We start from the raw sequence: 111,722 nt of genomic DNA, 5'->3' as shown, positions 1-111,722 counted from the left end.
CGCGGCGCTCGAGGGCCTCGATGAGGTCCTGCGAGCGGCGGTGCGAGGTGACACCGATCCGGAAGCCGTCCAAGGGAAGGTCCCGTTCGGTCGCGTCCTCCGCAACGCCCGGCGCGGGTGCTCCGGACGGTGCGGGGATCAACGGAGTTAAGGGTGCGCCGGGTTCCGGGAAGGTTGCGGCGGCGGCATTCAATGCGCTCATGGGAATCCTTACGCCTCCATCAGTGATGCGGCCAGTCGGTCGAGCTCTGCGGTGGCTTCGGCACAGCCCAGGTTGGCCTCGGCCACCCGGACAACCTCCCCGATCACCAGGACGGCGGGGTTGCTGCAGCCGGCGGCCGCGGAGGTGATGGTGCCCAGCTCGGCGATCGTGGTGCGCTGGCCGGGGCGGTAGCCGCGTTCGACGACGGCCATCGGCATATCGGCCCGCATCCCGGCCCGGCGAAGCCCGGCCGCGAGGTGGTGCAGGGTGCCGATGCCCATCAGGACCACAATAGTTCCGCCGAGCCCGGAAAGGTGCGTCAATTCGTTCTCGGTCAGCGGCGCATGGCCTGAAACAACAGTGAACATGTGGCTGACTTCGCGGTGCGTGACCGGGATGCCGGCGGCGGCCGGAACCGAGATGGCGCTGGTCACGCCGGAGATGACGCGGACCGGAACACCGGCCGCGACGCAGGACGCGACTTCCTCGCCGCCGCGGCCGAACACATAGGGGTCCCCGCCCTTGAGGCGGACCACGTTGTTGCCGGCCAGCGCGCTTTCCACCATGAGCTTTTCGATGTCGGCCTGGCTGACCTTGTGGTGGCCGGGCTTCTTGCCCACATCCACCAGCTCGGCCGAGGTCAGGGACGGCAGGTCCTGGTACGGGGCGAGCCGGTCGTAGAAGACGACGTCGGCATCCCGCAGCGCCGCCACGGCGGCGACGGTGAGCAGCTCGGCCGTGCCGGGGCCGCCGCCGACGAGTGTGACGTGTCCCACAGGGCCGGCCGCTGGCTCGGCCGCCACCGGAATGCCGGCGGCATGGCACCGGCCCACCAGGGCCCCCCAACCGGGCTGGCCGTCGTCGACGGCCGCCACCAGGAACGGGCGCTCGGGCAGCGGGCCGTCAATGCCTTCGCCCTGAGGGGAGCTGAGGCGGAACACGATGGCCCCGGCCGCCTCGTAGCGCCGCGCGGCCTGCCGCGCGGCGTGGTCCGCGCCGGTGACCAGGACTTCGCGTCCGGTGAGGTCAATGGTGAGCTGCATGGCTATACCTCGTTCTCGTCAGGCTGTCCCGGGGTGGTGGCACGGACCGGGATGGAAGCGCCGATCAGGACTGGCTGCTGGCCGGCCAGTGCCTTTTCTTCTGCCGTGGCGGGGCGCATCTGGCCGCGCTCGTCGGAGACGAAGGTGATGGAATCGTCCTTCTGGTCCGGGGCGTTGACGAAGGAGCGGAAGCGGCGGAGGCGCTCGGGATCCTTCAGGGTGTCGGCCCATTCGTCGACGTAGGTGTCAACATGTTTGGCCATGGCGGCCTCAAGGTCCTCGGCGATGCCCAGGGTGTCGTGCACCACCACGTCCTCGACGTGCTTGATGCCGCCGTCGAGCTCTTCCTGCCAGCGCGCGGTGCGCTGCAGGCGGTCGGCGGTGCGGATGTAGTACATAAAGTAGCGGTCGATGTACCTGATCAGGGTTTCGTCGTCGAGGTCCTTTGCCAGCAGCTGGGCGTGCGCCGGGGTGGCCCCGCCGTTGCCGCCGACGTACAGGTTCCAGCCGTCCGCGGTGGCGATGACGCCGACGTCCTTGCCCCGGGCCTCCGCACATTCGCGGGCGCAGCCGGAGACACCCATCTTCAGCTTGTGCGGGCTGCGCAGGCCGCGGTAGCGCAGCTCAAGCGCGATGGCCATGGCCACCGAGTCCTGGACCCCGAAGCGGCACCACGTGGAGCCGACGCAGGACTTCACCGTGCGCAGGCTCTTGCCGTAGGCCTGGCCGGATTCGAAGCCGGCATCCACCAGCAGCTTCCAGATTTCCGGGAGCTGCTCCAGCCGGGCGCCGAACATATCGATCCGCTGGCCGCCGGTGATCTTGGTGTAGAGGCCGTACTGTTCGGCGACCGCGGCGATCACGCCGAGTTTCTTCGGGGTGATCTCGCCGCCGGCGATCCGCGGAACCACCGAGTAGGTGCCGTCCTTCTGCATGTTGGCCAGGGCGCGGTCGTTGGTGTCCTGCAGCGTGCCGCGGCCGGCGTCCAGGACGTAGGCGCTGTTCTGGCTGGCCAGGATGTTGGCGATGGTCGGCTTGCAGATATCGCAGCCGGCCCCTGTGCCGTACTTGGCCATGATCTCCTCGAAGGAGGTCAGTTCCAGGACCCGGATGGCGTCGAAGAGTTCCTGGCGGGAGAGCTCGATGTGTTCGCAGAGTGCCCTGGAGACCTCGACGCCGGACTTGGTCAGCTCGGTCTCTAGCAGCTTCTTGAGCATCGGCACGCAGGAGCCACAGCTGGTTCCGGCGCGGGTGCAGCCCTTCAGCTCGCCGAGTTCCTGGACCGGCGCGTTGCCGTCGCAGGCGCCGCAGCCGTTGACCGCGGCGCGGATAGTTCCCGCGGAGACGTTGTTGCAGGAACACAGGATGGCGTCGTCCGGCAGCTCGGTCTCCGGGGCGTCGCCGCCGCCGGCCGCGGTGAGGTACGCGCCGGGCTCGGCGGCCAGTTCGCGGCCCAGCATGGGGCGCAGGGACGTGTAGGGTGAGGCGTCGCCAACGAAGATCCCGCCGAGTAGGGTCTTGGCGTCGTCCGTGGTGACGATCTTCTGATAGACGCCGCGCGCGGGGTCGGCATAGACGATTTCGAGCGCGTGTTCTGTGCGGGCGAAGGCGTCGCCGAAGCTGGCGACGTCGACGCCGGAGAGCTTGAGCTTGGTGGCCGTGTCGAAGCCGGGGAAGGTTGCGCTCCCGCCGTGCAGCCGGTCCGCGACGATTTCGGCCATTGTGTTGGCCGGGGCAACGAGGCCCAGGCACATGCCGCCGAAGTTGGCGACCTCCCCGATTGCCCAGATGCCGGGAACCTCTGTGGAGCAGTCGTCGGAGATGACGACGCCGCCGCGCGGGCCCAGCTGGAACTGCTGCACTCCCTTTTGCCCATCCGGGCCCTCTGCGGCCCGGAACAGCTCATCGCGGGGCCGCACGCCGATCGCAACGATCACGATGTCGGCGTCGATGATCCGGCCGTCGGCCATGAGGACGCCGGTGACCTGGCCGTCGTCGTCGGAGAGGACCTCGGAGGGGAACACCCCGCCGTGGACGGTGAAGCCCTTGGCCTCGATGAGCCGGCCGAGCGACTGTCCGGCACCTTCGTCCAGTTGGGTGTTCATGAGCCATGGCGAGCCGTTAATGACGATCGGGGTGGCGCCGAGCTGTTCGGTGCCGGCCGCCGATTCCAGGCCCAGCAGACCGCCGCCGATGGTGACCGCGTTGACCTTGCGGCCAAGCTTCCCGGTGAGGTCCGCGATCGCCTTGTTGATGGCCCAGACGTCGTCAAGGGTGCGGTACACGTGGGTGAGTTCGGAGCCCGGGATGGGCAGGCGGGCCGCGTCCGAGCCCGTCGCGACCACGAGCTCGTCATACGGATAGACGGTTCCAGCCGCGGTCTTCACCGTCTTGTCGGCGGCGTCGATGCTGATGACGCGCTCGCCGGTCTTCAGATTCAGGGCCGTGTGGTCCCACATGGAAGCGCTACCCAGGGTGAGGTCGACGTCGCTGTCGGTGAGTGCCTTGCTCAGCGCGACGCGGTCGTACGGGAGGTGGGCTTCCTCGGTGAGGACTGTAACGTGCCAGCCATCGAGTCCGCGGGCGTGCATCGCATCTGCGAAACGGTGCGCTGCGGGGCCGCCGCCGGCCACCACAATACGGCGCGGGGCGGCGCTGGCTGCGCCCTGGTTCGGGTGGCTTGAGGGGTGTCCGGTCACGGTGGGCCTTTCGCATGGGCCGCAGACGGTGCTCTGCAGCTTGTCGTCCCAGACTAGGCAAAGGGAATTTCGCTACAGTTTCCCTTATGTTTCGTGATCTTAACTTCTGCATCACGAAAGCATTTCCGGCCGCGTGAGCTCTCTTTTACGCGCCGGACACATCCGGCGCGTCCGGATGAAACACCGCGGGCCTAGCTTGAATATGTGGCCGCAGCAGCGGTTGAGCCCGTAGGGGATGTATCAGAGAGGGGCCGGGATGACCGCCGTACTTGAAACCGCAACGCTCGAGTTTGAGGATCAGGCATTTGGATCCGCAGCCGGCTGGCACCGGGTGTGTGCCGTGACGGACCTGGAACCCGCGTGGGGCGAGGCGGCACTGATTGCCGGCCGCCAGGTTGCCCTGTTCCGCACGGTGTCCGGTGAGGTCTTCGCCGTCGCGCAGGAAGACCCGGCCACCGGGGCGAACGTCATGGCCCGCGGCATTACCGGATCCCGCGGGGACCGCCCCACGGTGGCTTCGCCGTTGTACAAGGAGGTCTACGACCTCGCTACGGGGGAGTGCCTCGGCAACCCGGAACTCCGGCTCGCCACCTTCGGTACCCGGATTGTGGGCGGGTACATTGAGGTAGGGCTTTAGAGGCCCAGCGCCTCGCGGACGTCCGCCAGGACGCTGTCCAGCGCGGCGCGGGCCTCGTCCCGGGCTGCCGGAAGTTCGGCGGCCGAACCGACGCTGCGGATGACCTCCAGGTAGCACTTGAGCTTCGGTTCCGTGCCGCTGGGACGGATGATGACGCGGCTGAGGTCCCTCGTCAGGTACAGCAGGCCCTCAGTGGGCGGGAGTTCCTCGGTGCCCACGGCCAGGTCCGTGACGGCCTCGACGCCGGAGCCGCCGAACGATTCCGGCGGCCTGACCCGCAGCCGGTTCATCATCGCGTCCAGCAGGCCGAGGTCCGCCACCCGGATGCTGAGCTGGTCGCTCGCGTGCAACCCGTGCACCAGGTAGAGCTCGTCCAGGGTGTCGAAGATGGTTTTGCCCTCGGCCTTAGCAGCCGCCGCGAGTTCGGCGATCAACACCGCCGCGGAGATGCCGTCCTTGTCGCGCACCAGCGACGGGGCGACGCAATAGCCCAGCGCCTCCTCGTAGCCGTAGACCAGCCCCGGCACGCGGGCAATCCACTTGAAACCGGTCAGGGTTTCCTCGTGGGCGTAACCCGCGGCGGCCGCGATCCGCGCCAGCAAGCGGGAAGACACAATCGAGTTGGCGAACACGCCGCCCGCAGGCTCGCCGCCGGCCGCCTGACGCGCCACGATGTGGGCACCGAGCAGGGCGCCCACCTCATCGCCGCGCAGCATGCGCCACGCGCCGGTGGCCGGGTCCTTCGCCGCCACGGCTGCCCGGTCGGCGTCGGGATCGTTGGCGATCACGATGTCGGCGCCCTCGCGCGTCGCCGCCTCGAGCGCCAGATCCAGTGCGCCGGGTTCTTCCGGGTTGGGGAAGTTCACCGTGGGGAAGTCAGGATCCGGCTGCGCCTGTTCCGCGACGAGCGTGACGTCGGCGAAGCCGGCGGCGTTCAGCACAGCCACAGCCGTTTCCCCGCCCACGCCGTGCATGGGGGTCAGGACGATCTTCAGCCGGCGGGCCGGGAAGTGCTGCGGAACCGCCAGGGCCGCGACGGCGTCCTGGTATTCGGTCGCGATCGAGGGCTCCAGCACCGTCCACCCGTCGGTGGCCAGTTCGATCGAGTCCAGGGCGCCGACGGCAGCGATCTTCGCCGCTATCAGGGCATCGTAGGGTTCCACGATCTGGGCGCCGCGGCCGCTTTCCTCAACCGCGTGACGGCCGAGGTACACCTTGTACCCGTTGTCCTGCGGCGGGTTGTGGCTGGCTGTGACCATGACGCCGCCGTCGCAGTCCAGCGCCCGCACCGCGTACGCGAGCAGCGGGGTGGGCAGCGCCGACGGCATCAAAAAGGTTTCAACACCGGCAGCGGTAAGGATCGCGGCGGTTTCCTCGGCGAAAATATCGGAGTTGTAGCGGGCGTCGTAACCGACGACGGCGCGCGGCCGGGTGCCGGGGGAGGCCTGCTGGACGGCGTTCGTGAGGAACGCTGTGAAGCCGGCGGCGGCGCGGCGGACCACCACGCGGTTCATCCGGTTCGGTCCCGGGCCGAGGGCCGCCCGCAGTCCGGCGGTGCCGAACTGGAGGGTGCCGCTGAAGCTGTCGGCCAACTCCTGGCGGGCCGCGGCGACGCCGCCATCGGTGAGGCGGATCAGCTCAGCCAGGGTGGCGGCGGTGGCGGGGTCCGGGTCCTGGGTGGCCCAGTCGCGGGCATCGCTCAGGAGTCGGGCGAGGTCGGCATCAGAAGACGTCATAGGAACCAAACTATCGCCAATCGTTGGCGATACCTGCCCGGAGAATCGAGAGTTGGGGTTTCAGTTCCATCTCAAAGCTTCCAGCGGGACCTTGACACCCAAATTTCCGGACACGTAGCGTCTGGAATATGAAGATGGGCCGTGGCGTGGAATGGGCCGTGCACAGTTGCGTCAATATGGCATGGACTCCGCCCGGGGAACCAGTGAATAGCGCCCGGCTGGCCGAGTTCTACAAACTCCCGGCCGCCTACCTTAACAAGCAGTTTCAGTCGCTGGTCCGGGCCGGTGTGCTGGAATCCGTCTCCGGGCCCCGCGGCGGATTTCTCTTGGCGCGCAGGCCGGAAAACATCACGGTGCTGGACATCGTGCTGGCGCTGGAGGGCCAGGAGGCCGCCTTCCGGTGTGAGGCGATCCTCGGGAATGTCCCCGAGCCGGACCGGCAGGAGAATTTTGCGCGGACGTGCCTCATTTCCCAGACGATGCGCCAGGCCGAACTCGCGTGGCGGCAGGCGCTGGCGCGCCAGAGCATCGCCGGGATCGCAGACTCGATCGAGCGGCGGTTCCCGTCCGACAAGGAAAAGATCCTGGACTACTTGGCTGTGGAATGATCGCAGCGGGGTAGTCCAGGATCTGTGGCAGGGCTTAAAAGAGGCCCCGGCCAGGGCATAGATCAGGGCCTAGGTAAGGGCCCGGGTTCAGAGTTTGGCGATGATCTCCGCGAGCAGCTTGGAAATCCGCGGGCCGGCGGCCTGGCCAGCTTCAAGGACCTCGCCGTGGCTGAGCGGCACGGGGCTGATCCCGGCGGCGAGGTTGGTCACCAGCGAGATGCCAAAGACCTCCATGCCGGCATGACGCCCGGCAATGGCCTCCAGGGCCGTGGACATGCCCACCAGATCGGCGCCGATCCGCTTGGCGTACTGCACCTCGGCGGGGGTCTCGTAGTGCGGGCCCGTGAACTGGGCGTAGACGCCCTCGTCCAGGGACGGGTCCACCTCACGGGCCAGGCTGCGGATCCGGGAGGAGTACAGGTCCGTCAGGTCCACAAACGTTGCCCCTTCCAGCGGAGAGGTGGCGGTGAGGTTGATGTGGTCGCTGATGAGCACCGGCGTACCGGGCGTCCAGTTCTCGTTGAGCCCGCCGCAGCCGTTGGTCAGCACGAGGGTCTTGCAGCCGGCGGCCGCGGCGGTGCGCACGCCGTGAACCACGGAGCGGACGCCCTTGCCCTCGTAGTAGTGCGTGCGTGCGCCCAGGACGAGGGCCCGCTTTCCCTCTTTGGTCAGCACCGAGCGGATGGTGCCCACGTGCCCCACCACGGACGGTGCGGAGAAGCCGGGGATTTCCGCGGCGGAGAGGGTGGCGGTGGTCTCGCCGATGAGCTCGGCGGCGTCGCCCCAGCCCGAGCCGAGGACCAGCGCGACGTCATGGGAATCGACGCCCGTCTCTTCGGCGATGTAGGCGGCGGCGTCGCGGGCGGCGTCGAAAGGGTCCGTGTTGAGGAATTCTGTATAACTCACTGGTACAAGTTATCGCGGCTCGGCCCTGCTGCCCAGCATGCCCGGCCGGTTCTGCACGCGGCCCGGATTCTTGGTGGCTCCGGTTCGGATGGTGGACAATGGTTGATTGTGACTACGCACCCTGACTTCAGTTCACCCCGCATCGCAATTCTCGGCGGAGGGCCCGGCGGCTACGAAGCCGCCATGGTCGCCGCCTCGCTGGGGGCCCAGGTCACCATCATCGAGCGTGCCGGGCTCGGCGGCTCCGCGGTGCTGACCGACGTCGTGCCCTCCAAAACCCTGATCGCGACGGCAGACCTGATGACCCGCATGGGTGAGGCGGGCGAGCTGGGCGTCAAGTTCGACGTCGACGGCGGCGACTTTGCCCCGGCGATGCGCGCGGACCTCAAGCACATCAACGACCGCCTGCTCCGCCTGGCGCGGAAGCAGTCGGAGGACATCCAGGCCGGGCTGGAACACCAGAACGTCCGCATCGTGATCGGCTCCGGCAAGCTGCTGGACAACCACACTATCGAGGTCCTGACCGCCGACGGCACCGAGACGGTGGAAGCCGACACCATCCTGCTGGCGGTCGGCGCCCACCCGCGCGAGCTGCCCACCGCGCGTCCGGACGGCGAGCGCATCCTGAACTGGGCCCAGATCTACAACATGGACGAACTCCCCGAAGAGCTCATCGTGGTGGGTTCCGGTGTCACGGGGGCAGAATTCGCCTCGGCCTACAACGGCCTGGGCTCCAAAGTCACCCTGATTTCCAGCCGCGACCGCGTGCTGCCGGGCTCGGATACCGACGCCGCCGAGGTCCTCGAGGGTGTCTTCGAACGCCGCGGACTCAAGGTCCTCTCCCGTGCCCGCGCCGAGACCGTGGAGCGCACGGAGGACGGCGTCGTGGTCACCCTCGGCGACGGTTCCAAGGTGACCGGCAGCCACTGCCTCGTCTGCGTCGGTTCCATCCCGAACACCGCCGGCATCGGTCTGGAGGAAGCCGGCGTCGCGCTCACCGAGAGCGGCCACATCAAGGTCGACGGCGTCTCGCGCACCACGGCGCCGAACATCTACGCCGCGGGCGACTGCACCGGCGTCCTGGCCCTGGCCTCGGTGGCCGCGATGCAGGGCCGGATCGCCGTGGCCCACTTCCTGGGCGACGCCGTCATGCCGATCAAGCTGCACCAGGTGGCATCCAACATCTTCACCTCGCCCGAGATCGCCTCCGTGGGCGTGTCCGAGGCCGAGATCGACTCCGGCAAGTACCAGGGCGACATCATCAAGCTGTCCCTGCGCAGCAACGCCCGCGCCAAGATGCGGAACCACCGCGACGGCTTCATCAAGATCTTCGCCCGCAAGGGCTCCGGCACCGTCATTGGCGGGGTGGTGGTGGGCCCGAACGCCTCCGAGCTCATCTTCGCGATCTCGATCGCCGTGACGCAGAAACTGCATGTCGACGACATTGCCAGCACTTTCACCGTGTACCCGTCGCTGAGCGGCTCCATCTCCGAAGCAGCCCGGCGGCTCCACGTCCACATGTGACACGAGATCATATGTGACCAAACGGAGGCTGTAGCCATGCAGAGTCCCCGCACTGTTGTTGACTCCGTGGACCAGCACCCCGTGCTGCCCTCCGGCCCGGCGGAATGCTTTGCCGGGTACGGCGTGATGGGCGTTCCGTTCAGCTCCGGCTACGTCCTTGCCCTGCGGCATTTTCCGGCCTCCTCGGTCGGCCCGGGGTACAACTCTATTTGGATCCGTGACCCTGCCGGGGTCTGGACGATGCACAGCACCGTTGAGCCCGGGTCCTCCTGCCCCCGCTACTTCGGCAGCGCCCTCGGAGCGGCGTCGACGGGCGGGATCTCGATCCGATGGCGCGACGACTACTCCTTCAGCGTGGAGGTCGCTGACGGGGTGGACCTGAGCTGGGACCTGACGCTGGCGGCGACCCCGGTCACCCGGCTCATGTCCGCGGTGTCCGGCGCCGTTCCGGAGCGGCTGTGGCGGAGCCGGGCGTTCCTGCGCGTCATGGGGGCCATCGCCGGGCCGGTGCTGGGGGCGGGGCACCTCGGATTGACGGGCAAAGTGCCCAACGGCCAAAGCTTTGGGGCGCGCCCGCGGCGGATGTGGTTTGTCCGCGAAAGCACGGCTCACCTCAAAGGGCACAGCCTGGGACACACCGCGGCCCTTCCTGTCCAAGACAGGCTCGGCGACTTCTGGATCCCGCAGCGCGGTATCTTCATGATCGGCTCGTCCGTATTCGACCCCTAGAAGTGTTCGAGCCCTAGAACGGGTATGGTGCGATGTCCGGCCGCATGGTCAGCCACTGAATTTCCGTGAAGGATTCCATGTTGGCGTGATGGCCGCCGATCCGTGAGCCGTTGCCCGAGTTCTTGACCCCGCCAAAGGGCGAGTTGGCCTCGTCGGACACGGTCTGTTCGTTGATGTGGACCTTGCCGGAGTCGAGCCGGTCGGCGATCGTCATGGCCATGCCGACGTCGCCGAGAATCCCGATCGAGAGCCCGTATTCGTTGTCGTTGGCCAGAGCCACAGCCTCGTCCACGGTGGAGAACTTCATCACCGGGGCCACGGGACCGAAGATTTCGTCCTTCCACGCCGGGCTGGCGAGGTCGAGGTCGGCGAGCACAGTGGGCCGGTAGAAGCGGCCGTCATGGCTGCCGCCTGCTGCCAGCCGCGCTCCACCCTGGACCGCGTCCTGGACGATCGTATCCACCCGGTGGAGCTGCTTCTCGTCGATCACCGGGCCGAGTGCCACCGTTCCGCTCTTGGGGTCGCCCACCGGCAAATGCCGAGCCTTTTCCGCCAGGGCACTGACGTAGTCCTCATAGATGTCCGCGTGCACGATATGCCGGCCGGATGCCATGCAGATCTGCCCCTGGTGCATGAAGGAGCCAAACGCGGCGGCGGAAACAGCCTTGGGGAGGTCAACACCGGGCAGCACGATCATGGCGTTATTCCCGCCGAGTTCCAGATGGGCACGCTTGAGCAGCCTGCCGGCCGCCTCGCCCACTTTGCGGCCCGCCGCCGTCGACCCCGTGAAGGCAACGACGCGGACCTCGGGCGCCTCGACGACGGCGGCGCCGATATCGGCGCCGCCGGGCAGGAGCGACAGGAGGCCGGGGGGAAGGCCAGCCTCCTCGAACACCCGAACCAGGGTGACGCCGCCACAGACCGCCGTGCGCGGGTCGGGCTTTAGCAGCACGGCGTTGCCGAGTGCCAGCGCCGGGGCGACGGCGCGGATGGAGAGGATGAGCGGAAAGTTGAAGGGCGCGATCACCGAGACGACGCCGACGGGGCGGCGCCGGGCAAAGGACCAGCGGTTCTCGTTCGAGGTCAGCACATCGCCGGCCGGGAGGGAAGGCAGGGCCGAGGCGTCGTAGCATTCGTTGGCGGCGATATGGGTTTCCAGCCCTGCCTTGGGCGGGATGCCACCGGATTCCCTGACGATCCAGTCCTGAATTTCCGCAGCATGCTCCTCCCAGAGCTGTCCCGCGCGGCGCAACACGGCGGCGCGGTCCTCCGGATTACGGGCGGCCCATTCCTTCTGCGCTTTCGCGGCCACGGCGGCGGCCTCGCGGACGTCCTCCACGGAGGCAACGCCATAGTGGCCCAACGTCTCGCCCGTTGCAGGTTCGACGGCGTCGCCGGTCCCGCCGCTGCCGGGCCGCCAGCCGTTGACGTAGATCTTGCCCTCCCAGTGGGCGGAGTCGAGCAGGGACATGTGGTGTCCTTTCGTCGTGGATGCCTGTGTACCGGCCGGTCGCACAAGAACCGGACCGGGCCTGGGTCAATCTCATGTCGGCGGGCCGCCGTCGTCAAGAGCACGGCGGTGAAGAGCACGGCCGTCAAGAGCACGGCCTTGAGGAGGGAAGTGCCGCAATGGCCCAGGGACCTTCGGCCGTACCCCGCCACTGCCGGCCGCAACATCATGGATTCATGGCCAACGTCTATATCCCCTACGGCACCGTTGAAGGACAGACAGCGCAGATCGCTGACTACATGGCCGAGCTGATCCGGGCGCACGGGCACCAGGCAGAGACGGCGGACCTCAAACATGCGGGCGACACCCTCCCGGCCGGCTACGACGGCGTCATCGTGGCCGCTTCCGTTCATATGGGCAAACACGAGGGGCATGTCACGGACTTTGTGAAGAAGAACCGCGGCGAGCTCGAGCGTTTGCCCTCCGCCCTGGTGTCCGTCAGCATGGCCGCCCACGGAGACCAGGAACACGCCGAGGGTTACGTGGAGAAATTCGAGGAGACCACGGGGTGGCGGCCCGCCCACGTCGAATTGTTCGCCGGCGCGCTGCTGTACACCCATTACGGCTTCATCAAGAGGCACCTGATGAAGAAAATCGCCAAGGACAAAGGTTCCCCGGATACGGACACCAGCCGTGACTATGTCTACACCGAGTGGGATGGCGTCCAGCGCTTCACGGAAGACTATCTGGCGTGGATGGCCAAGCCGGGCAGTCAGAAGTAGGGCCGAGCGTCAGGGGCAGGGCTCAGGTGCGGAATTCAGACGTGCAGGATTCAGAAATAGGGCTCAGGAGTAGGCGTACGGCGGAACCGTGTCGCCGGGGGCGAAGGGTTTGAACCACTCTTCGAAGCCCAGACTTGCGGCGTCGTCCTCGAGAACATCGAGGTTCTCGGAGTACAGCGCTTCGCTGTCGGCATCCTCCAACAGAACTTCCTCGACGTCGGCCCGCCAGTCCTCCGGAAGGTCCAATTCGTAGATTTCTTCGGTGATTTCCGCCTGATCGAGCAGGCAACGGACGGCAAGTTCCGCTGCAAGGCATCCGGGGGCGGTCCAGCCCCGGACCAGGGACGCTGTGACGTCTGCCGCGACCACAACGAACTTCTGGGTGAATTTCGCGTCGTAGCTGGCCGCGAACTGCGGCGGCAGCGAGGACAGGACCGAGGTCCCGGCGATGTCGGCCGGCGTGATACCGTCCAGCGTGCTGAGCGTTCCGAGGTCGCGGAACAACTGGTCGATCAGGATGCTGGAGGAGTTCCACAGGAGTCCGGCCAGCAGGCGTGTCTGGCGCACGGCTATGTGACGGTCGACCGGAGAGACGGCGGCCATCTCTGCCAGGTCCTCGGGATCAAACTGGAGCCGCTGCTCCGCCGTCATGTCGTCCGGGTGCGGATCGAGCCCCAGCAGTTCCAGGCTCAGCCCGGTCAGTTTCCCGGCGTCCGCCAGCAGTTCTTCGGTGATGTCGTCGTCGTCGGCGTCCATGCCCCCGATGCTACCCGCCGTTTGTTTCCGGCCCGATTCGCGTTACGCGGCCGGGTAACCGGACGTTTTCAGGCGGTGGTTGCCTGTTGCTTCCCGGATGCTGTGCGCCCGTGGGCCATCCGGTCGGAGAGGAGGTAGCTGATTCCCGCGATCAGGGGGATCACGCTGGCAGCGACGATCGATCCGACCGGGCCAGACCTTGCGATGACCGTGATCACGAGCGGCAGCACGCCGAGGGCTACGAGCAGCCAGCCGGCCAGCACGGTCCGCTTCAGGCCGAGTACGGCGGCCGGGAAGGCAAGCGCGACGACGCTGACGGCAATGAGGGGTCCGTTTTCGCTGACGAAGCTGCGCAGGGCCGCGGGGTCGAAGGCCAACCACACGCAGGCGGCGATGAAGGCGGAAGACAGTGCGAGCAGCAGGGGAGCGGTAGGAGCCGGCCAGAACCACGCCGCGACCGCGAGGATGAGCATCGGCACCACCCAGGCCAGGGTAATCAGCATCGCGGCCGTTCCGCCGGGGTTCTGCAGCGAGTCGCCAACAATGACGATTGCCGCGAGAACCGTGAACACGGCCATGATGGCCGCCCCGGTCCGGAGCAGCACCGTGGCCCGCTGCTGCGGATCCTTGTCTCGCGTCATGACCACGACGACGGCGAACACAACGATCGCGACGAGCGCCAAGATAACCGGAACGTTCATGGGATGCCTCCTGCTGACGAACGGAGCCTACGATCATTGCATCCCCGGCCAGCGGCGGTGCCAAGGGGAGAAAGGCCCACTTCCCGTTGGCTTGGGAGTTCTCGAATTCTCACCCCAGAGCAGGAACAGTCCGTCGCATAGGCTGGGCGCGAGCGGGCGATCAAACAGCCGGCAGCATGGGAAAACATGGCTCTAGCTTGCAGCTGGGCCTGCAATCTTGCGCAGGAGGCCGGCAAGGTGCTGAATGCCCGGGCTTTCGGTCATGGTCCTGCGGTGCACGATCCCCACATGACGAGCCGGCACGGGATGGACCGGTACAGTGACCACATCCGCAGGCAGCGCTGGCCTGCCGAGACGAGGCACGAGCGCCACCACGGCCCCTTGCTCCACCAGCGCGATGTGGGTTGCGAAGTCCGGATCGTAGACCTGGATATCCGGGACACGGCCCAGATCGGCAAAAATCCGCAATAGGGCCTCGTTGCAGATGGCGCCGTGCGGGGTGCTGATCCAGCGCTCATCAACCATATCGGCGGCTTCCACCTCCGCCCTTCTTGCCAGGGGATGGTTGCGGTGAACCAGCAGATCCGCGATGTCATCGCAAAGCCACTCGAGCACCACATGCTCAGGGATCACAAGCGGGACGGAGTTCCAGTCGTGGACGATGCCGAGGTCAGCTTCGCCGCCGGCTACGCGTGCCACCGCTTCACGTGGGTCCTCAGCCAGCACAGTGACGTCCAGATCGGTTCCGGAGGAAGAGAGCATGCCCAGCATCGGCCCCACCAGCCCCCGGCACGCGGTGGAGAAGGACACCACCCTTAGGCGGCCATACGGTTTGGCGGGATCGGCCAGGAGCGTGGACTGGAGTTCTTCCAGTTCGGCGAGAATGCGGCGCCCATAAGCGGCCAGGGCAAGTCCGCGCTCCGTCAGCAGCACCCCTCGGCCATGCCGCTCCAGGACCGAGAAGCCGGTCTGCTTTTCCAGCTTCTTGATCTGCTGCGATACCGCCGACGGGCTGAAGCCCATCACCTCTGATGCTGCAATGACGGAACCATGGTGCTCAATCGCTGCCAGCGCACGGAGCGCTCCGATGTCTATCATGAAGCAAACGTACATGCTATGCGGTATGAATCAACGCTGGTGCTTCATGCTCCTCTCTGTCAGGGTGGGGAGCGTGAACCTTCGCCATTCCTTGCTTGCCACCCTCGTCGCTGTCTTGTGGGGCCTAAACTTCGTGGCCATCGACTTGGGCCTCCACAGCAACGGACGCGACGTTCCGCCGTTGCTGTTCGTGGCCATGCGGTTTGTCCTGGTGGTCTTCCCCTGGATTTTCTTCGTGCGCAAGCCTGATGTTAGCTGGGCAGCAATTATCGGCGTCGGACTCTTCATGAGCGCCGGCCAGTTCGGGCTGCTGTACCTGGCCATGGCGCTGGGCATGCCGGCTGGTCTGGCCTCCCTGGTACTCCAGGCGCAGGTTCTGCTTACGGTTCTGTTGGCCGCCGTGTTCCTAGGCGAGCGGCCCAGCGGGCGTCAGTTGACCGGCGTCGTACTTGGCGTCGCCGGCCTGGCGGTAGTGGCGGTGGGCCGCAGCGCCGTTGCCCCGCTACTTCCTTTCGTCATTGTGCTGGCCGCGGCGCTTTCCTGGGCTGTGGGGAACGTGGTTGCGCGCAAAGCCAAGGCGGCGTCGGGGCTGGGGCTGGTGGTCTGGTCCGGTGCGGTGGTCCCGCTCCCGCTCGCCGGGCTTTCACTGATCATCGATGGTCCCGATGCCATCACCGCAACGATCGGAGACCTCCAACCCGCCACTGTCCTGAGCGCGCTCTACACTGCGGTTTTCGCTTCACTGGTGGGCTACGGGATCTGGAACCGGCTGCTCGCGAAATACTCGCCGTCGGCCGTGGTCCCTTTTACGCTGCTAGTGCCGGTCGTGGGGATGAGCGCCGCGTGGCTGGCCCTGCAGGAGGTGCCCTCGGCTACGGAAGTGGCTGGCGGACTGCTCTTGCTGGGAGGAGTGGCAACGGCGGTGCTCACCAGACGCGGTGGGCGGATTCAACGACAGGGCCCCGCTTTGCCGCCAGTTCTGGGCCCGGCTCCGGCCAGTGCCCTGCGGGTCGGAGACGCCGACGAACAAAACCTGCAGCGGCTGCAGCGATCAGCCAGTGGAAAACCGTCCGAGAACTGACCTCACGCAGTTCAGGGTCTGCCGCCCGCGGATCAACCGGCACTCCGACTCAGTTCCTGCATCCTTACGACGGGGAGAACCATACGGACGACATCTCCCATGCCGGCGATCAGGGAGGAAGGCCCCTACCTCCAAGCGTTCCGCATAGGCATAATGTCGCCATGTTTATTTTTGTGCTCTTGGCCATCTTGTTACTGGTGGTGTTTTGGCAATACATCTTGGCGGGGATTGGCCTGTGGGTGCTCGTGCTCATCATGCGAGCCGTGGTCAACTGGACGCTGGCCGGTCCGAAGCCGAACTACCCCCGGAAGCCCGTCCAGGCCCGGCCTGCGGCCAGACCTGTCACGACCCGGCCCGCGGCCAGGCCTGTGCGGACCCGGCCTGAGTCTAGTTCCAAGCCCAAGCCTGCCCGGGAGCTGCCCGCGCCCGAATATCTGCCCAGGTGGACTGCTAACCGCCGGCTGGACGCGGGCCGCGAGCATGCCCAGTGGCAGGCGATGTTCGACAACACAGCGCAGTAAAACAGTCCGGGCCGGCTGGGCGCCGCAAAGGGTGAGCGGCCGCGCCGGTGTCCGACGAAGAAGGGTATTCCACCTCCGGGGCGTCGGAACCATAGCCCGGCTCAGCGGCGCGTCGCGGCACCGTTTCTGACGTGTGCCTCCGGCTTGTTCGGCGTCCGGCCGTCAGGACTCCCGCCTAGGCAACCGCGCCCTGAAAGTGGGCCTCAATGATCCCCTTGATGTCGTCGTGGCAGCCGCCGCAGCCGGTGCCGGCACGGGTGGCCGCGGATACCTCGGGCACCGTCCCGCAACCTTCCGTAACAGCAGAAGCAATGGCCGTCCCGCTGACGCCGGCGCACCGGCAGACCGTCCGGGAAGGGTCCACGGAGCCCGCCCTGGCGGCCTGGTCCGGTCCGTCCAGGCGCAGCAGCAGTGACCTGTCCGCAGGGAGTTCGGCGCCGCGCTCGAACAGCTGCACCAGCTCGGCCGAGGTGCGGGGCATGCCGACGGACACGAGGCCTTCGAGGACACCGGCGCGGGTGGTCATCTTGACGTAGCGGCCGTGCTCGGGATCGGCCCACTGGGCGATCTGCAGCCTGGCCCGGCCGTTCACGGCCCCGGCGGTCAGGGCTTCCTCGTCCCACGGGTCTGCGGCAACATCCCCGGCCACGGCCATGTTCATGCCGCGGGCCTTGAGCACGATCACGGCCGGCAGTTCAGCGGGAAGGGAGGGTAGTGCCTCGGCCTCCGCGTCGGCGCCGGATGCCAACAGGGTCAGATAGTCGGCGAGCCATTCGGCCTGCCGCCAGCCCGGCCCCACCAGCCCGGACGGGCCGCGCGAGGTCCGGCACTGAACGCACTCGGGGTCCGGGCAGCGGACCTCGGCGCAGTCGCCGATCGCAAAGATGTGGGGCTCGTGGTGGGCGCGGAGCTTGTGGTCCACCAGGATCCCGGCGGCGGTGGAGAGACCGCAGCCTTCCGCCAGTTCGGTCCGCGGCCGGACGCCGCAGGAGAGCACCAGGAGCTCGCCGTCGAGCGCGGAACCGTCGTCGAGCAGCAGGGCCGAGAAGCCGCCGTCGGGCGCGTTGTGTTCCACGCCGACAGAGCGGGCGTTGCCGGCCACCCGCACGCCGCAATTCCGCAAGGAGGCCGCGAGCACGGAGCCGCCGCCGCGGTCGATGTTCCGGCCCAGGGGATGGGGGCCGTTGTGCACCACGGTCACGGTGGCGCCTTCCTCGGCCGCGGCGAGGGCCGTCTCCAGACCCAGCACACCGCCGCCCAGGACCACCACGCGCTTGCCGCCCGCCACCGCAGCGTGGAGCACGGCCGCGTCGCGGAGATCCCGCAGGGCGGTCACGCCCGGCGGCAGCACCGGCGCGGCCGGGTCCGGGTTGAGCCCGGTGAGGTTGGGGATGACAGGGCGCGAACCGGTGGCGAAGACGAGCCGGTCGTAGCCGGGGGAGGTGCCGTCGCCCAGCAAGACCCGCTGCCGGGCGCGGTCCACGCGGCGGACGCGGACGCCCAGCTGGACATCGACGCCGTCGGCCACCAGTGCCGCCGCGTCGGCGAGGGCCAGGGCGGCCGGCGTGGTGCGTCCGACGCCAAGATCAGCCACCAGCACGCGGTTGTACGCCGCCTCGGACTCTTCCCCGACCACAGTCAGGTGCGCGATGCCGCTGCGCACGGCCGGCAGCAACTCGTCGATCAGCCTCGCGGCGACGGGCCCGAAGCCCACCACCACAATCCGCTCAGTCATGAGGTCTCCTCTGCTTGAAGAACGCGGGCCGGAGCGCCGCTGCGATTGCCGGCCGCGCCCCCGGAGAGAGCGTCTCCGGAAACCGCCCGGTGGATCCACACCTTGCTGGTCTTGAACTCGGGCATCCCGGAAATGGGGTCCGTGGCGGCCTCTGTGAGCCGGTTGGCGCTCTCAAGTTCCGGGAAATGGAACGGCAGGAACACCGTCTCCGGCCGGATGTCCGCGCTCAGCTCGGCACGGCAGCTGACCACGCCGCGCTCGTTGGAAATCGAGACGTAGTCGCCGTCACTGATGCCCTGGGCGGCGGCGGCGGCGGGGTGCAGCTGCAGCCGCGCCTCCGGCTGGGCTTCGGCCAGCGCGGCCACCCGGCGGGTTTGCGCCCCGGACTGGTAGTGCTCCATGAGCCGGCCGGTGATGAGCGTCATCGGCGTCCCGGCGCAGTCCGCTCCGGCTTGCTGAGCGCCGGCGCGTTCCGCAGCGGCCACCGGGGCCGCGCCGGCAGAAGGCGCACGACGTCGGGGCGTCACCGCCGTGAACACGGCCCGGCCGCCGGCATGGGCAAAGGCATCCAGGAACAGCCGCGGCGTTCCGTCGCTTCCGGCGGGGTAGGGCCAGTAGGCGGCCTTGCCGCGGTCCAGCATGGCGTAGTCGATCCCGGAGTAGTCGGCCAGGCCGCCGGAGGACGCGAGCCGGAGTTCCTCGAACACGGTTTCCGGGTCCTCGCTGAACGTGGACGGCGAATCCAGCAGTTCGGCCAGCCGGGTCATGATCCACAGCTCGTTACGCACCCCGGGCGGGGGAGTGAGGGCCCGGCGGCGGCGCAGCACGCGGCCCTCGAGGTTGGTCAGGGTTCCTTCTTCCTCGGCCCACTGGGTGACCGGCAGGACCAGGTCCGCCTCGGCCGCGGTCTCGGAGAGGAAGAAGTCGCACACCACCAGGAAGTCCAGGCTGCGCAGGCCCGCGATCACAGCGTTGGCATCCGGGGCGGACACCGCCACGTTGGCGCCGTGCACGAAGAGGCACCGGACGCCGTCGGGCTGTCCGAGGGACTTGAGGAGTTCGACGGCGGGGAGGCCGGGGCCGGGGATGAGGGTTTCGGGCACGTCCCAGACCTTTGCCATGTGGGCGCGGGCGGCGGGATCGGTGATCTTCCGGTAGCCGGGGAGCTGGTCCGCTTTCTGCCCGTGTTCGCGGCCGCCCTGGCCGTTGCCCTGGCCGGTGAGCGTGCCGTAGCCGCTGCGTGCGGAGCCCGGCAGGCCCAGCAGGAGGGCGAGATTGATGGCGGCCGTGGCGGTGTCAGTGCCGTCGACGTGCTGTTCGACGCCCCGGCCGGTGAGGATGTAGCTGCCGCCCTTGTGAGCGCCGTCGGCCAGCCGCCGGGCGGTTTCACGGATCAGCCCCGCGGGGACGCCGGTGATCGACTGGACCCGTTCCGGCCAGAAGCTTCCGACGCTGCGGGCCACGGCCTCGTAGCCGGAGGTCCGGTCCGCGATGTACCCGGCGTCGGCGAGGCCTTCGTGGATCACGGCGTGCGAGATGCCCAGGAGCAGGGCGAGGTCGGTGCCGGGCAGTGGTTGCAGGTGCAGGCCGCCGCCGTCGGAAGTGAACGCCGCGGTGGCGGAGCGGCGGGGGTCGACGACGATCAGCCCGCCGGCGTCGCGCGCACCCTGGAGGTGCTGGACGAAGGGCGGCATGGTCTCGGCCACGTTGGAGCCGAGCATCAGGATGGTGCTGGCGGCGTCGAGGTCCGCCAGCGGGAACGGGAGCCCGCGGTCCAGGCCGAACGCGCGCATGCCGGCCGCGGCGGCCGAGGACATGCAGAACCGGCCGTTGTAATCGATCCGCGAGGTGCCAAGGGCCAGCCTGGCGAACTTGCCCAGCTGGTAGGCCTTCTCATTGGTGAGGCCGCCGCCGCCGAACACGCCGACGGCGTCCGACCCGTGCCCGGCGCGGGCCCGCTTCACGGCCGCGACGATCCGCGTCAGGGCCTCGTCCCAGCTGACCGGGCGGTGGACGCCGTCGGCGCCCCTCAGCAGCGGTTCCGTGACGCGGCCGGTGTGGTTCAGCAGTGAGGCGGAGGTCCAGCCCTTGCGGCACAGGCCGCCGCGGTTGGTGGGGAAGTCCCGTCCGGCGACTGTCAGGAGCGGCGGGGCGACGGCGGGTGCAGTTTGTTCCGTCACGGGCTCTGACCCCGGCTGGACAGCCGGGGTCAGAACCGCTGGAGACGTCAGCGTCATGGCGCACTGCAGAGCGCAGTAAGGGCAGTGCGTGTCGGCGCTTTTGGTCATGTTAGACGTGTCCCATCGCATTTCGGTTGGCGTTGCGGATGTAGAAGAACCAGCAGACGGTCAGCATCAGGACGTAGGCGCCCACGAATCCGTAGAACGCCGGGGTGTAGGAGCCACTGGCGGAGTTCGAGGCGTTGAGCACCTGCGGGATGACGAATCCGCCGTAGGCGCCGATGGCCGAGACCAGGCCCAGGGCCGAGGACGCGAGCCGCTGGGTGGTTACCGTGCTGGCACCTGACTTTGCTGCCCGGCTTGAGGTGGCGAAGATGATGGGGATCATCCGGTAGGTGGCACCGTTTCCGAAGCCGCTGGCAGTGAAGAGCAGAAGGAACAGGCCAAGGAACAGCCAGAAGTTCTTCAGCGGCAGCGTCCAGACCATGGTGAGGGTGATGACGGCCATGGCAGCGAAGGCGGAAACGGTCATCCGGGCGCCGCCCATGCGGTCCGCCATGCGTCCGCCGTAGGGGCGGGCCAGCGAGCCGACCAGCGGGCCGAGGAAAGCGAGGGACAGGGCCACGGTTCCGACGCCGATCGAGGAGAACGCCGGGAAGTAGTCCTTGATGAGCTTGGGGAACACACCGGCGAAGCCGATGAACGAGCCGAATGTGCCGATGTACAGCAGCGCCATGATCCACAGGTGCGGCTCCTTGAGCGCGGCGAGCGAGCCCGCGACATCGCCCTTGGCGCTGGTGAGGTTGTCCATGTACTTCCAGGCGCCGAACGCGGCGAGCAGGATCAGCGGGACCCACATGAGGCCGGCCACGGGCAGGTTGACGGTGCCGGCGGCCAGGAGGGTGATGGCAATCGGAACGGCCAGCTGTGCGACGGCGGCACCGAGGTTGCCGCCGGCGGCGTTCAGCCCCAACGCCCAGCCCTTTTCGCGGGCCGGGTAGAAGAAAGTGATGTTGGCCATCGAGCTGGCGAAGTTGCCGCCGCCGAAGCCCGCGAGGGCGGCCACGAACAGCATGGTGCCGAACGGGGTCTCCGGGTCGGAGACACACATGGCCAGCCCGATCGAGGGGATGAGCAGCAGCAGGGCCGAGACAATGGTCCAGTTGCGGCCGCCGAAGCGGGGGACCATGAACGTGTAGGGGATCCGCAGCGTGGCGCCCACCAGGCTGGGCATGGAGATCAGCCAGAAGATTTCCGAGGTGGTGAAGGTGAAGCCGGCCGCGGGGAGCTGTACCACCACAATCGACCAGAGCTGCCAGACCACGAAGCCCAGGAACTCGGCGAAGATGGACCAGTTCAGGTTGCGCCGGGCGATGGAGCGGCCGGCCGATTCCCACTGTTCCTTGTTTTCTGCATCCCAGTTGGCGATCCAGCGGCCGGGCCGGTGGTCGAGGGTAAGGGCGCCGGTGCGGGCGGCGCCGGCATCTGCAGTGCCGATTTCGGCGGTGCGTTCAGCAGTCACTTGGGAGACCTCCTTGGGGGGTGTTGTCCTTCCAAAGTAGGGTTGCCGCGTTTCCGGGACGGTCGCCGTTTATTAACGCGCTGTGACTTTTGCCTATCAGGGCTTTTATGACGGTGTGAGAATAGGTGTGACGACCACCACGTGAGACAACGACACGGCGTCCAAATAACGGACTATTTGTCCATTGACTGGACGTTGGGAACTATTATCGGACATATACGAATCCCTAGCCGGCGGCCCCGGGCATCGGGCTCTTGGGGAACATCCGACCGGTCTTCATGAAAGCGTTACTACATGTCATCCACTGCAACCTCCGCGGAGCATGGGTCCACCAAGCAGGTGAATTCGCGCGGCCGCGTGATTGTCGCCAGCCTGATCGGCACCACCGTCGAGTTCTACGACTTCTACGTGTACGCCACCGCTGCCGTGCTGGTCTTCCCCTCCTTGTTCTTCCCGGCGCAGAACGAGACCGCCCAGCTGCTGGCATCCTTCGCTGTATTCGGCGTGGCGTTCATCGCCCGCCCGCTCGGCTCGATCATTTTCGGCCACTTCGGCGACAAGTTCGGCCGCAAGGGAACCCTCGTGGCCTCGCTGCTGACCATGGGCATTGCCACCTTCCTGATCGGCTGCTTGCCGACGGCGAAGGTGGACGGATGGGAATTCTGGGCTCCGGCCCTCCTGGTCGTCATGCGCTTCTTCCAGGGCCTTGCCCTCGGTGGCGAGTGGAGCGGTGCGGCCCTGCTGGCCACCGAGAATGCCCCGGCCAACAAGCGCGCCATCTATGGCACCTTCCCGCAGTTGGGTGCCCCGATCGGCTTCATCATCGCCAACGTGATCTTCCTTGTCTTCAGCTACACCCTGTCGCCGCAGGCCTTCATGGAGTGGGGCTGGCGCGTGCCGTTCCTGCTCAGCGCTGTCATGGTGATCATCGGCCTCTACGTCCGGCTCAAGCTGATCGAAACCCCGGCGTTCACGAAGGTCATCGAATCCAATGAGGTCGCCAAGCTGCCTCTCGCCCGGGTCTTTAAGAGCAGCTGGCGCCACCTGATCCTGGGCACGTTCATCATGCTCGCGACTTACGTGCTCTTCTACTTGATGACCACGTTCACGCTGACCTACGGAACCCGGGCCTCCAGCCTTGATGCCGCCAAGGCCGCAGCCGAGAAGGCGGGCAAGCCGATGACCGAGGCCGCGGCCGCGGCGTTTGTCCCAGGCCTGGGCTACACGCGCAACGACTTCCTCTGGATGCTGATTGTCGGCGTCGTGTTCTTCGGCATCTTCACCCTGGTCTCCGGTCCCCTGGCCGAGAAGTTCGGCCGCCGCAAGATGCTCATCGCCGTGACGGTCGGTATCATCGCGTTCGGCCTGCTGTTCGTCCCGCTGTTCAGCGCCGGATTCGTGGGCACCATGGCGCTGCTGATCATCGGGTTCTCCCTCATGGGCCTGACGTTCGGGCCCATGGGTGCGTTGCTGCCGGAGCTGTTCCCGACGAACGTCCGGTACACCGGCTCGGCCATCAGCTACAACTTCTCCAGCATCCTGGGTGCGGCCGTGGCTCCGTTCATCGCCGTCTGGCTCTGGGAAGTGGGCAAGGGCAGCCCGGCGCTGGTCGGTGTCTACCTCGCCGCCATGGCCGTGCTGACGCTGATTGCCCTGTTTGTGAGCAAGGAAACCCGCGATCTCGACTACACCAACAACGTAGCCTGACGCTCCAGCCCAGTTGCTGACGGAAATGCCCGGCGTGTTCCTCGAACACGCCGGGCATTTCCGTGTCGGCCGGAAAGCAACCGGGCAGGAACGCGCGGCGCGGCAAGCGGGACGGCAAGCGGCAGGGGTTTAGCTCGCGTAGCGCTCCACGAAGTTCCGCAGGATTTTCATCGGCTCCGTCGCGGTGAACCGCCGGGCGTCTTCCATGAGCATTTCGGCCGATTCCGGCGGGAAGTACCCGGCGTGGCGGTAGATATCGATCCTCGTCACGAGCCCGTCGGCATCCAGCTCAGGGTGGAACTGGGTGGCGTACAGGTTGGTTTTGATCCGGAACATGTGCACGGGGCAGGCGGCCGAGCTCGCCAGGAGCACCGCGTGGGCGGGCAGGACGGTGCAGGCTTCCTTGTGGCCGGTGAACGCAATGAAGCTCTCCGGCAGTCCGCGCAGGAGGGGATCCTGCAGCCCTTCCGCCGTCAGTTTGATGGTTACGCCGCCGAGCCCTTCACCATACGTCCGGTCGATCACGGCGCCCTGGTGCAGTCCGAGCGTGCCGACGCCGTAGCAGGCGCCGAGGAACGGGAAGTCCTCGGCCACAATCCGGTCCAGCAGCACCGCGAGTTCACGCTCCACCCGGTGCTGGGCGGCGCTCTTATGCTCGGCCGGGTCGCTGGAAGTGAAGGGACTGCCGCCTACAATGACGCCCGAATAGTCGGACAGTTCCAGGTCAGGCAGCGGGGCGGCTTCCATCCGGATGCGGTGCAACTGCTCCGGCTTGAGTCCGCAGTAGCGAAGATAAGCGAGGTATTCGTCCTCGGCGGCGGTGTCTTCAGCGCGCGAGGCGAGGAGCAGGAATGGCTTCACACTCCAAGTCTCTACCGGCCGGTCACGGGGGCGCCAGAGGCGCGCCCGCGACCGGCGGCGCCATGCAGTCGCTTACTGTGCGTCGCCGTCCTCGATCATGGCGATCACGGCGCCTGCGGCTACAGTCTCGCCAGCCGCGGCGGCGAGGCCGATCACGATCCCGGCGCGGTGGGCGGTAAGCGGCTGTTCCATCTTCATCGCTTCGAGCACGACGACGAGATCGCCCTCAGCGACCGTGTCACCTTCGGCCACGGCCACCTTCACGATGGTCCCCTGCATGGGGGAGGTCAGGGCGTTGCCGCTCGCGGCCACGGCAGCGCCGCCGCCGCGGGAGCGCTTCTTGACCTTGGCCGGCTTGGAGCCGCCCGTGTTGCTGACCGAGCCCAGGGAAGCCGGCAGTACGACTTCGAGGCGCTTGCCGCCGACCTCGACGACGACGCGCTGGCGGTCGCCGGCGTCGGCCACTTCTGCCTCGGTGCCGGTGGGGGCCCAGGCGGGAATGTCATTGACGAAGGCGGTCTCGATCCAGCGCGTGTGCACCTTGAACGCACCGTCGACCGGTGCGAAATCGGGGTTGGTAACAACCGCGAGGTCGAACGGGATAACGGTGGGGATGCCTTCCACCACCATTTCCTCGAGGGCCCGCCGGGCCCGCTGCAGGGCCTGCGTGCGGGTGGCGCCGGTAACGATCAGCTTGGAGAGCATGGAGTCGAAGTTGCCGCTGATGACATCGCCCTGTTCCACTCCGGAATCGATGCGGACGCCGGGGCCGGTGGGGTTCAACAGCCGCGTGATGGTGCCCGGGGCGGGCATGAAGTTCCGGCCCGGGTCCTCGCCGGTGATGCGGAATTCGATCGAGTGGCCGCGGACTTCCGGGTCGCCGTAGCCGAGCTCCTCGCCGCGGGCCAGCCGGAACTGCTCGCGGACGAGGTCGATTCCGGTGACTTCCTCGGAGACACAGTGCTCCACCTGAAGGCGGGTGTTGACCTCGAGGAAGGAGATGGTGCCGTCCTGGCCGACGAGGAATTCGCAGGTGCCGGCGCCAAGGTAGCCGGCCTCCTTGAGGATGGCCTTGGAGGATTCGTAGAGCCGGCGGTTCTGCTCTTCGGTGAGGAAGGGGGCCGGGGCTTCTTCGACGAGCTTCTGGTTGCGGCGCTGGAGCGAGCAGTCGCGGGTGGAGACCACCACGACGTTGCCGTGGGCGTCCGCGAGGCACTGGGTCTCGACGTGCCGCGGGGCGTCCAGGAAGCGTTCGATGAAGCACTCGCCGCGGCCGAAGGCGGCGGTGGCCTCGCGCACGGCGGATTCGAAGAGTTCGGGGATTTCCTCGCGGGTGCGGGCCACCTTGATGCCGCGTCCGCCACCGCCGAAGGCCGCCTTGATGGCCACCGGCAGGCCGAACTTGTCCACGAACTCGAGGATTTCCTCGGCGGATTCGACCGGGTCGGCGGTGCCGGGGACCTGCGGGGCGCCGACTTTTTCGGCGATGTGGCGGGCTTGGACCTTGTCGCCCAGGGCCGAAATCGCTTCGGGGGAGGGCCCGATCCACGTGATGCCGGCATCGATCACCTTGGCGGCGAACTCGGCGTTCTCGGCCAGGAACCCGTATCCGGGGTGGATGCCGTCCGCGCCGGACTGGCGGGCGACGTCGATGATCTTGTCCATCACGAGGTAAGACTCCGCGGCGGTGTTGCCACCGAGTGCGTAGGCCTCGTCGGCGAGCCGGGCGTGCAGGGCGTCGCGGTCGGGGTCGGCGTAGACAGCCACCGAGGCGATGCCTTCATCGCGGGCGGCGCGGATGATGCGCACCGCAATTTCTCCGCGGTTGGCGATCAGCACCTTGGTCAGCCTGCGGGTGCCCGCGGCTGTAGATGACTGTGTTGATCCCGGCACGGTGGGTGCGGACTGCTCCGAATTTGCTGACAAGGCGTCTCCTTCTTTCCTTCAGGGAGCCTAGCGCGCTTTTGAGGGTTCCGCCGATATTACTTGCGGATTCCGCGCGTATACGGCCCTTCCTTTGTAGGGTTGCCACAAAGGGCGGCTAAATGGCTCACTCCGGTCCCACTCGGCTCTTGATCGGTCTTTACTCGGCCCGGACGTCCGCCGGATCCACGGCCCCGCCGGTCCAGAGCTCGGTGATGCCCACATTTGCCTGTCCAAGCAGCGCGCGCAGGGTGGAGATGGAGAGCCCGACGACGGTGTGGGGATCGCCGTCGACCTTGCGGATGAACGCCCCGCCGTAGCCGTCGATCGTGAAGGAGCCGGCGCACTGGAGCGGCTCGCCGGTGGCGATGTAGGTTTCGATTTCCTCGGCGCTCATCTCCATGAAGTGCACCTCGGCGGAGGATACCGAACCCAGGGTGGCGCCGGTGCCGCGTGCGGTGGGGACGCCGTCGTCCGTGCCTTCGCCGTCGGTGTCGCTGTCCGTGTCGCTGTCTGTATCGCGGCAGTCCACGAGCCAGTGGCCTGTGTGCAGGACGCCCATGTTGCCGCTCATGCGGAGCATACGTTCGCGGGCGACGTCGGCCGTGTAGGGCTTGCCGTGGGCCTCGCCGTCGAATTCGAAGACCGAGTCGCAGCCGATCACGAGTGCGCCGTCCGCCTCAGGCAGGGACGCGACGGCCTCGGCCTTGGCCCGGGCGAGCAGCAGGGCGGTGTCATGGGGATCCGTCACGCCGTAGCGGGCCTGGACGGCGTCCTCGTCCACATCCGAGACGAGGACCTCGTGCCGGATGCCGGCATGGCTGAGCAGCTTGGTGCGGGCGGGGGACTGGGAGGCAAGAATCAGGCGGGTCACTGAACAAGCCTAGTCCACCGCCTCCAGAGCAACGCGGGGTCACTTGGCGCCCATCCGGAGGGAAATATTGGGCGCTAAGTGACCCCGCGTTGGTTTGGTGGGCGGTGTGGAACGTGTGTGGGACGGGCGCCTGGCGGGGCGGAAGACTCTGTTTGCCGGCATGTGACCGTGGTTGAGTTGAACTGGCAGCGTGAAGAGAATCGAGTAGCCCATGTCCGGATGGCTGGTGGCAAGCGTTGGCCTGGTTGGTGACGGAACATATTTTGGCTGGGACGGCTTCACCATCCAGTCCGGAAATTTGATCGTGATCGTCATGATGATCATCCTGTTCGTACTGGCCCTGGTCCTTCCATTTCCGGGCGGGAAGCGGCGGAAATGACCGCCCGTGCCACACCGCGGCACGGTGGGCCGGTCGACGAGGCGGAAGCCCACACCTTAACCGGCAGGGTCCGCCGTTGGCTCCTGAGGAAGCTCCCGCCGGACAAGCTGTTGCCCGAGGACCAGCCGGTCTTTGTGGGATCCTGGGCCTACGTATTCGGCATGGGAGCCGTCGCGTCGCTGCTGTGGATCATCGTGTCCGGGATCGTGCTGGGACTGAACGGACCCCAGTGGTATCACCTATCTTCGCTGGGGAGCTTTGTCAACAGCACCCATTTGTGGAGCGTGGAGTTCTTCTTCATTTTCATGGTGGTGCACCTGTGGCTGAAATTCTGGATGGCGGCCTGGCGCGGGGGCAGGGTCCTGACCTGGATTACCGGCGTGATCTCGTTTGTCGTTTCCATCATGGCGGCCTTCACCGGGTATTTGCTTCAGACGAACTTCGATTCCCAGTGGATTGCCTTCGAAGCGAAGGACGCGCTGAACGCGGTGGGAGTAGGCGCCTGGTTCAATGTGGCCAACGTTGGTCAGCTCTTCACCTGGCACGTCACGCTGCTGCCGTTGGCCGTGGGCGCTGTGGTGGTCCTGCACGTCCTGCTGGTGCGGGTCCACGGCGTTGCACCTCCACTCGATGCCGCGGAGTCCGACGCTCAGTTGCTTCACAGTCGACCAGAAGCCACCGAACCACCGGAGGCCACTGAACCCAGGGGCGCAGTGCAATGACCCGGAAAGGCAGCAGCACATCTTGGCGGAAGACGGACGACGTTGCGGGCCGGCCTTGGACGGGCAGCGTCCGCGAATATGACCTCGTCAAGGAACTGCTCATCGGTTTTGTCGTTGTCGGCCTGCTCGTGCTCGGTGTGTCCGCCATCTTTGGGTCCCCGGATGAGGGCAGCGTCAGCCTCAAGGCGTGGGCCACGGCCGCCCCGGCGGATTTCGTTGCCACCGCTACAAAAGAACTGGCCGGCACCAGCGATACTGCCGGATACGGGCCGCCGTACAACTCGACCCCGGACGCGTCGCAGACGATTGGCCCCGTGGACCTTCAAAGTCTGTCCGGCGTCCGGCTTCCGGTTAATACCGCCAATGACTTCGTCATCACACCATTGGCGACGCTGCCGTCGCCGCCGGCAGATCTGGAACATTGGACGGCCGCCACGGATCAGCAGCGCACAGCCTGGGCATCCGCGTATTCCGATGCCCTCGCAGCTGCGCCCGATAACGACCCGGCCAAGGTAGCCCACGGTGACTATGGTCCGGTCCCGGCGCTGACCGGGGTACTGCTGGACATGGCGCGCCAGGGCAGCCTGGACGGGGTGCTGCAGAACGGCGGAAACTTCTACAACATGGACTACACGCGCAGTCTCCTGTTCTTGGGCGACGGCGGCTATTTCCCGGATCTCGCGGCCAGCCAGCACCTATCCGGAGATCAATGGGGCGTGATGAATGAAACCGGAGATACGCCCGGGCAGTCATGGTTGTGGCTCTTCTCGTTCCTCTACCAGATCGAGCCGTTCAAGTCCGCACCCAATGCCGACGCACTAGTCGTTGTGACGATGCTCGTGCTGACCGCGTTGCTGACGCTGCTGCCGTTCATCCCTGGTCTGAGGTCGCTGCCGCGGATGATCCCCCTTCATCGCCTGGTCTGGAAGGACTACTACCGCAACCGCTGAGGCCCACGGCAGGCGGTGACGCCCAGCATCCGAGAATGGATCCCGGGGTGGCGGCAGCATCGGCGTCGTTATCCAACGCGGGGTCACTTAGCGCCCATCCGGAGGGGATTAATGGGCGCTAAGTGACCCCGCGTTGGTTCAGCAGGGGGCTTTCGGGCGACTCACAGGCAGGCTGTGAGTGTCAGCGCGCGCCGACCCCCTCCGGCTCGGACTCGCTCTCGGCTGAGGTGGCCGATGCCGCGGGCCGGAGTTTGGCGCCCTCGACGTCGACGTCCGGCAGGATCCGGTCCAGCCAGCGGGGCAGCCACCACGCCTTGTCGCCGAGTAGGTACATCACGGCCGGGACGATCGTCATGCGGACCACAAGCGCGTCCACCAGGACACCGAAGGCCATCGCGAAGCCCAGCGGCCGGACCATGTTCAGGTGCGAGAAGATGAAGCCGGCAAAGACGCTGACCATGATGATTGCGGCGGCGGTGACCACGGACGCGGCGTGGCTGAAGCCGGTGCGGACCGCATGCTTGGCCGATTCCCCGTGCATGAATGACTCGCGCATGCCGGAGGTAATGAACACCTGATAGTCCATGGCCAAGCCGAACAGCACACCGATCAGGATGATCGGCAGGAAGCTCAGCACGGCGCCCGGATTTTCAACGCCGAACACGCTCCCGAGCCAGCCCCACTGGTAGACCGCCACGACGGCTCCGAAGGCGGCCGCCAGCGAGAGCAGGAATCCGCCCGTGGCCAGCAGCGGCACCACGATCGAGCGGAACACGAGCATCAGCAGGATCAGCGACAGCCCGACCACGATGCCCAGGTACGGGGGCAGCGCGTCGCCGAGCTTCGTGGAGACGTCGACGTTGCCGGCCGTCTGGCCCGTGAGGCCGATGCTGACACCGGTGGAGTCCTTGATGCGGTCCTTTTCGGCGCGCAGTTCGGAGACGACCTTGACCGTGCTGGCGCTGGCGGGGCCCTCCTTGGGAATGACCTGGAACACCGCGGTGCGGCGGTCCTCGCTCAAGGCCACCGGAACGGCGGCGGTGACGTTGGCCGTACCGCGGAGGATGTCGGCGACATCGAGCTGCTTAGCCGTGGCTTCCTCCGCGCTCAGGCCGGAGGGGAAGTCGCCCACCACCACGATCGGGCCAGTCATGCCTTCGCCAAAGCTTCGGCCGGTGACGTCGTAGGCCTTGAACGCCTGCGACTCGACGGGCTCGGACCCGCCGTCGGGCAGCGCGAGCCGCAACTGGCTGGCCGGCAGCGCCACAATCCCCAGCAGCAGGACACCGGCCAGCAGCGCCAGGATGGGGTGCCGGGTGACGAGGCCGCCCCAGCCGCGGGTGCTGCGGCGTTCGTCGCGGGCACGGTCCTCCCTCTCGTGGCCCGGGGCGGCGTTGTGCTTCTCCGCCTTGGCCCAGGCACGGCGGGAAATGAGCTTGGGACCGATCAGGGACAGCACGGCCGGTGTGAGGGTCAGGGCGACGACGACGGCGACTGCCACCGTTGCGGCGGCGGACAGGCCCATGACGGCCAGGAACGGGAGTCCCGGAATGACGAGGGCCGCGAGGGCGATGATGACCGTCAGGCCCGCGAACAGCACCGCGTTGCCGGACGTGCCGGTGGCGAGGGCCACGGATTCCTCCCCGTCCATGCCGGCCAGGAGTTGGCCGCGGTGACGGTTGACGATGAAGAGCGAGTAGTCGATGCCGACGGCGAGTCCCAGCATGAGGGCCAGCATCGGGGAGATGGAACTCATGTCGACGGCGCCGCTAAGGGCAAAGGTGCCGCCGACGCCCACTGCTACACCTATCAGGGCCATCAGCAGGGGGAGCCCGGCGGCGATGAGCGTTCCCAGCATGACGATGAGCACCAGGGCCGCGATGGCGATGCCGAGGATCTCGGAGATGCCGAACAGCTCCGAGACGTCCTCGGTGATTTCCTTGCTGGCCAGGGCGGTCACGCCGGCAGTAGAGACTTCGTGGGCGATGTCCTGGACCTGTTGGCGCACCGCGGGGGCCAGCCCGTTGATCGAGGTCTTGAACTGGACCTGTGCGATCGCTGCCGTGCCGTCCTCGGAAACGAATCGCATGCCCTGCGAGGCCTCAAGCTGGCGTTTGGCGAGGGCGAGCTTGGCCGCACCGGCGTCGAGTTCCTTGGTCCCGGCGTCGAACTTTTCCTGGCCGGCTGCGAGGGCCGCCTTCTGCTGGCTGAGCTGGGCGTCGATGGCCTCGGCGGACATGCCGGCCGCGGTCATCTGCTGCTCTGCCGCAGTCAGCTGGGACTTGCCCGCGGCCAGCTGGGTGGCCGACGCGTCCAGCCGCGCCTTGCCTGCCGACGCCTTCTGCTCGCCGGCGGCAAGGTCAGCGACGGCCTTGTCCAGCTGGGCCTGGGTGGCGAACGGGTCCACGGTGCCCTGAACCTCGGGAAGGGCTTTCAGCTTGGCCAGGGCAGCCGAGACCGCGTCCTTGCCGGCCTGGGTGAACTGGCCGTCCGTCGACTCGAACACGATGCCGGCCGAGCCGCCGGAGGACTTGGGCAGTTCCCGTTTCAGCTTGTCCGCCATCTGCTGGGTTTCAGTGCCGGGGATCTGGAAGTTGTTGGACATGGTGCCGTGGAAGGCCGCCGCTGCGCCGCCGACGGCCACCAGGACGGCGAGCCAAAGGGAAACGACGAGCCAGCGGTGGCGGTAGGAGAACTTGCCGAGACGGTAGAGCAATAGGGCCATGTCAGTGCCGATCTGGGGAAGGGGTGGCGGGGGAGTGGGAAGCGAAACCGGAGCCGAGGAGGCTCATGGAATCGATGAGGAGCTGGCGCAGGATGGACAGGGAGGCCGGACTGAGGTCGCCGCCGCACCGGGCGAACCAGACATCCATGGCGGCCTTACCGCAGGAGATGATGGAGCCCGCGAGGGCGCGGAGGTACAGTTCGTCGATCTCGACGCCGGAGACCCGGGCGAAGCGCTCACGGGCGGCGTCGATGATCTGGGCGGTGCAATGGTCCCAGGCTTCCAGTTCAGAACGGCTGAGCATGGGATTCGCCTGGCCCATGCTGTACAGCTCGGCCATGGGAGCCACTGTCATGGGATCGGCCAGTTCTACCAGGGCCGCCCGCGCGGATTCCAAGATGGGCTCGCCGGCCGGGCGGAGCCGGAACTGCTGGAGCGCCTTGTCCAGGAATCCGTGGGTGACCGAGGCAATGACCACCTCGGTGCTGGCGAAGTAGTTGAAAAACGTGCGGCGGGATATGCCGGCTGCCTCGGCGATGTCCTCCACCGTGAAGTTTCCGGGACCCCGCGCGCGGAGCAGGTCCATGGCGGCGTCCGTGATGGCCTGCCGGGTGGCCGCCTTGTTCAGTTCGCGACGGCTCAGTTCGCGGCGCGACGTCGGTGCGGCGCCTGGTGCGGCGGCGGATCCGCCGGGCATGCCAGAAGGGGCAGCTTGGGCGGCGGAAGGAGGTGGTGAGGAGGGCACGCGCTTACACTACGTGCATGTTTGCACTGTGCGCAAGTATTTCCAGGGAGTCCGGTCGGCCGGTAATCAGGGCTTGAGCTGGGACGCCGTGCCGCCGGAATTGGTCAGGTAGATCGATTGGCCGGTGGCTCCGGGCTCGTCTTTAGACAGGGGAATGGCAAAGACGGCCGTGCCGTAAGCGCAGATTTCCGTCCAATTCTGTCCGATCGCCGAAGTGTCGAAGCGCATGGCGATGATGGCGTTGGCGCCGCGCTGTTCGGCCTCGGCCACCATCCGGGCCATGACATCCTGCCGGCTGTCGTAGAGGGCCCGCGTCATTTCCAGCACTTCACCGCCGCCCAGGGAACGGAAGCCTGCCATGACCTGGGCGGTGATGTCCCGGGAGCGGACGGTCAGGCCCATGACCTCGCCAAAGACGGCGTCGATCCGGTGGCCCGGAATGTCGTTCGATGTCACGATCAGCATGCCCAGAGCCTATCCACTTTTGCCGCCCGCGCGGCGGGTGAGGCGGCACAGTAGTCCTGCCGGATTCACAGGAAAGCGAAAGCTGGGAAACAGCTATCTCTGCTGGGGCTGGTGCAGACTGGAGGTGCTCGAGGAGCAGACTTCCCCGGAAGCACGATCAGCTTCAAACGCCGTCACCATTCGGCAGATCCAGGAGACAGCAGATGTCACGCACAACCAAAATCGCGCTCGGCCTCGGGGCGGCGGCCGTGGCGCTGGGCGCCGGGCTCGGAGTCGCCGGGATGGCCTCCGCCACCACGACGCCGACTCCCACCCCGACCCCCAGCTCGAGCGCCCCCGGGAACAACCCCGCCGACGGCTACGGCATGCGCGGCGGACGCCACGGCCACGGCCACGGCGGTGCGGAGTTCGGCGCCCGCGCCAAGGAACTCGCGGCCAAGCTGGGCGTCGACGAGGCCAAGGTCACCGACGCCCTGAAGGCCTTCCGCGAAGCCAACAAGCCCGCCACCCCGCCGGCCACCCCACCTGGCGCAGGGCAGAAACCGGACCGTGCCGCGATGGAGAAGGCCCTGGCCGCCTCCCTGGCGAAATCGCTCGGCATCGATGAGGCCAAGGTGACCGCCGCCCTGGCGGATCTGCGCACCGCCGAGCAGGCCAAACACGCCGCAGCACTGAAGCCCCGGCTGGACCAGGCCGTCAAGGACGGCACCCTGACCCAGGCAGAAGCGGATGCCGTCACCAAAGCCGCCGAAAAGGGTGTGATCGGCGCCCGCTAGGCCCCCTGTGAATTTGTGCCGATGGATTCGGGCCGGCGGCTAGAGAAATCGGTTAAGCCAGAGAAGTCCCCGGGGGTTCCCGGGGACTTCTCCTGTAAACGCTGGTACCGAACGCCGGTACTAGACGCGGGTTCGGTACTTACGCCCTCGCGTCCACCAGTTCGCGCTTATCCCGTCCAGCCGCGGGAGCAGCGGCAGCGGACGGATCAACGGGCGTCGTGTCGACGTCGTCGCTGAACGGGTCCCCGTTCCGCGGCGCGTTGTACAGGGTTTCGTCCAGGATGCCCTGGCGCTTGGCCACGATCGCGGGGATCAGGGCCTGCCCGGCCACGTTGACGGCGGTGCGGCCCATGTCCAGGATCGGGTCGATGGCCAGCAGGAGGCCGACGCCGGCCAGCGGCAGTCCCAGCGTGGACAGCGTCAGCGTCAGCATGACAACGGCGCCTGTGGTGCCGGCGGTCGCGGCCGAGCCAAGGACGGACACCAGCGCGATCAGCAGGTACTGGGTGAAGTCCAGCTGGATGCCAAAGAACTGGGCCACAAAGATTGCCGCCACGGCCGGGTAGATCGCCGCGCAGCCGTCCATCTTGGTGGTCGCGCCGAGCGGCACCGCGAAGGAGGCGTAGGCGCGGGGGACGCCCAGGTTCCGCTCGGTGACGCGCTGGGTCAGCGGCAGCGTGCCGATCGAGGAGCGCGAGACGAAGGCGAGCTGCACGGCCGGCCACACGCCGGAGAAGTACTGCCTGACGGACAGCCCGTGGCTGCGGACCAGGACGGGGTAGACCACGAACAATACAAGCGCCAGGCCGATGTAGATCGCCACAGTGAACTTTCCGAGCGAGCCGATGGTGTCCCAGCCGTAGACGGCCACGGCGTTGCCGATCAGGCCCACAGTGCCCAGCGGCGCGATCCGGATGATCCACCAGAGCACCTTCTGGATGACGGCGAGGGCCGACGCGTTCAGGGCCAGGAACGGCTCGGCCGCCTTGCCCACCTTGAGCGCGGCGATGCCGACGGCGATCGCGATCACCAGGATCTGGAGGACGTTGAAGCTCACGGCGGTGGTGGCGACGCCGTCGGTGACGGTGGTGCTCGCGCCGAGGCCCAGGAAGTTCTTGGGGAACAGCCCGGTCAGGAAGGCCCACCAGTCACCGGACTTGCCGGCGTACTTGGCGTCCTGGCTGATGCCGGTGCCGGCGCCGGGCTGCAGCAGCACACCCAGGCCGATGCCGATCAGCACGGCAATCAGCGAGGTGATCGCGAACCAGAGCAACGTGTTCCACGCCAGCCGGGCGGCGTTGGAGACGGCGCGCAGGTTGGAGATGGAGCTGACGACGGCGGTAAAGATCAGGGGGACCACGGCGGTCTGCAGCAGTGAGACATAGCTCGAGCCAATGGTCTGCAGCGTAGTGCCGAGGGCGTTGGGGTTTGCCTTGGTGCTGCCGGTGTACTTGGCCAGCAGGCCAAGGCCCAGGCCGACGATCAGGGCGGCGATGATCTGGAAGCCGAACGAGCCGGCCCATTTGGGCAGCTGGAACCCGGTCTTTCCAGCGGGTGCGGGGGTGCTTGTCTGAGTGGTCACGGGAACACGCTAGGACCGCCACGAATAGCATGACCAACGGATGTTGAGAAATGTTACGCGTCAGTAGTTTTGCCGGGACGGCGAAATCCTTGGAATTCCGCCGGAAGACTGCCTGATTGTGAAGTTATTCCCCGGCAGAATGTGGCGATTGTCTCGCGGCCGCAGCCCCAGCCGCACGAGAGTGCAGTTCGCGGCAATGTCTTTGGGAAACACTGCCGCGAACTGCACCCTCGCGGGGACGGCCTAGCGGGCGCAGGTGGCCGCGACGCCGCCGCCTGCACGGTAGATCATGTCCTGGTACACCACAGAGGAGCGCACAGGGGTGTTGCTGGTGACGGTCTGGACCGTTGCGCCGCTGCGGGCGAGCTTGAAGGACGGGGTGGTGCCCGCCACTAGCGGAACCTTGAAGGACGTCAGCCCGGCCGGGGCGTCCATGGTCTTGATGTTGCTTCCCTGTGTGATGGTCAGGCGCCCCGGTGACTTCAGCACGGCCACGAGCTCCACCTCGTTCTTCGCAGCGTCACCGTTGGGGATGGACATGGGCGTGGGTTTGCCGTTGCGGCCGATCGGCGTCTTCGAATACGGAGCGTTCGTGGGGTGCGAGCGGTGGCTCCAGTACAGGGCGTCCTGCGTGATCGTGGGTTTTACTCCGCTCTTGAACCAGGAAACGTAGTAGGCGGCCATGTCCAGCACCGCATAGCCGCGTTGCTTCGAGGGCGCCACCCAGGACTCGGTGTAGTCGTTCCAGGTCATAAGCGCAATAGAATCGGCGTTGCTGCTGATCGCCGTTGCCAGCGAATCCCGCAGGGTGGAGCTGTTGGACGACTCCCAGTAGCGCCCGTCGTAGGACCGCGTATCCTCGAATGCCACCGGCTGCATATAGGTCTTGCCGCGGCGGTGGGCCTCGGCGCTTTCCTTGGCCAAAGTCGGAACGCCGCTGGCGATCCGCGTGCCCCATTGCGAATACCCGGAAACCGAGTTGTTCCAGTCTGCCTTTTGGGTTCCTCCGCCCCAGGAAATGAAGATCGGGACGAGGGTGGACTTGACGCCCGAGGAGGCGAGGCGGTTCCGGAGCCCGTCCCACCATGCAGGTGTCTTGCGCTCCGGGAAGAACGGGGCCAGCACAATGCCAGCACTGTTCCTGTAGATCGAAGCGTCGTTCTTCACTTTCATGACGTTGTTGTAGACACTGTCAGAAGTGGAGCCTGACGCCGTGTTGAAGTCCGGGCTGAGCATGATCTTGAAGCCCGGGTCAACGGCCTTGGCGGCAGCGAGCATGGCGGGCAGTTGCTGCCAGCGGATGTCGGTGGTGCTGTTGTACTCCCAGATGAACCCGTCCAGGCCCGCCCCGACTGCCTGTCGGATCTCTTTCTCGAAATCTGCCTGTCGCCACAACGTCTGGCTCACACGCTGAGGAGCCGCCGGACGATCCCGCAAGTCATAGGCGCCGTTGGCGGAGTTGTGGGTATCCATCCAGCGCGGGTAGACGTCGCGGGTCGTGTCGGCACTGTCCACTGCGAGCGGGAACGGCGGGAAGTAGTAGGCCCATGCCTTCTTCGCCGACGTGTGCCGGTTTGCGGGCGCCGGGAGGCTGAAGGGCAACGGATTGCAGGCCGCCGTCGTGGCCATTGGCGTGGCGGACGGCGTCGCAGCGTTTAAAGGTGCCGAAGTGCCAATCGCGGCGACGGCAGCGAAGACTGCCGTCGCAACCACGGACACGGCCGCCCGCTTCCGGGTCCGCATCCGCGCTTTCGTCACGTCGCTGGCCGTTGGTCTTAGGGGTGAGGCAAAATTCCTCATAGAGTGCTCCAATATGGGGTTTTGGTGTCTGCCCGGCAACCATCAGCCGCTACGGAAACCTCAGCGAGGTTCCGGCCGGCCCAGCACCCAACATTTCCACCGCGCTCCTTCGCGGAGCCGTGAAATGCTACGGCTGTAGGTTCGCGCGGGTTTCAATTTTCCAACTGCGCGCACCCGAGACCGAGATGCTGGATAGCTCTATCATGCGCTGATTCATAGGCGCCGTCCCGCGTAAGTGCCGCGACGGCGAAGCGCGCATAATGACAGACAGCAAGACCGCACCGCCGTTGCGGCGGTTCTTGCCAGAGCCGGGGCCCGCCGACGAGCACGGGCACACCGGACATTTGCGGCGCAGCCCCCAGCCGCCGACCCCGGGCTTCCAAAAGCCCTGCAAATGTGTTCCCCAGAGACTAGTCGACAATTCGGCCAAGGTCCATTTGACCTTGGCGTGCGAGCGGCCAGTTGCGGTGGCTTCGCTGTGCGGAAGCCACCGCAACTGGCCGTATGGCGCTGAAAGCGCAGGTTAGACCGTGCCCAGCAGCGCGCGTTTGAGGGTGTCGAGACCCACCGAGCCGATGTTCAGGGCCTTCGTGTGGAACGCCTTGAGGTCGAAGTCCGGCCGGGACTCCAGCTCGGCCCGGATCTGCTCCCAGAGCCGCTGGCCCACCTTGTAGGACGGTGCCTGACCCGGCCAGCCCAGATAGCGGGTGAACTCGAACTTCAGCTGTCCCTCGCTGATCGCGAGGTTCTGCTTCAGGAACTCGTAGCCCTTGTCAGGGGTCCACGTCCCGGAGCCCCAGCGCTCGGGGACCTCAAGTTCAAGGTGCACGCCGATGTCGAACACCACGCGGGCCGCACGCATGCGCTGCGCGTCCAGCATGCCCATGTGGTCGCCCGGATCGCTGAGGTAGCCCAGTTCCTGCATGAGCTTCTCGGCGTACAGCGCCCAGCCTTCACCGTGCCCGGACGTCCAGCAGACGTTCCGGCGCCACTTGTTCAGCAGCTCGCGGCGGTACGTCGCTGTCGCTACCTGAAGGTGATGGCCCGGGACCCCCTCGTGGTAGACCGTGGTGGTTTCGGCCCAGGTGGTGAAGGTGTCCTCGCCGGCCGGCACGGACCACCACATCCGGCCCGGACGGCTGAAGTCGTCCGATGGCCCCGTGTAGTAGATGCCGCCTTCATCCGTGGGCGCGATCCGGCACTCCAGCGTTTTCATGACGTCGGGGATCTCGAAGTGGACGCCGGCAAGCTCCGCGACGGCTTTGTCGGAGAGTTCCTGCATCCAGGCCTGGAGGGCGTCGGTGCCTCTGAGCTGGCGGGCGGGATCGTTGTCCAGGATCTCCTTGGCTTCCTCCACGGTGGCGCCGGGCCGGATTTCCCCGGCCACGCGCTCCTGTTCAGCGATGAGACGGTCCAGCTCCTGTACGCCCCACGCGTAGGTCTCCTCCAAGTCCACGGTGGCGCCGAGGAAGTCCCGGGAAGCCAGGGCGTAGCGGCGGCGGCCCACGGCGTCCTTGGCCGGGGCGACGGGGAGGAGCTCGGCCTCGAGGAAACCCGCCAGCCGCGAGTACGCCACCCGGGCAGCCGCCGCGCCGGCGTCGAGCTCTGACTGCAGTTCCGCCGGAAGCTGGCCCTCGGCGGTCTTGGCGCCGGCGGCGAGCTTCGCAAAGAAGCCGTCGTCCGCGGCGTGCTTGGTGGCCTGCTCGATCACGATCGACACCTGGCGGGCCGCAGCCACCTTGCCGTCCTGCATCGCCGACCGCAGCGACTCGATGTAGCCGTCGATCGCGGCAGGGACATTGTGGGCCCGGCCCGCAATGTGCTTCCACTGCCCGGCGGTGTCCGTCGGCATGAGGTCAAAGATCGCGCGGATGTCTTGGGACGGGGACGCAATGTTGTTCAGATCGGCCGTGTGCCAGCCCGATTCGTGGATTTCCAGCTGCAGGCCCAGCCGCTCATGCATGGCGTCGAGCGTGACGGCGTCGACGTCGTCAACCGGTTCCAGCCCGTCCAGCGCGGCGAGTGCCTCGCGCGCGGCGGCCGCGAATTCCTCGAGGCCGGAGGGGGAATAGTCCTGGTACTCGGTCTCGTGCCCGGGCAGGCCGAGCTCGGTGGCGAAGCTCGGGTTCAACCGGATCAGGGTGTCCGTGTAGGCGTCGGCGACGGCGTCAATAGCCGTCTGCTGGCGCGCGGGGGCAGTGTTGTCTGAGGCAATCGTTTCGGTAGTCACCCGACGAGACTAGCCCGGGAGCGGTAGTTATGAAAGAGTCACTGAACTTTTTCCGGGGCCGGTTCAGAGACGGGCCGCCGCCCCGCCGAGGGCTATCAGCTGAGGCTGCGGCGCCAGGCTTCCGGCCCGGGCCTGGGGGCCAGCCGGAGCTGCTGCCGGCGGACCCAGTGCCGGACGCCGGGGCTTTCCGGCGCGGCCTGCTGGGACTGCCCCAGGGACAGCACGACGGCGGCCAGCGCCGCCAGCTCTTCCGGCGTCGGCTCGCCCTTGGCGACCGAGAACAGGACCTCGGGCGTGGTCTCCGGCCCGGTGGCTGGCTCGAGCGCGATCACAGCGGGATGTTCCCGTGCTTCTTGGCGGGCAGGGCGGCCCGCTTGTCCCGGAGGGCGCGCAGGCCCTTGATGATCTGCACCCGGGTCTCGGACGGTGCGATGACGGCGTCCACGTAGCCGAGCTGGGCTGCCTGGTACGGGTTGAGTAGCTCTTCCTCGTACTGGCGGATCACCTCGGCGCGCTTGGCCTCGACGTCGCCGCCGTTCTCAGCCACCGCCGCGAGTTCGCGGCGGTACAGGATGTTCACGGCGCCCTGGGCGCCCATGACGCCGATCTGGGCGGTGGGCCAGGCGACGTTGAGGTCCGCGCCAAGCTTCTTGGAGCCCATCACGATGTATGCCCCGCCGTAGGCCTTGCGGGTGATCACGGTCAGCTTGGGCACAGTGGCCTCGGCGTAGGCGTAGAGCAGTTTCGCGCCGCGGCGGATGATGCCCTGGAACTCCTGGTCCTTGCCCGGCAGGAAGCCCGGGACATCCACCAGCGTGATGATGGGGATGTTGAAGGCGTCGCAGTGCCGGACGAAGCGGGCGGCCTTCTCCGATGCCGCAATGTCCAAGGTGCCGGCGAATTGCATGGGCTGGTTGGCCACGATGCCCACCGTGTGGCCCTCCACCCGGCCGTAGCCGATGATCACGTTCGGGGCGTAGAGGGACTGCATCTCCAGGAAGTGCGCGTCGTCGACGATCTGCTCGATGACCTTGCGCATGTCGTACGGCTGGTTGGCCGAGTCCGGGATCAGCGCATCCAGGGCGAGGTCGTCGTCGTCGACCTCCAGCTCCTGGGAGTGCTCCAGCACCGGGGCCTCGGCGAGGTTGTTGGAGGGCAGGAAGTCCAGCAGCTCCCGGACGAACTCGACAGCGTCGGCCTCGTCGGAGGCCAGGTACGTCGAGGTGCCGGTGTTGGCGTTGTGCTGGCGGGCGCCGCCCAGGGTCTCCATGTCCACGTCTTCGCCGGTGACGGTCTTGATGACATCCGGGCCGGTGATGAACATGTGGGAGGTCTTGTCCACCATGACCACGTAGTCCGTCAGGGCGGGGGAGTAGGCCGCGCCGCCGGCGGAGGGGCCCATGATGAGGGAGATCTGCGGGACGACGCCGGAGGCGTGGACGTTGTTGCGGAAGATGTCCGCGAACATGGCCAGGGAAGCGACGCCCTCCTGGATGCGGGCACCGCCGCCGTCGAGGATGCCGACCACGGGGCAGCCGTTGCGCAGCGCGAATTCCTGGACCTTGACGATCTTCTCGCCGTTGACCTGGCTGAGTGATCCGCCGTAGACGGAGAAGTCCTGGCTGTAGACGGCCACCGGGCGTCCGTCCACCGTGCCGTAGCCGGAGACGAGCCCGTCGCCCAGCGGCTTCTTCTTCTCCATGCCGAACGCGGTGGAGCGGTGCACGGCCAGCGCGTCGAATTCGACGAAGGAGCCGGCGTCCAGCAACAGGTCGATGCGCTCGCGGGCAGTGTTCTTCCCGCGCGCATGCTGCTTGGCAATCGCTTCCGGACCGGAGGGCTGCTCGGCACGCGCCTGGCGGTCGCGGAAATCTGCAATCTTTCCCGCAGTCGTGGTCAGATCGTGGCTCATCAAGTGTCTCCGGCTCTGTCGCTATGTTGTACGGCGCCCGTCGCGTGGGTCCTTTGGCTGGAATCCACAAAAGCAGGGCTCTGCTGGCAAGTCTAGTGACGGTATTGGCCGGTGCCGCTGTAGGGAACCTACAATTTTCCCGGCGCGAAGCTCCCGCACCGCCTTGTTACCCGCCGGTAACATCGGTCGGCTAGAGTGTGGGGCATGACTTCTAGCAATGATGCTTTGGGCCCCGCCGCAGGGCCGTACCAGGCCACCGGTTCCCTCCAGGGCCGCACTGTCCTCATCTCCGGGGGCAGCCGCGGTATCGGCCTGGCCATCGCGCTCCGCGCAGCCCGGGACGGAGCCAACATCGTCTTGATGGCCAAGACCGGCCAGCCGCACGCCAGGCTGGAGGGCACCGTCTACAGCGCCGCCGAACAGATCGAGGCCGCCGGTGGCCACGCATTCCCGTTGGTCGGCGACGTGCGCAACGAAGCCGACGTCGCCGGCGCTGTCGGCGCCGCCGTGGACCGCTTTGGCGGGATCGACGTCGTCATTAACAACGCTTCCGCGATCGACCTCTCCTCGACCGATCACGTGGACATGAAGCGCTATGACCTCATGCAGGACATCAACGTCCGCGGCACCTTCCTGTTCTCGAAGCTGGCGCTGCCGGCCCTGCGGGCATCAAAGGCCGGACACATCCTCACGCTCTCCCCGCCCTTGAACCTGGACCCCAAATGGGCCGGGATGCACCTGGCCTACACCATGGCCAAATACGGCATGAGCCTGACCACGCTGGGACTTGCCGAGGAGCTCAAGGCCGACGGCGTCAGTGTGAACTCGCTCTGGCCATGCACCTTGATCGACACCGCGGCCATCCGCAACATGCCCGGCGGCGACATGATCGTCAAAGGCGCCCGCAGCCCCGAAATCATGGCCGACGCCGCGCATGCCGTGCTGACCGGCAGCAATACCGTCCCGGCGCACGGCAACCGGAGCGGAAACTTCTACACCGATGAAGAGGTTCTCGCCGCGGCAGGGGTGACGGACTTCAGCCCGTACAGCCTCGGCGCGCCGGAGGACCAGCTGGTGCCGGACATCTTCCTCTGAACTTGCTGAGTGTTTCCCGGCCGCCCGCCCTGCGGAATTCCCCTCGTTTGCGGATCCGACGCCGAAAATTCCCGGCAAGTCCGGCCGATCCGCCGGACTTGCCGGCCAAAGGTGGGGAGTTTCGGCGGAGTCTGCGTCAACAGGCGCGGGAGCCTCGGTGCGCTTTCCTCGGTAGGATTCAAGCATGGAAGCCGTGCAGGAAACCCCGGACCGTCCGCCTCTGGACCTGAGTGTCCTCAGCGATGAGGCGTTTCTGTCCGCCAACGGAATCCCGCGCCTGACAGTGGTCGAATCCACCGGATCCACCAATGCCGATCTCCTCCGGGGTGTAACCGAGGATCCCGGCGCCTGGCCGGATCTGTCGGTACTGACCGCCGAATACCAAAGCGCCGCGCGAGGCCGGCTCGACCGCCGCTGGGAGGCGCCGGCCCGCAGCTCCGTCTCCGTCTCGCTCGTGCTCCGACCGGTCAACGCGGCAGGCCGCCCGCTGCCGACCCACAGCTTCTCCTGGCTTTCCCTCCTTGCCGCACTCGCCCTGCGGGAGGCCCTGGTGGAAACGGCTGGCCTTCCGGCGGAACTCAAATGGCCAAACGATGTCCTGGTGCGGGGCAGGAAGATCGCAGGCATTCTGGCTCAGCTCGGCCCGCTCGGCGGCGCCGGCACGCCCCCGGTCGTTCTCGGCACCGGCCTGAACGTCACCCTGACCGAGCCCGAACTTCCAGTCCCCACCGCCACGTCCGTCTTGCTGGAGAACGCCGACACCCTGGACCGGACGGAGCTCCTGAAGAGCTATCTGTCCCGCTTCGCCACCCTCTACCGGAGTTTCTGCAACGCCGACGGCGATCCCGCCGCCGGCATGGCAGGCGGCCCGTCGCTGCACAAGAGGGTGGAACACCTGCTAACGACCCTCGGTAAGCAGGTCCGTGCCCAGCTCCCCGGCGACCACGAGATTATTGGCCACGCCACGCGGCTGGACGAATACGGTTCGCTCCTGGTGGTCGACGCCGCAGGTCATGAACACGTGGTGACCGCCGGCGACGTCGTGCACCTGAGGCCTTGGAACCCGGCAGGAACCGGCGGGCAGGGCGACGGCCGCGGCGGGGCAGAAAGCGGTTATGCGTAGAGTGCTCCTGCCGGGAGAGCAAGTGATTGTGGTGACCCGGCCCCAGCCCAGGATGCTCATTGTCCCGGCGCTGACGTTCATCGTGGTTCCGGCGTTGGCCGCCTACGCGTGCGCCTGGGTTCTCAAGGGCGGCCCGGCGCGGCTCATCCCCCTCATCCCCAGGGAATGGACGCCCTGGCTGGTCGCCGTGGCCCTGGGGCTGGCGGCGTGGGTGCTGATGGGTTACTGCCTTCCGCGGGTCATTGCCTGGCACGCCACCCGCTATATCCTGACCAGCCAGCGCTTAGTTACGCGCTACGGCATGTTAAGGCGGCGGGATGAACAGGTTGCGCTCGCTGCCGTCCGTCATGTGGCCATTGAGCAATCGTTGTTGCAGCGGCTATTGCGCTCCGGGAATATATCCTTGGAGACCGGGTACCCCGTTGGAATGGTGGTCCCCGATGTCCCGGAGGTCGCGACATTCCGAAACTTCATTCTGGACGCCATCGGCGATCTCCCCCAGGGCGAGGTGTTCGGGGCCGATGACATGACCTACAACACGGGCGAAGCCGGGCCGTGGGAGACGAGAGAAGGTGGAAGAGATGAACGCTGAGAACGTCCACCAGGACATCGACCTCGCTGCCCCGGATTTGCCCCGGGAACCCGAGGACGTCGCCGGCCCGGCTGTGCCCGGCAGCGACGCCGGAACGGACTTCGACACCGAAACCGGCGCGCTCGCCGAACCCGCCGAATCCGAACTCGGAGTCGACCCCGCACCCGGATTCGATCCCGATCCCGAACCTGCGGCCCCGGAACCTGCAACCCCGGCAACGGGAACTGTGTCCGCCGAACGGCTCGCGGCCAAAGCCCTGGAAGCCCGGTTGCTGGGCGGTGAACGCAAGCTCAGGCGCCGTGAGGTTGCCGCAGGCGCCGGACTCTCACTGCTCTCTGCCCGGAAACTTTGGCGCGCCCTCGGCTTTCCCAACCTCGGGGATGAGGATGTGGCCTTCACCGAGCGCGACCAGTCCGCCCTGTCCACCATCGTGGACCTCGTCCGCGACGGCAAGCTCACCGAGGAAGCCGCCATCTCCGTCACGCGGGCCATCGGCCAGATGACCGACCGGATGGTCGTGTGGCAGATCGAGGCCCTGGTGGAGGACATGGTCCAGGAACAGGGCGTGCCGGACGCCGTCGCGCGCAAGCGGCTTGTCAAGGAACTGCCGAACCTCATTGACGCCCTCGAGGAAATGCTCGTCTATTCCTGGCGCCGGCAGCTCAATGCCGCGGTCCAGCGCCTGGCCGTCCGGGCCGAGGCCGGACTGCAGTCCAGCGAAGAGGGCCGCGAAGGCGACGAGGACGATTCGCCGCTGCCGTTGGCCCGGGCCGTTGGCTTCGCCGACCTCGTGTCCTACACCAGCCTGTCCCGCCGGATGAACGAGAAAACCCTCGCCCAGCTGGTGCAGCGCTTCGAGAACAAATGCGCTGAAATCATCTCCGTCGGCGGCGGCCGGCTGGTCAAGACCGTTGGCGACGAAGTCCTCTACATTGCCGAGACTCCGGCCGCCGGCGCCGAGATTTCCCTGGCCCTGTGCCGTGCCTTCACCGAGGACGAGATCCTGCCGCAGGCCCGGGTGGCCATGGTGTGGGGCCGTATCCTCTCCCGCCTCGGCGACATCTACGGACCCACCGTCAATCTCGCCGCCCGTCTGACGGCCCTCGCGGACCCCGGAACCGTGCTGGTGGATTCGATGACCGCGGCCGCGCTGGAACAGGATGAACGCTTTGTCCTGGTGCCCCGCCCGGCCGAAGACGTCCGCGGGTTCGGTGAAATCCACCCGGTGCAGTTGCAGCCCGGCAGCGGCCGGGGCCTGATCCTGGACTAGGCGGCAGATCAGGATAAGCCCGGCGGGAGCCCGTGGCGGGCTTCTCACTCTGCGGCGCATATGCAATAGTCGGACCGGCAGTTGCGATCCGGCTGGGTTTGTGACCGCCATGAACCCTCGCGCGCCGCGCACCACTTTATTGAGGACCGCCATGAACCCAACGCCAGACGCCCCCCTCCCGCCGTCGGACGGGGAACGGGGACCGCGCCTGCGCTGCGGGTACGGCACGGACCGGGGGCTGCGCCGCGAGGCGAACGAGGACTCCTTCATTGCCGCCGACCCCGTCTTCGCCGTGGCGGACGGCATGGGCGGCCATGAGGCGGGCGAAGTTGCCAGCGGTATCTGCGTGCGCACCCTGGCCGAGCTGCCCCAGTTCAAGACCGGCAGCCGGGACGCGACGGCGGACATCCTCCAGGAGTACCTGCTGATGGCCGACGCCGGCATCCGTCACGCCACCGGATCCCGCGCCGGGACCACCCTGTCCGGCGTCGTGGTGGTGGAACAGCTGGACGTTCCCTACTGGCTTGTGCTCAACATCGGTGATTCACGCACCTACCGGTACAGCCACGGCCAGCTCGCGCAGATCAGCGTGGACCATTCCGAGGTGCAGGAACTCCTGGACACCGGCCAGATCAGCGAGGCCGAGGCTGCTGTGTATCCGCGCAGGCACGTTGTGACGCGAGCGTTGGGCACCGGAGACGACTCCGAGGCCGACTACTGGCTGCTTCCCCTGGAGAACGGCGACAGGATCCTGGTCTGCTCCGACGGCCTCAACGGAGAACTGAGCGATGAGCAGATTGCCGGCATCCTTGCGGCCGAGGCGGATCCCCAGACGGCCGTGGACGAACTGATCCAGGCGGCGTTGCGCAGTGGCGGCCGGGACAACATCACTGCGATCGTGATCGACGCCCGGACGGCAAACGAGAATACGCTCGCCTGACCGGCCCGCGACTGGACGCTGGCCGGACGCTGGTCCCGCACTCGCCGGCCCGCGCCCCGACCTTGGACCGGACAATGTCGGTGATCTAGGGCAGGATAGGTCTGTGAGCACAGGGAACACCGCAGCAGAGACTGACAAAGCAGCCGAAGAAGCCCCCGGGCACGCCACGGATCCTCAACCTCCCGAGGGGGAGCCGGTCCCGTCCGGGGACATCCGCGAGGAGTATGAGGACCTCGTGGAACAGGTCCGCAAACACCGCTTTGCGTACTACCAGGAGGATGCCCCGACCATCTCCGACGCCGAGTTCGACGAGCTCTACCGGCGGCTGGAAACGATCGAAGCCATGCATCCGGAACTGGTGGCCAACGATTCGCCCACGCAGGAAGTCGGCGGCGAGGTCTCGGCGGCGTTTACCGCCGTCCAGCACCTGCAGCGCATGTACAGCCTGGAAGATGTCTTCTCGCTCGAGGAGCTTGAGGCCTGGATGGTGAAGGCCGAGGCAGGCGTTGCCAAGATCGGCAATGGCGGCAACCCGCCGTCGTGGCTCACCGAACTGAAGATCGACGGACTGGCCGTCAACCTGCTCTACCGCGACGGTGTGCTGGTCCGGGCCGCCACCCGCGGCGACGGCACCACCGGCGAGGACATCACGCACAACGTCCTGACCATCAAGGAAATCCCGCAGCAGCTCAGCGGCTCCGGCTTCCCGGCGGAGATGGAAGTCCGCGGCGAGGTCTTCATCCCGTCCCAGGCCTTTGCCGAATTCAACGAAGCCCTGATCGAGGCCGGCAAAGCGCCGCTGGCCAACCCGCGCAACGCCGCTGCAGGCTCGCTGCGGCAGAAGGACCCGGCCGAAACCGCCAAGCGACCCTTGCGGATGTACGTCCACGGCATTGGCGCCCGCAAGGGACTCGACATTGCCAGCCAGTCGGAGACCTACCGCAAGCTCGCCGAGTGGGGCCTGCCCACGAGCCCCTACTTCGAGGTCCTCGCCGGGCTGGCCGACGTGCTGGACTTCATCAAGCGCTACGGCGACAAGCGGCACAGCCTCACCCACGAGATCGACGGCATTGTCATCAAGGTGGACGACTTCGCCACACAGCGGGCCCTGGGCTACACCACCCGGGTGCCGCGCTGGGCCGTGGCCTACAAATACCCGCCGGAAGAGGTCCACACCAAGCTGCTCGACATCGCCGTCAATGTCGGACGCACCGGCCGGGTCACCCCGTACGGCGTGATGGAACCGGTCAAGGTTTCCGGTTCCACCGTGGAAATGGCCACCCTGCACAACCAGGAAGTGGTCATTGCCAAGGGCGTGAAGATCGGCGACATCGTGGTGTTGCGGAAGGCCGGAGACGTCATTCCGGAAATTGTGGGCCCGGTCCTGGCGCTCCGGGACGCCCAGGACCCGCCCGTCCGCGACTTCATCATGCCCACCGAATGCCCCGCCTGTGGCACGCCACTGGCACCCGGGAAGGAAGGGGACGTGGACATCCGCTGCCCCAACTCCCGGTCTTGCCCGGCGCAGCTGCGCGAACGCGTCTTCCACCTCGCCGGTCGCGGGGCCTTCGACATCGAGGCCCTCGGCTGGGAAGCCGCCATCGCACTGACCCAGCCCGCAGAGCCCACCACGCCGCCGCTGACCACGGAGGCGACACTGTTCGACCTGACTCCGGAGCAGCTCGCGGACGTCCGCGTCCGCCGCGAGAAGCGCTCCAAGGGCGTGGGCACGGGGGAATTCGAGCTGGTGCCCTACTTCTACACCAAGGCCACCACCAAGACCCCGTCCAAGCCCACGGCCACCACGGACAAGCTCTTCCGGGAACTTCAGAAGGCGAAGTCCCAGCCGCTGTGGCGGGTCCTGGTGGCCTTGTCCATCCGGCACGTCGGCCCGCGGGCCTCGCGCGCCCTCGCCACCGCGTTCGGCAGCATGGCGGGCATCCGTGGGGCCTCCGAGGAGGAGCTCGCCCACGTCGACGGCGTGGGTCCGGTGATCGCCCAGGCGCTGACGGAATGGTTTGCGGAGGACTGGCACCGCGACATCGTGGACCGCTGGGCGGACGCAGGCGTCCGGATGGCGGACGAACGCGACGAGTCCATGCCCAGGACCCTGGAAGGGCTGACCATCGTGGTGACCGGAAGCCTCGACGGCTTCAGTCGCGATGAGGCCAAGGAAGCCATCCTGATCCGCGGCGGTAAGGCGGCCGGTTCGGTCTCGAAGAACACCAGCTACGTGGTGGCAGGCGAGAACGCCGGCACCAAACTGGACAAGGCCGAACAGCTTGGCGTTCCCGTCCTGGATGAGGACGGCTTCCGGGCGCTGCTGGCGGACGGGCCGGCCGACGCCGGTGCGGAGGGCCCCGAGGACAGCGTCGCCGACGGCGTCCAGGACAGCGTCCCGGACTCTGACGACGACGGCGGGTCCCACGACGTCGCCGCTGCGGCGGCCGAATGAGCGCCCGTCCCGGCGTCCCTCCCGAGTCCGCACCAGGCATCCCGGCGTTGCTGGAACTGGCCAAGTCGGCCGCGGCGGCGGGGGCCGCCGTCCTGGCCACCCGCAGAACCGCAGCCTTGGACGTCAGCAACAAGGGCGACTCAGGAGACTGGGTGACGGCTTTTGACCTCGCCGCCGAAGCCGCCGTCCGGGACGTCATCACCGCCGCCCGGCCGTGGGACATCATCACGGGGGAGGAGGGCGGCACCGTCCTGCCGGCGCAGCCCAGCGGCTACCGCTGGTCCGTCGATCCGCTCGATGGCACCACCAATTTCATCCGCAACATTGTTTACTACGCCACCTCCGTGGCGGTGGCGGATGCCGACGGCGTCTGGCTGGCCGGCGTCGTCAACGCACCGGCGCTGGGGCGCACCTACTACGCGTCCCGCGGCGAGGGGGCCTGGCTCCAGGAGCAGGGCACACTGACCTCGCTGTTCGGACCCGTCCCGGGGCGGGCCGGGCAGATCCTGGCCACAGGCTTCAGCTACGATCCCGACGTCCGGGCGGAACAGGCCGCCGGCCTTGGCTCCCTGTTGGACGGCTTCGCCGACATGCGCCGGCTGGGCTCGGCGGCGCTGGACCTCTGCCTGGTGGCGGACGGCACGCTCGATGCCTTCGGTGAGCGCGGGCTCAACGAACACGACTTCGCCGCCGGGGCCCTGATCGCCGAGGAAGCAGGCTGCTGGGTGCGCCGGCCGCGGCTCACCAGCCCCCTGGCCGGCGGCCCCTCCGACGACGAGCGCCTTGCGGCATGGACGTGCGCCGGACCGCTGGAACTCTCCGGCAAGTTCCCCCTCTAGGTCGTTTGTGCCGGTCGGCTCCTAATCTGAGCGCCTGACTTAATTGATAGTTCTGTCACGGAAACAGCCCTACCGGTCCGGGCCCGGGCCTGGCGCCCGTACCATTGACAGGTGCCTTCGCAGATCCTCATTCGCCCCGCCGTTCCGGCCGACTACGACGCCATAGCGCGCATCACCCGGGACGCCTACCTGGCGGCGGGCTACTTTCAGAGCGCCGACCACCCGTACATGTTGCAGATCCAGAACGTCGAGCAGCGTGCGGCGGACGCGACGGTTTGGGTCGCGGAGCGGGAGGGCCTGATCCTCGGCTCGGTGACGCTGGCGGTCGAGGGGGAGCCGTACGCGGATATCGCCCAAAGCGACGAGCTCGAGTTCCGGATGCTCGTGGTGGACCCGTCCGTCCAGCGCAGCGGCGCCGGCAAGGCCATGGTCCAGGCCATCATCGACCACGCCAAGTCCCTGCCCGGAATCCGCGCCGTGGCCCTCACGACGGGTGAGACCTGGGAAAGTGCCCACGGCCTCTACCGGAAGACGGGCTTTCTCCGGGCGCCGGAGCGCGACTGGCTGGTGCCGGGCACGGACATCAAACTGCTCGTTTACCGCCAGGAGCTCTAGACAGGAGCTCTAGCCAGAATCCCCTTGCCCGGGCGGTGGCTGCAACCGCTGCCAGCGGCGAGGACGGAATTGTCGGTGACGATTTCTATACCCAGACGAGCTACATTCTGCAGAAGCTCGGCGCAGTGCTCGCCGACGCCGGCTTCGGCTTCGAGGACGTGGTGCAGTCCGAGCTGTACCTGACGGACATCAGCAAGTGGGAAGAGGCCGGCCGTGCCCACGGCGAGGTCTTCGGCGAGATCCGTCCCACGCTCTCCCTGGTCCACGTGCTGCCGTTCCTGGATCCCAAGATGCTCGTCGAGATCGAACTCGTCGCCCAGAAGAGCGCCAGCTAGGAACCAACAATGCCGGGTCACTTACGGCCCATTCCGGCGGTCCTGATGGGCCATAAGTGACCCCGCGTCGCTGTCTTAGACTCTGGCGGAACTCCCGGGCGTGGAGTATGACTGGCGCATGAAGAGGGCGCACGTCAGGGGCCCCGCCCGGGTCCCGCTCATCGGCCAGTTCCGCTCGTATGACCGCAAGTGGCTGCGGGGCGATCTGATCGCCGGCGTCACCGTCGCGGCCCTGATCGTGCCCAAGAATCTGGGATATGCCGGCATCGCGGGGATCCCGCTGCAGAATGGCCTGTATGCCGCGGCCGCCGGCGCCATCGTGTACGCAATCTTCGGCACGTGCCGGCAAATCTCGATGGGGCCGAGCTCGGGCCTCGCCGCGGTGGCTGCGAGTGCCGTGCTCGCGGCAGGCATTACCAGCGAACAAGACGTCGCCTCGTTCGTTGCCGGGATCACCCTGGCCTCCGGCATCCTGTTTCTGCTTCTCGCCGTCTTCAAGATGGGCTGGATTGCGCAGTTCCTTTCGAAGGCCGTGGTCACCGGTTTCCTATTCGGCGCGGCGATCGACGTCGTCATTGGAGAGCTCCCCAAACTCACCGGGACCGAGGTCACCGGCTCCAACCCGATCCAGGAACTGCGGTCCTGGCTCGGCACCCTGGGCGAGGCGCAGCCGACCACGGTGGTGGTGGGCGTCGTCGCGCTGGCCGTCGTCTTTGGATTAAAAGCCGTCGCGCCCGGAGTTCCCGGCGCCCTGGTCCTGGTGGTGGGCGGACTGCTGGCTGCGGCGCTGTTCGATCTCGGGGCCAAAGGGGTGGCCCTGGTGGGCGACGTGCCCAGAGGCCTGCCCTCGCTTCAAGTCCCGAACGGCCAGTTGATGTGGGACCACGTGGGCACCGTGGCCGCCGCGGCGGTGGCACTGGTCCTGATCGGCTTCTCCCAGACCGCCGGGGATGCGAGGGCTTTCGCTGCGAAGCACCGCTACCAGATCGATATCAACCAGGAATCGATTGCCCAGTCGATGGCCAACATTGCCGCCGGACTCTTCAAGGGGATGCCCGTCTCGACGAGTCTGTCGGCGAGCTCGCTGAACGACCACTCCGGGGCGAAGACCGGCCTCGCCTCCCTCACGTCGGGGGTCACCGTTCTGCTCACGCTGCTCTTCCTGGCGCCGCTGTTGTCCATCCTGCCGAAGCCTGTGCTGGCCGCGCTGATCATAGAGGCCGTAGTCATGGGCATGATGAACGTGCCTGAGATGCGGCGGCTGGCCCGGGTACAAAGGTTCGACTTCTGGATTGCGGTCGCCGCGATTATCGGCACGCTCATCTTCGGCGTGCTCGCCGGCGTCGTGATCGGGATCGGCCTCTCGCTCTTCTGGCTCGTCCGGGTGGCCACCCACCCGCAGATGCCGTCCCTCGGCCGCGAACAGGGCACCCAGGTGTTCCGCGACACCGGCGAGCACCCCGGCGACGAGATCGTTCCCGGCATTGCCGTGATCCGGTTCGACGGCGGCCTCTTCTTCGCCACCGCCGACGCCCTGGAGGACCGGCTGCGCGAGGTCATCCAGACCACGCCGGGGCTCACCGGCATTGTGCTCGACTGCGGCGGGATCAATTTCGTCGACTCCCAGGGGGCAGCAAAGATGGCGGACATCGCACGCCTCGCCCGCGAGTCGGACGTCAACCTGCGCCTGACCCGGCTCAAGCCCGCGGTTCGGGCGGTCCTGGAGCGCGACGGCGTGATCGAGCGCATCGGGGCGGAGATGATCCACGGCAACATCCACCGGGCCGTGCAGGCCGAGCAGGCGGCGCCACAGAAGCGGCCCGACGGCGCCTAGGTACAACCGCGCCTAGGAGCAACGAGGGGTCACGTATGGCCCATGCCGGCAGTCGACATGGGCCGTAGATGACCCCGCGTTGCTTGGGGTGCGTTACTAGTGACCGGTTCGGGCCGGGATCCCGTAGCGGTGCTCGGGGCGCCCGGTGGTGCCGTAGCGCAGCTGGATGTCGACGGCGCCGTCGTCCGCCAGCGCCGACAGGTACCGCTGGGCGGTGGCCCGGGACACGCCTACCCGGGCGGCGACGTCGGCAGCCGAGTACTGCTCGCCGGGAACCAGGGATTCGAGCACCGCGGCTTCCGTGGCAGAGCGGGGCCGCGCGGACGTGACGACATCGCCCGGGATCAGGGCGCGCTTGGCGCGTTCCACCGTCTCCTGGTTGACGGATCCCGGCTGCGCCAGGATCCGGCGGTAGCGGGCATAGGAGCGCAGCTGCTGCGAGAGGGCATCGGCCGTGAAGGGCTTGAGCAGGTAGCCCAGTGCCCCGCGCCGGAACGCGAGCCGGAGCGAGGCCGTGTCCGAGGCCGCGCTGAGGACCACGGTGTCCACGTCCAGTTGGTGCAGCAGGTCCAGTCCCGACGCGTCCGGGAGGTAGACGTCCAGCAGCACCAGGTCCGGGCGCAGGCTGTGGATGGCCTGCAGGGCCTGCGACGCCGATCCGGCCGGGGGCAGGGCCAGGAACCCCGCCACCGAATCCACGTAGGCGGCATGCAGCTTGGCGACGTGGAAATCATCATCGACAATCAGCACCCTGAAATCCTCAGACATCGTTGTCCTCTCCGCCGGGTTTAGTAGCAGTAGGTTCGGTGGTTCCCGGCAGGGTGGCGACGAACACGGCGCCCGGGCCGCCGGGGATGCCCGCATCGAGCAGGCGGACGTCTCCGCCGCGGCGGCGCGCGAGCTGCCGGGACAACGCCAGCCCCAGGCCCTGGCCGGCGCCAGCCCGCGCCGGCCGGTCCGAGGTCGTATAGCCTTCCGCGAAGACCGCCTCCGCCTCCGCGGCTGTCATTCCGGCGCCCAGGCCATCGCCGGAATCCGCCACCACAATGTGAAGTGTGCCGGGGCCTGCGTCGATGCCCGGTTCGTCCAGCACTTCCACTTCCACCCAGCGCTCGGCCGCAGAACCGGCGACGGCGGCGTTCACGGCGTTGTCGATCAGGTTCCCCAAGACGGTGGTGACGTCCTGCGGCTCGGTGACATGGCCGCGGACCACGGATTCCGGGCCGAGGCGCAGGCTTACGCCGCGCTCGTCCGCCTCGACGCCCTTGGCGCCCAGGAAGGCCTGCAGGTAGGGATCCTGAAGCAGCTCGGCCTGGTCCACCGGGAACGCCAGCGGCCCGGTGCCGGCCAGTTTGGCGAGGTAGTCCTGGGCCTGCTGGGGCTGGCCGATGCTCATGAAGCCGGCGATCGTGTGCAGCTGGTTGGCGAATTCGTGGCGCTGCGCCCGCAAGGCCGCGGACATGGTGCCGACGGCGTCGAGCTGGCGGGTCAGCTGCTGCAGCTCGGTCCGGTCCCGGAGCATCACCACCCAGCCCAGGTCCTCGCGACGATGCAGGGCCTTGCGGGCGCTCGCCACCAGGACCCGGCCCCCGGCCACGAGTTCCACGGCCTCACCCTCCGCCGCGTCGGCCCGGGTCAGGGCTTTCAGCTGGGCCGGCACCGGCGCAGTGGCCCAGGCGCTGCCCGCCAGGTCGGGGACGCCGAGGAGCCGCTGGGCGGCGGCGTTGAAAACACTGACCCTGCCGTCGGCCGCAACGCCGATCACGCCGTCGTCGACCCCCTGCAGCACGGCCACCTGGTCGTGCACGAGGCTGCTGATCTCCTCGGGCTCCAGCCCGAGCGTCAGCCGCTGGAGCCGCCGCCGCAGCAGGAAGGAGGCCAGCACGCCGGCCAGCAGCGCACCGGCGGCCGTGGCGGCGATGGGGATGATGTCCCGGGCCAGGCTTTGGCTGATTGTTTCGGTGGAGTACCCCACGCTTACCTCACCCACCACGGTCCCGGAGTCCGGGGCGTAGACCGGGACCTTGGCGCCGGCGGACGGGCCCAGCGTGCCCGTGTTGCGCGTGGTGACCTCCCGGCCGGCGAGGGCCTCGGAGGGGTCGGTGCTGACCTTTTCGCCCAGCCGCTCCGCGTCCGGGTGCGCCAGCCGGATACCGGTCTCGTCCGTGATGACCACGAACAGCGCGCCGGTGCGGGTGCGGGCACCCTCAGCGGCAGCCATCAACGGACCGGACAGCAACTCGGACGCCGGGGGAGCGGCGGGAAGGGCGCTGATGGACCGGACCTCTGCCCGCACTGACGGGTCCGAGGCCACCGTCCGGGCCAGGGTCAGCGCCTGGCTTTCCGCCTCGCGGCCCAGCCTGTCGTAGGTCAGCCAGGCGTGGACGGCGCTGCTGAGCAAAACCACCAGCGCCACGACGCCGAGCTGCAGCAACAGCGTCTGGGTCGAAAAGCGAAGGGCCGGCATAGCTGTGCGGCGCTTCATCGGGCTCCTGCCTGGGAGTTGGTACTGGGGTTTGTGCGGACGTGAGCAAAATGCGCAAAATGCGTCCAATAAGCAGTATGCCAATCAATTGAGCCAAAGGCCCAGTCGTGACGGGCGCCACTCTAACGTCTGTAGTGCGCATCACACCGGAGTGGTGTCATTCAACGAAGAAGGAGCCGGCCGTGCTGGTATTACTAGGATTCGCGATGATCGCGGTATTCATGGTGCTGATCATGACGAAGAAATTGACGCCCGTACTGGCGCTCATCATCGTCCCCACAATTTTCGGGCTTTTTGCCGGCGCGGGCCTCGGCATCGGGCCCATGGTCATGGACTCCATGAAGTCGATGACGTCCACTGCAGCCCTGCTCATGTTCGCCATCATCTACTTCGGCTTGATGATCGACGTCGGGCTGTTTGACCCCCTGGTCCGGTTCATCCTTCGCAAGCTCGGCAACGACCCCGCCAAGGTGGTCCTCGGCACGGCCATCCTCGCAGCGGCAGTGTCCCTCGACGGCGACGGTTCCACCACCTTCATCCTCACCACCGCGGCCATGCTGCCGGTCTACCTGCGGCTCAAGATGAGCCCCGTGGTCCTGACCTGCGTGGCGGGCCTGGCCAACGGCACCATGAACATCCTGCCGTGGGGCGGCCCCACCGCCCGTGCAGCAACCGCGCTGAAGCTCGACGTCAACGATGTCTTCGTGCCCATGGTCCCGTCCCTCATCGCAGGCCTCGTTGTGGTGCTGGTCTTCTCCTGGCTGCTCGGCCTGCAGGAACGCAACCGCCTCCGAGCCACCGCCCCCGAGATCTGGGGCACTGGTGACGCCGGGATGTCCGACGGCGGCAGCGGCGCGGGCCGCTTTGGCCTCGGCCGCAAGGGTACGGGCACCAAGGTCTCCGGGCCCAGCGGCGGAACTGCCGCCGTCGGAAGCCCCTCAACTGGCGGATCCTCCGTCGCAGTGCTCGAGCGCACTGAAACCCTCGTTGACGAACGCGACTCCGCGATGGCCGACACCGCCCTGGACCCCAACCGCAAGACCCTCCGCCCCAAGCTGTTCTGGTTCAACCTCGGCCTGACGGTCGCGGTCATGGTGACGCTCGTTGCCAACATCATTCCGCTCCCGTTCGTCTTCATGGTCGGTGCCGCCATCGCCCTGCTGGTCAACTTCCCCAACGTCAAGGACCAGGGCGCCCAGCTGATCGCCCACGCACCTTCGATCGTCGCCGTCGTCAGCATGGTCATGGCCGCCGCGGTCCTCACGGGTGTCCTCAACGGCACGGGCATGGTCAAGGCCATGTCGGAATGGCTGGTCCAGATCATCCCGTCCGACATGGGCCCGTTCATGGCCATCATCACCGGCGTCCTGAGCATCCCGATGACGTTCTTCATGAGCAACGACGCCTTCTACTTCGGTGTCCTGCCGGTCCTCAGCGAGACGGCGGCCCACTACGGCGTCAGCGCCGCCGACATGGCACGCGCCTCCATCACCGGCCAGCCCTTCCACCTGCAGAGCCCCCTGGTGCCGGCCATCCTGCTCCTGGTCTCCCTCGCCAAGGTGGAACTCGGCGATCACCACAAGAAGGTTCTCTGGCGCACGGCCGTGATCTCCCTCGTCATGCTGGCCGTAGGAGTCCTCACCGGGGCTATCGGCATCGGCTAACCACCCCCACAGCACCAAGCAACGCGGGGTCACTTACGGCCCATTCGGAACCTCCGGATGGGCCGTAAGTGACCCCGCGTTGCTTGTCGTTGTGCTTCCTCGGCGGCCGACGGTAACAGCAGTTCAACCCACGTAGACTGGGACGGAAAATAATCCGAACTTGCAGGGGAGATCCATGGCTGCGATCAACCGCGACGACGTCGCGCATCTCGCGCAACTCGCGCACATCGAGATGAGTGCTGAAGAGCTGGACAGGATGGCCGGCGAACTCGCCGTCATCGTGGATTCAGTGAAGTCCGTCAGTGAAGCTGCCGGTGATGATGTCCCGGCTACGTCCCACCCGATTCCGCTGACCAATGTGTTCCGCGAGGATGTCGTGGGCCACACGTTTACGGCCGAGCAATCCCTCTCCGGTGCCCCCGACGCGTACGAAGGCCGTTTCAAGGTCCCGGCAATCCTGGATGAGGACTAAGACCATGACTGAGAACAACGAACTGATCCGCCTCTCCGCCGCCGCGCTCGCCGAGAAGCTCGCCGCCCGCGAGATCACCGCCGTCGAGGTCACCCAGGCGTACCTGGACCGCATCGCGGCCGTGGACGGCAAGGTCCACGCGTTCCTGCACGTCAACACGGATGAGGCGCTCGCCGTCGCCGCCGAAGTGGACGCGATCCGCGCCGCCGGCGGTGCCGCCGCCGAAGAGCTCCACGTCTTCGCAGGTGTGCCGATCGCCGTCAAGGACCTCATTGTCACCATCGGCCAGCCCACCACGGCCGGCTCGAAGATCCTCGAAGGCTGGAACAGCCCCTATGACGCCACCGTCGTCGAGCGCCTGCGCGCCGCGAAGATGCCGATCCTGGGCAAGACCAACCTGGACGAATTCGCGATGGGCTCCTCCACCGAACACTCCGCCTACGGCCCTACCCACAACCCGTGGGACCTGGATCGCATCCCGGGCGGTTCCGGCGGTGGCTCCGCTGCCGCCGTCGCGGCCTTCGAAGCTCCGCTGGCCCTCGGCACGGACACCGGTGGCTCCATCCGCCAGCCCGGCGCCGTCACCGGCACGGTCGGCGTCAAGCCCACCTACGGCGGTGTCTCCCGCTACGGCGCCATCGCCATGGCCTCCTCGCTGGACCAGATCGGCCCGGTCTCCCGCACCGTGCTGGACTCGGCCCTGCTGCACCAGGTGATCGGCGGCCACGATCCGCGCGATTCCACCTCGCTCCCGGATCCGCTGGAGGACCTCGTCGCCGCCGCCCGGACCGGCAACGTCGAGGGCATGAAGATCGGCATCATCAAGGAGCTCCACGGCGAGGGCTACCAGGCCGGCGTCGAGAACCGCTTCAACGAATCCCTTGAGCTGCTCAAGGGCGCGGGCGCCGAGATCGTCGAGGTCTCCTGCCCCAACTTCAAGTACGCCTTGGGCGCCTATTACCTGATCATGCCCTCCGAGGCGTCCTCCAACCTGGCCAAGTTCGACGGCGTCCGGTACGGCCTGCGGGTCCTGCCCGCACAGGGACCGATGACGATCGAACGGGTCATGGGCGCCACCCGCGCCGCCGGCTTTGGCGATGAGGTCAAGCGCCGCATCATCCTGGGCACCTACGCCTTGAGCGCCGGCTACTACGATGCCTACTACGGCTCGGCCCAGAAGGTGCGCACCCTGATCCAGCGCGACTTCGACGCCGCGTTCGCCAAGGCCGACGTGCTGATCTCCCCGACGGCCCCCACCACGGCCTTCAAGCTTGGCGAGAAGCTCAACGACCCGCTGGCGATGTACCTCAACGACGTCGCCACCATCCCCGCCAACATGGCAGGCGTCCCCGGGCTCTCCCTGCCCGGCGGCCTGGCCGATGAGGACGGGCTGCCGGTGGGCATCCAGCTGCTGGCCCCGGCCCGCCAGGACGCCCGGCTGTACCGCGTCGGCGCGGTCCTGGAATCCCTGCTCGAGGCACAGTGGGGCGGACCGCTGCTGGACCGTGCCCCTTCATTGACGGCTCCTTCCCTTACTGATTCTTCACCGGCTGCTTCACCGGCTGGCGCCGCTTCGAGCCACGGAGGTTCACACTAATGACTGACGCAACCCTCAGCTTCGAAGAAGCAATGGAGAAGTACGATCCCGTCCTGGGCTTCGAGGTCCATGTGGAGCTCAACACCAAGACCAAGATGTTCTCATCGGCGCCGAACGTCTTCGGCGACGAGCCGAACACCAATGTCAACGAGGTGGACCTCGGCATGCCCGGCGTGCTGCCGGTGGTGAACAAGACCGCGATCGAGTCCTCGATCAAGATCGGCCTGGCGCTGAACTGCAAGATCGCCGAGAGGTGCCGCTTCGCCCGGAAGAACTACTTCTACCCGGACACACCGAAGAACTTCCAGACCTCCCAGTACGACGAGCCCATCGCGTACGACGGCTACCTGGACATCGAGCTCTCCGACGGCACCATGTTCCGCGTCGAGATCGAACGCGCGCACATGGAGGAGGACGCCGGCAAGCTGACCCACATGGGCGGCGCCACCGGCCGCATCCAGGGCGCTGACTACTCCCTGGTGGACTACAACCGCTCCGGCGTGCCGCTGGTCGAGATCGTCACCAAGCCGATCGAGGGCGCCGGCAGCCGCGCCCCCGAACTCGCCAAGGCCTACGTGGCCGCCGTCCGCGAAATCGTCAAGAACCTCGGGGTCTCCGACGCCAAGATGGAACGTGGCAACGTCCGCTGCGACGCCAACGTCTCGCTGCGCCCGCACGGCCGCGAACGCTTCGGCATCCGCTCGGAAACGAAGAACGTCAACTCGCTGCGCGCCGTCGAACACGCCGTCCGCTACGAGATCCAGCGGCACGCCGCCGTGCTGGACTCCGGCGAGCCGGTCACCCAGGAAACCCGGCACTGGCACGAGGACACACGGACCACGACGTCGGGCCGGGCCAAGTCCGACGCCGACGACTACCGCTACTTCCCCGAACCGGACCTGGTCCCGATTACCGCGTCCCGCGAATGGGTCGAGGAACTCCGGGCCACCCTGCCCGAGCCGCCGGCCGCCCGCCGCAAGCGGCTGCAGGCCGACTGGGGCTACTCGGACCTGGAGTTCCGCGACGTCGTCAACGCCGGCGTCATGGACGAGATCGAGGAAACCATCGCCGCCGGCGCCACCGCCACCGTGGCCCGCAAATGGTGGATGGGCGAGATCGTCGGACGCGCCAAGAACGCCGACGTCGATCCCGGCCAGCTCGGCGTCGCACCGGCCACCATCGTGGAACTGAACAAGATGGTGGAGGACGGCAAGATCAACAACAAGATGGCCTCCGAGGTCCTGGACGGCGTGCTCGCCGGCGAAGGCACCCCGGCGGAAATCGTCGAGAAGCGCGGCCTCGCCGTGGTCTCCGACGACGCCCCCCTCCTGGAAGCGATCGACGCGGCCCTCGCCGCGCAGCCCGACGTCGCGGACAAGATCCGCGCCGGCAAGCTCCAGGCGATCGGTGCGATCGTCGGCGGCGTCATGAAGGCCACCCGCGGGCAGGCCGACGCCGGCCGTGTCAAGGAGCTGATCCTGCAGCGCCTCGGCGTCGAGGGCTAGCCCCTAACCGCCCACTAAATCGGTCATGATGGTCTGCAGTGCTTCGCAGACCATCATGACCGATGTGCGTTTAAGGTTCTCCGGCCGGGCCAGGAGGTCGATCCGGCGCCGGGTGCTGATGCCTTCCAGCGGCCGCAGCACAATGTCCGGGTTCAACACAGGCCGCGCGGTGTGCCGCGGCAGCAGGCCGATCACGCCGCCGGCCGCCACGAGGGCCGCCACGGTGGAGTAGTCGTTGATGCGGTGCACAATGTTCAGCTCACGGCTGGAGACCGCCGCGACGGCGGAGAGCACGTCCGCGGGGGAGTAGCCGGCGCGGCTGGTCACCCACGGCTCGCCCACGACGTCGTCGGCCGTCACCGCCCGCTGGCCGGCCAGCCGATGCCCGGCCGGCAGGGCCACGTCCAGCGGCTCGTGCGCCAGCGGGATTACCGCGACGCGTTCCTCGGGCCAGCGCGGGCTGTGATCCATCCGGTGCGCCAGGACCAAGTCGTAGCGCGCCGTCAGGGCCGGGAAATCCTGCTGGGCGACGTCCTCGTCGGACAGCAGGATCCGGGGTTGCCCGGGGCCGTCCAGGAGCCGGGCCAGCGGCGCGAACAGCGCCTGCCCGGCACTGTGGAACCCGCTGAGCGTCACCGGCGCCACCGGTGAGCCGTGGTACGCGCCGATCGCCATCTTCGCATCCGCCATCGCGCTGACCACCGCGGCTCCGGCGTCGGCCAGGACCTGGCCGGCCTCCGTGAGCACCAGGTTCCGGCCCTCCTTGCGGGTCAGCGGCACCTCAACGGTTTTCTGCAGCGCGGCCAGTTGCTGGGACACAGCCGACGGCGTCACGAGAAGGGTTTCGGCGACGGCCTTGACGCTGCCCAGGGCCCCGAGTTCGCGCAGCATCTCCAGCTGGTGGATTTCCATCCAGCCATTCTATGCAATAGCAGTTCCTAATTCGTCGATTGAGAAAAATTCGGTTGTGCTAATGCTTTCCGATGGGTCTAATGGGGTGAGTTGTCCCACAACCCCGTCCCCGCGCGGCGGCACAAAACGCGCGGAGCGAATCTCAGAGTTAGGAAGACCCATGAAGGCTCTCTACAAGGCCGGCGCCCACGCAGGGTTCGAGCTCGTTGACCGTCCCGAGCCGAAAACCGGCCCTGGCGACGTCAAGATCCGGGTCATGACCACCGGCATCTGCGGCACCGACCTGCACATCCAGGCCTGGGACGCCTGGGCGCAGGGCATCATCAACGCACCCCTGATCGCCGGCCACGAGTTCTACGGTGAGGTCGTGGAGACCGGTGAGGACGTCCTGGACGTCAAGGTGGGGGACCGGGTCTCCGGCGAAGGGCACATCGTCTGCGGCATCTGCCGCAACTGCCGCGCCGGCCGCCGCCAGATGTGCATCAACACGGTCAGCGTCGGCGTCCAGCGCGACGGCGCCTTCGCCGAGTACGTGGTGATCCCCGAAACCAACGTCTGGGTCCACCAGGACCCCTCCGTCACGCCGGAACTCGGCGCCATCTTCGATCCCTTCGGCAACGCCGTGCACACGGCCCTGAGCTTTCCGCTGGTTGGTGAGGACGTCCTGATCACCGGTGCCGGACCCATCGGGCTGATGGCAATCGCCGTCGCCCGGCACGCCGGCGCGCGGAAGATCGCGATCACCGACGTCTCCGCTCCCCGGCTGGAACTGGCCCACAGGCTCGGCGTCGACCTCGCCATCGACGTCTCGAAGATGCGGGTCAAGGACGCCCAGCGCGAGCTCGGCATGCGCGAAGGCTTCGACATCGGCATGGAAATGTCGGGACACCCCACGGCACTGCCTGAGATGATCGACAACATGAACCACGGCGGCCGGATCGCAATGCTGGGACTGCCCAGCCAGTCCATCGACATCAACTGGGGCAAGGTGGTCACGCACATGCTGACCATGAAGGGCATCTACGGCCGCGAAATGTTTGAGACCTGGTACGCGATGAGCGCCATGCTCTCCTCCAGCCCGGTCCTGCACGCGAACATCTCGGCCGTCGTCACGGACACGCTGCCGGCCACCGACTGGGAAAAGGGATTCGAGGTGGCCCGCGCCGGCGTGGGCGGCAAGGTGGTCCTCGACTGGACCGTTTTCTAGGCCAGCCGCTTTTCAGGCCCGTTCCGCACCGCCCTTTCCACACCGCATTCTTTGCCCCCGCATCCAACCAGCTGAGGAGCCAACCCATGTATTCAGCCATCAAGGACCAGCTGCAGCACGAACTCGATGAGATCCGCAGCGCCGGACTGTTCAAGACCGAGCGGCACATCGACTCGCCCCAGGCCAACCGCATCAAGGCCGGACAGATCGGCGAGTCCGGCGCCGACGTGCTGAACTTCTGCGCGAACAACTACCTGGGCCTCGCCGACCACCCGGACATCATCGCCGCGGCGAAGACCGCGATGGACGAGCGAGGCTTCGGGATGGCCAGCGTGCGCTTCATCTGCGGCACCCAGGACCTGCACCTGGCCCTCGAGCAGCGCGTCTCGGCGTTCCTCGGCACCGAGGACACCATCCTGTTCTCCAGCTGTTTCGACGCCAACGGCGGCGTGTTCGAGTCCCTCTTCGGCCCGGAAGACGCCGTCATCTCCGACGCCCTGAACCACGCCTCCATCATTGACGGCATCCGGCTCTGCAAGGCCCAGCGATTCCGCTACGCCAACCAGGACATGGCTGACCTCGAGGCAAAGCTGATCGCGGCCACCACTCAGGAGAACCCGGCCCGCCGCAAGATCATCGTCACGGACGGTGTCTTCTCGATGGACGGCTTCCTGGCGCCGCTCGAAGCGATCTGCGACCTCGCCGAAAAGTACGACGCCCTGGTCATGGTGGACGACTCCCACGCGGTGGGCTTCATGGGCGCCACCGGTGCCGGCACGCCTGAACACGCCGGCGTCTCGGACCGCGTGGACATCTACACCGGCACGTTCGGCAAGGCCCTCGGCGGCGCGTCTGGCGGCTACGTCTCGGGCCGCGGCGAGGTCGTGGCGATGCTTCGCCAGAAAGCCCGCCCGTACCTGTTCTCCAACTCGCTGGCCCCGGCAATCGTCGCGGCCACGCTCACGGCCCTGGACCTTGTAGAGAACTCCGGCGAACTTCGCGGCAAGCTCTTCGCGAACGCTGAGCTCTTCCGGAGCCGCATGAGCGAGGAAGGCTTCGACCTGCTCCCCGGCGAGCACGCAATTGTCCCGGTGATGTTCGGCGACGCCGTCGTGGCGGCCAAGGTGGCCGACGCCATGCTCCACAACGGCGTGTTCGTCACGGCGTTCAGCTACCCGGTGGTGCCCAAGGGCGCCGCCCGGATCCGCGTGCAGCTCTCCGCGGCGCACAGCTCCGACGACGTCGAGGCCTGCGTCCAGGCATTCGTGCGCAGCCGCGCGGCGGTGGCCGCAGCCTAGGGCGGATCCCTGAGGCCGGGCCCCTGTTCATGTACGGGGTCCGGCATCGCCTTGCTCGTTCATCCAAGCTTCCTCCGCTTGCTTGTCCGCGGGACATGTCCAGCTCCGGCAGCGAGGACTGGACATAATGCCACTATGTCCAACGGCCACGACCACCGAAGGGCATGTCCCGGGCCGGCACACGGCAACGAGGGACATGTCCAGTCGCGCGGACCAGGGAAGGGCATGTCCCGGGCCGACCCGTGGCAACGAGAGACATGCCCAGCGGTGCGGAGTCGGAAGGGACATGTCCATCTGCGTCCTCCAGCAGAGGCGGCCACTCTGCTCGGGCAAATTCTTTTTGCGGCCTAGCCCCTTCATTAGGGCTCAAATTCCCATATGACATGAATTTACCCGGGCTTTTTCGGGGGTGCGGCGGCTCCTGAGACCGTGCCCGAGCCGTTGTTCAGCTGGAGCAGTTGCAGCGGCATCACAGCCTGCAGCAGGGCTTGCGGTCCGGCGGGCTGCACCTGACAGGGCTGTTCTATGACATTGCCACGGCCCAAGTGCTGCAGGTGACCACCTCCGGCATCAGCCACCTGGACCCGGTGCCGCGGACCATTGAAAACACTGACAACGCAGACAAACCCGACAGCACAGCCGCCGCCGCTGGCCGAGGCGCAGGTCCCGGCGCGGTCTGACGCGGCGATCTGCAAGGATGGGACCATGTCAGCTCATTACGATGTCGTAATTGTCGGCGGCGGTATCGCCGGCCTGTCCCTTGCCTCCACCCTGGCCGGGCAATGCAGCGTGGCCCTGATTGAGGCCGAGCAGAACCTGGCGTACCACACCTCGGCCCGCTCGGCCGGGCAACTGATTCCCAGCTACGGCCCGCCCGTGGTCCAGGAACTCACCCTCCGGACGCTGGAAGTCATCGCCGCCCAGGACGCCGACCGTCCGGAACCGGTGCTCACACCGCGCAGCTTCATGCTGATCGGGGACGACGCCACCGTCCGGGCGGAGGCCAGCGGCCACATGCACCGGATCACCCACGCCGAGGCACTGGATTTGTGCCCGGCCCTTGTCCCGGACGCATTCAGCGCCGCCGGCCTGGACACCGGATCCTTCGCCTGCAACGCCCCGGTGCTGCTCGAGGACCACCGGCGCCGCGCCGAGGCCGGAGGGGTGGACATCATCACCGGCGCCAGGGTCCATTCGGCCCAGCGCCTCGGCACCGGCTGGGAACTGGGCGCCGGGCAGGAAGGCTTCCAGTCTGCCGTCGTGGTCAACGCCGCCGGCGCCTGGGCGGACGAGCTCGCAGTCCTCAGCGGCGTCGAGAAGCTCGGCCTCCAGCCGTACCGGCGCACCGCGGCGATCGTCGACGTCGAGAATCCGCTCCCGGAGGCCTCCCCGTTCGTGGCCGCGGCCGATGACAGCTTCTACTTCCGGCCCAAGAACGGCCAGGTCCTGATCTCGCCCGCGGAGCACGTGCCCAGCGGCCCCGAGGACGCCCGGCCCTATCCCGGTGACATCCAACGGCTCGTGGCCCGGCTCAACGCGATCACGACGCTCGGGATCCGGAACGTTAACACGGCCTGGACGGGACTGCGGACGGAGGCGGCCGACGGCGTCCCGGTGGCGGGGTTCGACGCCGAGGCCACCGGATTCTTCTGGCTCGCCGGCCAGGGCGGGTACGGTTTCCAGACCTCATCCGCGATTGCGGAGCTGGCCGCCGGCCTGATCCTGGCAGGTCAGGGACCCGCCGCCACGGCCGCGGCCCAGTCCCCGGGTGTGTCCCCGCCCACCGGGGCCAGTCCGGCATCCCGGACACTGGAGGCGCTGGCCGCCACCCGCTGGTCCATCCGGCGCTAAAGAATGGTTCTATGAGCACCCTGATCACCAACATCGCCGAACTGATGACCCAGGACGCGGAACACCGCGTCCTCCGCGACGCGGCGGTGGTGATCGAGGGGGAGCGGATTTCCTGGCTCGGCGCCGCAGCCGATGCGCCGGCGGCCGACGAGGCCGTCGACGCCGGTGGCCGGGCGCTCCTGCCGGGCTGGGTCGATTCGCACACTCACCTGATCTTCGCGGGGGACCGCACCGCCGAGTTCGAGGCCCGGATGGCCGGACAGAGCTACAGCGCCGGCGGGATCGCCGTCACCACCGGCGCCACCCGGACCACGAGCGACTTCGACCTCACCCGGCTGGCGATGGGCCGCGTCGCGGAGGCCGTGTCACAGGGCACCACCTACCTCGAGACCAAAACCGGCTACGGGCTGGACCTCGAAAACGAGGCCCGCAGCGCCCGCATCGCTTCAACCGTGGCGGACGAGGTGACCTACCTGGGCGCGCACCTCGTGCCCGCCGGGATGGACGCGGAGGAATACACCGAGCTGGTCTGCGGGCCGATGCTGACCGCGGTCCGGCCCTACGTCCGCTGGGCCGACGTCTTTTGCGAGCAGGGCGCCTTCAACGAGGACCAGTCCCGCCGGGTGCTCCTGGCCTGCAAGGCCGCAGGGCTGGGGCTGCGCGTGCACGGCAACCAGCTGGGCGAGGGCCCCGGTGTCCGGCTGGCGGTGGAAGTCGGCGCCGCGAGCGTGGACCACGTGAACTACCTTTCGGCCGCGGATGTCAATGCCCTGGCCGGCAGCTGGTCCGGCTGGGACGCCGCCGGCGGCAGCGGCACGCGGGGCACCGTTGCAACGTGCCTTCCGGCCTGCGATCTGTCCACCCGGCAGCCGCTGGCCCCCGGCCGGGAACTGCTCGACGCCGGCGTGCAGCTGGCGCTGGCGTCCAACTGCAACCCCGGCACGTCCTACACCAGCTCCATGGCCTTCTGCGTGACCACCGCCGTGCTGCAGATGCGGCTGAGCGTCCATGAGGCCGTGCGCGCCGCGACCTACGGCGGCGCGCTGGCCCTGGGGCGGGAGTCCGGGAACGACGTCGACGGCGAACGGGCGGTGGGCTCGATCGCCGTCGGACACCGCGCGGACCTGCACCTGCTCAACGCGCCGTCGGCCACGCACCTGGCCTACCGGCCCGGCATCCCCCTGACGCACGCAGTGTGGCGGGCCGGCGTAGCGCAGCCCGTCCCGGTAGCCGGACCGTCCGTTAGCCAGCCCATCCGTTAGCACTGGCTAGAAAATCATGGGCGGAGCGTCGAGGACGGTCTCGTCCACGCGCCTCTTCTCCCACTGGGTGAAGGGTTTGTCGAGCTCGTACTTGTCCCGCGCCGTGCGCAGCAAGGTGCGGACCTCGGCGTTCTCCGGGTTGTTCAAGGACTCGAAATATTCCACCGACCAGTGAAACCAGCGCATGCAGAACAGGCGCATGGTCAGCCCGTGCGTCACGAACAGCGCGTTCGGGGCGTAGCTGGGCTTGGACCAGTGCCGGTGCAGGGTTTCCATGAAGGAGGAAATCCTGTCGTAGACATCGGAACCGGACTCGCCCTCGCGGAAGCGGTAGAAGAAGTGCCCGTAGGCGTTGCGGAGCTCCTTCTGGTCTTCAATGTCGCCGGCGATCTGAAAGTTGGCCCAGTCCTGTTCGCGCAGCCGCGGTTCCTCGATCACGCGCTCCACCAGAGGGCCAAGGTTGAGCGCCTCGAAGGTCTGGTAGGCGCGCAGGTAAGGGGAGACATAGACGCACACCGGGCGGCCGTCCAGCTGGCGGCGGACCTCTTCCCCGGCCGCGGTGGCCTGCTCAAGGCCCAGCGCCGTCAACGGGATCCGGTAGTCCGGAACACGGTTGTAGATCGAGGTATCGGCATTGGCAGCAGACTGGCCGTGCCGGATCATGATGATTTTCCGGGGCGCACTCATAATCCCCAAGCATAGGGCGCCCAACAGCCGGGGGTGCCGGCGCGGGCGGCACTACGCGGGCACCAGCAAACTTTCGGCAACTGCAGGCAAGATAGAACCATGTTGGTTCCCTCCCGCCGTCGGCTGCGGTTCGAAATGTTGATTGTCCTGGGCTTGTCGCTGGGGCAGTCCGCGGTCTACTCCCTGGTGCAGCTGCTGGACAAGATGACCACGGCGCCGCTGGCGCAGGGGACGTCCACGCTCAACCGGTCACAGAGCCCGCGCGAATACTTTGACCTCACTTACCAGATGCTGGACATCATCTTCGCCCTCGTCCCGGTGGCCCTGGTGATTTACTTCCTGACCGAACACTGGCCGGCCGGAGAGCGCGGAACCTCGGCATTCCGAAAGATCGGCTTCGACTTTGCCCGGCCCGGCAAGGACCTCCTGCAGGGGCTGGGGCTTGCCGCGCTGATCGGCATTCCGTCCCTGGGGCTCTACGCTGCCGGCAGGGCGCTGGGGATCACGACGTCGATCATTCCCAGCGCGCTTGCCCCGTACTGGTGGACCGTGCCGGTGCTGGTCCTGTCCGCGATCCGGCACGGGATCGTGGAGGAAGTGATTGTGGTGGGCTACCTGCTGGACCGGCTGGGGAAACTGGGCTGGAGCGTGCCGGCAGCCATCGCCGCCAGCGCCCTGCTCCGCGGCAGCTACCACCTCTACCAGGGGTTCGGGCCGTTCATCGGCAACGCGATAATGGGCGTCGTCTTCGCGCTGTTCTACATACGGTCCAAGCGGGTGATGCCGCTGGTGATCGCCCACGCCATTCTGGACACCGTGGCGTTCGTGGGGTTCAGCCTGTTCGGCAAGGCCGTGGGCCTGGGCTGAGCGGCTCACAATGCAACGCGGGGTCAGATACGGCCCATCCGGAGCCCCAGGATGGGCCGGAAGTGACCCCGCGTTGCGTTTAGGGGCCGGCGACATTACCGGCCTAAATGATCCGGGCCCTTAAATGATCTCGGCCGCCGTCTCCTGGGTGACATCGTTGGCACTTAAGAGATGGCGGCCGAAGCGTGGGGCAGGTGGGGCGTTAGATCGTGACCGCTCCGGAGGAGGTCTCGAAGGTGACGGAGAGGATGCCGGGAGTGCCGTGCGGCGCGATCCAGTTCACGGCGACGTCCTCCAGCGGCTTTTCCACCGGTTCGCCCAGCCACTCGGTCACGCGCGCTGCCGAACCGGCAATGGTCAATGCGGACATCTTGACTTCGCTCGCGTAGGCGTTGGACGGGTGGAGTTCCGGGTCGCCCTCCCACTTGAGCATGTAGGGCACCTGGGGGTCGGCGATGAGCCCCAGGATGCCGATCTGCTTCCAGACCAGTTCGCGGCCGTCCGGAAACTTCCGGTTGCCGTTCACGGCCGCTCGGCCGAGCCGCTCCTCGAACGGGGCCAGATCGTCAACCTCGACGCACCAGCCCATCCAGCCGCCGCCCGCTTCGGAGCGTGCCCGGACTGCCTGGCCGAACGGGGCCTTGTCGGAGGCCGGGTGGTTCAGGACCTCCACGACCTCCAGGTACTTGTGTCCCGCGAGCGGGATAATCATGTTGCGTGTCCCGAAACGGGGGTGCACTCCGCCCTTCACGGCTTCAACGCCGAGGGCAGACGCGATACGTTCAGTGGTGGCTGCCAAGCCATCGTGTTCACAGGCGTAAGAGACGTGATCCATGCGCATGCCATCATCTTGGCACTTTGTGATGGACCTCTCAGCTTAGGTTCCCCTAACCGCCATGGGATGTCCCGGGGAAGCCGACGCGGTGTCACGGGGGCGCTGACGCGCAGGCGTCTTCATCTTCGTCACAAAGCTATCCAGGGCTGCGCCGCGCTTCCTACACTGATGCAAGGTCATGAGTGCCAGCGCACAGCCCCGGCTTGCTGGCCGGCAACCCTCGTATCGCGGTGGGGTGCCCCGGGTGAAGACCTGGCCGTCCGGCGCCCGCCGGAGGGCAAGCGCGGCGCCTGCGCCGGTCCGGGCCGGTAGCCCTGGCCGGTGCTGTGCCCAGTCCCTTGAGGAGCATCAATGTCCAACGCCTGGTCCTTCGAAACCCGCCAGATCCACGCCGGCCAGGAGCCGGACAGCGCCACCGGCGCGCGTTCCCTGCCGATCTACCAGACGACGTCGTTCGTGTTCCCGAGCGCCGAAAGCGCCGCGAACCGCTTCGCGCTGGCCGAACTCGCCCCCATCTACACCCGGATCGGCAACCCCACCCAGGACGCCGTGGAACAGCGCGTGGCCAGCCTGGAAGGCGGCCTCGCGGCCCTGCTGCTCAGCTCCGGCCAGGCGGCGGAGACCTTCGCGATCCTCAACATCGCCGAGGCCGGGGACCACGTGGTGGCCAGCCCCAGCCTGTACGGCGGGACCTATAACCTGCTGGCCCACACGCTGAAGAAGTTCGGCATCTCCGTGACGTTCGTGGAGGACCCGGACAATCTGGAGCAGTGGCGCGACGCCGTCCGGCCCAACACCAAGCTGTTCTTCGGCGAAGTGGTCTCCAACCCCCGCCAGGACGTCCTGGACATCGAGGGCGTCTCCCGTGTGGCGCACGAGGCCGGGGTGCCGCTGATCGTCGACAACACGCTCTCCACCCCGTACCTGATCCGGCCGATCGAGTGGGGCGCGGACATCGTGGTCCACTCCGCCACCAAGTACCTCGGCGGTCACGGCGCCGCGATCGCCGGCGTGATCGTGGACTCCGGCAACTTCGACTTCGGCAAGGACCCGGGGCGGTTCCCCGGCTTCAACACCCCGGACCCCACCTACAACGGCCTGGTCTACGCCCGAGACCTCGGTGCGGACGGCGCGCTGGGCGCGAACCTTTCGTACATCCTCAAGGCCCGCGTCCAGCTCCTGCGCGATCTCGGCTCCGCCGTGTCCCCGTTCAACGCGTTCCTCATCGCCCAGGGCATTGAGACCCTGAGCCTGCGCGTCGAACGCCACGTGGCCAACGCCACCACGGTGGCGAAGTGGCTGGAGGCGAGGGACGACGTCGAATCGGTTGCCTACGCCGGGCTGCCGTCCAGCCCCTGGTACGAGCGCGGCCGCAAGTACGGGCCCAAGGGAACCGGCGCCGTCGTGGCATTCAACATCGCCGGGGGAGCCGAGGCCGGCAAGCGGTTCGTCGATGCCCTCGAACTGCACTCGCACGTCGCGAACATCGGCGACGTCCGTTCCCTGGTGATCCACCTGGCCTCGACCACCCACAGCCAGCTCTCGCCCGAGCAGCAGACCATCGCCGGCGTGAATCCCGGCCTGGTGCGGCTCTCCGTGGGCCTGGAGCACATTGACGACATCCTCTCGGATCTCGACGCCGGATTCCGCGCGGCCAAGTCCGCCTGAGTTAAGCCAGATAAACCTGACGGCCGGCCGCCGGCCTCCCTTGAACGGGACGGCCGGCGGGGGGCTGTCTGATCGCCGGGCTGTCACATGGAAGTCACAATCTTCGTGATTTCCGCACCCTCTTTCGTAGACTCGTACCAGGTCATGAGTGCCAGCGACAGCCCCGGCTTGCTGGCCGGCAACCCTCCTTTTGCGGCGGGGTGCCCCGGGTGAGGACCTGGCCTGCCGGTCAGCTGACGGCAGGCAAGCGCGAAGTTAGGTCCTCACATGACGATTGCCGTCACCCGCACGGGTGTTCCTGAAACCAAGCCATCCCGCAACCCGGACGGAACCGTCCAGTACGTCAGGATCGGTGACCTGCAGCTCGAATCAGGGATTCCGCTGCCGGATGTGGTCCTCGCCTACGAGACGTGGGGGACCCTGAACGATGACGCGTCCAATGCCGTCCTCATCGAACACGCCCTGACGGGCGACACGCACGTGACCCGCGGCCACAGCGAAGAGCCCGGTTGGTGGGAACAGCTCGCCGGGCCCGGGGCCCCCGTGGACACGGACAAGTACTTCGTCGTTTCAATCAACATCCTGGGCGGCTGCCACGGATCCACGGGACCCTCCACGCGGGCCCCGGACGGGCGCCCCTGGGGATCGCGGTTCCCGCTCGTCACCCTGCGGGACACCGCCGCCGCCGAGGCGCGGCTGGCCGACGCCCTGGGCATCGGCAGATGGTACGCCGTGCTGGGCGGCTCCCTCGGCGGCGCGCGCGCCCTTGAATGGGCCGTCACGTTCCCCGGCCGGGTCCGGCGCTGCGCCGTGATTTCCGTCGGCGCCAGCAGCACAGCCGAACAGATTGCCTTCGCGCAGGCCCAGACCCTGGCCATCCGCCAGGACCCCCACTTCAACGGCGGAAACTACTACGGCGGCCCGGAACCCGAAGCAGGGCTCGCCCTCGCCCGCCGCATCGCGCACATCACCTACCGCTCCGCAGCCGAACTGGACGGCAGGTTTGGCCGGAACGCGCAGGAGCCGGAGGCGCCCCTGGAAGCCGGATCGCTGGCCGGGCGCGGGCGCTACCAGGTGGAGAGCTACCTGGACCACCAGGGCAACAAGCTGGTCCGGCGCTTCGACGCGAACAGCTACATCGCCATTACCGAGGCCCTCATGAGCCACGATGTCTGCAGGGGGCGCGGAAGCCTCGAGGAGGCCCTGGCCCCGGCCACCGCCGAGTTCCTGGTGGCGGCCGTGGACTCGGACCGCTTGTATTTCCCGGCCCAGTCCCGTCAACTGGCCGAGGCCCTGCCCGGGCGCCCGGAAGTGCACATCATTGAAGCGCCCATCGGCCACGACGGTTTCCTGACCGAAATCGGCCAGCTCAGCGGCCAGCTGCGGGAGGCCTTCTTCGACCACTAGGCGCGACCTCTTGTGCATTTTTGCAGACGCGCTCTGCACTAATGGCTGTTGAGGCTCAGGGCGGGAGCGTCCATACTCATGGGGAATGACGCCATGTGCCCTAAGTCACGTGCGTCCTCAGCCCAATGGTCCACAGGGTGTCGACGGAGACACCGAAGGAGTCACGATGAGTACGGAAAACGCCGCAAGGCGCGCTGAAGAAACGGACGTCAAATCGTCCGGCCTGAAGAAGGTTGTCACGGCCTCCATGGCCGGCACCGTGGTTGAGTGGTACGAGTTCTTCCTCTACGCTTCCGCCGCCACCCTGGTCTTCGGCAAGCTGTTCTTTCCCAATTCCGGTTCGGAGTTGGACGGCATCATTGCCGCGTTCGTCACCTACGCGGTCGGCTTTATTGCCCGCCCCATCGGTGGCATCGTCTTCGGCCACTTCGGCGATAAGTTCGGCCGCAAGCAGCTGCTCCAGCTGAGCATCATCCTTGTCGGTGTTGCCACCTTCGCTATGGGCTGCCTGCCGACCTTCCAGCAGATCGGCTACTGGGCCCCGGCGCTCTTGGTCTTCCTGCGCTTCGTCCAGGGCTTCGCCGTCGGCGGTGAGTGGGGCGGCGCAGTCCTCCTCGTGGCTGAGCACAGCCCGAGCAAGTCGCGCGGATTCTGGGCCAGCTGGCCTCAGTCGGCGGTTCCGATGGGCAACCTTCTCGCCACCGGTGTGCTGTTCACCCTGTCCGCCACGCTGTCATCCGCGGAGTTCCTCAGCTGGGGCTGGCGTGTGGCCTTCTGGCTCTCCGCTGTGATCGTGATCGTCGGCTACTACATCCGCACTAAAGTCCAGGACGCCCCGATCTTCCTGGAAGCCCGCAAAGAGGTCACCGTTGAGAACAAGGGCTACGGCGTCGCCGAGGTCTTCCGCCGCTACCCGCGTGGCGTCTTCACCGCGATGGGTCTGCGATTCGCGGAGAACATCCTCTACTACCTTGTGGTCACGTTCTCCATTACCTACCTGAAGGTCGTGGTCCAGACGGACACCTCGCGGATCCTGCTGCTGCTGCTCGTGGCGCACCTGGTCCACTTCGTCGTGATCCCTTTGGTCGGCAAGCTCTCGGACAACGTCGGCCGCAAGCCTGTCTACATGGCCGGCGCTGTCCTCGGTGGTACCTGGGGCTTCTTCGCCTTCCCGATGATGGACACCAAGAACGACCTCGTCATCCTCGCCGCGATCACCATCGGTCTGCTGTTCCACTCTCTGATGTATGCCGGCCAGCCGGCCATCATGGCCGAGATGTTCCCGACCCGGATGCGCTACTCCGGTGTCTCGCTGGGCTACCAGGTCACCTCGATCGTGGCCGGTTCGCTGGCTCCGATCATCGCCGTCGCGTTGCTGAGCCAGTACAAGTCCTCCACGCCGGTGGCGATTTACCTCCTCGGCGCCTGCCTGGTAACGATGGTGGCCGTGTTCTTCCTCAAGGAGACCCGCGGTATTTCGCTGCACGACGTCGACGCCGCCGACGCCCAGGGCACTGCCGACCTGCTGGCCGCAGGCAAGAAGTAAGCTCGAATCAACACACCAACAGCCCGGGCCCCGCACTGCGGGGCCCGGGCTGTTGCCGTTTGTGCCAGCCGATCCGCAATTGACGACCCCCGCGAAGGCGGGCAGCCGCCTTAAACGCAGCGTGCCCGGCTCAGCCGGCCAGCACGTCCTGGCGCTCCCGGATTTCGCCGCGGATCGCCTCCAGCACGGCACGGACGGGGGCTGAACGCAGCGCCTCGGGCCGGGCCACGGCCCAGATGGGCAGCTGGCGCTGGAAGTCGTCCGGCAGGACGGGCAGGAAGTCGGACCTGCCCGCCACCAGAAAGTTGGGGAGCAGGCCTATCCCGGCGCCCCGCCGGACGGCCTCCAGCTGGGCGAAGACGCTGGTGGCCTGGAAGCTGGAGCGCGGCACCGGCAGCTGCGTGGAGCGGTGCCCCAGCTCGGCCACCTGGAGCGCCGATTCCACGTAGGAGACGAAGCCGTGCTGCCGGACGTCGTCGAGTGTTGCCGGCAGCCCGTGCTCCTGCGCATATCCGGGACTGGCGTACAGCCTGAGGAAATAGTTGCTCAGGAAGATGGCCTGGGCGTTTGCTGTGTCCATGTTGCCCACCACCACTTCCAGGTCCACGCCGGAGCGGTTTTGGCTCGCCTTGCGTGTGGCGCTGAGCAACTCGACGTTGAGCAGCGGGTTCGCCCGCTGCAGCCGCACGAGCGCCGGGGCCAGGAATTCGGCGCCGAAGCCGTCCGGGGTGCTGATCCGGACAAGGCCGGAGACCACATCGCCGGAACGGGCAATGCTGCTGGACAGGGCACCGAGAGTGTCCTCGATGGCCTCCGCCGCCGCGACGGCCTGGCTGCCGAGCTCGGTCAGCTCCCAACCGTGCGGGCTGCGCTCCAGGGTCCGACCGCCGAGCTGCTTGTCCAGGGCCAGGACGCGGCGGGAAATGGTGGTGTGGGTGGTGCCAAGCGTCTCCGCGACCGCGTTAAACCGACCCAGGCGTGCCACGGTCAGCAGGATCAGCAGGTCATCGGGGCTGGGAAGCCGACGCAAGTCCACGTTTGTCCCTCCTCAGCGAGTGTGTCGTGAACGGATACGGGGAGCCGGCACAGACTGTGTGCATTTGTGCACATGGCATCTGTGATTTTTTCCCTTGATTGCACTCTATCAGCGGTGTGATGCTGGACACTGGGACGCCGGGTTCCGGCCTTCGGGCCGGCCTCCCGGCAGCACATCAAGCAAAGGAGCTTAAGTTATGGCAGTCATCGCCTGGATCGGACTCGGAAACATGGGCGGGTCCATGTCCGTCAACCTCTCAAACGCCGGACATGAGGTCCGCGGTTTCGACCTCAACACCGCAGCAGTTGCCGCTGCCGAGGCCGGGGGAGTCAAGGCCGCCGGCAGCATCGCCGAGGCCGTCGCCGGCGCCGACGTCGTCTTCACCATGCTCCCCAAGGGCGAGCACGCCCGCGCCGTGTACCTTGGTGAGGACGGCGTCCTGGCCCACGCGGACACCCGGACATTGCTGGTGGATTCCTCCACGATCGATATTGCCTCCGCTCAGGCCCTGCACGACGCCGCCGCTGCCGCCGGCTTCCGTTTTGTGGACGCGCCCGTCTCGGGCGGCATGAGCGGCGCCAAGGCCGCCACCTTGACGTTCATGATCGGCGGCGAGGCCGGCGCCGTTGCCGAGGCCACCGAATACATCCGCCCCATGGCCGCGAACATCATCCCCACCGGCGGCGCCACCACCGGCCAGGCCGCAAAGATCTGCAACAACCTCATGCTGTTCATCAACCTCGCCTCCACCGCAGAGGGCGCGGTCCTCGCCGACCGGCTCGGCCTGGATAAGCAGGTTTTCTGGGACATTGCCTCGGTCTCCTCCGGGGACAGCTGGGCGCTGCGCACCTGGTACCCGGTGGCCGGCGTCGTGCCCACAGCGGCATCCAACAACGACTTTGCCCCGACCTTCACCACGGAGCTGGCCAACAAGGACATCGGCCTGGCCATCAGCGCCGCGCGTGACACCGGCACCCCGCTGGAAATCGGCGAGCATGTCCAGCAGCTCTTCCAGCGGCTCATCGACTCCGGCCAGTCCGGCCAGGACTGCTCGATGATCGTCAAACTCGTCGACGGCACGCTCGACCCCGCCAACTAGCAGCCCCGCCAGCCAGGCGACCCCGCCAAGCAGGCGCCCTGCCCGCCAGGGCCTAACCCTTGAGGGCCCGCAACGTCACGGCCCCGCCCTTCACGAAAGAGATCCACCCATGGAACGCATTCCGCACTTCATCAACGGCGCCCTGATTTCGGACGCCGAGCGCTTCGGCCCGGTCTTCAACCCCGCCACCGGCGAGCAGGAGAAAGAGGTGGCGCTGGCCTCCGCCGCCCGCGTCGAGGAGGCCGTCGCGGCCGCCCGCGCCGCTCTGCCCGGCTGGCGCGCCACGAGCCTGGCCAAGCGCACCGGCATCTTCTTCAAGGTCCGTGAACTGCTCATGCAGCGCCGGCCCGAGCTGGCGGCCCTGCTGACCAGCGAGCACGGCAAGGTCCTCTCGGATGCGGAAGGCGAAATTACCCGCGGCCTGGAGAACATCGAATTCGCCACCGGACTGGCCCACATGCTCAAGGGCGAGCGTTCCGAGCAGGTCTCCGGCGGCGTCGATGTCCATTCGGTGCGCCAGCCGGTCGGCGTCGTCGCCTGCATCACGCCGTTCAATTTCCCCGCCATGGTGCCGCTGTGGATGATCGGCAGCGCCCTGGCCTGCGGCAACACCGTGCTGCTCAAGCCCAGCGAAAAGGATCCGTCCTCGGCCATCTTCATCGCCCAGGTCTTCGCCGAGGCCGGGCTGCCGGCGGGGGTGCTCAACGTGGTCCACGGCGACAAGGAAGCTGTGGACGTCCTGCTGGAACACCCGGACGTCAAGGCCGTCAGCTTTGTCGGCTCGACGCCGATCGCGCAGTCCATCTACAAGCGCGCCGCCGATCACGGCAAGCGCGTCCAGGCCCTGGGAGGCGCGAAGAACCACATGGTGGTCCTCCCGGATGCGGACCTCAACATGGCCGCGGACGCCGCCGTCTCGGCCGCCTACGGCTCCGCCGGGGAACGCTGCATGGCAGTCAGCGTCCTCGTCGCCGTCGGCAGCATCGCCGATGAACTCGTGGACGCGATCAGCACCCGCATGGCCGCGCTCACCATCGGCCCGGGCACGGACCCGGCCTCCCAGATGGGCCCGCTCATCACGGCCGAGCACCGTGACAAGGTGGCCTCCTACGTTGCCGGTGCGGCCAACGAAGGCGCCACCGTGGTGGTGGACGGCCGCGAGCACGAATTCGACTCCAACGGCTTCTTCATCGGCGTCAGCCTGATCGACCACGTCAAGCCCGGCATGAAGGTCTACGACGACGAGATCTTCGGCCCCGTCCTCTCCGTGGTCCGCGTCGAGACCTACGCCGACGCCGTCAAGCTGGTCAACGACAACGAGTTCGGCAACGGCGTGGCCATCTTCACCCGCGACGGCGGCGCCGCCCGGCAGTTCGAGTTCGACGTCGAGGCCGGCATGGTGGGCGTCAACGTGCCCATCCCGGTGCCGGTGGGCACCTTCTCCTTCGGCGGCTGGAAGAATTCGCTCTTCGGCGACACCCACATGTACGGGCCGGAAAGCATCCGCTTCTACACCCGCGGCAAGGTTGTCACCACCCGCTGGCCGGACCCGTCCACCTCGGTGATCGACCTCGGCTTCCCCCAGGTCGACTGACGCCTCTCGGTTTCGACTCCAACGCGGGGTCACGTACGGTCCATCCGGCACCGGATCATGGGCCGTAGGTGACCCCTCGTTGCTTTTGGGGTCCGGGATTAGAGTAGGCAGCCAGGGACAGCCACGATCCAGGAGGCACCATGACCACGCTCCTCAACCGACCCAACACGGCATTGCTTGTCGTCGATATGCAGGTTGGCGTCGTCGCGGAGGCCTACCGCCGTGACGACGTCGTCGCGACCATCGCCGCCCTCGTGGACAAGGCGCGCGGTGCCGGGGTGGACGTCGTCTGGGTGCAGCACGACGGCGAGGAACTCCCGCGCGGCAGCGCCGGCTGGCGGTACGTGCCGGAACTCGCGCGGCGCGATTCGGAGCCGCTGGTGGCCAAGGAGTACAGCGACGCCTTCGAGGCGACCGATCTGGAGTCCGTGCTGGCCGATCGAGGCATCGGCCGCTTCTTCCTGGCCGGCGCGCAGACGGACGAGTGCATTCGCTCCACCCTCCACGGCGCGATCACCCGCGGCTACGACGTCACGCTGGTTGCCGACGCCCACACCACCGAGGACCTGACCGACTTTGGCGCGCCGCCGCCGGAGCTGGTGGTGGCCCACACCAATTTGTACTGGCAGTACCACAAGGCCCCGGGGCGCACGGCGGGAACGGTCAACGCGGCCGACGTCGACTTCACCAGCCCTGCAGGGTCTTAGCCCTTCATGATTTCGGCGCGCTGGGCCATGTAATTCTCCATGGACAGCTTGCCGTCGCTGTACTGCTGGTCGAGTTCGGCCAGCTTGCGGGCCCGGTAGCCCTGCGCGCCCGATGGCGGCGGGGGAATCTGCGGGGCCTGCGGCTGCCCTGCTTCCGGCGCAGGGGGAGTTGGGGGTGTCTGCCGCTGCGGCTGCGGCGGGTTGTCCCGGTACTCCGGGCTGTCCTCATAGGGAACCGGAGACTGGTAGCCGGCCGGCCCGAAATATGGCGGGTTGGGGTACTGCTGACCAGGGTAAGGCTCGGTCGGGAACGGCTGGTCGGGGAATCGTGGAGCCGGGTACTGCTGGTTCGGGATCTGCTGACCGGGGTTCGGCTGGTTGGCCGGTCCCGGCTGCCTCGGGGCGCCCAACTGGCCGAAGCCGCCGAAGTAGTCCTGCTGGGTGTAGCCATCCCGCGGCTGGTTGCTCTGGTTGCCGGGGTTGTTCTGGTTGCCCGGGAACTGGCCGAACTGTCCCGGCGTGCCCTGGTTCCGGCCGCGGGCGGAACGGCGGTAGAGGCGCATGGCCACGGGAATCACGAACGACAACACGATGATCCAGAAGAACATACTGCTCACGGTATGGGGCCTTTCAGCTGCTGGGCCTTCTCATCTGCGGGCTCAAACATCGGGCCGGAGAAGTGTTCTTCCAGCTTATGCCCCGCAAGCTCAGGACCGCACCGCATCCTCGGCGCCGGGCGGTCCTTCGCCGGAGCCAAGCGGAACGCCGGGACCGAACACCGGGCCGGCCAGGGGCCGCTTGGCCGTCACGCCGTCGCCCGAGGACCTGTGCCGCAGCCGCCGAACCACCCAGGGGACAAAATACTCTTTGGCCCACACCAGGTCCCCGCTGCGCGCCTCGCGCCAACTGCGCTGAGGCAGCGGCTTGGGGGAGAGCGGCTGCAGGGTGTGCTGGACGTTCAGCGAGTCCAGCACCATGGCCGCGATCGTGTGGTGGCCCAGCGGTGAGAAATGCAGCCGGTCAGCATTCCACATCTGCGGGTCATTGAGCTGGCGCAGGGACCACATGTCCGCGATCACGGCGTCGTGGCGCGCGGCGATGGTGCGCAGGTTCTCGTTGTAGATGGCCACCTTGCTGCGGATCCGGCCCAACACCGTGGAACCGGTGTCCGGGCCGTTGAACAGGACCACGGTGGCGCCGCCCAGGCTCAGGATCTGCACCACCGAGTCAAGCTTTTCGGCCAGCACGTCCGGGTCACCGCCCGGGCGGATGAGGTCGTTGCCGCCCGCAGAGAGCGTGATGAGATCCGGTTTGAGCGAGAGGCAATGCGCCATCTGCTGGTCCACGATCTGCTGCAGCAGCCGGCCACGGACGGCCAGGTTGGCGTACGCGAAGTCGTTGTGGCCGCGGCTGAGTTCCTCGGCGACGCGGTCTGCCCAGCCCCGGTGGCCGCCGGGGCTGGCCGGTTCCGGGTCGCCGATGCCTTCCGTGAAGGAGTCGCCCACGGCCACATAGCGGGTCCACGGGTGGGTGACGATAGTGTCCGCTGAGGTATCCGGTGAATTTCCCATGGCTTCGGTTTCGCTCACCCCCTTATCCTGCACTGTTCAGGTTAAGCTACGCCACCGTGAGTTGTTACCGGCGGGTAACTGTAAGAATGGTTCCATGACTCACGCTGATGCCCTTCCGGCCCCCGTCGTCCTTTGGTCCAAGCCGGAGCAGGAGCGGGCCGGCAAACCCCTGCTGGTCCTGCTCCATGGCTACGGCGCCAACGAACAGGACCTGCTCAGCCTGGCGGAGATGCTCCCGCAGGACTTCGCGGTGGCCTCGTTGCGCGCCCCGCTCCCGGAGGGTCCGGGCTTCACCTGGTTCCCGTTGACGGCGTCCATTGACTATTCGCTCGACGCCGTCAAGGTCGCCGCAGCGTATGTCCAGGAGTGGCTCGACGGCGTCAAGGCCAACCACCCGTCGGTGACGCTGCTGGGGTTCTCGATGGGCATGGCCATGGCCACCACGTTGCTGCGGCAGCGTCCCGCGGACTTCGCCGCCGTCGTCGGCCTGTCAGGATTTGTCGTCGACGCGGGCGACGATCCCAGCTTCCGTGACGGCGAGCTGGACGGCACGGTTCCGCTGTTCTGGGGCCGGGACCAGCAGGACCCGGTGATCACCGAGGACAAGATCGACTACACCATCGGCTGGGTCCGCAAGTACGTGAAGCTCACCAAGGTCCTATACACGGGCATGTGGCACGGCATCAACCAGCAGGAAATCGGCCACGTCTCGGAGTTCCTGACGCACGTGGTGCTCAACTCCAAGAAGTAGCCGCAGGTTAGAAGTAGCCGCGCCCGGACGAGCAGCCAGGAGGCCGCCCGCCCGGACAGGGGACTAGGAGGATGCGGGCGCGCTGATCCGCACGGTCCGGGCGTTCACGGTGACGGTGTCGCCGTCGTGAAGCTGACGGCCGCGGCGCTCGTCGATCTCCCCGTTGACCTTGACCAACCCGTTCTTGATCAGTTCTGCGGCCTCCACCCCGTCCTCCACCAGATTCGCAAGCTTTAGCAGCTGGCCCAGCCGGATCATGCTGTCGCGGATGGTGATGTCTTCGAATTCCGGATTGCTCATACAAGCAATAATGCCCGACCTAAGGTGGCACCAATGACCCACACCCCCCGGCTCCCGCTGATCGTGGGCCTGCCCATGGCCGTCGCGACCGGTCTGTTCATCCCGGTCCAGGGCCGGATCAACGGCGCACTCGGGGTGGTGCTGGGCGACGGAATCGGCGCCGCCGTCGTCAGCTTCAGCACCGGGTTGGTGGTGATGACAGTCATCTCGCTGGCCCTGCCCAAAGGCCGGGCCGGCCTGGCCCGGATCCTGCCGGCCGTGCGCGAACGGCAGTTTCCGCGCTTTTACGTGTTGGCCGGCTGCATCGGGGCCTTCTTCGTCTTCGCCCAGTCCTTCACCGTGGGACTGCTCGGAGTTGCCCTCTTCACGGTGGCCGCCGTGACGGGGCAGACCCTCAGCGGCCTGCTGGTGGACCGGATGGGGATCGGGCCGGCGGGGAAGAGACCCATCACCGGGATCAGGGTGATCGGCAGTGTACTCACCGTCGCCGCCGTCGCCTGGGCGGTGTCGCCCAGGTTCAGCGCCGGGGAATCCGGGCTGCAGCTGCTTGTCCCCGTGATGCTTCCGCTCCTGGCCGGGTTCCTGATGAGTTTCCAGCAGGCCATGAACGGCACGGCCACCGTGCACTACGGCACCCCCATCGCCGCGACACTCGTGAACTTCATCGCCGGAGGCGCCCTGCTGTGGGTGGCCTGGCTGATCAAACTCGCGGTGGCAGGGGCCGGCAACCCCCTTCCTGCGCAGTGGTGGTATTACCTTGGAGGTCCGCTGGGCTGCATCTTCATCGGCATCGGCGCCCTCCTGGTCCGCAGCCTGGGCGTTCTGGTCATCGGCCTCGGGATGATCGCCGGACAGCTGCTCGGCTCGCTCGGGCTGGACCTGATAGTGCCGGTGCCCGGAACTGTGATCGCGCTCCCGACAGTCCTCGGCACCGTGCTGACGCTCGGCGCCATCATCCTGGCCACCCTGCCTTGGCCCCGCGGCGCGCTGAAGCGGTAACGGGCCGGTAGGCTTGGAGTTTGCATCGCACTGTTCGTTTCCCCCGTCCGGCAACCAGCTGGTGACCCGGGGCTGACACCGCGGACCGCACCCAGCGGCCCTGTACAAAATTGGAGTTCCCATGGCAGCAAAATCCGTCCTTGACCAGATCATTTCCCTCGCCAAGCGCCGGGGATTCGTTTTCCAGGCCGGTGAAATCTATGGTGGCTCCCGTTCTGCCTGGGACTACGGGCCCCTCGGCGCCGAGCTCAAGGAAAACATCAAGCGCCAGTGGTGGCAGTCCGTGGTCCGCGGCCGCGAAGACGTCGTAGGCCTGGACTCCTCCGTCATCCTGCCCCGCCAGGTCTGGGAAGCATCCGGCCATGTCGATGTCTTCTCCGACCCGCTGGTGGAGTGCCTGTCCTGCCACAAGCGCTACCGCGCGGACCACCTCGAGGAAGAGTACGAGGAGAAGAAGGGCCGTCCTGCCGAGAACGGCCTCAAGGACATCGCCTGCGCCAACTGCGGCACCCGCGGCCAGTGGACGGAGCCCCACGAATTCTCCGGCCTGCTCAAGACCTATCTCGGCCCCGTCGCCAGCGAGGAAGGCCTGCACTACCTGCGGCCCGAGACCGCCCAGGGCATCTTCGTGAACTTCGGCAACGTCCTGACCACCTCGCGGAAGAAGCCGCCGTTCGGCATTGGCCAGATCGGCAAGTCGTTCCGCAACGAGATCACGCCGGGCAACTTCATCTTCCGCACCCGCGAGTTCGAGCAGATGGAGATGGAGTTCTTCGTCGAGCCCGGCACGGACGAGCAGTGGCACGAGTACTGGATGAAGGAACGCATGTCCTGGTACACGGGCCTGGGCATCCGCGAAGAGAACCTGCGCTTCTTCGAGCACCCGCTGGACAAGCTCAGCCACTACTCCAAGGGCACCACCGACATCGAATACCGGTTCGGCTTCCAGGGCTCAGAGTGGGGCGAGCTTGAGGGCATCGCCAACCGCACCGACTTTGACCTCTCCACCCACGCCAAGGCCTCCGGCGCGGACCTGAGCTACTTCAACCAGGCCACCAACGAGCGCTACACCCCGTACGTGATCGAGCCCGCGGCCGGCCTCACCCGCTCCTTCATGGCCTTCATGATCGATGCCTACACCGAGGACGAGGCCCCCAACGCCAAGGGCGGCGTGGACATCCGCACCGTGCTCAAGCTCGATCCCCGCCTGGCCCCGGTGAAGGCGGCCGTGCTGCCCCTGAGCCGCAACGAGGACCTGTCCCCGAAGGCCAAGGACCTCGCCGCCCAGCTGCGCAAGAGCTGGAACATCGAGTTCGACGACGCCGGCGCCATCGGCCGGCGCTACCGCCGCCAGGACGAGATCGGCACCCCGTTCTGCATCACCGTGGACTTCGAGACCCTGGACGACCAGGCCGTCACCATCCGCGAACGCGACACCATGAGCCAGGAACGCGTTTCCCTGGACAAGGTGGAGGGCTACCTGGCCGCACGGCTGATCGGCGCCTGACCATGGCCATCGCATACCGGGAATGGCGGGAGGGCGACGACCTCGCGCTTCTGGAAATCTGGGGCGGCCCTGAGACGGTCCAGGCCGGACAGTTCCGAGGAACGCTGGCGCCCTCGGGTAATGCCCCGTGGCGCCGTTGCATCGTGGCCGAGGACGTCGTGGACGGTGTCGCCATTCCGGTGGCGGCTGCCGTGGTCCATGAGGCCTCGCTGCATCCGGAACGGCTCTGGGCGTATGTCGAGGTCGCCCGGGACCACCGCCGCGCCGGCCTCGGTACCACGCTGCTGACCATGCTGCGGCACGAGGCTGCCCAGGCGCCGTCGGGAGTGTTCAGGCTGCGCTGCAAAGTGGAGCCGGGCACCGCCGGTGCGGCGTTTGCCGAGGCCGCGGGCCTGGCCCCGATCCAGCGCTCCCGCCTCGTCGTCGTTGACCCGGCGCCGTTGAAGCTGCCGGTGTTCGGCGACGGTTCGGAGTCCGCGGCCACCGATCAGGTCGAAGACCTGGCCACAGGCTCGGTGGAGCTCAGCGACGTCGTGGGACGCTACTACACCGCCGTGCACGGCTGGGACAGCCCGGGGGAGCTGAGCGTCGCCGCGGTGCAGCGACTGTTCCTGGATGACCTCAGCGGCGCCCACGGAGCGATCGTGCTGCGGGCGCCCAAGGCCAGCGCCTTCGGGCACGGCATCGCGGCGAGCCGGAAAGGCCGGCTGGAGGGGTTCGCCATCAGTTACGCCCAGGGAATTCCGGGCGCCGACGCCGACAGCGCCGGTACGGCCGGGTCTTCTGAACCTACTGAGGTTTTCCTCGGCCACGAGCCCAAGCTCGACGCGGACCAGGCCCGGGCCGCCGTCCGGGATCTTCTGGCCCTGATCGCCTACCAGCACCCGGTGATGCTGGAACTGGACGACGCGATGACAGCCCTGCGCGCCGTCGTCGAGCCGCTGCTCGAGAGCGGCAAAGCCCATGTCCAGGGCTCGGAAACGTTGGTGGTCTCCGACCCGGCGTAAGCCTTAACCCAGCTGACCCGCAGTTGCGGCCGTTACGGCCCCGGCTGCGGGTCAGTTTGTGTTAAGCCCGGTTTTTGCAGAGCTATTTGGGGATCACCGGCGGCACGAAGTCGAAGGTCATGCCCAGCAGCCAGACGAGCAGCAGGACCACCGGCAGGTGGAAGGCGAACTGCAGGAAAGTGAAGCCCACCAGATCCCGGGCGCGCAGCCTCAGCACCGCGAGCAGCGGCAGCATGAAGAACGGGTTGACCAGGTTCGGCAGTGCCTCGGCAATGTTGTAGATCTGCACGGTCCAGCCGAGGTTCATGTGGACGTCGGTCGCGGACTGCATCACGTACGGCGCTTCCACGAGCCACTTGCCGCCGCCGGAGGGCACCAGGAGACCCAGCAGGGCGGTGTACAGCGCAATGACGACGGCGAACGCGCCATTGCCGCCGATGTCCGAGAAGAACCCGGCCAGGTGCGCGGAAATGGACATCCCGTCGTGGCCGGTGGCCTTGGTCAGGATCGCGGCCATCGCGGCGTAGAGCGGGAACTGGACCAGGATGCCGGCGGTGGCAGGGACCGCCTTGGTGACCGCCTGCAGGAAGTTCCGCGGCGTCCCGTGCAGGACCAGGCCCAGGATGAGGAACACCAGCAGGTAGCCGTTGAGGCTGCTGACCACGCTGAGGAACGGCTTGGTGAAGAACTGCGAGATGAGCCAGCCGAGCGTGAGGATTCCGGGCCAGGATCGGCAGGAGCTTGCTGTATTCGAGCCATTCGCCCGGCCGGGAGCGTGGCGCGGGCTCGCTCGGTTCGTCATCCAGGTCCACGCCGAGGTCCTCGGCGGTGCGGATCGAGCCGCCGTGGGGCGCGGAGAAGTGCGCGATCACGGTGGTGAGGGCCATCAGGATGGCCAGTGTCAGCAGTGACTGCCAGGTAAAGATTGTGGCCCCGAAGTCCAGGATGCCGGTGATTTTCAGCAGCGCCGGCGGCAGCGACGCGGCGGTGGCCTGCAGCTGCGCGGCGGAGGAGGACAGCCCGAGCGCCCAGACGGCGCCGAGGCCCATGAACGCCGCCGCGCCGAGGGCACGGTAATCCACGGTCAGGTCCTTGCGGCGGGCGATCGCCCGCGCCAGCAGACCGCCGAAGATCAGGCTGAGCCCCCAGTTGAGGAAGGACACGGACATCGACATCAGCGCCACGAAGCTCACCGCGGTCCGCGCGGTTGACGGGACGAGGGCAAGCCGGTTGATCAGCTTCGCCACGGGCGGGGAGGTGGCCACGACGTAACCGGTCAGGACCACCATGGCCATCTGCAGGGTGAAGGCGGTCAGGTCCCAGAAGCCGTTCCCAAAGGAGTCAGCGATTGCCTGGGGCGAGGCGCCGATGGCCAGCGCGGCCACCGCGATGATGACGACGCCGGCGAGGGCGAAGATGTAGGCGTCCGGAAACCACTTCTCCGTCCACGACGCCATCCGTTGGGCTATCCGTGCGAGACCGCGTTCTTCGATTCCGCTCTTGGTCACGACTGTGCTTGCCACAGGTGTCCCTCTCCATTGAGTGCGTTTTGTACCCCATGGAGCTTAGTCAAGACGATGGCGGAAACCGGGTTTATCGGCGCCGGGTACCTGCGCGCCGCGGACCGTCGGCCTCGTCCAGCCGGCGTCGCTCCTCCTCGGTCGGGGCACTCCCGCCGAGACCGGCCGGCATCCACCAGGCACCGGGCGCGGGCAGCAGGGGAAAGTCGGCGATGCCGGTGTCGATCCCGTCCTGGAGCGTCTTGGCCAGGCGCGCGGTGGCCTGCCGGGCGTCCCTGGCCGGGGCCGGGAGGGAGCCCGGGAGGATCGGGGCGCCCACGTGGATGCGGACCGGGGCATGCCAGGCGCGCAGCGGCGAGAAGGCATGGTGGCGGGTCATCAGCCGGTGGGCGCCCCAGATGGAGACCGGGATGATCGGCACGCCGGCCTCCGCGGCCATCCGCACCGCACCGGTCTTGCATTCGCGCACCGTGAAGCTGCGGCTCACGCCGGCCTCGGGCAGGACAGCGATGTACTCGCCATCCAACAGCTGGGCGACCGCGGCATCGTAGGCGTGAGCCCCCGATCCGTACCCCACCACGACATGCCCGGCCGCGCTCACCGCGGGCCCGGCCAACCAGTGGTCGGCCGCTCCCTGCGTGACGAGGAAGCGCAGCTGGGCCCGGTTGTGCCACCACAGCAGCATCTCGGCAAAGGCAAAGTCGAGATAGCCGAAGTGGGTGATCGCCACCACGGCACCCCGGCCGGGCACCACCGGGCGCGACAGGCCGCGGGCGCTACCACGGTGAGAAGCACCTTGGGAAGCGCCCTGGGAAGCAGGACCGCAGGTGGCAGCACCGAGAGGCTCGGGCTGGGGCAGGTGCTCCTGCCCTGTGACAATTACGCGAATCCGGAACAGCCAGCGCAGCACCAGCCCGGTGCAGAGCGTGAAACGGTAGAAGCGGTCGTTGGGTTCCGGCCGCCAGCTCATCAACCGCCACCTCACCGGCCGCCAGCTCAGGGGAGGCCGGGCTTGGCCCGGGCCGCGCATGTCAGTGCCGGCCCGCCCGCCGCCGGGGCGGCAGGGGCAGGAAGCCGGAGGTGGATTCGATGTATTCCTTGTAGCCGGGCCGTGCGGACATTGCCTTTTCGGTCAGCGGCTTGCCCGTCTTGCCCGCAAGGGTCCAGATCATCAGGGCGGGGGAGAGGACGGTCAGCACCCCCGGCCAAGAATCGGCGGCCACGAGGAATAGCCCTGCCCAGACGGCGGCGTCGCCGAAGTAGTTGGGGTGGCGGGTGTAGCGCCACAGCCCAGTGTTGAGGACGGTGCCGCGCTTGGCGGGATCGGCCTTGAACTGCTTCAGCTGCCAGTCGCCCACCGTCTCGAACACGAAGCCGAGGATCCAGAGCAGGACGCCGGCGACCGCGAGCCAGCCCAGGCTTCCGGTGGCGAACATGCCGACCTGGATGGTGAGCGAGACGAAGAACATCACCGCGCCCTGGGGCAGGTAGACCCGCCGCAGGGCGTAGACGTTGCGTGATCCGGGTGCTGCGGAGAGCATGTCCACATAGCGCGGGTCCTCGTGGCCGCCGCGTGCGCGGAGCCCGATGTGGACGGCGAGGCGGATGCCCCAGACAGCGACCAGGACAAGCAGCAGCAGCCGCCGTCCGTCGTCGCCGTATCCAGCGGAGAGCAGCCAGGAGATGCCGGCCACCACGACGAAGCCGAGGCCCCAGACGGTGTCGATAACGGAGTGCCGGTTCTGCCGCACGGCAACCGCGAAGGTAACTGCCAGCAGGACCACGAGTCCCGCGATGACCCACGGCAGGCTGGCCAGGAAGGCATCGAGCGGGAAGGGCGGCATCACAACACCACCGGCAGGCGTGTTCCGGCCGCCGGCAGGGCGCCGCGCAGGGCGCTGCGCAACGCGTCCGTGGATCCAGAAACGTCAGCTCCCGTGGCCTCGCCGAAGGCATCGAGGACGAAGCCGTTCGCCAGCGCATTCCACAGGGCCACCCGGCGGACCATGAAATGGCCGGCACCCTTGAGGGAGACGTAGTCGACGGACGCGGCGACGCCTTCGGCGCGCCGGGCATAGTCCAGTGACTTCGCCGGGCTGGTCCAGCGGTCGTCGGTGCCGTGGACGATCAGGACCCGGCGGCCAGCGACAGGTTGGACCGGGGTTTTGTGATCAATCCACGGGGCGAGCGCGACGACGGCCTCGACCTGCGGGTCGTCGGCCACGCACAGTGCCGTGAGACCGCCCATCGAGTGGCCCAGCAGGAACACCGGCACGCCGGGATGCTCCTGGCTGATCCGGTCGAGCGCCCACCGGGCATCGTGAACGGGGGACATGTCCTCCCCGTTCCAGCCGCGGTACCGGTTGCGCAGCGTCCAGACGGCCAGCCCGTGCGGGCCGCCCTTCCGGTGCAGTGCGCGGGCGAAGGGCAGCATCCGGGCCGGGCTCAGGTGCCGGCCGCGGACGGCGTCGTAGCTGTCGGCCCGCCCGCCGTGCAGGACCAAGGCGACTGCGCGGGTCTCCCCGGCGGGTTCGACGATTTTCAGCACGGCCCTGGCGGCAGGCCCGGAACGTCCCGCCCCCGGTTCTCTCTCGTCTCGTTTACGCATGGCCATGCGTGTGTCCTTCCTTCGTCCGTCAATTACCAACCCTAGGTTCCAGCCTCCGCCCGTCAAGGCAGGGGGTGCATGATGTGGATTCGGAGCCGGTGCCCGGGGCGATGGGTGCCGTCCGCCAAAATGCCCTTGACGGGGAAATGCGGGAGGAGTAGGCATGTTGAGGTAAACCTCCGGGCGTCACGCCGGCTGGGAGCGCAGAGAACCGTCCGGGTCGAAGCTCACGACACGAAATCGACGGTACAGAAAATGAACGCAACAAAGTTCGATAGCCTGCGCGAGCAAGTCCGCGGGCAGATCATCACGCCCGGCGACGCCGGTTACGACGCGGCGCGCGCGGTCTTCAACGGGATGATCGATAAGCGGCCGGCAGCGGTGGTCCAGGTATCCCAGGTGGCCGATGTCATCTCCAGCGTCAACTTCGCCCGGGACAACTCCTTGGATCTTGCCATCCGCGGGGGCGGGCACAGCGCCCCGGGCTTTGGCACGTGGGATGACGCCTTGGTCATCGACTTCTCAAAGACCACCGGTGTCCGGGTCAATCCCGCAGCCGCGACGGCCCGCTCGGAGGCCGGTGCAACATGGGCCGACTTCAACCACGCGACCCATGCCTTCGGGCTGGCGACCCCTGGCGGCATCGTCGGCTCAACCGGCATCGCCGGGCTGACCCTCGGCGGCGGCATTGGCTATCTGAGCCGCAAGTATGGTCTCAGCTGCGACAACCTGCTCTCCGCCGACGTCGTCACGGCCGAGGGGAAGTTCCTTACTGCCAGCGAAAGCGAGAACGAGGACCTGTTCTGGGCGCTGCGCGGCGGCGGCGGGAACTTCGGCGTCGTGACGTCGTTCGAGTACCGGATGCACCCCGTGGACATGGTCCACGCCGGCATCATCATCTACCCCATCGAGCATGCAGAGACGGTGGCAAAGTTTTACCGGGACCACATCGCCGCCGCCCCCGAAGAGTTTGGGGCGTTCCTGGGCTTCCATCAGGGTCCTCCGGTTCCGTTCCTGCCCGAGGAGTGGCATGGCAAGCCGGTGTGCGTCATCGTCGGCATGTGGACCGGCGACCTGGCGGAAGGTGCGGCACGCTGGCAGCCGTTCCTGGACGTCGCTCCGGCGGCGGGATCCATGATCGGGCCCATGCCGTACCCCGCCCTGAACACGGCTTTCGACCCGCTGCAGCCACCCGGCATGCAGGCCTACTGGAAGGCTGATTTTCTGGCGGAGCTCAATGACGGCGCCATCGCTGCGCACATCGAACACGGCAGCAAGGTCCCCAGCGTACAAACCGCGGTACATATCTACCCCATCGACGGTGCTGTCCAGCGGGTGGGAGCCACGGACACGGCGTTCGCCAACCGGAACGTGAAGTTTTCGCCCGTGATCGCGGCGCAGTGGCTGGACCCCGCGGAAAACGAGGCAAACATCGCCTGGGTGCGCGACTACGCGGCCGCGCTGCGGCCCTATTCGGCTCCCGGCGGCTACATCAACTTCATGGACGGGGATGATCTGCCCAGGATTGCGGAGAACTACGGGGAGAACTACAAGCGGCTGAGGGAGGTCAAAGCCAAGTACGATCCGCAGAACCTCTTCCACGTCAACCAGAACATCGCGCCGGCGTAACTGGACGCCTCACCGGGACACGGGGCATGCCGCGGATGCGCGGCGTGCCCCGTCATCCGCCCGGACAACCCTCGCCCACGCCGTAAAGTCTTCGGCATGAGGTTGAACTGCTGATGGGCGCCGGACACTCGCACTCCCACACTGAACGTTCTGAGCCGACGCCGCAGACGCTCGCGGCGCGGAAGAAGGCCAACTGGATCCTGGCTGCCATCCTGGTTCCGCTGACGCTGCTGACCCTGGCGGCCATGGCCTTCATGTGGCCGTCGGGAAGCAAGGAAGGAATCACCCTGGCCAGCCCCTATGCGGCGGCCCCCGGCGTGACGTTTGATACCGGCAAGATCCAGCGGGTCGTCGTCGGCAGCTGTTCGGATGCCCAGGCCGGTGGTGACGCCACTGCGCAGCAGGGCACATCCGGTTCCGGCACCACTCCGCAGCCCCCGAACGAGGGCTCGCAATGCACGTTCGCCTATACCGAGCCGGACAAGGGCGGCAACCCGGTGAAGGTGGTCATCAACCCGGACATCGCGAAATCCCACGGAGTGAAACCCGGGGACAACATCCGCTACCTGAACCTCTCCAAGGTGCAGGGCGCCGACGGCCAGGGAGCGCCGGCCTATGTCTTCGTCGACTTTGTCCGGACGCTGCCCATCATCTTCCTGGCCGTGCTCTACGCCGTCGTCGTCATCGCCGTGGCGCGGTGGCGCGGCCTGCGCGCCCTGATCGGGCTTGTCGGCGCCTACGTGGTGCTTGTCTCGTTCATGCTGCCCGGCCTGGTCGAGGGGAAGCCGCCGCTGCTGCTGGCGCTCGTGGGGTCCACGGTGATCATGATCGGGGTGCTCTATTTCGCCCACGGCTTCTCCGCCCGCACGTCGACGGCGCTGCTCGGGACAATGTTCGGCCTCGCCATTACGGCGCTGCTAGCCGCCTGGGCCACCGACGCCGCAAACCTCGCCGGTGTGGGCAGCCACGACGCCGCCACCCTCACCAACATGTCAGACAACATCTCCATCTCCGGCATCATCCTGTGCGGTCTGATCATCTCCGGTCTCGGCGTGCTGAACGACGTCACCATCACACAGTCGTCGGCCGTCTGGGAACTGTGGGAGCTCGCCCCCGAGACCAGCGCGCGGAAGCTCTTTGCGTCCGCGATGCGGATCGGCCGGGACCACATCGCCTCCACGGTCTACACGATTGCGTTCGCCTACGCCGGCGCGGCCCTGCCGATCCTGATCCTGGTCATGCTCTACGAACGGCCGCTCGGGGATGCCCTGACCAGCGCCGAACTCTCCGAGGAAGTCATCCGCACCCTGGTCGGTTCCGTGGGGCTCGTCCTCGCCGTGCCGGTCACCACCCTCATCGCCGTGCTCGTGGTCAAGGCCACCGGGATCAAGGGCAGCTCGGTAAAACGAGTTGCCGTGGGCGAGCCCGACTGGGTCAGATCCGAGGCCGGCGGCTCTGTAGGGGTTGCGCCGGACCGGGGCACGACGGACGGGGGCACGACGGACGGGGTCGGGCCGGACGGGGTCGGGCCGGACGGGGTCGGGCCGGACGGGGGCGGGCCAGACGACGCCGGTGCCGGTCCTGCCACGCGCCGCGGGCGGCGTGCCGCCCTGCGGGGCTGACGCGGACCCTGACGGGACCCGAAAGTATCCACATGGCCGGGCATTTCCACATAGCCGGAGCGGGACCGGGCCGATTTGCCCGTCTTTGAGACAATGGTCGGGTGACTGTTGTAGCAACGCCCCCCGCCCCTAAGCTGGAACTCCCGCCCCTGAAGCTGGGACCGATCACCGTGGACACCCCCGTGATCCTGGCTCCCATGGCGGGCATCACCAACTCCGCCTTCCGCAGGCTGTGCCGTGAATACGGCGGCGGCCTGTATGTGGCGGAGATGGTCACCTCCCGTGCCCTCGTGGAGCGCACGCCGGAATCGCTGCGCATCATTTCGCACGACGACGACGAGAAAGTCCGCTCCGTCCAGCTCTACGGTGTGGACCCCGTGACCGTCGGCCAGGCCGTCCGGATGCTCGTCGAGGAGGACCGGGCCGACCACATCGACCTCAACTTCGGCTGCCCCGTGCCAAAGGTGACGCGTCGCGGCGGCGGCTCTGCTTTGCCGTGGAAGATCGACCTCTTCACCTCGATCGTCCAGACCGCGGTGAAGGAAGCCTCCAAGGGCAACGTCCCGCTGACCATCAAGATGCGCAAGGGCATTGACGAGGACCACCTGACGTACCTCGACGCTGGCCGGATTGCCCGCGATTCCGGCGTCGCCGCCGTCGCTCTTCACGGCCGCACTGCCGCACAGTTCTATTCCGGCCAGGCAGACTGGTCCGCCATTGCCCGGCTGCGCGAGGCCCTGCCGGACATTCCCGTCCTGGGCAACGGGGACATCTGGTCCGCGGAGGACGCGGTCCGAATGGTCCGCGAAACGGGCGTGGACGGCGTCGTCGTCGGCCGCGGCTGCCAGGGCAGGCCCTGGCTGTTCGGCGATCTCATGGCCGCATTCGAAGGCAGCGACCAGCGGTACCGGCCGGATCTGCGCCAAGTGGCCGAAAGCGTGTACCGGCACGCCGAGCTCATGGTCGAAACGTTCGGGGACGAAGGCAAGGCCCTGCGCGAAATCCGCAAGCACATTGCCTGGTACTTCAAGGGCTACGTGGTCGGCAGCGAACTGCGGACCAAGCTGGCACTCGTCACCAGCCTCGAGGTGCTGCGCGGGACCCTGGACCAGTTGGACCTTGACTCGCCGTATCCCGGGGCCGACGCCGAGGGCCCGCGCGGCCGCGCCGGTTCTCCCAAGAAGCCTGCGCTGCCAAAGGACTGGCTGCTGAACCGGACGCTGGACGATGCGCAGACGCGCGACATCTCCTTCGCCGAACTGGACGTCTCCGGTGGCTGAGACCCGGACCACCGCCCCCATCCTGGACGGCTACACCTCCCGCGACTGCGCCCGGTGGGTCGAAGAGCCGCCTAAGAGCACGTACCGGTCGGACTTCGAGCGCGACCGCGCGAGGGTCCTGCACTCCTCGGCGCTGCGCCGGCTCGGCGCCAAAACCCAGGTGGTGGCGCCGGATACTGACGACTTCGTCCGGACCCGGCTCACCCACAGCCTCGAAGTTGCCCAGGTGGGCCGGGAACTGGGCCGCGCGCTCGGCTGCGACCCCGACGTCGTGGACACCGCGTGCCTCAGCCACGACCTCGGCCACCCGCCCTTCGGCCACAACGGCGAAGCAGCCCTCAACGAGGTGGCCCATGGGATCGGCGGCTTCGAAGGCAACGCCCAGACGCTGCGGCTGTTGACCCGGCTGGAGCCAAAGGTCCTGGCCGCCGACGGCCGGCCGGCTGGCCTGAACCTGACCCGGGCGAGCCTCGATGCCGCCGCCAAGTACCCCTGGTCCGCCGTGAACGCGCCGGTCATCCACGGGGAGCGGACCAGTAAGTTCGGCGCCTACGAGGACGACCTCCCCATTTTCGACTGGATCCGCGACGGCGCCCCGGAACGCCGGTCCTGCCTCGAAGCGCAGGTCATGGACCTGGCGGACGACATCTCTTACTCGGTGCACGACGTCGAGGACGCGATCGTCGCAGGCCACTTCCAGCTCCGCTGGATGGACAACCCGGACCACCGCGCCCGCGTCGTCGGCTACGCCAAGCAGTGGTACCTGCCGCACAACGACCCCGCCGCGATCGACGCGGCACTGGCCCGGCTGGAGGCCACGGACGTCTGGGTGCGCGAGGCCGACGGCAGCCGCAAGGCCATGGCGGCGCTCAAGGACATGACCAGCCAGCTCATCGGCCGCTTCTGCCAAAGTGCACTGGAGGCCACCCGCACGGTCTACGGCCCGGAGAACCTGACCCGCTACAACGCGGAACTGATCGTCCCGGATGAGACCGTCATGGAAATCGCGGTGATGAAGGGCCTGGCCACCACCTTCGTGATGACCACCGAACACCGCCAGCCCATTTACGAACGCCAGCGCGAGGTCCTGCATGCCCTCGTCACCGCGCTCAGCGCCACCGGGGACCGCCACCTGGAGCCAATGTTCGCCGCCGACTGGCTCGACGCCGCGGACGACGCCGCGCGGCTGCGCGTCGTCATCGATCAGGTCGCCTCGCTGACGGACGGCTCGGCGCTGGCCATGTACGAGCGCCTCGTGGGCAGCCTGCCGTCGCTGTGGTGACCGCCACCGTGGCCGGCCCGCCGGCGTCGTACCCGGGGACTAGGATGGCACAGTGGCCGGCCTGATCAAACGCGAAGACATCGACGAAGTACGCCAGCGCACGGACATCAAGGAAGTCATCGATGGCTACGTGACGCTCAAGGGAGCCGGACTGGGGTCCTACAAGGGCCTGTGCCCCTTCCACGACGAGCGCTCACCCTCCTTCACGGTCCGCCCCCAGGTTGGCCGGTACCACTGCTTTGGCTGCGGCGAGGACGGCGACGTCATCTCCTTCGTCCAAAAGCTGGACCACACCACCTTCCACGAGGCCGTGGAGAAGCTGGCCCACCGGATCGGCTTCGAGCTCCGTTACGAGGACGGCGGCTCCGGGCCCAACCGGGAGGACATCGGCCGGCGCCAGCGGCTGCTGGACGCGCACAAGGTGGCCGACGAGTTCTTCCGTGCCCAGCTGATCACCCCGGGCGCGGCCGAGGGCCGCAACTTCCTCTACGAACGGGGCTTTGACCGTGCGGCGGCGGAACAGTTCGGTGTGGGCTACGCGCCGCAGGGCTGGGACTCGCTGCTCAAGCACCTCCGCGGCCGCGGCTACACCGACCCGGAACTCAAGCTGACCGGCATGTTCTCCGAGGGCGGCCGGGGGATCTACGACCGGTTCCGCGGCCGGCTGATCTGGCCCATCCGGGACATCGCGGGCGACACCATTGGCTTTGGTGCCCGCAAGCTCTACGAGGACGATCAGGGCCCGAAGTACCTGAATACCCCCGAAACCGCGCTCTACAAGAAGTCCCAGGTCCTTTACGGCATCGACCTCGCCAAGCGCAGCATCGCCAAGGACCGCCAGCTCGTGGTGGTGGAAGGCTACACCGACGTCATGGCCTGCCACCTGGCCGGCATTCCGACGGCGGTGGCCACGTGCGGCACCGCCTTCGGCACCGAGCACATCAAGATCGCGCGCCGGCTGCTCTCCGACGACGGCAGCGGGGGAGAGGTCATCTTCACCTTCGACGGCGACGCCGCGGGCCAGAAGGCGGCACTGCGCGCCTTCGAAGAGGACCAGCGGTTTGTCGCGCAGACGTTCGTGGCGGTGGAACCCAGCGGCGCGGACCCCTGCGAACTCCGCCAGTCCAAGGGCGACTCCGCCGTCCGGGATTTGATCGGAAGCCGCCGGCCGTTGTTCGAGTTCGCCATCCGGGCCACCCTGAAGCGGCACAACCTGGACACCGTGGAGGGCCGGATCGCTGCCCTGCGTGAATCCGCGCCCGTGGTGGCGCAGATCCGCGACGCCGGCATCCGGCCGGCCTACGCCCGGGAGCTCGCCGGCTGGCTGGGGATGCCGGTCGAGGAAGTCAGCCGGGCCGTTGGTGCGGCCACCAAGCGTGCCGCGCAGGCGGCCTCGACCCCGCCGGGTGGCGGGCAGGGCCACGGCCATGGGCAGGGAAAAGCCGGAGCTGGCCGCGGCTTTGCCGGGACTGCCCCGGGCGTTGCCCCGTTGCCGACGTCGGCCGTGCTCCCGTCCTTCAACCGGCCTGATCCCCGGGACCCCGTGGCGGCGATGGAGCGCCAGGCGCTCGAGGTCGCACTGCAGGAGCCCGGGATGCTCGAGGGTGAGACGTGGCAACGCTTTTCGGAGGCGCGGTTCTCCACGCCCGCCTATCTCGCCATCCACGAAGCCATCCGGGCTACCGGACTCGGGTTTGCCGGGGACCCGGTGCGCTGGGTGGAGCAGTTGCTGCAGGAAGTCCCTGAGCCGCTGCGCCCGCTCGTGTCCGAACTCGCCGTGGTGCCCCTGCCGGCCAACACACCCGAAGGTGTCCTGCGCTACTGCAAGGACATCCTCGCCCGCCTGTTCGAGCTTCAGATCACCCGGGTGAAAGCCGAGAAAATGGGCCAGCTGCAGCGCCTGGATGCCTCGGCCGATCCGGAGGAATTCCAGCGGCTGAATCGCGAACTCATGCAACTTGAGATGCAGCGGCGGTCCCTGCGCTCGGACGCCTGAGCCGCCGATTTCGTTTCCCGGGCAGGTGTTTGCTAGGCTTATACCCGCTTCATTCCTCCTTAGCTCAATTGGCAGAGCATTCGACTGTTAATCGAAGGGTTGCTGGTTCAAGTCCAGCAGGAGGAGCGCGCAGTCCCCGTTCCGGGTTCCGGAACGGGGACTTTTTTATACCCGGAGGGGGTATTTCACAGCTGGCCGGCACAGACGCCCTGGCCGATTTCCCTACCGGCAAAACGTTTGCTAATGTCGTACCTGCTTCATTCCTCCTTAGCTCAATTGGCAGAGCATTCGACTGTTAATCGAAGGGTTGCTGGTTCAAGTCCAGCAGGAGGAGCGGACAGGTCCCGCGGCCGGTGAAAACCGGCCGCGGGACCTTTTTTATTGCTCCGTTGTGTTGACCCGTACCCTGCACCTGGCTGGGCGTTTCAGTGGGCTGGGCGTTTGTCGCCGGGCTTCCAGCGGCCCGACTCAGACGAAGTACATTTCCACCTGGAGGAAGCGCTGGGCCTCGGCCACCGCGGCCTGGAAGGCCTCAAGCTCCGTGGGGGACTTCCGCGGCTCCCTCGGATGCCATTCATGCGGCGCCGAGTGCACCTGGGTGAATCCGCCGCCCGGGGGCGCATAGAAGATGCCGAACCGTTGCACCGGCCACTCGGGGGAGGATTCCGGGGCCACGAGCAGGGCGGAGTCATAGGCCGGGTTGTACCACTGGGCTATCGGGCGGCGGCGGTCTTCGGTGAACAGGCCGGAGGCGTACAGGGCCGCCGACTGCGGACTGGTCTGGCTGCACAGGCGATCCCACCACAGGGGCAGGATTCCGGCATCGCACCGCTGCCATGTGGCCGGAAGGGGCGGGGGGTCCTGCCTGTGGGGCATGAAATAACTGTATCTCCCGCCGCGGACGTCGAACAGGGTGCGAGTGGGCCAAGGCCAGGCGGCGAGGGCTCGCCGTGTTCCCGGTGCGCGGGGGACATGCTCAGTGATGGCCCTGCTGTACGTGGGACATGCTCAGTGATGGTCCTGCTGTCCGTGGGGCATGCTCAGTGATGGTCCTGCTGTCCGGGGGACATGCTCAGTGCTCGTGCCCTGTCCGGGGGACATGCTCAGTGCTCGTGCCCTGTCCGGGGGACATGCTCAGTGCTCGTGCCCTGTCCGTGGGACATGCTCAGTGTTCGTGACCTGTCCGTGGGGACATGCCTAGCCCTGGTCCTGGCGCGTGGACATATTGCCACTATGCCCACTCCTAGGCGCGAAGGATGGGCATGTCCCGCGGAGGCAGCCGCGAAGAATGGACATGTCCCAAGGCCTTGCCGCGAAGAATGGGCATGTCCCGCTGAGGAGCCGGGCCGGCCCTACTGGATCGGGGGCACAGTGCTGGGTCGTACAACCAGCCACAGAGCAGCGGCTGCCAGAAAGATGCAGGCGGCCTGGACGGCGCCCATGGGGGTCGCGGACCCGACGCCGAGCCAGCCGACCACCGGGGAGACCAGGCCCGCCATCATGAAAGTCGCCGCGCCAAGCAGGGACGCCGCGGTGCCGGCCTGGGCGCCGTGTTTGGCGAGGGCCAGCACCTGCACGGTGGGAAAGGTGAAACCGGCGCCGAGGATGTAGAACCACAGCGGCACCAGGACGCCCCACAACCCGAATCCCAACTGGTCGAAGACGACGATCAGGACGGCCATGACGAACATCCAGGCCGTGGAACAGGCCAGGATCCACTGCGGCGGGACGCGCCTGATGAGCCTTGCGCTCGTCTGTACGCCTGCCACGATGCCGAGTGAGTTGATGCCGAAGAGCAGGCCGTACTGTTGGGGCGTGAAACCGTAGACATTCTGGAACAGGAACGGCGAGGCGGAGAGATAGGCGAAGAGGCCCGCGAAGTTCATGCCGCCCACCAGCAGCAGGCCCACGAAGATCCGGTCGGAGAATAGCACTTTGTAGCGCTGGCGCACGGTCATCCCGGTCTTGCCGCGCAGCTCCGGCGGCAGGGTCTCCCGGATCACGAACAGGGCCGCGATGATGACACAGGTCCCGTAGGCGGCCAGGAACAAGAAGATGCCGGGCCAGGGCATCAGCAGCAGCAGCTGGGAGCCGATGACCGGCGCGAGGATCGGGGCCAGTCCGTTGACAAGGGCCATCCGAGAGAACATCCGCACCATGGCGTAGCCGCTGAACAGGTCACGGACCATGGCCATGGCCACCACACCGCCGCCGGCGGCCCCGATGCCCATGAGGACACGGAAGAAGCCCAGCGTGGCGATATCCGTGGACTGGGCTGCGCCCAGGGATGCGGTGATGTGGACCGCCGTCGCCAGGATCAGGGGCAGCCGCCGGCCGAACTTGTCGCTCAGCGGCCCCACCACCAGCTGTCCCAGCGCGAACCCTATGGTCGTCCCCGTGAGCGTCAGCTGCACTGCTGCCTCGGAGACACCAAGGCTTTCTTCCAGGGCAGGGAACGCGGGCAGGTAAAGATCCACGGTGAACGGCCCCAGAGCCGTCAAGGCGCCGAGCGTCAGGATGTAGAGGAATTTGCGACGCCGGCTGAGGGAATCACCGGGATTGGGGGCTGTACTCACAGAGGTCCATCCTAGGGCCCGCAAGGGCGGCCGGCCGGTGGCTGGGCGGGCGCGCCACACCTTGCCTGAAAAGGCCTGCCAAGAGCCTAAATGATAGTTTTGACACCGGGGTCTGTGCGAAGCTGTCCAGACCCGGCAAGCCCGCGTGAGCGGATCGACGGATGGCACCAGTTAGGCGGGACCCATGAGCGGACGTCACAGCGGCGGGACAGGCAGCGGGTTGCGCGTTACCGCGCTGCCGAAAACCTTGAAGATGATCTTCAAGCTGGCGCCCCGCCAGCTCAATGACGAGATTGCTCTGGCCAAGGCCGAAATCAAGCGCAAGGGGATCCAGCTCGGTGTTGCCGGCGCCTTCTTCGGCGTCGCGCTGGTCTTCATTGCGCTCCTGGTGATCGGTCTGATGGTCGCCGCGATCATGGGCCTGGCCACGATCATGCCGGCGTGGCTCGCCGCCTTGCTGGTCTCCGCCGTGTGCCTGATCATCGCCGCGATCGGGGCGCTCATCGGGCAGAGGAAGTTCAAGGCGGTCATGCCGCTGGTTCCCGAGGACACACTCCGGGGACTCAGGCACGATCTTGGCATCGCCAGGGAAGGCTCCGCGTTCGACCCAGCCGTCCTGGATCCGAACTCCGAACAGTACAAAGCCGCGAAAGCCGCCAAGGAAGCCGCAGCCGCCAAGGCGAAGGCGGAAAAGGAAGCCAAAGCTGCCGCGCAGCCCGACTTGGGGCCTGCCCCCACAGAGGCCGAACTCCGAAGCCGGCTGGACGAGCGGCGGACGCATCTCACCGGCGTGCGCGACGACCTCGGCCGGGAACTCGATGTCAAGACCCAGGCCCAGGCGCTGCTGGCCGCCACCCAGGCCCGGCTGCAGGTCGGCAAAGCGCAGCTCAGCGACAAGATCGCCGGCTTCCGCTCCTCAGCCCGCTCCTCGGCGGGGACGCCTGCATCCGGTGACGGGCAGAACCTGACCGGCCAGATCAAGAACCGCTGGAAGCCCCTTGCTGTGCTGGCCGCGTCGGCCGCCGCCTTGGCAGTTCTGGTGCGCAGGCTGATGAAGGGCTAGGCAGACCCTGAACCGAAACACCAAACCGTTGCCGTCCACGGAAAGGGGGAATCGATGAAGTTCATCGGCGCTGGTGCCCGCCCCGGGCAACCCCTCGTCCACCGCGACGCGGTCTTCACGGTTCCAAATATCCTGACCGTGGTGCGCTTCCTTGGTGTTCCCCTGTTCATCTGGCTGGTCCTCTCGGAACACAAGTACGGCTACGGTGCCCTCGTGCTCGTCGTCATGGCCAGCACCGACTGGGTGGACGGCTACATCGCCCGCCGCTTCAACCAGATGTCCAACCTCGGACGGGTCATGGACCCGATTGCCGACAGGCTCTCGCTGATCGCCGTAGCCGTGACCCTGGTGATCGCCGGCGTCGTCGAGTGGTGGTATCTCGTCGCGCTGCTGCTCCCGGACGCGGTCCTGCTGGCCCTGTCATTGTTTTATTTCCACGGCCATCCGGATCTGCCGGTGAGCCGCATCGGAAAAATCCGGACCGGCCTGCTGCTGGTGGGCACACCGCTGCTGGTGCTGTCCAAACTTCCGGTGCCCGCCGCGGACGTCTACGCCACGGTCGCCTGGATCTTTTTGGGGCTGGGTCTCGTGGGGCACTGGATCGCGGCCTACAACTACGTCGGGGCCATCATTGCCAAGGGCCGGCAGCTTCGGGCGCACGACGGCGGCTCCCACTGATGGTATGGCTTGCGGTTTTGCTTGCGGTACTGGGCGCCTTCTGCCTGGCCTTTGGCGCCCAGCGCCAGGGCAGCGCGGTCAAGGCCGATACCGGCGGCCTCGCGCTGAGCAGCCACGGACTGCTGCGGCTCGCGCGCAATCCGCGCTGGGTTTTCGGGCTCATGCTGCTGTGCGTCGGGATGGGGATGAACGCCGTCGCCCTTGTCATGGCCCCCTTGACGGTGGTGCAGCCGATCGGCGCGATTGCGCTGGTCATCACCACCGTGGTCAACACCAAGGACCAGGGCCTGAGCATGAACCGGGCTACCGTCGTGGCGATCTCTTGCTGCGTGACGGGCTCAGCGCTGTTCGTGCTGCTGGCTGTCAACGCGACCCAGGAGAACCACAACGTCAGTGCCTCGGACGAGCTGACGATCGTGCTGCTCCTGGCCCTGGCCGTGGGGCTCTTCGGCACGCTTGCCGTCCTGTTCAAGCACCGCCTGAGCGCCTTCGTGTACATCCTCGGCGCCGGCGTCCTGTTCGGCTTCGTGGCTGTCCTGACCCGCATCATAGGCAGGCATCTGCTCGATCCCAACGGGCAGTTCCTGCTGAATGTGCCGTGGTACAGCGTCGTGGCGCTTATTGCTGCCGGCGCTCTGGGATCGTGGTTTGTCCAAAACGCCTACTCCAGCGGCCCGCCGGACCTCGTGATCGCCGGATTGACCGTGATCGACCCCATTGTGGGCATCGCAATCGGCATCGTGATTCTGGGAGAACTGCGCCCAGACGTACAAGCTGTGACGGCTATTGCCATGGGCGCGGCCGCATTGCTTGCTATCGTGGGAGTTATAGCCCTCTCCAGGCACCACCCGGAAGTCACCAAGCGCAAGAAGGAAGCGCGGAAGGCAGCGGGCAGGTCCTAGGGCATCAGTCCAGACTTCGGCTGCAAGCCCGGCGCGCCTGTGCCGACTGACAGCCGGCCGCCATTGATCCAGCTGTCCGCACAGCGACCACCAGGAGCTCTTCACGTGACCAAGTCCGACAACCAGCTGCCGCTGACCATCCTGATTGCCGCTGACACGTACCCTCCCCACGTCAACGGCGCCGCCCAGTTCGGCTACCGCCTCGCCAAGGGCATGACTGCCCGCGGGCACGACGTGCACGTCCTGGCGTGCCGCCCGGGCAAGGGCGCGAGCTACAGCGAGTTCAGCGAAGAGGCCACCGTGCACCGCCTCCGCTCCCATTCCGTGCCCACGCACGAATACTTCCGGATCACCTTCCCCTGGGAGATCAAGAAGGAAATCGGTCTCTTGTTTGACCGCATCCAGCCGGACGTGGTGCACATCCAGAGCCACTACATGATCGGCGAGCACGTCCTCTACGAAGCCGTGAAGCGCGGCATCCGGGTGGTGGCGACGAACCACTTCATGCCCGAAAACCTGAACCCCTTCCTGCCGTTCCCGCAGTGGTTCAAGGACATCGTGGGCCGGATCTCCTGGAGGGACATGGGCAAGGTCATGGGCCAGGCCGACGTCGTGACCACACCCACGCCGCTGGCCGCCAAAGCCATGCACCAGCACGCATTCCTCCGCAAGGTCCTGCCGCTGTCCAACGGCATCGACGCCGCCAATTACGAGCTGCGTCCCGACGAGACGGTGGAACGCCACACCAGCCCCACCGCACTCTTCGTCGGCCGGCTGGCCGAGGAGAAGCACGTGGACGTGCTGATCGACGCCGTCGCCAAGACGCCCAAGGACCTCGACATCCACCTGGAAATCGTCGGCGGCGGAGAAGTCCGTCCGGCCCTCGAGGCCCAGGTCGCCCGGCTCGGACTGACGGACAGGGTCAGATTCCTCGGCATGGCCAGCGACGCCGACCTTCGCAGGGCCTACATCACGGCCGACGTGTTCTGCATGCCCGGCACGGCGGAACTTCAGTCCCTCGTCACCCTTGAGGCGATGTCGGCGTCGACGCCGGTCCTGCTGGCCAACGCGATGGCGCTGCCGCACTTGGTGCGCGACGGGGAGAACGGCTACCTCTTCACGCCCAACGACAGCGATGACCTCGCCGCCAAGCTGGCCAGTGTCTTCTCGCTGCCCGCACACGAGCTCGCGGCGATGGGCAAGACCAGCCGGGAAATGGTGGAGAACCACGGCATCGCGCGCACGCTGCAGACGTTTGAGGACATCTACCGGGGCGCCAGCTACGACGACTTCGTCGTCTAGGCAGGCTGCGGCTCGCCTGCTGCGGCCGGTTGTGGCCGGCGCCCGCATGGCGACCGTGCCGACCGGTGGCCGCATGCACGTGCGATGCGTCTACTATTGCTAGAGTATTTTTGCCCGGGATCAATCCGGCCCCAGCGGGCCGGGACTGGCTCCGGGCGCAGGGGGCTATAGCTCAGCTGGTTAGAGCGCGGGACTCATAATCCTAAGGTCCTCGGTTCAAGTCCGAGTAGCCCTACACTAAAAGAGCCCCTGACCTGCGGAAACGCTGGTCAGGGGCTCTTTGCATTTGAAGTTCTCAGGTAGCCATCCACCGGAAACCCACCGAATTGGTTTAACGGGGCTTCCCAGGGCGTCGGCTCTTGGCCGGCCTCCATGGCCTCAATGCGCAGGGCTACTTCCTGCCAGACTTCTTTGCCGCCATTGCCGCCGACTGGAATCCAGACGACCTTTTGTTCGTTTGCCAGCCGCTGGGCGATGGCTTCGGCGTCCTTGGTCCCGACGGTCCTCGGCCGTTGACCCGTTTCGGTAATCGTCCAGTCGACAGTCCGTTGCTGGAACTCCCCACTCCACGACAGCAGCCCGCGTGCGGCGAGTTTGTCGAGTATTTCCCCCAGGTGCCACTGGCGGTGAAGCTTGTAGGGCTTGCCAAATTTCTTCACGGGATTCCTAACCTAGTTTGGTGATGCTGGGCGTCGCTGCGAAAGATTCAAGGACTTGAGTGTTGTCCGGCGCCTGGTGCGTCTTCTGCACATAGTGCTTACGGGTGACGTTCTCGCTTGAGTGACCCAGCTGAGCCGAGGCAACGGCCATGCCTGAGGAGGCCTCCAGTAGGGTTCCTACGGTCTTCCGAAAGGTGTGCGGCGTTACCCACTGGAATCCGAGTTCGTCACGCGCTGAGCGCCATTGCTTGCGGAAGTTGTTCGGATCCCGGAGCGTGCCGACGGCGGAGGGGAACACCACGTCCCAGGGATTAGCCTCCAGCTGGGCTACCTGCCGCCTCAGGAGCATTTCCACGGCGAAGGCGGGTAGGAAGTACCTTTGCCGGGAATGGGCGCTCTTAGGGTGGTCCTGGATGGTCAGGCCCTGCCCCGGCATGTAAACGATAGTCCCGTTCACGGTGACGGTGGGCCGTTCGGACTTGAGATCGATGTCCTTCCACCGGATAGCGAGGGCCTCGCCGATGCGGGCGCCGGTGGCAAGCATGATGTCGACGACGTCGAGCATGTCCACGGTGGGGTAGCGGCCGGCCTGGGTCTTGTTGGCTTCCCACTGGCGGAGCCCTGCCCGCAGCGCGCCGACCTCGGATACGGTCAGGGCCCTGACTTCCTTGTGATTTGTCGGGATGGTGGCCACATCCCGGAGCGGGTTTCCGTCCAGAGCGCCATGCCGGGCGGCGAGGCCCAGCATGCCGGACAGGACCGTCTTGCAGAGCTTCGCCGTGGCGTTCCCGTGTTTGGTCCTCATCGTCTTCAAGAACCGGTCCAGGGTGGACACTGTGGCTTCCCGGATCCGCAGGCCGCCAACGCCTGGGGAGACGTAGTTGTCCATGATGTCCCTGTATCGCCGGCGCGTATTCAGGGCCCTACCGATGTCCTCGAACTCTGCCCACCAGATCACGGCGAGCTTTGTGATCCGCATGTCGCCGGTGATGTCTTCGCCGGCTGGCATGGCCCGATCGGTCAATGCCGCAATAAGCAGCCGCTCGGCCTTCCCGCCCTTGTCGGCCTTCGACGTCGCCGCTGCCCTGGCCTCAACCTTGCGGGTTATCCCGTCAAAGTCCCGGAATCTCGCCATTGCCCGCCACACGCCAGGCGTGACCTCGTCCCTGCTGATCTTCCCCCATGTGCCGATCTGCAGCGGTGGCCTAGGCATCTCCGGCAGCCCTATCTCGTCCCAAAAAGTGCTCCACCCCGGCGTTTATTTCAGCGTCGTTCTTCCGCAATTCTTTAAGCCACTCTTCGGGAACATCTGGGATCGGCAACCCGTGCTCCTCCAAGAAATCGAGAGCGCCATGTGTGTCAGCGAGAATATGCTGCAGCTCCTCTTGCAGAGACTGCCGCGCTGCTTCATTGTCCCGGTTCATCGACGCGAGGTTACGAATCATCTCCTCCGTCTTTTTCCATGCTCGGGCGTTCGCCGACAGCATGGTGTATTCGATCACGGCATCCCGTATCCCCCGAGCCGGTGCGTTTGTAGGGTGATCTCCGTAAACTCCCGGGCTGAGCCCCTCCGCGAACCATTGCCAGGCTTCCCACGGGGATTCCATAACTCCAGGCAGAACCTCTACGAGCTCCGGTTCGTCGATCGGGAACAAGAGGCCCAAGGGCGGGACGCCCAATGCCTTCGCCAGCACGGATATCTCGGCAACAGTGATGTTTCTCCTAGCGCCAGACTCTAGGTTCGCGAGGGTTGTTCGGAGCATCTTGTATCCAAGCTCATTCGTACAGAAGTCGGCTACTGCCTGCACCGACATTCCGGCGGCCAAGCGGACCCGCCTTACTCGTGCGCCAACAGTCGCCGCCTGCCGCTTCATCCAGTCTTCACTCTGATCTACCGTCATAAATCATGACGATACCATTGGCGATTCGTCATGGCTAGTTGCGCTCCATCAAATACTGATGTAGAACTAAAAGCGTCATAAAGAATGGCGAAAGCGTCATGGATTTGATCGGAGTAGGACATGTCGGAATCTGGGGAAGTGACAAATCTGATGGAAAGGCATCTGTCCATGCAGGACTTGGCGCATCGTGAAGGCGTTCCCTTGGCCACGGTGCGCGGATGGCGAGTGAAGGGGTATGGGCCGCGGGGCATGGCAGTCGGGAAATACGTCCGCTACCGCATGGAGGACGTTTTGGCTTGGGAAGAATCACAACTCGAAGAGCAGGTCCCGGCATGAGCCCGCCCCGAACCCCACAGAATCACCAAGACCGTTGTCTGACGGCAAGCATCCCAGCTGAGACGGAGCCTAGCGACTTGCTCGGAAGGGCCCCGGGCTTCGTCACGGTCAAGGGATGGATCTTGGACGCCGCGGCCGACGCCAACATGGTGATGAGCGTCCGCCGGGCCAAGAAAATGGCCGGCGACTACCTCGACAGGACCGACCCCGACAGCTACGTGCGGATCACGCACAGCGACCCGGTCGGGGAAGGCGTCGCCCGCCGCTGGATGGACTTCAAACACAACACGGCGCCGGTGAACGCATGATGGCCAGCCGCTGCGAGTGCGAGTGGCTCGGAGATTGCGCCTGCGAAGTCCGGGAAGTGCCGGTAACGACGCCAGCAAAGGCATGCAAAGTGCGCCTCAAGACACAAGAAAGCCGTGACGCCTCGCCAAAGTCCGTCACGGCCGATGAACCAACCCATTCCTAGGAGATTCACAATGAACAGTACCAAGACCCCAGCCACTGTGCGAGACCTCGCCGACATGGCCCACGAGCAGGGCAAGACCCTCGTAGAGATGCTGGACATCATCGGGCCCATCCCCATGCCGCCGGCGGGGTACATCCTCGCCCAGGGGCACGACGTCAAATGGATCGGCCACGAGATCGTAAACCGGCGATGGATCATCACGCCCACGTGGGATGCCGCCAACGACCGCTCGCTCGAGGTATGGATGGCGGACCACGAGTCCCCTTCCTACGCCCACCTGAGCCCGGAGGACGCGCTGCAGTTCGCCGCGGATCTCACCACTGCATCCCAGTCCTGAGCCCCTAAAAACGAACGGAAACCGCCTTCATGGGAGCAACGAACGTAGCCAAGGTATTCGCCAACTGGCGACACCTCAGCCACCGGGAGGCACGCGCCCTGGCGTTCATGGCAAACATGGCCCTCGACACTGACAAGCCCCCACGGTATTTCGGAGGCTGGGAAGCCGTGGCATCTGCGCTCGGACTCGACTGCGAAGGCAAGCGCGCCAGTGCCGAACGAGTGTCCATGCAGGTCTTCGCCTCGCTCCGTGAAGCCGGTGCGATCGTCTCCAGTGGACAGGCACGAATGAGGGTCAGGGCCGAATATGCCATCACTTTGGACCTCGACTTCACGTTTCAGTCGAAGGGGTCAGGGCGTGACGTCACCTGGACCCAAGTGCCCCGCAGCCTGAACGCTCCGTTCATGCAGGAGCCTGAACGCGACATTCAGGCACTACCGAATGAAACGTTCAGGCAGGTGCCTGAACGAAACGTTCGGAACAGCCTGAACGATCCGTTCATGCCTAGGAGTACTGAGGAACCACACGGAGGAGTACCCGAGGAAAAACAGGGAGGAATACAAATCGCCAACGCTTTTAGTCTCACCAACGCGCGTGCGGACGAACTCGCCGCCTTGGATGAAGGGCTGTCATTCGAGGATCAGCGGTCCCGGCAACTCGCAGCTCTCGAGAAGCTGCCGAACTACAAAGAACGGGAAGCCTCATGACCACTCAGAACGCCGGATCACCCACGGAAGCAGGCGCCAGCCGTTACCCCCGTGTGGGCGTGCGGCCTTGGGTCTGGCGGATGCCTGGCGAGCCAGACCGCCCCGGACTTGGACTGTTCCGGGGAGCACGCTTCCTGCTCCATCTGACACACGACCAAGCCAGGACGCTCGCCGACCAGCTGCACGACCACGCCGACGACTTTGAACAACCCCTCATCCAAGACCGCCGATCGAACGACCAGGAGAAGTAAATGCCACAGAAGCACGACATCGGGCAGCAGAAGCGCAAGAAGGTGGCCGCCCAGGTCATCGTGGCGGCGCCACGGCCCGGCAAGCTCGCAATTGACCTAGTCCGGCGCGGACTCGCCAGCCCCAACATCCTCGACGGCATGACTAGCCGGTTTCACCGGAGCTGACAGATGGCCCTGTACCCGACCATCAACCCCGTCTCGGTCAACATGCTGTCAGTCACCGTGATCTGCCCCCACTGCGGCGACGAAGAACACCAGCGAATGCAGCACGAAGGCCGCCAGCCAATCCAGCCCGGAGACAAGGTCCTCTTCGGATCCACCTGCTCAAAAACCAACGACGACGCAGTCCGTTACTGGATGCCACCCAACCAGTTCGGCTACTACATCCAATTTCCAAGCCGAACACCGAACAGAAAGAAAACACGATGACATTCCGAGCACCAGCAGAAAAGTGGGCAAAGAACGCCGGCCCCGTCAAGGCCACCCGCGCCATGCTCGAGAGCCCCGATGGACAGTGGCACCCCGGCGTCCGCATCAAGCAGGAAAGCACCGGCGGCTGGATGGTCCTGACCGAAGCCCATGCCGTTTCCGTCGCGACACAGATCCTGGACGTCATCGATTTTCGCCGCCACCACGAAGCCGGGCCCGCGGGAAAGACCACACCATGACCCAGATCCCCGAAGCCGAAGCAACAGGGCCCCCGCCGCACCGCCCCCAAGAGCAGATGACCGACCTAACAGAACTGCGGCTCGAAGTAGCCAAGTGGCGGGTCATCGCATTCTGGGGAATCCCCTACGAACACCACCACCACGTAAACGGCGACACCGCCCAAGACATAGAGGACAAAGCGCACATCCTCGCCGACCTGCTGATGCTCTTCCCAACCGAAAAACAGGAGTCACCATGACCATCTATGCAACCCACGCCATCAACGCCGACCTCCTCGATGACCAGCTCGGCCAGTTCACCAGCGCCGCACTGCCGCTCAAGGATTACCTCCCAGCCGAGCTCACCCGACGCGAGGTGATCAACGCCAACGAACTCATCCAAGCCGTATACCCCAGCGCGGACTACCTTGCCGAAGCCGCGGACCTCGTCCTCAACGGACAAGACCCGTCCGAAGCCATGAGCCGGCACGCGGCCGACACCCACATCCAGCCGCTCGTCGAAGCAGTCCGAAGCCGGGCCAAGTTCCGCCAGGCAGACGCCGTCAACGCGGCTGCAGACACAACCATTCAAACCCTCCGCACACAGGTGTTCGAACCCGCGGTCAACCGGCTCAAAGAGCTAGCCGAAGCACACGGCTGGGGATGGGACATGAACGCAGCAATCAGCGCCCAGGACTTCGCCCGCGCCGCCGCCATCAAAGAAGCAACCGATCTTGTCGTCAAACTCGGCCAGATCGACAAACTCCGTCGCAAACTCCACCCAGGAGCCTTCGACGCTCCCGCCGCCTACACCACTGAACCCAACACCGTCGACATGGCGAATGGCGCTGAACAGGGAACCCTCAGTTGGTGGATGCAACTCATCGAAGCAGGCGCCACCCTCCACTTCCCTACGCTCGCCGAATACCACGAGCTGCACAACAGCGAAGCCCACACGGAGTACAGGGCAGCGAAAGCAGCAGCCGGGGCGGCCGAGGATCCTTGGGAACCTATCAGCCTTAGCTACGTCTCGAGGGGCTAGCCGACAGCCATGACCGAGAAAAAGAGCGTGGCCGACGGCCGCAAGATCTACGAAACCAAACACGGCAAGACCGCCGTCGAGCCCCCAAAACCGTCGGCGGCGGCTGCGCCTGGCACGCTAGCCGCCGGCGCCAAGCTCTACCGGCAGAAGCCGAGACCATGAGCTAAAGCAACGGACCCGAGACGCCTGCGGCCAGCCCATTCAAGGGCTGGCCGCACCGCACCCCAACCAGAAAGGACAATCGCCACATGGCAACCAGCAGGACAGGCACCAGCACGTGGAAGAAGATACGCAAGCGTGCGCTGCACTTGGCTCAGGCACAAGGGCTAACCATCTGCCCCTACTGCAAGGTGCCCCTCAACTACCTCATCAGCCTCACGCCGTCCAGCGCAGAAGTAGACCACATCACCGCACACGCAAGAGGCGGACAAGACAGGCTCGACGCCGTGCAAGTGGTCTGTCGCCGCTGCAACCAGTCCAAGGGCGACAAACCCGCCCCGAAGACCGTCACAGTGCGCGCTGCCAAACCACTACGCACAAGCCGTCGATGGTAGGCGCCGGAATGGCTCACGCCGCCCCCGAACGGACCCAGGGGGAGGTCCCCTGGGGTCCCCTCTCGCGCTCGCTCCCCGGGCATAGCGCAAAATCCCCCCGTGCCGCACGAAGTGTGAGGCCCCTGAGGGGGCTAGCGGCCCCGGAATCTATGGTTTCAGGGTCTTCAAGGCCTCGCGGGAATGGCTGCGATCCGGGCGTTTTTGAGGCCCTTAGATCGCCGCCTGAGGTCGCATGATCTGACTGAATTCCAAGTTCCGCGTGATTCCGCGGAGTAAGTGTGACAAGGAGATTTGATGGAACCGAAGACCCCTACAGGGCTCAAGGCCGCCGGGAGGAAGTTGTGGGACTCCTCGACTTCCGAGTTCGAACTGGCGCAGCATGAGCTGGCTTTGCTCGAGGAGGCTTGTCGGACGCGTGACTACATCCGGGAGCTGGACAGAGCCGTCCGAAACGACGGGGTGATGATTCCCTCCTCCCAGGGGAGCCGGCTACACCCCGCGATCGCCGAGTCCCGGCAACAGCGCCTAGCGCTAGCCCGCATGCTGATGACTCTGCAGATCCCGGCTCTTGATGATGACCTTCCCGGCGCCGGCCGTGTCCGCCCAGCGTCGGGCGTCCGTCGTGGTTAGGCGGAAGCAGGATGCCGGGCCCGGGTTGCCTCTGCCTGCACACCTCGCCGAGGATGCCGTTTGGTCCGATCCGGAGAGGTGGAAGCGGGAAAGGTTTGAGTGGGCCCGTCATTACGAGTGGCCCCCCGGAAAGATCGGTTTCCTGGCCTTCTTCCTTGAGACCGTGAACCTACATCGAATGGCAAAAGTGCATCCTCCCGCGCCGTCAAGCACGTCCCCCTAAAGCCCGCTCATGGCGGGCTTTTTTGTACCCAAACCGAGAACCCATAGGAGAAACCCAATGCCAGCAAGTGTCGCATCAACCCCGTCCGATAAGCCCGCGAATCCTGGGGCTTCAGTCCTCCCAGACCCGAGCAACCCAGGCTTTTACTTCCCCACGTCCAGCGGGCAACTGATCGAGGACCCCCTGAACCCCGGCTTCTACCTGATCGGAGAATGACCAATGACTAACCGCATCGTCACTGTAGGTGACAACTTCACCCTCCCCGCTTCCGTCAAAGTCGCCGACGCGAACCTTCCTGATGGCGCGAAGCCTTCCAACGTTGCCGGGAAGGTCGAGAAGGCGGCGATCATCGCAGCCTCTGACCCGCTCGCCTACCTAAACACCGTGGCGATCCTTTGCGAGTTCCCCGTCCGCGAGAACGGCGAAACGCTTTGGCCTCAGGGCATCTCCATCAACAAAGCTGACAATGAGCTGTACGTCTCCAACGCGGACGGCCCGGCAGCGGTCCTCCGGATTGACATCCGCGACCTCACGACAGGGGCCCGGAAGTCCAGCAAGCAGATCTCGGTGACTGGCCCAGCCTGGTCCGAGGGCCTGCCGTGGTTCAAAAACACCAACGGGGACCTGTGCTTCATCGTCCGCACCACCCCCGAAACCGGCGTCACCAGCACGTACAGCATCTTCAACTACACAACGAACACCCTCGGCTCGCCCATCGCAATCAACGGGCCGTTCAAGTCCGACGTGAACGGCGACACGTTCATCACCTCGGACGCTTATAGTCACACCGCCACGAAGTTCTTCATTTACTCGTGGGCGTCTATTCAAGCTGGCATGCCATCGCTGCTCGCGACCGTCCCGCTAGAGAACCCAGGGCAGGACATAGGCAAGACGCAGAACATCGCGATCGTCGGGTCAAACCTCTATATCCTGACCGGCGATCAGTCCACAAACCCCGGCATCCTCGTCTATGACTTCACCGGCAAATTGCTCGCGATCAGGGACTACGGCA

At 66.9% G+C, this 111,722-nt stretch carries 106 protein-coding genes, 3 tRNA genes, 1 pseudogene and 2 riboswitches (2 of these 112 only partly in view); of the genes and pseudogenes, 68 read left to right on the top strand and 42 right to left on the bottom strand.

Annotated elements, in window-relative coordinates:
• The 3 genes in view from AC1DKQ_RS07920 to nirB are tightly spaced (at most 8 nt apart) and all read right to left on the bottom strand, a layout consistent with a single transcriptional unit that may run on beyond the window.
• Positions 1-202, bottom strand: partial view of a uroporphyrinogen-III synthase gene (locus tag AC1DKQ_RS07920; RefSeq protein WP_476918630.1) — the beginning only. The gene continues 1,010 nt to the left of window position 1, outside the view; only the first 202 of its 1,212 coding nucleotides appear in the window; the start codon lies at positions 200-202; its stop codon lies beyond the left edge, outside the window.
• An 8-nt stretch (positions 203-210) separates the two neighbouring features.
• On the bottom strand, positions 211-1,245 hold the full coding sequence (gene cobA / locus AC1DKQ_RS07915) for a uroporphyrinogen-III C-methyltransferase (protein WP_476918629.1): 1,035 nt from the start codon (positions 1,243-1,245) through the stop codon (positions 211-213).
• 2 nt (positions 1,246-1,247) lie between these two features.
• The gene (gene nirB / locus AC1DKQ_RS07910; protein ID WP_476918628.1) at positions 1,248-3,944 is read right to left on the bottom strand and encodes a nitrite reductase large subunit NirB; all 2,697 of its coding nucleotides are present in this window, start codon (positions 3,942-3,944) and stop codon (positions 1,248-1,250) included.
• Between the two features lie 256 nt (positions 3,945-4,200).
• Here nirB and nirD point away from each other — a divergent pair, with 256 nt between their 5' ends.
• Positions 4,201-4,581 carry a nitrite reductase small subunit NirD gene (gene nirD / locus AC1DKQ_RS07905; RefSeq protein WP_476918627.1) on the top strand — a complete coding sequence of 127 codons (381 nt, stop codon included), beginning with the start codon at positions 4,201-4,203 and terminating at the stop codon, positions 4,579-4,581.
• On the opposite strand, the gene AC1DKQ_RS07900 is transcribed toward nirD, so the two are convergent.
• The gene (locus AC1DKQ_RS07900) at positions 4,578-6,317 is read right to left on the bottom strand and encodes a phospho-sugar mutase (RefSeq protein WP_476918626.1); all 1,740 of its coding nucleotides are present in this window, start codon (positions 6,315-6,317) and stop codon (positions 4,578-4,580) included. The genes nirD and AC1DKQ_RS07900 overlap by 4 nt on opposite strands.
• A 128-nt stretch (positions 6,318-6,445) precedes the next feature.
• Here AC1DKQ_RS07900 and AC1DKQ_RS07895 point away from each other — a divergent pair, with 128 nt between their 5' ends.
• Entirely contained in the window at positions 6,446-6,925 is a 480-nt protein-coding gene (locus AC1DKQ_RS07895; RefSeq protein WP_476918625.1) for an RrF2 family transcriptional regulator, read from the top strand.
• Positions 6,926-7,012: 87 nt separating this feature from the next.
• Here the strand turns inward: AC1DKQ_RS07895 and AC1DKQ_RS07890 are convergent, their stop codons facing one another.
• Positions 7,013-7,831 (bottom strand): purine-nucleoside phosphorylase, encoded by an 819-nt coding sequence (locus tag AC1DKQ_RS07890; RefSeq protein WP_476918624.1) that lies wholly within the window; start codon positions 7,829-7,831, stop codon positions 7,013-7,015.
• Between the two features lie 108 nt (positions 7,832-7,939).
• Between AC1DKQ_RS07890 and AC1DKQ_RS07885 the strand changes: the two genes are divergently transcribed.
• Both AC1DKQ_RS07885 and AC1DKQ_RS07880 read left to right on the top strand, forming a co-directional pair.
• Positions 7,940-9,355: an NAD(P)H-quinone dehydrogenase gene (locus AC1DKQ_RS07885; protein WP_476883679.1), complete on the top strand. Its 1,416-nt coding sequence runs from the start codon at positions 7,940-7,942 to the stop codon at positions 9,353-9,355.
• A gap of 36 nt (positions 9,356-9,391) precedes the next feature.
• Entirely contained in the window at positions 9,392-10,084 is a 693-nt protein-coding gene (locus AC1DKQ_RS07880; RefSeq protein WP_476918623.1) for a hypothetical protein, read from the top strand.
• A 13-nt stretch (positions 10,085-10,097) separates the two neighbouring features.
• Here the strand turns inward: AC1DKQ_RS07880 and AC1DKQ_RS07875 are convergent, their stop codons facing one another.
• Entirely contained in the window at positions 10,098-11,555 is a 1,458-nt protein-coding gene (locus AC1DKQ_RS07875; RefSeq protein ID WP_476918622.1) for a benzaldehyde dehydrogenase, read from the bottom strand.
• A 215-nt stretch (positions 11,556-11,770) separates the two neighbouring features.
• On the opposite strand from AC1DKQ_RS07875, the gene AC1DKQ_RS07870 reads away from it, so the two are divergent.
• Complete coding sequence (locus tag AC1DKQ_RS07870) at positions 11,771-12,316, top strand: flavodoxin domain-containing protein (protein WP_476918621.1); 546 nt, start codon at positions 11,771-11,773, stop codon at positions 12,314-12,316.
• A gap of 63 nt (positions 12,317-12,379) precedes the next feature.
• Here AC1DKQ_RS07870 and AC1DKQ_RS07865 read toward each other — a convergent pair whose 3' ends face one another.
• From AC1DKQ_RS07865 to AC1DKQ_RS07855, 3 genes are all read right to left on the bottom strand, one after another.
• The gene (locus AC1DKQ_RS07865) at positions 12,380-13,072 is read right to left on the bottom strand and encodes a hypothetical protein (protein ID WP_476883675.1); all 693 of its coding nucleotides are present in this window, start codon (positions 13,070-13,072) and stop codon (positions 12,380-12,382) included.
• A 68-nt stretch (positions 13,073-13,140) separates the two neighbouring features.
• Complete coding sequence (locus tag AC1DKQ_RS07860) at positions 13,141-13,773, bottom strand: hypothetical protein (protein ID WP_476918620.1); 633 nt, start codon at positions 13,771-13,773, stop codon at positions 13,141-13,143.
• A 192-nt stretch (positions 13,774-13,965) separates the two neighbouring features.
• On the bottom strand, positions 13,966-14,871 hold the full coding sequence (locus AC1DKQ_RS07855; protein WP_476918619.1) for a LysR family transcriptional regulator: 906 nt from the start codon (positions 14,869-14,871) through the stop codon (positions 13,966-13,968).
• A gap of 73 nt (positions 14,872-14,944) precedes the next feature.
• On the opposite strand from AC1DKQ_RS07855, the gene AC1DKQ_RS07850 reads away from it, so the two are divergent.
• Together AC1DKQ_RS07850 and AC1DKQ_RS07845 are read left to right on the top strand one after the other, a co-directional pair.
• Positions 14,945-15,952 (top strand): EamA family transporter, encoded by a 1,008-nt coding sequence (locus tag AC1DKQ_RS07850; protein ID WP_476918618.1) that lies wholly within the window; start codon positions 14,945-14,947, stop codon positions 15,950-15,952.
• A gap of 161 nt (positions 15,953-16,113) precedes the next feature.
• Positions 16,114-16,473 carry a hypothetical protein gene (locus tag AC1DKQ_RS07845; RefSeq protein ID WP_476918617.1) on the top strand — a complete coding sequence of 120 codons (360 nt, stop codon included), beginning with the start codon at positions 16,114-16,116 and terminating at the stop codon, positions 16,471-16,473.
• Between the two features lie 175 nt (positions 16,474-16,648).
• On the opposite strand, the gene AC1DKQ_RS07840 is transcribed toward AC1DKQ_RS07845, so the two are convergent.
• The 3 genes from AC1DKQ_RS07840 to AC1DKQ_RS07830 are packed head-to-tail and all read right to left on the bottom strand — an operon-like array spanning position 16,649 to position 21,910.
• A complete protein-coding gene (locus AC1DKQ_RS07840) occupies positions 16,649-18,208 on the bottom strand; it encodes an FAD-dependent oxidoreductase (RefSeq protein WP_476918616.1) in 1,560 nt (519 codons plus the stop codon).
• A complete protein-coding gene (locus AC1DKQ_RS07835) occupies positions 18,205-20,496 on the bottom strand; it encodes a molybdopterin oxidoreductase family protein (protein ID WP_476918615.1) in 2,292 nt (763 codons plus the stop codon). The genes AC1DKQ_RS07840 and AC1DKQ_RS07835 overlap by 4 nt, the downstream gene beginning before the upstream one ends.
• A gap of 1 nt (position 20,497) precedes the next feature.
• Positions 20,498-21,910, bottom strand: a complete 1,413-nt coding sequence (locus AC1DKQ_RS07830; RefSeq protein ID WP_476918614.1) for an MFS transporter — start codon at positions 21,908-21,910, stop codon at positions 20,498-20,500.
• A gap of 294 nt (positions 21,911-22,204) precedes the next feature.
• On the opposite strand from AC1DKQ_RS07830, the gene AC1DKQ_RS07825 reads away from it, so the two are divergent.
• Entirely contained in the window at positions 22,205-23,617 is a 1,413-nt protein-coding gene (locus AC1DKQ_RS07825; protein ID WP_476918613.1) for an MFS transporter, read from the top strand.
• Positions 23,618-23,746: 129 nt separating this feature from the next.
• Here AC1DKQ_RS07825 and AC1DKQ_RS07820 read toward each other — a convergent pair whose 3' ends face one another.
• The 3 genes from AC1DKQ_RS07820 to AC1DKQ_RS07810 all read right to left on the bottom strand — a co-directional run bounded on the left by AC1DKQ_RS07820 (position 23,747) and on the right by AC1DKQ_RS07810 (position 27,275).
• Positions 23,747-24,478, bottom strand: coding sequence for a glutamine amidotransferase (locus AC1DKQ_RS07820; RefSeq protein ID WP_476883666.1), 732 nt, complete (start codon positions 24,476-24,478; stop codon positions 23,747-23,749).
• Positions 24,479-24,550: 72 nt separating this feature from the next.
• Entirely contained in the window at positions 24,551-26,404 is a 1,854-nt protein-coding gene (locus AC1DKQ_RS07815; protein ID WP_476918612.1) for an acetyl/propionyl/methylcrotonyl-CoA carboxylase subunit alpha, read from the bottom strand.
• Between the two features lie 157 nt (positions 26,405-26,561).
• Positions 26,562-27,275, bottom strand: a complete 714-nt coding sequence (locus AC1DKQ_RS07810; protein WP_476918611.1) for a Maf family protein — start codon at positions 27,273-27,275, stop codon at positions 26,562-26,564.
• Positions 27,276-27,486: 211 nt separating this feature from the next.
• Here AC1DKQ_RS07810 and AC1DKQ_RS07805 point away from each other — a divergent pair, with 211 nt between their 5' ends.
• Genes AC1DKQ_RS07805 through AC1DKQ_RS07795 form a run of 3 tightly spaced genes read left to right on the top strand, consistent with a single transcriptional unit; the run spans position 27,487 to position 29,326 of the window.
• The gene (locus AC1DKQ_RS07805) at positions 27,487-27,654 is read left to right on the top strand and encodes a hypothetical protein (RefSeq protein ID WP_476918610.1); all 168 of its coding nucleotides are present in this window, start codon (positions 27,487-27,489) and stop codon (positions 27,652-27,654) included.
• Positions 27,651-28,376: a cytochrome b N-terminal domain-containing protein gene (locus tag AC1DKQ_RS07800; protein WP_476918609.1), complete on the top strand. Its 726-nt coding sequence runs from the start codon at positions 27,651-27,653 to the stop codon at positions 28,374-28,376. Before AC1DKQ_RS07805 ends, AC1DKQ_RS07800 begins: the two co-directional genes overlap by 4 nt.
• Complete coding sequence (locus AC1DKQ_RS07795) at positions 28,373-29,326, top strand: hypothetical protein (protein WP_476918608.1); 954 nt, start codon at positions 28,373-28,375, stop codon at positions 29,324-29,326. The genes AC1DKQ_RS07800 and AC1DKQ_RS07795 overlap by 4 nt, the downstream gene beginning before the upstream one ends.
• 181 nt (positions 29,327-29,507) lie before the next feature.
• On the opposite strand, the gene AC1DKQ_RS07790 is transcribed toward AC1DKQ_RS07795, so the two are convergent.
• The 3 genes from AC1DKQ_RS07790 to AC1DKQ_RS07780 form a co-directional block, all read right to left on the bottom strand.
• Positions 29,508-32,051 (bottom strand): MMPL family transporter, encoded by a 2,544-nt coding sequence (locus AC1DKQ_RS07790; RefSeq protein WP_476918607.1) that lies wholly within the window; start codon positions 32,049-32,051, stop codon positions 29,508-29,510.
• 1 nt (position 32,052) lies between these two features.
• Positions 32,053-32,748: a TetR/AcrR family transcriptional regulator gene (locus AC1DKQ_RS07785; RefSeq protein ID WP_476918606.1), complete on the bottom strand. Its 696-nt coding sequence runs from the start codon at positions 32,746-32,748 to the stop codon at positions 32,053-32,055.
• A 114-nt stretch (positions 32,749-32,862) separates the two neighbouring features.
• Positions 32,863-33,261, bottom strand: coding sequence for a YbjQ family protein (locus AC1DKQ_RS07780; protein ID WP_476886262.1), 399 nt, complete (start codon positions 33,259-33,261; stop codon positions 32,863-32,865).
• A gap of 203 nt (positions 33,262-33,464) precedes the next feature.
• Here AC1DKQ_RS07780 and AC1DKQ_RS07775 point away from each other — a divergent pair, with 203 nt between their 5' ends.
• Entirely contained in the window at positions 33,465-34,037 is a 573-nt protein-coding gene (locus tag AC1DKQ_RS07775) for a hypothetical protein (RefSeq protein ID WP_476918605.1), read from the top strand.
• Positions 34,038-34,176: 139 nt separating this feature from the next.
• Here the strand turns inward: AC1DKQ_RS07775 and AC1DKQ_RS07770 are convergent, their stop codons facing one another.
• The 5 genes from AC1DKQ_RS07770 to AC1DKQ_RS07750 all read right to left on the bottom strand — a co-directional run bounded on the left by AC1DKQ_RS07770 (position 34,177) and on the right by AC1DKQ_RS07750 (position 41,561).
• Complete coding sequence (locus AC1DKQ_RS07770; RefSeq protein ID WP_476918604.1) at positions 34,177-35,619, bottom strand: dicarboxylate/amino acid:cation symporter; 1,443 nt, start codon at positions 35,617-35,619, stop codon at positions 34,177-34,179.
• 243 nt (positions 35,620-35,862) lie between these two features.
• Positions 35,863-37,377 (bottom strand): glycoside hydrolase family 71 protein, encoded by a 1,515-nt coding sequence (locus AC1DKQ_RS07765; protein ID WP_476918603.1) that lies wholly within the window; start codon positions 37,375-37,377, stop codon positions 35,863-35,865.
• 565 nt (positions 37,378-37,942) lie between these two features.
• On the bottom strand, positions 37,943-39,649 hold the full coding sequence (locus AC1DKQ_RS07760; protein ID WP_476918602.1) for a DUF885 domain-containing protein: 1,707 nt from the start codon (positions 39,647-39,649) through the stop codon (positions 37,943-37,945).
• A 95-nt stretch (positions 39,650-39,744) separates the two neighbouring features.
• Positions 39,745-39,981: an acyl-CoA carboxylase subunit epsilon gene (locus AC1DKQ_RS07755; protein WP_476886257.1), complete on the bottom strand. Its 237-nt coding sequence runs from the start codon at positions 39,979-39,981 to the stop codon at positions 39,745-39,747.
• Complete coding sequence (locus AC1DKQ_RS07750) at positions 39,978-41,561, bottom strand: acyl-CoA carboxylase subunit beta (RefSeq protein WP_476886256.1); 1,584 nt, start codon at positions 41,559-41,561, stop codon at positions 39,978-39,980. The genes AC1DKQ_RS07755 and AC1DKQ_RS07750 overlap by 4 nt, the downstream gene beginning before the upstream one ends.
• A gap of 204 nt (positions 41,562-41,765) precedes the next feature.
• Here AC1DKQ_RS07750 and AC1DKQ_RS07745 point away from each other — a divergent pair, with 204 nt between their 5' ends.
• The 10 genes from AC1DKQ_RS07745 to AC1DKQ_RS07700 all read left to right on the top strand — a co-directional run bounded on the left by AC1DKQ_RS07745 (position 41,766) and on the right by AC1DKQ_RS07700 (position 52,659).
• Positions 41,766-42,656 (top strand): SDR family oxidoreductase, encoded by an 891-nt coding sequence (locus tag AC1DKQ_RS07745; protein WP_476918601.1) that lies wholly within the window; start codon positions 41,766-41,768, stop codon positions 42,654-42,656.
• A gap of 184 nt (positions 42,657-42,840) precedes the next feature.
• On the top strand, positions 42,841-43,779 hold the full coding sequence (locus tag AC1DKQ_RS07740) for a biotin--[acetyl-CoA-carboxylase] ligase (RefSeq protein WP_476918600.1): 939 nt from the start codon (positions 42,841-42,843) through the stop codon (positions 43,777-43,779).
• A complete protein-coding gene (locus AC1DKQ_RS07735) occupies positions 43,772-44,371 on the top strand; it encodes a PH domain-containing protein (RefSeq protein WP_476918599.1) in 600 nt (199 codons plus the stop codon). The genes AC1DKQ_RS07740 and AC1DKQ_RS07735 overlap by 8 nt, the downstream gene beginning before the upstream one ends.
• Positions 44,361-45,641: an adenylate/guanylate cyclase domain-containing protein gene (locus AC1DKQ_RS07730; protein ID WP_476918598.1), complete on the top strand. Its 1,281-nt coding sequence runs from the start codon at positions 44,361-44,363 to the stop codon at positions 45,639-45,641. Before AC1DKQ_RS07735 ends, AC1DKQ_RS07730 begins: the two co-directional genes overlap by 11 nt.
• Positions 45,642-45,792: 151 nt before the next feature.
• Positions 45,793-46,581 (top strand): PP2C family protein-serine/threonine phosphatase, encoded by a 789-nt coding sequence (locus AC1DKQ_RS07725; RefSeq protein WP_476918597.1) that lies wholly within the window; start codon positions 45,793-45,795, stop codon positions 46,579-46,581.
• A gap of 103 nt (positions 46,582-46,684) precedes the next feature.
• Positions 46,685-49,036: an NAD-dependent DNA ligase LigA gene (ligA, locus tag AC1DKQ_RS07720; RefSeq protein ID WP_476918596.1), complete on the top strand. Its 2,352-nt coding sequence runs from the start codon at positions 46,685-46,687 to the stop codon at positions 49,034-49,036.
• Positions 49,033-49,875, top strand: coding sequence for an inositol monophosphatase family protein (locus tag AC1DKQ_RS07715; RefSeq protein ID WP_476918595.1), 843 nt, complete (start codon positions 49,033-49,035; stop codon positions 49,873-49,875). Before ligA ends, AC1DKQ_RS07715 begins: the two co-directional genes overlap by 4 nt.
• 111 nt (positions 49,876-49,986) lie before the next feature.
• On the top strand, positions 49,987-50,490 hold the full coding sequence (locus AC1DKQ_RS07710) for a GNAT family N-acetyltransferase (protein WP_476918594.1): 504 nt from the start codon (positions 49,987-49,989) through the stop codon (positions 50,488-50,490).
• Positions 50,491-50,525: 35 nt separating this feature from the next.
• Complete coding sequence (locus tag AC1DKQ_RS07705; RefSeq protein WP_476918593.1) at positions 50,526-50,825, top strand: Rid family hydrolase; 300 nt, start codon at positions 50,526-50,528, stop codon at positions 50,823-50,825.
• Between the two features lie 118 nt (positions 50,826-50,943).
• Entirely contained in the window at positions 50,944-52,659 is a 1,716-nt protein-coding gene (locus tag AC1DKQ_RS07700) for a SulP family inorganic anion transporter (RefSeq protein ID WP_476918592.1), read from the top strand.
• A 96-nt stretch (positions 52,660-52,755) separates the two neighbouring features.
• Here AC1DKQ_RS07700 and AC1DKQ_RS07695 read toward each other — a convergent pair whose 3' ends face one another.
• On the bottom strand, positions 52,756-53,427 hold the full coding sequence (locus tag AC1DKQ_RS07695; RefSeq protein WP_476884019.1) for a response regulator: 672 nt from the start codon (positions 53,425-53,427) through the stop codon (positions 52,756-52,758).
• Positions 53,420-55,144, bottom strand: a complete 1,725-nt coding sequence (locus AC1DKQ_RS07690) for a sensor histidine kinase (RefSeq protein ID WP_476918591.1) — start codon at positions 55,142-55,144, stop codon at positions 53,420-53,422. The genes AC1DKQ_RS07695 and AC1DKQ_RS07690 overlap by 8 nt, the downstream gene beginning before the upstream one ends.
• Before the next feature lie 182 nt (positions 55,145-55,326).
• Between AC1DKQ_RS07690 and AC1DKQ_RS07685 the strand changes: the two genes are divergently transcribed.
• The 4 genes from AC1DKQ_RS07685 to gatB all read left to right on the top strand — a co-directional run bounded on the left by AC1DKQ_RS07685 (position 55,327) and on the right by gatB (position 60,382).
• The gene (locus AC1DKQ_RS07685) at positions 55,327-56,808 is read left to right on the top strand and encodes a CitMHS family transporter (RefSeq protein ID WP_476918590.1); all 1,482 of its coding nucleotides are present in this window, start codon (positions 55,327-55,329) and stop codon (positions 56,806-56,808) included.
• A gap of 175 nt (positions 56,809-56,983) precedes the next feature.
• Positions 56,984-57,280 (top strand): Asp-tRNA(Asn)/Glu-tRNA(Gln) amidotransferase subunit GatC, encoded by a 297-nt coding sequence (gene gatC, locus AC1DKQ_RS07680; RefSeq protein WP_026537696.1) that lies wholly within the window; start codon positions 56,984-56,986, stop codon positions 57,278-57,280.
• 4 nt (positions 57,281-57,284) lie between these two features.
• Positions 57,285-58,877 (top strand): Asp-tRNA(Asn)/Glu-tRNA(Gln) amidotransferase subunit GatA, encoded by a 1,593-nt coding sequence (gene gatA, locus AC1DKQ_RS07675; RefSeq protein ID WP_476918589.1) that lies wholly within the window; start codon positions 57,285-57,287, stop codon positions 58,875-58,877.
• A complete protein-coding gene (gene gatB / locus AC1DKQ_RS07670) occupies positions 58,877-60,382 on the top strand; it encodes an Asp-tRNA(Asn)/Glu-tRNA(Gln) amidotransferase subunit GatB (protein ID WP_377986112.1) in 1,506 nt (501 codons plus the stop codon). Before gatA ends, gatB begins: the two co-directional genes overlap by 1 nt.
• A gap of 3 nt (positions 60,383-60,385) precedes the next feature.
• Here the strand turns inward: gatB and AC1DKQ_RS07665 are convergent, their stop codons facing one another.
• Positions 60,386-61,294 carry a LysR family transcriptional regulator gene (locus tag AC1DKQ_RS07665; RefSeq protein WP_079551528.1) on the bottom strand — a complete coding sequence of 303 codons (909 nt, stop codon included), beginning with the start codon at positions 61,292-61,294 and terminating at the stop codon, positions 60,386-60,388.
• 160 nt (positions 61,295-61,454) lie between these two features.
• Here AC1DKQ_RS07665 and tdh point away from each other — a divergent pair, with 160 nt between their 5' ends.
• From tdh to hutI, 5 genes are all read left to right on the top strand, one after another.
• Positions 61,455-62,501: an L-threonine 3-dehydrogenase gene (gene tdh / locus AC1DKQ_RS07660; protein ID WP_476884015.1), complete on the top strand. Its 1,047-nt coding sequence runs from the start codon at positions 61,455-61,457 to the stop codon at positions 62,499-62,501.
• An 86-nt stretch (positions 62,502-62,587) separates the two neighbouring features.
• On the top strand, positions 62,588-63,799 hold the full coding sequence (locus AC1DKQ_RS07655; RefSeq protein WP_476918588.1) for a glycine C-acetyltransferase: 1,212 nt from the start codon (positions 62,588-62,590) through the stop codon (positions 63,797-63,799).
• Between the two features lie 458 nt (positions 63,800-64,257).
• Positions 64,258-64,479 carry a hypothetical protein gene (locus tag AC1DKQ_RS07650; protein ID WP_476884013.1) on the top strand — a complete coding sequence of 74 codons (222 nt, stop codon included), beginning with the start codon at positions 64,258-64,260 and terminating at the stop codon, positions 64,477-64,479.
• A gap of 25 nt (positions 64,480-64,504) precedes the next feature.
• On the top strand, positions 64,505-65,650 hold the full coding sequence (locus AC1DKQ_RS07645; protein ID WP_476918587.1) for an NAD(P)/FAD-dependent oxidoreductase: 1,146 nt from the start codon (positions 64,505-64,507) through the stop codon (positions 65,648-65,650).
• A gap of 11 nt (positions 65,651-65,661) precedes the next feature.
• On the top strand, positions 65,662-66,912 hold the full coding sequence (hutI, locus tag AC1DKQ_RS07640; protein WP_476918586.1) for an imidazolonepropionase: 1,251 nt from the start codon (positions 65,662-65,664) through the stop codon (positions 66,910-66,912).
• Between the two features lie 6 nt (positions 66,913-66,918).
• Here the strand turns inward: hutI and AC1DKQ_RS07635 are convergent, their stop codons facing one another.
• The gene (locus tag AC1DKQ_RS07635) at positions 66,919-67,599 is read right to left on the bottom strand and encodes a histidine phosphatase family protein (protein WP_476918585.1); all 681 of its coding nucleotides are present in this window, start codon (positions 67,597-67,599) and stop codon (positions 66,919-66,921) included.
• A gap of 99 nt (positions 67,600-67,698) precedes the next feature.
• Here AC1DKQ_RS07635 and AC1DKQ_RS07630 point away from each other — a divergent pair, with 99 nt between their 5' ends.
• Positions 67,699-68,466 (top strand): CPBP family intramembrane glutamic endopeptidase, encoded by a 768-nt coding sequence (locus AC1DKQ_RS07630; protein WP_476918584.1) that lies wholly within the window; start codon positions 67,699-67,701, stop codon positions 68,464-68,466.
• A 202-nt stretch (positions 68,467-68,668) separates the two neighbouring features.
• Here the strand turns inward: AC1DKQ_RS07630 and AC1DKQ_RS07625 are convergent, their stop codons facing one another.
• The gene (locus tag AC1DKQ_RS07625; RefSeq protein ID WP_377986123.1) at positions 68,669-69,307 is read right to left on the bottom strand and encodes a VOC family protein; all 639 of its coding nucleotides are present in this window, start codon (positions 69,305-69,307) and stop codon (positions 68,669-68,671) included.
• A 168-nt stretch (positions 69,308-69,475) separates the two neighbouring features.
• Positions 69,476-69,591: riboswitch (SAM riboswitch) on the top strand.
• A gap of 61 nt (positions 69,592-69,652) precedes the next feature.
• Between AC1DKQ_RS07625 and AC1DKQ_RS07620 the strand changes: the two genes are divergently transcribed.
• From AC1DKQ_RS07620 to AC1DKQ_RS07610, 3 genes are all read left to right on the top strand, one after another.
• Positions 69,653-70,969, top strand: coding sequence for a bifunctional o-acetylhomoserine/o-acetylserine sulfhydrylase (locus AC1DKQ_RS07620; RefSeq protein ID WP_476918583.1), 1,317 nt, complete (start codon positions 69,653-69,655; stop codon positions 70,967-70,969).
• A gap of 140 nt (positions 70,970-71,109) precedes the next feature.
• Positions 71,110-71,225, top strand: a riboswitch (SAM riboswitch).
• Positions 71,226-71,236: 11 nt separating this feature from the next.
• The gene (gene metX, locus AC1DKQ_RS07615; RefSeq protein WP_476918582.1) at positions 71,237-72,376 is read left to right on the top strand and encodes a homoserine O-acetyltransferase MetX; all 1,140 of its coding nucleotides are present in this window, start codon (positions 71,237-71,239) and stop codon (positions 72,374-72,376) included.
• Between the two features lie 166 nt (positions 72,377-72,542).
• Positions 72,543-73,922, top strand: coding sequence for an MFS transporter (locus AC1DKQ_RS07610; protein WP_476918581.1), 1,380 nt, complete (start codon positions 72,543-72,545; stop codon positions 73,920-73,922).
• A 130-nt stretch (positions 73,923-74,052) separates the two neighbouring features.
• Here AC1DKQ_RS07610 and AC1DKQ_RS07605 read toward each other — a convergent pair whose 3' ends face one another.
• The gene (locus AC1DKQ_RS07605; protein WP_476918652.1) at positions 74,053-74,952 is read right to left on the bottom strand and encodes a LysR family transcriptional regulator; all 900 of its coding nucleotides are present in this window, start codon (positions 74,950-74,952) and stop codon (positions 74,053-74,055) included.
• 202 nt (positions 74,953-75,154) lie between these two features.
• Here AC1DKQ_RS07605 and mmsB point away from each other — a divergent pair, with 202 nt between their 5' ends.
• The 3 genes from mmsB to AC1DKQ_RS07590 all read left to right on the top strand — a co-directional run bounded on the left by mmsB (position 75,155) and on the right by AC1DKQ_RS07590 (position 78,358).
• A complete protein-coding gene (gene mmsB / locus AC1DKQ_RS07600) occupies positions 75,155-76,057 on the top strand; it encodes a 3-hydroxyisobutyrate dehydrogenase (protein WP_476884005.1) in 903 nt (300 codons plus the stop codon).
• A 109-nt stretch (positions 76,058-76,166) separates the two neighbouring features.
• Positions 76,167-77,651, top strand: coding sequence for a CoA-acylating methylmalonate-semialdehyde dehydrogenase (locus tag AC1DKQ_RS07595; protein WP_476884004.1), 1,485 nt, complete (start codon positions 76,167-76,169; stop codon positions 77,649-77,651).
• Positions 77,652-77,791: 140 nt separating this feature from the next.
• On the top strand, positions 77,792-78,358 hold the full coding sequence (locus tag AC1DKQ_RS07590) for an isochorismatase family protein (RefSeq protein WP_476918580.1): 567 nt from the start codon (positions 77,792-77,794) through the stop codon (positions 78,356-78,358).
• Here the strand turns inward: AC1DKQ_RS07590 and AC1DKQ_RS07585 are convergent.
• Positions 78,355-78,966: a hypothetical protein gene (locus AC1DKQ_RS07585; RefSeq protein ID WP_476918651.1), complete on the bottom strand. Its 612-nt coding sequence runs from the start codon at positions 78,964-78,966 to the stop codon at positions 78,355-78,357. The genes AC1DKQ_RS07590 and AC1DKQ_RS07585 overlap by 4 nt on opposite strands.
• A 99-nt stretch (positions 78,967-79,065) precedes the next feature.
• Positions 79,066-79,929, bottom strand: a complete 864-nt coding sequence (locus tag AC1DKQ_RS07580; protein WP_476918650.1) for an SGNH/GDSL hydrolase family protein — start codon at positions 79,927-79,929, stop codon at positions 79,066-79,068.
• A 94-nt stretch (positions 79,930-80,023) separates the two neighbouring features.
• Between AC1DKQ_RS07580 and AC1DKQ_RS07575 the strand changes: the two genes are divergently transcribed.
• Complete coding sequence (locus AC1DKQ_RS07575; RefSeq protein WP_476884002.1) at positions 80,024-80,680, top strand: alpha/beta hydrolase; 657 nt, start codon at positions 80,024-80,026, stop codon at positions 80,678-80,680.
• Positions 80,681-80,743: 63 nt separating this feature from the next.
• Here AC1DKQ_RS07575 and AC1DKQ_RS07570 read toward each other — a convergent pair whose 3' ends face one another.
• Positions 80,744-80,980, bottom strand: coding sequence for an RNA-binding S4 domain-containing protein (locus AC1DKQ_RS07570; protein WP_476918579.1), 237 nt, complete (start codon positions 80,978-80,980; stop codon positions 80,744-80,746).
• A gap of 33 nt (positions 80,981-81,013) precedes the next feature.
• On the opposite strand from AC1DKQ_RS07570, the gene AC1DKQ_RS07565 reads away from it, so the two are divergent.
• The 3 genes from AC1DKQ_RS07565 to AC1DKQ_RS07555 all read left to right on the top strand — a co-directional run bounded on the left by AC1DKQ_RS07565 (position 81,014) and on the right by AC1DKQ_RS07555 (position 84,493).
• The gene (locus AC1DKQ_RS07565; RefSeq protein ID WP_476918578.1) at positions 81,014-81,979 is read left to right on the top strand and encodes a DMT family transporter; all 966 of its coding nucleotides are present in this window, start codon (positions 81,014-81,016) and stop codon (positions 81,977-81,979) included.
• A gap of 121 nt (positions 81,980-82,100) precedes the next feature.
• A complete protein-coding gene (locus tag AC1DKQ_RS07560; protein ID WP_277526103.1) occupies positions 82,101-83,486 on the top strand; it encodes a glycine--tRNA ligase in 1,386 nt (461 codons plus the stop codon).
• A 2-nt stretch (positions 83,487-83,488) separates the two neighbouring features.
• The gene (locus tag AC1DKQ_RS07555; RefSeq protein WP_476918577.1) at positions 83,489-84,493 is read left to right on the top strand and encodes a GNAT family N-acetyltransferase; all 1,005 of its coding nucleotides are present in this window, start codon (positions 83,489-83,491) and stop codon (positions 84,491-84,493) included.
• An 82-nt stretch (positions 84,494-84,575) separates the two neighbouring features.
• Here the strand turns inward: AC1DKQ_RS07555 and AC1DKQ_RS07550 are convergent, their stop codons facing one another.
• From AC1DKQ_RS07550 to AC1DKQ_RS07530, 5 genes and pseudogenes are all read right to left on the bottom strand, one after another.
• Positions 84,576-85,295 (bottom strand): TIGR00366 family protein, encoded by a 720-nt coding sequence (locus AC1DKQ_RS07550; RefSeq protein ID WP_476918576.1) that lies wholly within the window; start codon positions 85,293-85,295, stop codon positions 84,576-84,578.
• Positions 85,285-85,950: pseudogene (locus tag AC1DKQ_RS07545) on the bottom strand (TIGR00366 family protein); the annotation flags it as partial. The pseudogene AC1DKQ_RS07545 and the gene AC1DKQ_RS07550, both read right to left, overlap by 11 nt.
• A 136-nt stretch (positions 85,951-86,086) precedes the next feature.
• The gene (locus tag AC1DKQ_RS07540; RefSeq protein ID WP_476918575.1) at positions 86,087-86,983 is read right to left on the bottom strand and encodes a lysophospholipid acyltransferase family protein; all 897 of its coding nucleotides are present in this window, start codon (positions 86,981-86,983) and stop codon (positions 86,087-86,089) included.
• Positions 86,984-87,044: 61 nt separating this feature from the next.
• Positions 87,045-87,857, bottom strand: coding sequence for a DUF1295 domain-containing protein (locus AC1DKQ_RS07535; RefSeq protein ID WP_476883998.1), 813 nt, complete (start codon positions 87,855-87,857; stop codon positions 87,045-87,047).
• Positions 87,857-88,621 carry an alpha/beta hydrolase gene (locus AC1DKQ_RS07530; RefSeq protein WP_476918649.1) on the bottom strand — a complete coding sequence of 255 codons (765 nt, stop codon included), beginning with the start codon at positions 88,619-88,621 and terminating at the stop codon, positions 87,857-87,859. The genes AC1DKQ_RS07535 and AC1DKQ_RS07530 overlap by 1 nt, the downstream gene beginning before the upstream one ends.
• Before the next feature lie 255 nt (positions 88,622-88,876).
• Here AC1DKQ_RS07530 and AC1DKQ_RS07525 point away from each other — a divergent pair, with 255 nt between their 5' ends.
• The 7 genes from AC1DKQ_RS07525 to AC1DKQ_RS07495 all read left to right on the top strand — a co-directional run bounded on the left by AC1DKQ_RS07525 (position 88,877) and on the right by AC1DKQ_RS07495 (position 96,764).
• Entirely contained in the window at positions 88,877-90,250 is a 1,374-nt protein-coding gene (locus AC1DKQ_RS07525; RefSeq protein WP_476918574.1) for an FAD-binding oxidoreductase, read from the top strand.
• Positions 90,251-90,363: 113 nt separating this feature from the next.
• The gene (locus AC1DKQ_RS07520) at positions 90,364-91,872 is read left to right on the top strand and encodes a YibE/F family protein (protein WP_476918573.1); all 1,509 of its coding nucleotides are present in this window, start codon (positions 90,364-90,366) and stop codon (positions 91,870-91,872) included.
• 101 nt (positions 91,873-91,973) lie between these two features.
• Positions 91,974-93,152, top strand: coding sequence for a tRNA dihydrouridine synthase DusB (gene dusB / locus AC1DKQ_RS07515; protein WP_476918572.1), 1,179 nt, complete (start codon positions 91,974-91,976; stop codon positions 93,150-93,152).
• Complete coding sequence (locus tag AC1DKQ_RS07510; protein WP_476883994.1) at positions 93,145-94,434, top strand: deoxyguanosinetriphosphate triphosphohydrolase; 1,290 nt, start codon at positions 93,145-93,147, stop codon at positions 94,432-94,434. Before dusB ends, AC1DKQ_RS07510 begins: the two co-directional genes overlap by 8 nt.
• A gap of 52 nt (positions 94,435-94,486) precedes the next feature.
• Positions 94,487-96,430: a DNA primase gene (dnaG, locus tag AC1DKQ_RS07505; RefSeq protein ID WP_476918571.1), complete on the top strand. Its 1,944-nt coding sequence runs from the start codon at positions 94,487-94,489 to the stop codon at positions 96,428-96,430.
• Between the two features lie 53 nt (positions 96,431-96,483).
• Positions 96,484-96,556: transfer RNA gene (locus tag AC1DKQ_RS07500), tRNA-Asn, on the top strand.
• A 135-nt stretch (positions 96,557-96,691) separates the two neighbouring features.
• Positions 96,692-96,764: transfer RNA gene (locus AC1DKQ_RS07495), tRNA-Asn, on the top strand.
• 134 nt (positions 96,765-96,898) lie between these two features.
• On the opposite strand, the gene AC1DKQ_RS07490 is transcribed toward AC1DKQ_RS07495, so the two are convergent.
• The gene (locus AC1DKQ_RS07490) at positions 96,899-97,306 is read right to left on the bottom strand and encodes a hypothetical protein (protein WP_090576548.1); all 408 of its coding nucleotides are present in this window, start codon (positions 97,304-97,306) and stop codon (positions 96,899-96,901) included.
• Positions 97,307-97,782: 476 nt separating this feature from the next.
• Positions 97,783-99,006: a multidrug effflux MFS transporter gene (locus AC1DKQ_RS07485; protein ID WP_476883992.1), complete on the bottom strand. Its 1,224-nt coding sequence runs from the start codon at positions 99,004-99,006 to the stop codon at positions 97,783-97,785.
• Positions 99,007-99,190: 184 nt separating this feature from the next.
• Here AC1DKQ_RS07485 and AC1DKQ_RS07480 point away from each other — a divergent pair, with 184 nt between their 5' ends.
• The 5 genes from AC1DKQ_RS07480 (at position 99,191) to AC1DKQ_RS07460 (ending at position 103,186) form a co-directional block, all read left to right on the top strand.
• A complete protein-coding gene (locus AC1DKQ_RS07480) occupies positions 99,191-100,069 on the top strand; it encodes a phage holin family protein (protein ID WP_476918570.1) in 879 nt (292 codons plus the stop codon).
• Between the two features lie 54 nt (positions 100,070-100,123).
• On the top strand, positions 100,124-100,747 hold the full coding sequence (locus AC1DKQ_RS07475; protein WP_476883990.1) for a CDP-alcohol phosphatidyltransferase family protein: 624 nt from the start codon (positions 100,124-100,126) through the stop codon (positions 100,745-100,747).
• Positions 100,747-101,649: a DMT family transporter gene (locus tag AC1DKQ_RS07470; RefSeq protein WP_476883989.1), complete on the top strand. Its 903-nt coding sequence runs from the start codon at positions 100,747-100,749 to the stop codon at positions 101,647-101,649. The genes AC1DKQ_RS07475 and AC1DKQ_RS07470 overlap by 1 nt, the downstream gene beginning before the upstream one ends.
• A gap of 105 nt (positions 101,650-101,754) precedes the next feature.
• Positions 101,755-102,951: a glycosyltransferase gene (locus tag AC1DKQ_RS07465; RefSeq protein ID WP_476883988.1), complete on the top strand. Its 1,197-nt coding sequence runs from the start codon at positions 101,755-101,757 to the stop codon at positions 102,949-102,951.
• A 161-nt stretch (positions 102,952-103,112) separates the two neighbouring features.
• A tRNA-Ile gene (locus tag AC1DKQ_RS07460) sits at positions 103,113-103,186 on the top strand.
• A gap of 34 nt (positions 103,187-103,220) precedes the next feature.
• Here AC1DKQ_RS07460 and AC1DKQ_RS07455 read toward each other — a convergent pair.
• The 3 genes from AC1DKQ_RS07455 to AC1DKQ_RS07445 are packed head-to-tail and all read right to left on the bottom strand — an operon-like array spanning position 103,221 to position 105,511.
• Positions 103,221-103,610 carry a hypothetical protein gene (locus AC1DKQ_RS07455; RefSeq protein ID WP_476918569.1) on the bottom strand — a complete coding sequence of 130 codons (390 nt, stop codon included), beginning with the start codon at positions 103,608-103,610 and terminating at the stop codon, positions 103,221-103,223.
• A 7-nt stretch (positions 103,611-103,617) separates the two neighbouring features.
• Entirely contained in the window at positions 103,618-104,823 is a 1,206-nt protein-coding gene (locus AC1DKQ_RS07450) for a tyrosine-type recombinase/integrase (RefSeq protein ID WP_476918568.1), read from the bottom strand.
• Positions 104,816-105,511: a helix-turn-helix domain-containing protein gene (locus AC1DKQ_RS07445; RefSeq protein WP_476918567.1), complete on the bottom strand. Its 696-nt coding sequence runs from the start codon at positions 105,509-105,511 to the stop codon at positions 104,816-104,818. The genes AC1DKQ_RS07450 and AC1DKQ_RS07445 overlap by 8 nt, the downstream gene beginning before the upstream one ends.
• A 413-nt stretch (positions 105,512-105,924) precedes the next feature.
• Between AC1DKQ_RS07445 and AC1DKQ_RS07440 the strand changes: the two genes are divergently transcribed.
• From AC1DKQ_RS07440 to AC1DKQ_RS07375, 14 genes are all read left to right on the top strand, one after another.
• The gene (locus AC1DKQ_RS07440; RefSeq protein WP_476918566.1) at positions 105,925-106,155 is read left to right on the top strand and encodes a hypothetical protein; all 231 of its coding nucleotides are present in this window, start codon (positions 105,925-105,927) and stop codon (positions 106,153-106,155) included.
• Between the two features lie 174 nt (positions 106,156-106,329).
• On the top strand, positions 106,330-106,656 hold the full coding sequence (locus tag AC1DKQ_RS07435) for a hypothetical protein (RefSeq protein WP_476918565.1): 327 nt from the start codon (positions 106,330-106,332) through the stop codon (positions 106,654-106,656).
• A gap of 29 nt (positions 106,657-106,685) precedes the next feature.
• Positions 106,686-107,363, top strand: a complete 678-nt coding sequence (locus AC1DKQ_RS07430) for a hypothetical protein (RefSeq protein ID WP_476918564.1) — start codon at positions 106,686-106,688, stop codon at positions 107,361-107,363.
• Positions 107,360-107,614: a hypothetical protein gene (locus AC1DKQ_RS07425; RefSeq protein WP_476918563.1), complete on the top strand. Its 255-nt coding sequence runs from the start codon at positions 107,360-107,362 to the stop codon at positions 107,612-107,614. The genes AC1DKQ_RS07430 and AC1DKQ_RS07425 overlap by 4 nt, the downstream gene beginning before the upstream one ends.
• Entirely contained in the window at positions 107,615-107,779 is a 165-nt protein-coding gene (locus tag AC1DKQ_RS07420) for a hypothetical protein (RefSeq protein WP_476918562.1), read from the top strand.
• 3 nt (positions 107,780-107,782) lie between these two features.
• Positions 107,783-108,043 carry a hypothetical protein gene (locus AC1DKQ_RS07415; protein ID WP_476918561.1) on the top strand — a complete coding sequence of 87 codons (261 nt, stop codon included), beginning with the start codon at positions 107,783-107,785 and terminating at the stop codon, positions 108,041-108,043.
• The gene (locus AC1DKQ_RS07410) at positions 108,040-108,282 is read left to right on the top strand and encodes a hypothetical protein (protein WP_476918560.1); all 243 of its coding nucleotides are present in this window, start codon (positions 108,040-108,042) and stop codon (positions 108,280-108,282) included. The genes AC1DKQ_RS07415 and AC1DKQ_RS07410 overlap by 4 nt, the downstream gene beginning before the upstream one ends.
• A complete protein-coding gene (locus AC1DKQ_RS07405; protein ID WP_476918559.1) occupies positions 108,279-108,521 on the top strand; it encodes a hypothetical protein in 243 nt (80 codons plus the stop codon). The genes AC1DKQ_RS07410 and AC1DKQ_RS07405 overlap by 4 nt, the downstream gene beginning before the upstream one ends.
• Positions 108,518-109,303, top strand: coding sequence for a hypothetical protein (locus tag AC1DKQ_RS07400; protein ID WP_476918558.1), 786 nt, complete (start codon positions 108,518-108,520; stop codon positions 109,301-109,303). The genes AC1DKQ_RS07405 and AC1DKQ_RS07400 overlap by 4 nt, the downstream gene beginning before the upstream one ends.
• A gap of 9 nt (positions 109,304-109,312) precedes the next feature.
• Positions 109,313-109,465 carry a hypothetical protein gene (locus AC1DKQ_RS07395; RefSeq protein WP_476918557.1) on the top strand — a complete coding sequence of 51 codons (153 nt, stop codon included), beginning with the start codon at positions 109,313-109,315 and terminating at the stop codon, positions 109,463-109,465.
• An 86-nt stretch (positions 109,466-109,551) separates the two neighbouring features.
• The gene (locus AC1DKQ_RS07390) at positions 109,552-109,857 is read left to right on the top strand and encodes an HNH endonuclease (RefSeq protein ID WP_476918556.1); all 306 of its coding nucleotides are present in this window, start codon (positions 109,552-109,554) and stop codon (positions 109,855-109,857) included.
• A gap of 294 nt (positions 109,858-110,151) precedes the next feature.
• Positions 110,152-110,487 carry a terminase gene (locus AC1DKQ_RS07385; RefSeq protein ID WP_476918555.1) on the top strand — a complete coding sequence of 112 codons (336 nt, stop codon included), beginning with the start codon at positions 110,152-110,154 and terminating at the stop codon, positions 110,485-110,487.
• Between the two features lie 280 nt (positions 110,488-110,767).
• Positions 110,768-110,926 (top strand): hypothetical protein, encoded by a 159-nt coding sequence (locus tag AC1DKQ_RS07380; protein ID WP_476918554.1) that lies wholly within the window; start codon positions 110,768-110,770, stop codon positions 110,924-110,926.
• Between the two features lie 3 nt (positions 110,927-110,929).
• On the top strand, positions 110,930-111,722 hold the 5' portion of the coding sequence (locus AC1DKQ_RS07375; protein ID WP_476918553.1) for a hypothetical protein. The gene runs 548 nt beyond the window's last position; the window shows 793 of its 1,341 coding nt (coding positions 1-793); it begins with the start codon at positions 110,930-110,932; its stop codon lies off the right edge, out of view.

Source organism: Arthrobacter sp. 05L421, assembly GCF_056397785.1.
Note: the sequence above shows the minus strand (reverse complement) of the source record. Positions and strands in the feature narration are given on the sequence as shown.

Bases quoted from the DNA above. Each gene is read 5' to 3' on its own strand.
- cobA (WP_476918629.1), bottom strand. From the start codon at position 1,245: ATGCAGCTCACCATTGACCTCACCGGACGCGAAGTCCTGGTCACCGGC.
- nirD (WP_476918627.1), top strand. From the start codon at position 4,201: ATGACCGCCGTACTTGAAACCGCAACGCTCGAGTTTGAGGATCAGGCA.
- AC1DKQ_RS07900 (WP_476918626.1), bottom strand. From the start codon at position 6,317: ATGACGTCTTCTGATGCCGACCTCGCCCGACTCCTGAGCGATGCCCGC.
- AC1DKQ_RS07895 (WP_476918625.1), top strand. From the start codon at position 6,446: ATGAAGATGGGCCGTGGCGTGGAATGGGCCGTGCACAGTTGCGTCAAT.
- AC1DKQ_RS07880 (WP_476918623.1), top strand. From the start codon at position 9,392: ATGCAGAGTCCCCGCACTGTTGTTGACTCCGTGGACCAGCACCCCGTG.
- AC1DKQ_RS07875 (WP_476918622.1), bottom strand. From the start codon at position 11,555: ATGTCCCTGCTCGACTCCGCCCACTGGGAGGGCAAGATCTACGTCAAC.
- AC1DKQ_RS07870 (WP_476918621.1), top strand. From the start codon at position 11,771: ATGGCCAACGTCTATATCCCCTACGGCACCGTTGAAGGACAGACAGCG.
- AC1DKQ_RS07865 (WP_476883675.1), bottom strand. From the start codon at position 13,072: ATGGACGCCGACGACGACGACATCACCGAAGAACTGCTGGCGGACGCC.
- AC1DKQ_RS07860 (WP_476918620.1), bottom strand. From the start codon at position 13,773: ATGAACGTTCCGGTTATCTTGGCGCTCGTCGCGATCGTTGTGTTCGCC.
- AC1DKQ_RS07855 (WP_476918619.1), bottom strand. From the start codon at position 14,871: ATGATAGACATCGGAGCGCTCCGTGCGCTGGCAGCGATTGAGCACCAT.
- AC1DKQ_RS07845 (WP_476918617.1), top strand. From the start codon at position 16,114: ATGTTTATTTTTGTGCTCTTGGCCATCTTGTTACTGGTGGTGTTTTGG.
- AC1DKQ_RS07840 (WP_476918616.1), bottom strand. From the start codon at position 18,208: ATGACTGAGCGGATTGTGGTGGTGGGCTTCGGGCCCGTCGCCGCGAGG.
- AC1DKQ_RS07835 (WP_476918615.1), bottom strand. From the start codon at position 20,496: ATGACCAAAAGCGCCGACACGCACTGCCCTTACTGCGCTCTGCAGTGC.
- AC1DKQ_RS07825 (WP_476918613.1), top strand. From the start codon at position 22,205: ATGTCATCCACTGCAACCTCCGCGGAGCATGGGTCCACCAAGCAGGTG.
- AC1DKQ_RS07805 (WP_476918610.1), top strand. From the start codon at position 27,487: ATGTCCGGATGGCTGGTGGCAAGCGTTGGCCTGGTTGGTGACGGAACA.
- AC1DKQ_RS07800 (WP_476918609.1), top strand. From the start codon at position 27,651: ATGACCGCCCGTGCCACACCGCGGCACGGTGGGCCGGTCGACGAGGCG.
- AC1DKQ_RS07795 (WP_476918608.1), top strand. From the start codon at position 28,373: ATGACCCGGAAAGGCAGCAGCACATCTTGGCGGAAGACGGACGACGTT.
- AC1DKQ_RS07790 (WP_476918607.1), bottom strand. From the start codon at position 32,051: ATGGCCCTATTGCTCTACCGTCTCGGCAAGTTCTCCTACCGCCACCGC.
- AC1DKQ_RS07785 (WP_476918606.1), bottom strand. From the start codon at position 32,748: ATGCCCGGCGGATCCGCCGCCGCACCAGGCGCCGCACCGACGTCGCGC.
- AC1DKQ_RS07780 (WP_476886262.1), bottom strand. From the start codon at position 33,261: ATGCTGATCGTGACATCGAACGACATTCCGGGCCACCGGATCGACGCC.
- AC1DKQ_RS07775 (WP_476918605.1), top strand. From the start codon at position 33,465: ATGTCACGCACAACCAAAATCGCGCTCGGCCTCGGGGCGGCGGCCGTG.
- AC1DKQ_RS07750 (WP_476886256.1), bottom strand. From the start codon at position 41,561: ATGAGCCACGATCTGACCACGACTGCGGGAAAGATTGCAGATTTCCGC.
- AC1DKQ_RS07745 (WP_476918601.1), top strand. From the start codon at position 41,766: ATGACTTCTAGCAATGATGCTTTGGGCCCCGCCGCAGGGCCGTACCAG.
- AC1DKQ_RS07740 (WP_476918600.1), top strand. From the start codon at position 42,841: ATGGAAGCCGTGCAGGAAACCCCGGACCGTCCGCCTCTGGACCTGAGT.
- AC1DKQ_RS07735 (WP_476918599.1), top strand. From the start codon at position 43,772: ATGCGTAGAGTGCTCCTGCCGGGAGAGCAAGTGATTGTGGTGACCCGG.
- AC1DKQ_RS07730 (WP_476918598.1), top strand. From the start codon at position 44,361: ATGAACGCTGAGAACGTCCACCAGGACATCGACCTCGCTGCCCCGGAT.
- AC1DKQ_RS07725 (WP_476918597.1), top strand. From the start codon at position 45,793: ATGAACCCAACGCCAGACGCCCCCCTCCCGCCGTCGGACGGGGAACGG.
- AC1DKQ_RS07715 (WP_476918595.1), top strand. From the start codon at position 49,033: ATGAGCGCCCGTCCCGGCGTCCCTCCCGAGTCCGCACCAGGCATCCCG.
- AC1DKQ_RS07700 (WP_476918592.1), top strand. From the start codon at position 50,944: ATGAAGAGGGCGCACGTCAGGGGCCCCGCCCGGGTCCCGCTCATCGGC.
- AC1DKQ_RS07695 (WP_476884019.1), bottom strand. From the start codon at position 53,427: ATGTCTGAGGATTTCAGGGTGCTGATTGTCGATGATGATTTCCACGTC.
- AC1DKQ_RS07690 (WP_476918591.1), bottom strand. From the start codon at position 55,144: ATGAAGCGCCGCACAGCTATGCCGGCCCTTCGCTTTTCGACCCAGACG.
- gatC (WP_026537696.1), top strand. From the start codon at position 56,984: ATGGCTGCGATCAACCGCGACGACGTCGCGCATCTCGCGCAACTCGCG.
- gatA (WP_476918589.1), top strand. From the start codon at position 57,285: ATGACTGAGAACAACGAACTGATCCGCCTCTCCGCCGCCGCGCTCGCC.
- gatB (WP_377986112.1), top strand. From the start codon at position 58,877: ATGACTGACGCAACCCTCAGCTTCGAAGAAGCAATGGAGAAGTACGAT.
- AC1DKQ_RS07665 (WP_079551528.1), bottom strand. From the start codon at position 61,294: ATGGAAATCCACCAGCTGGAGATGCTGCGCGAACTCGGGGCCCTGGGC.
- tdh (WP_476884015.1), top strand. From the start codon at position 61,455: ATGAAGGCTCTCTACAAGGCCGGCGCCCACGCAGGGTTCGAGCTCGTT.
- AC1DKQ_RS07655 (WP_476918588.1), top strand. From the start codon at position 62,588: ATGTATTCAGCCATCAAGGACCAGCTGCAGCACGAACTCGATGAGATC.
- AC1DKQ_RS07645 (WP_476918587.1), top strand. From the start codon at position 64,505: ATGTCAGCTCATTACGATGTCGTAATTGTCGGCGGCGGTATCGCCGGC.
- hutI (WP_476918586.1), top strand. From the start codon at position 65,662: ATGAGCACCCTGATCACCAACATCGCCGAACTGATGACCCAGGACGCG.
- AC1DKQ_RS07635 (WP_476918585.1), bottom strand. From the start codon at position 67,599: ATGAGTGCGCCCCGGAAAATCATCATGATCCGGCACGGCCAGTCTGCT.
- AC1DKQ_RS07630 (WP_476918584.1), top strand. From the start codon at position 67,699: ATGTTGGTTCCCTCCCGCCGTCGGCTGCGGTTCGAAATGTTGATTGTC.
- AC1DKQ_RS07625 (WP_377986123.1), bottom strand. From the start codon at position 69,307: ATGCGCATGGATCACGTCTCTTACGCCTGTGAACACGATGGCTTGGCA.
- AC1DKQ_RS07620 (WP_476918583.1), top strand. From the start codon at position 69,653: ATGTCCAACGCCTGGTCCTTCGAAACCCGCCAGATCCACGCCGGCCAG.
- metX (WP_476918582.1), top strand. From the start codon at position 71,237: ATGACGATTGCCGTCACCCGCACGGGTGTTCCTGAAACCAAGCCATCC.
- AC1DKQ_RS07610 (WP_476918581.1), top strand. From the start codon at position 72,543: ATGAGTACGGAAAACGCCGCAAGGCGCGCTGAAGAAACGGACGTCAAA.
- mmsB (WP_476884005.1), top strand. From the start codon at position 75,155: ATGGCAGTCATCGCCTGGATCGGACTCGGAAACATGGGCGGGTCCATG.
- AC1DKQ_RS07595 (WP_476884004.1), top strand. From the start codon at position 76,167: ATGGAACGCATTCCGCACTTCATCAACGGCGCCCTGATTTCGGACGCC.
- AC1DKQ_RS07590 (WP_476918580.1), top strand. From the start codon at position 77,792: ATGACCACGCTCCTCAACCGACCCAACACGGCATTGCTTGTCGTCGAT.
- AC1DKQ_RS07585 (WP_476918651.1), bottom strand. From the start codon at position 78,966: ATGTTCTTCTGGATCATCGTGTTGTCGTTCGTGATTCCCGTGGCCATG.
- AC1DKQ_RS07580 (WP_476918650.1), bottom strand. From the start codon at position 79,929: ATGGGAAATTCACCGGATACCTCAGCGGACACTATCGTCACCCACCCG.
- AC1DKQ_RS07575 (WP_476884002.1), top strand. From the start codon at position 80,024: ATGACTCACGCTGATGCCCTTCCGGCCCCCGTCGTCCTTTGGTCCAAG.
- AC1DKQ_RS07570 (WP_476918579.1), bottom strand. From the start codon at position 80,980: ATGAGCAATCCGGAATTCGAAGACATCACCATCCGCGACAGCATGATC.
- AC1DKQ_RS07565 (WP_476918578.1), top strand. From the start codon at position 81,014: ATGACCCACACCCCCCGGCTCCCGCTGATCGTGGGCCTGCCCATGGCC.
- AC1DKQ_RS07560 (WP_277526103.1), top strand. From the start codon at position 82,101: ATGGCAGCAAAATCCGTCCTTGACCAGATCATTTCCCTCGCCAAGCGC.
- AC1DKQ_RS07555 (WP_476918577.1), top strand. From the start codon at position 83,489: ATGGCCATCGCATACCGGGAATGGCGGGAGGGCGACGACCTCGCGCTT.
- AC1DKQ_RS07550 (WP_476918576.1), bottom strand. From the start codon at position 85,295: ATGACGAACCGAGCGAGCCCGCGCCACGCTCCCGGCCGGGCGAATGGC.
- AC1DKQ_RS07540 (WP_476918575.1), bottom strand. From the start codon at position 86,983: ATGAGCTGGCGGCCGGAACCCAACGACCGCTTCTACCGTTTCACGCTC.
- AC1DKQ_RS07535 (WP_476883998.1), bottom strand. From the start codon at position 87,857: ATGCCGCCCTTCCCGCTCGATGCCTTCCTGGCCAGCCTGCCGTGGGTC.
- AC1DKQ_RS07530 (WP_476918649.1), bottom strand. From the start codon at position 88,621: ATGCGTAAACGAGACGAGAGAGAACCGGGGGCGGGACGTTCCGGGCCT.
- AC1DKQ_RS07525 (WP_476918574.1), top strand. From the start codon at position 88,877: ATGAACGCAACAAAGTTCGATAGCCTGCGCGAGCAAGTCCGCGGGCAG.
- AC1DKQ_RS07520 (WP_476918573.1), top strand. From the start codon at position 90,364: ATGGGCGCCGGACACTCGCACTCCCACACTGAACGTTCTGAGCCGACG.
- AC1DKQ_RS07490 (WP_090576548.1), bottom strand. From the start codon at position 97,306: ATGCCCCACAGGCAGGACCCCCCGCCCCTTCCGGCCACATGGCAGCGG.
- AC1DKQ_RS07480 (WP_476918570.1), top strand. From the start codon at position 99,191: ATGAGCGGACGTCACAGCGGCGGGACAGGCAGCGGGTTGCGCGTTACC.
- AC1DKQ_RS07475 (WP_476883990.1), top strand. From the start codon at position 100,124: ATGAAGTTCATCGGCGCTGGTGCCCGCCCCGGGCAACCCCTCGTCCAC.
- AC1DKQ_RS07470 (WP_476883989.1), top strand. From the start codon at position 100,747: ATGGTATGGCTTGCGGTTTTGCTTGCGGTACTGGGCGCCTTCTGCCTG.
- AC1DKQ_RS07450 (WP_476918568.1), bottom strand. From the start codon at position 104,823: ATGCCTAGGCCACCGCTGCAGATCGGCACATGGGGGAAGATCAGCAGG.
- AC1DKQ_RS07445 (WP_476918567.1), bottom strand. From the start codon at position 105,511: ATGACGGTAGATCAGAGTGAAGACTGGATGAAGCGGCAGGCGGCGACT.
- AC1DKQ_RS07435 (WP_476918565.1), top strand. From the start codon at position 106,330: ATGAACAGTACCAAGACCCCAGCCACTGTGCGAGACCTCGCCGACATG.
- AC1DKQ_RS07430 (WP_476918564.1), top strand. From the start codon at position 106,686: ATGGGAGCAACGAACGTAGCCAAGGTATTCGCCAACTGGCGACACCTC.
- AC1DKQ_RS07425 (WP_476918563.1), top strand. From the start codon at position 107,360: ATGACCACTCAGAACGCCGGATCACCCACGGAAGCAGGCGCCAGCCGT.
- AC1DKQ_RS07420 (WP_476918562.1), top strand. From the start codon at position 107,615: ATGCCACAGAAGCACGACATCGGGCAGCAGAAGCGCAAGAAGGTGGCC.
- AC1DKQ_RS07415 (WP_476918561.1), top strand. From the start codon at position 107,783: ATGGCCCTGTACCCGACCATCAACCCCGTCTCGGTCAACATGCTGTCA.
- AC1DKQ_RS07410 (WP_476918560.1), top strand. From the start codon at position 108,040: ATGACATTCCGAGCACCAGCAGAAAAGTGGGCAAAGAACGCCGGCCCC.
- AC1DKQ_RS07405 (WP_476918559.1), top strand. From the start codon at position 108,279: ATGACCCAGATCCCCGAAGCCGAAGCAACAGGGCCCCCGCCGCACCGC.
- AC1DKQ_RS07400 (WP_476918558.1), top strand. From the start codon at position 108,518: ATGACCATCTATGCAACCCACGCCATCAACGCCGACCTCCTCGATGAC.
- AC1DKQ_RS07395 (WP_476918557.1), top strand. From the start codon at position 109,313: ATGACCGAGAAAAAGAGCGTGGCCGACGGCCGCAAGATCTACGAAACC.
- AC1DKQ_RS07390 (WP_476918556.1), top strand. From the start codon at position 109,552: ATGGCAACCAGCAGGACAGGCACCAGCACGTGGAAGAAGATACGCAAG.
- AC1DKQ_RS07385 (WP_476918555.1), top strand. From the start codon at position 110,152: ATGGAACCGAAGACCCCTACAGGGCTCAAGGCCGCCGGGAGGAAGTTG.
- AC1DKQ_RS07380 (WP_476918554.1), top strand. From the start codon at position 110,768: ATGCCAGCAAGTGTCGCATCAACCCCGTCCGATAAGCCCGCGAATCCT.